We start from the raw sequence: 115,343 nt of genomic DNA on the forward strand, positions 1-115,343 counted from the left end.
GGCTTCGTGGCCGTCAGCGCCGATGCGCGCAAGAAGTTCTGGCTGGACCGCAAGCGCACCGCGGCCATCAGCAAGCACACCAACGCGTTCAAGGTGAACGAGGACGTGGTGATCCCGCTGCACCGCATGGGCGAATACACGCTGGGCATCGAGCGCATCAACATCGAGTTCTCCCTGCGCAACAAGCTGGCCCTGGTGGCGGCCTTGCAGGCCTTGTTCATGACGGGCAAGCTGCCCTTGGGCAAGAGCGACGATGCCGGCGAGATCCCGACGGCCGAGTTGCTGGAAGACCGGGTGCAGCAGGCGCTGACCCTGCTGCGCGAGGTGGGCGAGCTGTGGCAGCAATGGCTCAACGGCCTTGATGCCGGTTTCTTCGATGGCCTGCAGACACACGAGCTGCGCGCGTCCTGGAAGACCCAGATCCTCAAGCCCCTGCAGGCCCTCTTCAACGGCGCGGCCTTCGAGCCGCTGATCGCCGAGCTCAAGCGCATCCACAAGGAAGTGCTGCGCGGCCGCGTCTGGGTGGCCCTGCACATGCACGCCGGCGACGGCAATGTGCACACCAACATCCCCGTCAACAGCGACAACTACCAGATGCTGCAGACGGCCCACGAGGCCGTGGCCCGCATCATGGTGCTGGCGCGCTCGCTGGATGGCGTCATCTCGGGCGAGCATGGCATCGGCATCACCAAGCTCGAGTTCCTGACCGACGACGAGCTGGCCAACTTCACGGCCTACAAGAAGCGCGTCGACCCGGAGGGCCGCTTCAACAAGGGCAAGCTGCTCCGCGATGAAGCCATGCCGGCCGACCTGCGCAATGCCTACACGCCGTCCTTCGGCCTGATGGGGCACGAGTCGCTGATCATGCAGCAGAGCGACATCGGCGAGATCGCCAACTCGGTCAAGGACTGCCTGCGCTGCGGCAAGTGCAAGCCGGTCTGCGCCACGCATGTGCCGCGCGCCAACCTGCTCTACAGCCCGCGCAACAAGATCCTCGCCACCTCCCTGCTCGTCGAGGCCTTCCTTTACGAGGAGCAGACGCGCCGCGGCGTGTCCATCAAGCATTGGCAGGAGTTCGAGGACGTGGCCGACCACTGCACGGTCTGCCACAAATGCCTGACGCCGTGCCCGGTCAAGATCGACTTCGGCGACGTGACCATGAACATGCGCAACCTGTTGCGCAAGATGGGCCAGAAGACCTGGCGCCCCGGCAATGCGGCGGCCATGTTCATGCTGAACGCGACCAATCCCGAGACCATCAAGCTGGCCCGCACGGCCATGGTGGGCATTGGCTTCAAGGCGCAGCGCTTTGCGGTGGACCTGTTCAAACCTGCCGGCCGCAAGCAGACGAGCGCCCCGCGCGCCACCGTCGGCAGCGCGCCCATCAAGGAACAGGTGATCCACTTCATCAACAAGAAGCTGCCCGGCGGCCTGCCCAAGAAAACGGCGCGGGCGCTGCTGGACATCGAGGACAAGGACTACGTGCCCATCATCCGCCCGCCGGCCACGCCGAGCGAGACGGAGGCCGTGTTCTATTTCCCCGGCTGCGGTTCGGAGCGCCTGTTCAGCCAGGTGGGCCTGGCCACCCAGGCGATGCTCTGGCACGCCGGCGTGCAGACGGTGCTGCCGCCCGGCTATCTGTGCTGCGGCTATCCGCAGCGCGGCTCGGGCCAGTTCGACAAGGCCGAGAAGATGATCACCGACAACCGGGTGCTCTTCCACCGCGTCGCCAACACGCTGAACTATCTCGACATCAAGACCGTGGTGGTCAGCTGTGGCACCTGCTATGACCAGCTGCAGGGCTACAAGTTCGAGGACATCTTCCCCGGCTGCCGCATCATCGACATCCACGAGTACCTGCTGGAAAAGGGCATCACGCTCGGCTCCAAGAACAGCTATCTGTACCACGACCCCTGCCATTCGCCGATGAAGCTGCAGGAGCCGATGAAGACGGTGAAGGCCCTCGTCGGTGAGGACGTCGTGAAGAGCGAGCGTTGCTGCGGCGAAAGCGGCACGCTGGGCGTCACGCGGCCCGACATCTCGACGCAGGTGCGCTTCCGCAAGGAAGAGGAGCTGCGCAAGACCGAGGCCGCCCTGCGCGAGTCGGGCAAGGTCGGCGCGGATGAAAACCTGAAGATCCTGACCTCCTGCCCGAGCTGCCTGCAGGGCCTCTCCCGCTACGGCAACGACCTGCAGAACGGCCTGCTCGAGGCCGACTACATCGTCGTCGAGATGGCCAACCAGATCCTGGGGCCGAACTGGATGCCCAACTACGTGGCCAAGGCCAACAACGGCGGCATCGAGCGGGTGCTGGTGTGAGTGGCGTGCTCTGCCCGCTGTGTGACGGCGACGGCGGCCTCGTCGTCGCCCGCACGCCGCAGTTCCGCGTCGTGCGTGTCGTCGACGGCGAGGAAGCGCAGCGCTTCCCGGCCTTCTACCGACTCATCTGGAACGCGCATGTCGCCGAGTTCAGCGACCTCCCGGTCACGGATAGACACGCCTGCATGGACGCTGTCACCGAGATCGAGCGGGCCCTAAGGTCTTTGCTGTCGCCGACCAAGGTCAACATCGCCAGTCTTGGCAATGTCGTGCCCCATCTGCACTGGCATGTCATCGCGCGTTTCGACTGGGACAGCCATTTCCCGGCGCCGGTCTGGGCCGCGCCGCAGCGCGAGGTCAGCGGCCCGGCGGTAGAGCGTCTACCGCTGCCGCTTCAACGCGTCGATGACGCCGTCCTTCACTCGTTGACCATCGCGATCCGGTAGCCGCGCTTGGCGCTGGCGAGCTGCTGGTAGCGGCTGTCCTCGGGGTTGATGAAGTCGACGCGGAAGCGATAGATCTGCGCGCCTGCCGTCTGCTGCGGGCCGCACTCCAGCATGTTGGTCGCGTTGCGCACGGTGCGCTCGATGCGGTTGGAAATGCCGCTGGTCCTGACGGCGGCAACTTCACCGTTGTCGATGACGAGTTGCACCTTCACCTGGCCGACGCGGCGCTCGTTTTCCCACGTTGTCTGCAGCGCGTCCGCCAGTTGGCGGTCCAGGTTGGCGCAGGCGTTGTGGATGTCGTAGCGCACCGGCGCCTCGACGACGCGGCCACTGACTTCCACGCGTTCCAGGTCTCCAGGGGCGGCCAGCGCCGGACCTGCGGCGAGGGCCAGCGTGATGGCGCAGGCGGCGCCTGCAAACAGGCTGTTGAGCAGGGGGGTGCGCTGGGCGATCGAGTAGCGGGTGGACATGACAAGCTCCTGTGGGGTTCTGGCGAGATGGGCGCCGCGAAATGCGTCGACCTGTCGTCAGGCTAGGCGTGTGAGTGAGCGGGCCCAAGCCGCAAGCGATGAGTTGCCGTCGGCGTGCGACGACCCGCGGGAAAGCGCGACTGAATTGCAGATGGACCGGATCGCACTTTTTGAGGGCTGCATGCCATTCGTCACAGACGCTGTCATCCGGGCTTCCCCGCTAGGGTTACTTCCGTCACTGCGGCCGGTGACAAGCCTTCCTTCGCGGCGCGGACACACTGCGCGCCGCTTCGGATAGCGCCAGGCCGGCGGGAGCGTTTGGGTTGTTGGGTTGAGTCCCGCCGGCGAACTGAAAAACCAGTGGCGCTTCTCGTGGAGATCCCGCGGGCCGAGCCAGTGCGCCGTCTGCCACGGCGACTTTTCCGGAAATCACCAAATGAGTTTTGCTTTTGCCAACAAGAGAACCATGCTCGCTCTGGCCTGTGGCCTGCTGACCGCAGGCGTGAGCCAGGCCGGCGTGTCCCAGGCCGTGGTTGACCAGGGCCTGACCAATCTGCGCCAGCGTGCCACCAGCACTGACCGCCTCATCGTCAGCTATCGCGACGCTTCCGTCGCCGACACCAAGGACGCCGGCGTCATGCGCGCCCAGGCCATCACCACCGTCGCGCTGGACACGCGCCTGAGCGCCCTCAATTCCGCCCTGGCCCTGCGCGGTGCCACCGCCAAGCTGGTGCGCCAGAGCGGTACCGGCGCCCACATCTTCAAGCTCAACAAGCCGCTGACGCACACCGAAATGCAGCGCGTGGCCGATCAGCTCAAGGCTTCCGACGCCAACATCGCCTATGCGGAACCGGACCGCAAGATGTACCCGCTGTTTACGCCCAACGACACGAACTACAGCTCGCAGTGGGATCTGTATGAGACGACCGGCGGCATTCGCGCCCCGGCCGCCTGGGAACTGGCCACCGGCTCCGGCGTCACCGTTGCCGTCATCGACACGGGTTACCGCCCCCATGCCGACCTGTCCGGCCAGATCGTCGCCGGCTATGACATGATTGCCGACGTCGCCACGGCCGGTGACGGCAATGCCCGCGACAGCGACCCCAGCGACCCGGGCGACTGGGTCACCGCGGGCCAGTGCGGCACCGGTGAACCGGCCGAGAACTCCAGCTGGCACGGCACCCACGTGGCTGGCACCATCGCCGCCAAGACCAACAACTCCCTCGGCGTCGCCGGCATCGCCTTCAACGCCAAGGTGCAGCCCGTGCGCGTGCTGGGCAAATGCGGCGGCTACACCTCCGACATCGCCGACGGCATGATCTGGGCCTCGGGCGGCACCGTCTCGGGCCTGCCGACCAACGCCACGCCTTCCAAGGTCATCAACATGTCCCTGGGTGGTGGCGGCGCTTGCGACACGACCTCGCAGAACGCCATCAACAGCGCCCGCTCGCGTGGCACCACCGTCGTCGTGGCGGCCGGCAACGAGAACCAGAACGCCAGCAACTCCAACCCGGCCAACTGCTCCGGCGTCATCGCCGTCGCAGCCACGGACCGCAACGGCAGCCGCGCCTACTACTCGAACTACGGTTCGATCGTGACGCTGGCCGCTCCTGGTGGTGACGTTCGTTCGTCCAGCAGCAACGGCATCCTGAGCACGCTCAATGCCGGCACGCAGGGCCCAGGCGCCGACAACTACGCTTACTACCAAGGCACCTCGATGGCCACGCCCCACGTGGCCGGCGTCGTCGCCCTGATGTACAGCGCCAAGCCGACGGCCACGCCGGACCAGATCAAGGCCGCCCTGCAAAGCAGCGCCCGCGCCTTCCCTGGCACCTGCTCGCAGTGCGGCTCCGGCATCCTGGATGCCGCCGCCGCCGTCACGGCCATCACGGGCACCGGCGGCCTGCCGACCGTCAACGAGACAGAGTCCAACGGCACGATCGGCACGGCCAACACCGTGTCGTCGCCCGCCAACGTGGCCGGCTCGATCAGCTCGTCCAGCGACACCGACTACTTCAAGGTGACGCTGCCGGCTGGCAAGACGCTGGCCGCGACGCTGACCATGGCCAGCAGCAGCAACGACTTCGACCTGTACATCAAGAACAGCTCGGGTTCCACGCTCGCCAGCAGCGAGAAGGCAGCCGGCCAGGTCGACAGCACCAGCTACGCCAACGGCGGCTCCAGCTCGGTCACGCTGTATGTGCAAGTGCTGCGTTACAGCGGCACTGGCGCCTACACGCTGAAGCTGCAGTGGTAATCGGGCGTTCGGCCTGAAAAGCGAAACGGGGCTTCGGCCCCGTTTTTTTGTCTTGGTGGGTGCTTTGGTGGAGCAGGCGCCTCATCGCTGCATTGCCGGGAGTCCGTCCCGGCGGCCGGGTAACTTTCTTCTGCGGGGCCAGAAGAAAGTCACCAAAGAAGAGGCCCTGAACCGCACACCAGCATCACGACGCCATGAACGGCGCGCGAAAACATCCGCCGGCATTGCGGGAAGACGCGACCCGCTTCGCTCTCGCTGCTGTCCCTATGACGAGCACGACGCATCGCACCAGCTGTCCGCTGAACGCGCGGCTGCACGCCGGGCTCACGAGAAATGCTAATTGCAGCGTCGCTGGGGCGACGCGACGAGTGCCACTACCCTCGCCGTCGCCCCAGCGACGCGGTATTCCCTGATAAGCCCGGCGTGCAGCCGGCGTTAACGGTGGTGAAGTGGCGATCAGTGATGCCCGTCATAGGGACAGCAGCGAGAGCGCAGCGGGTCGCGTGTAGGCACGGACCAATCCGAGCATCGCGAGCGCGTGCCGCCGCTCGAGTGCGGATTGCATTCAGCGCTCCTCTTTTGGTGACTTTTCTCTGGCGCGTCAGAGAAAATTTACCCGCCATCGCGGGGCGGATTCCCGCGGCACTGCACGCGAGTCATGAGGACGCAGGCAAACACAACCGCCCAACAAAAAACGGGGCCGAAGCCCCGTCCATCAAAGCAGCAAACCGCAGATCACCACACCGTGATCGGATCCGCCGCCACCATCGCACTACCCGCCTTGCAGCTGAAGGCCTGCGCGAAATAGGCGGAGTTGCTCATCGGCGTCAGCACGCGGTACTTGGCCGGCGAGTGCGGGTCGGTGCGGACCTGGTTGATGAGGAACTCGGGGCGGACCTTGGTGCGCCAGATCAGCGCGTTGCTGAGGAAGAAGCGCTGGGCCGGCGTGTAGCCGTCGACGAGCTTGTTGGCATCGCCGCTGCGCTTGAGCGCACGCTGCAGACCCTCGTAGGCGATCGGCAGGCCCGACATGTCGGAGATGTTCTCGCCCAGCGTGAGCCGGCCGTTGATGTTGTAGCCGGGCAGGGGCGAGATGGCGCTGTAGCGCTCGGCCACCTTGTCGGAGCGGGCCTTGTAGCCGGCCGCGTCGGCCGGCGTCCACCAGTCGGTCAGTGTGCCGATGGCGTCGAAGTTGCGGCCGCTGTCGTCGAAGTGGTGGGTGATCTCGTGGCCTATCACCATACCGATGCCGCCGTAGTTGGTGGCGTCGTCGGCCTTCGCGTCGAAGAAGGGCGGCTGCAGGATGCCGGCCGGGAAGGTGATCTCGTTGAGGCCGCCGGCCTGGGCATTGACGATGTACGGCGCCATGCGCCAGCGGCCGCGCTCCACCGGCGAGTCCAGGTCCTTGACCTGCTGGCCGCTGTGCCACAGCGCCACCTTCAGCCAGTTGCCGGCGTAGTCGTTGCCGCTCAGCTGCAGACCCTCGTACTGCGGCCATTTGTCGGGAGCGCCGATCTTGGCCTGCATATTCGCCAGCTTCTCCAGCGCCTTGGTCTTGGTGCCAGGCGTCATCCAGTCCAGCTTCTCGATGCGGGCCTTCATGCTGGCGCGCACATCGTCCACCAACTGCACGGCGCGCTTCTGCGCCTCGGGCGAGAAGGCGCGTGCGACGAACGGCTCGCCCAGCGCCAGGCCCAGGGGCTCGCTGCCGGTGCGTCCACCAATGCGCAGGATGACGTCTTCGCTGCGCGGCGGCGGCACCTCCAGGCCGGTGATGGCCTTGCCCTTGTATTCGAAAGAGGCGTTCGCGAAGGCCTTGGGCAGGCGGGGGGCCAGCGTGTCCAGCACGCGCAGCGTCAGGTAGCGGCGCCACACCTCCAGCGGCGCGTCCGCGGCCAGCTTGGCCACGCGCGTCGCGACCTCGGGCTGGCCGACGATGAAGCGCTGCGGCAGCTTGGCGCCGGCGGTCAGCACGGCCAGGTAGGCGCTCCAGTCGAACCCCGGCGCGGCCGCCGTGAGTTCTGCTGGGCTCATGGGGTTGTAGTTGGCGTTGGGGTCTCGCAGCTTGGCGCGCTCGCGCATGGCCTCGGCGAGCTGGGTCTCGAAGGCCATCAGCGCGTCCAGCTCGGCGTCGTTGGCCGGGCGGCTGGCGGCGGCCAGCAGCGTCTTGGCGAAATCGCGGTAGGCCGTGCCGATCTTCTTGGTGCGCTCGTCGCTGCGGAAGTAGTCGTCGCGGTCCGGCAAACCGAGGCCGGCCTGCGACTGCGACAGGCCCAGCACATTGCGGCGCGTGTCCTTGCGGTCGGGCTGCACGCCGAAGTTCAGCGGCGCGTCGATGCCGCTGCGGTTCAGCAGCGCCAGCAGGGTGGGCAGGTCCTCGCGGCGCTGCAGGCCGTCGATGCGGTTCAGCAGCGGCGTGACGGAGCTGATGCCGCGCGCCTCGATGGTGGCCTCGTCCATGCCGCTGGAGAAATAGGCGGCGATGAGCTTCAGGCCGGGCGTGGTCTGCAGCGCCGGCTTGTCGACCAGATCCTTCAGTGCCTTGTCCAGCAGAGCGTCGTTGCTGCGACGCAGATCCTCGAAGCCGCCGATGCGGGCGCGGCTGGCGGGCAGCTCGGTGGCGGCTTCCCAGTTGCCATTGACGAAGGCGTAGAAGTCGTCGCAGGGCTTGACGTCCTTGGACAGGCCGCCCAGGTCGAGGGCCTGTGCGGCGGTGGCCAGGCCGAGCAGGGTGGCTGCGGCGGCGAGGCTGTGGCGAGCGAAACGGGGCATGACAGGGCAATGAATGGCCGTAGAAGCTGACGATTAGAGCGCGCGCCACTAGAGAAGGTCAGAAGACACAGGGCATGATTACGGGTTTTTCCCGAGCTCCCTGGTTTCGCATGCCCGCTTCCCCTTCCGCTCTCCTGCGTCCGACGCTGGCCCTGCTGGCCTCGTGGCTGCTGTCCACCGCCGCCCTTGCCCAAGCCGTGCAAGGGCAGGGCGCCACCTTCCCCGCCAAGGTCTATGACACCTGGGCGCGGGCCTATGAGAAGGCCGGCGGCGCCGCGGTGGCCTACAAGGGCACGGGCTCGGGCGACGGCATCAAGCAGATCGGCGCCCGCAAGGTGGATTTCGGCGGCACCGACTCGCCGCTGCCGGCGGCCGAGCTGGCCAAGCAAAAGCTGGTGCAGATCCCGATGCTGGTCGGGGGCATCGTGCCGGTCGTCAACCTGCCGGGCGCGCCCGCCGGGCTGCAGCTCAATGGCGAAGTGCTGGCCGAGATCTTCATGGGCCGCGTGAAGAGCTGGAACGACCCCCGCATCGCCGCGCTGAACCCGGGCGTCGGGCTGCCGGGCCTGGCCATCAAGCGCGTCGTGCGCGCCGAGAAGTCGGGCACCAGCGATGGCTTCAGCCGCTACCTGGCTGGCTCGTCGGCCAGCTTCAAGACCGAGGTGGGCGCCGGCCAGGCGCCGGCCTGGCCCGGCGAGCCGCTCAAGGCCGAAGGCAACGACGGCATGGTGCAGACGCTGCGCGCGACGCCAGGCGCCATTGCCTATGTGTCCTACGACCGCGTGCTGCGCGACAAGCTGGCCGCCGTGAAGCTTCGCAATGCCGCCGGCAAGTTCGTGCTGCCGACCGAAGCGGGCTTCCGTGCCGCCATCCTGGAGAGCGACATGCACCGCCAGGGTGACGACCTGGCCACGCTGCTGGACCGACCCGGCAACGAGACCTGGCCCATCACGCTGACCAGCTTCGTCCTTGTCGACGCCGAACCCGCGGCTTCGGCCAAGGTGGCGCTGACGCTGAAATACCTTTACTGGTGCTTCATGCACGGCGACGACCTGACCCGCGGCACCGGTTTTGCGCCGCTGCCGGTCAGCGTGCAGTCGCGCCTGGCCGCGCGTTTCACGCAGGTCAAACCCAAGGACGGCGTGGTGCCTTCCTATCTGGTGCTTTGAGGCGGGCGCCTACACTGACGCCATGCCCGCGCCCACCGAAATCACCGTCCACCAGCGGTCCCGCATGCTGGAGATCGCCTTCGACGACGGCGCGCGTTTCAGCATCCCCTTCGAGCTGATGCGCGTCTACAGCCCCTCCGCCGAGGTCATGGGCCATGGCCCGGGCCAGGAAGTGCTGCAGACCGGCAAGCGCGAGGTCGGCATCAAGGGCCTGGAGCCGGTGGGCCACTACGCCGTGCGGCCCGAGTTCAGCGACGGCCACAACAGCGGCCTGTTCTCCTGGGACTATCTCTACAAGCTCGGCAGCCAGCAGGACGCGCTGTGGCGCGACTATGAGGCCAAGCTCGCCGCTGCTGGTAAGGGCCGCGACGACGCCATGCCGGTCAAGGGCGGCGGCAGCTGCCATTCGCATTGAATTCCAAATGACACAGACCCACTTCGGTTTCAGCACGGTCGACGAATCGGAGAAGGCCAGCAAGGTCCGCGGCGTCTTCGACTCGGTCGCGTCCAAGTACGACCTGATGAACGACCTCATGTCGGCCGGACTGCACCGGGCGTGGAAGGCCTACACCGTGCAGGTCGCCAACCTGAAGCCGGGCGAGCGCGCCCTGGACATCGCCGGGGGCACGGGTGATTTGTCGCGCGCCTTCGCCCGCAAGGTGGGCGAGAGCGGCGTCGTCGTGCACACCGACATCAACGAGGCCATGCTGCGCCAGGGCCGCGACCGCCTGCTCGACGAGGGGCTCATCCTGCCCACCAGCCTGGCCGACGCAGAGAAGCTGCCCTTCAAGAGCGAGAGCTTCGACCTCGTCAGCGTGGCCTTCGGCCTGCGCAACATGACGCACAAGGACCAGGCTCTGGCCGAGATGTGCCGCGTGCTGAAGCCGGGCGGCCGCCTGCTGGTGCTGGAGTTCTCGCGCATTGCCGAGCCGTTGAAGAAGCCCTACGACTGGTACTCCTTCAACATCCTGCCCAAGCTGGGCTCGCTGTTCGCAGGCGACGCCGCGAGTTACAAATACCTGGCCGAATCCATCCGCATGCACCCCGACCAGGCGACGCTGAAGGCCATGATGAAGACGGCCGGCTTCGGCCATGTAGATGTGCACAACCTCAGCGCCGGGATCGTGGCGCTGCACGCCGGGATCAAGTGTTGACCCCTCGCCTGGTCTGGCCGCGCTGAACGCGGGCCAGACCAGTCGGTCTTGCAGACCGCGCTGCGGCAGTGCCGCAGCTCTTCAGCAGGCACGGCGAGTCCACTGGACTCACTGTGTCCGGCCTCAGCCCCCTGGGGGACGGCGATGCTTGCTGCATTGCGCCGCAAGCACATCGCCCAAGCGGGCCGGCTCGGGAGCGGCCCAGCGCTCGGCCCGAATGCGGAATCCGAATACCAAATGGCGTCGGGAAGCGTCATCCTCAATCGCAAGCGACCATCCCCCAAGAACGTGGGGGGTGTGGGAACTTCCCGCTTGCATTTGCTCTAACCGCGCGTCACTCACGAACCCAGTTATGGCTTCGTGCGCCGCCGATTAGTGACATTTCGCACGGCTACACTCGTTTGCTGCTCGTGGGGCGGGTGCCCTTCCTCTGCATAACAAGGACCTTCATCAGATGGCAATCCAACAGAACAAGCACCGTTCTCCCCTGTTGTTGGCGGTTGTTGCAGCGGCGGCTCTGCTGACGGCCTGCGGTGGTGACAAGGGCGACAAGGCCTCCCAGACCGCAGCCAAGGTCAACAAGGAAGAGATCACCGTCCACCAGATCAACTTCGCGCTGCAGCGCCAGCCCGGCCTCAAGCCCGAGCAGGCTGAAGCCGCCAGCCGCCAGGTGCTGGAGCGACTGATCGACCAGGAGCTCGCCGTCCAGAAGGCCCAGGAGCAGAAGCTGGACCGCGACCCGCGCGTCGTGCAGCAGATGGAGTTCGCCAAGCGCGAGATCATTGCGCGGGCCTATGCCGATCGCGTGGGCGAAAGCGTGTCCAAGCCCAGCGCCGACGAAATCTCCAAGTACTACAACGACAAGCCGGCCCTCTTCAAGGACCGTCGCATCTACAGCTTGCAGGAACTGCAGATCGAGGCCAAGCCCGAGCAGTTTGAAGCCATCCGCGCCAAGCTGGCGGCGGCCAAGAACCTGAACGAGTTCGCCGAGTACCTGAAGTCGGCCGACATCCGCTTTGCCGGCAACCAGGCCGTGCGCGCCGCCGAGCAGCTGCCGTTGTCCGGACTGGACACCATCTCCAAGATGAAGGATGGCGACTCGATGGTCAGCCCCGGCCCCAACGGCCTGACCGTGCTTTTCCTCGTCGGCTCGCGCAGCCAGCCCGTCGATGAGGCCCGCGCCCGCCCCGCCATTGAAGCCTTCCTGCTGAACCAGCGCAAGGCCGAGGTCGTGCAGAAGGATCTCAAGTCCCTGCGCGACAGCTCCAAGATTGAATATGTCGGCAAGTTCGCCCAGGCGGCCGGGGCGACCGGCACCGTGGCGCCTGCACCGGCCGCACCTGTCGCTGCCTCCGACGTCCCGGCGCCCGCGGCGCCTTCCGCTCCAGCCAGTGGCCTGGATCCTGCTTCCATTTCCAAGGGCATGGGCCTGAAATGATGATGCGTATCTCTCGACTGTTCCTCGCCGCAGCTCTCGGCCTCGGCGCCATCGGCGCCCAGGCCCAGGCAGGCGCTTCCGCCGCGACTCCCGCTGCTTCCACTGCCGAATACCGCCTCGGCGCTGGCGACGTCATCCGTATCGTGGTCTACCAGAACCCCGACCTGACGCTGGAAACCCGCGTCTCGGAAACCGGCGTCGTCAGCTTCCCGCTGCTGGGCAATGTGCGCATCGGCGGCCTGGGCGTCAGTGCCGCCGAGAAGCTCATCGCCGACGGCCTGAAGAACGGCAACTTCGTCAAGTCGCCGCAGGTGACCCTGGTGCTGCTGCAGGTCAAGGGAAACCAGGCCAGCGTGCTCGGCCAGGTCAACCGTCCGGGCCGCTACCCGATCGAGACTGCCGACATGCGCATGACCGACCTGCTGGCCAATGCCGGTGGCGTCGCCAGCACGGGCGCTGAAATCATGGTGCTCAGCGGCACCCGCGCGGGCAAGCCCTTCCGCATGGAAATCGACCTGCCCAGCGTCTTCGGCCCCAGTGCGGAGCAAGGCCGACCCAATGACGTGCTGATCCAAAACGGCGACGTGCTCTGGGTCGACCGCGCGCCGCTGGTCTACATCTATGGCGAAGTGCAGCGTCCAGGGCCGATGCGGATCGAGCGCGGCATGACCGTCATGCAGGTCCTCGCCGCCGGCGGCGGCCTGACCCAGCGGGGCACCGAGCGGGGTATCCGTGTGCACCGCAAGAGTGCTGACGGCAAGGTGCAGGTGATGCAGCCCGGCATGGACGACGGCGTCAAGGACGGCGACGTCGTCTACGTCAAGGAAAGCCTGTTCTGATTTCGGCTCACTAAAGGTTCGGACATGTCTTTCTCTCAATTCCTTGCGATCCTGCGTGCCCGAAAGATGGCTGCGTTCATCGCCTTCGCGGTCGTCGTGCTGCTGGCTCTGGCACTGAGCCTGCTGCTGCCCAAGAAGTACAAGGCCGAGGCCAGCGTCGTGATCGATGCCAAGCCAGACCCGGTGTCTGCACTCGGCAACGCAACGATGAGCCTGCCGAACTTCGTCGCGACGCAGATCGACATCATCACCAGCGACCGCGTGGCCCTGCGCGTCATCCGCGACCTGAAACTCACCGAGGTTCCGGTGCTGCGCGAGCAATGGCAGAAGGACGGCGGCGACAGCACGATCGAGCAGTTCCTGATCGAGCTTTTCCAGCTGGGCCTGGAAGTCAAGCCGAGCCGTGAGAGCAACGTCATCACCGTCTCGTACAAGAGCGCCGACCCGCGCTTCTCCGCGACGCTGGCGAATGCCTTCATCCAGGCCTATATCAGCACGACGCTCGAGCTGCGCTCCGATCCGGCCCAGAACTTCCGGCGCTTCTTTGATACGCAGACCAAGGAGGCTCGCGAGTCCCTTGAGAAGGCGCAAGCCAAGCTGTCCGCCTACCAGCAGGAGAAGGGGATCATCGCCACCGACGAGCGCCTCGACGTCGAGAACTCGCGCCTGAACGAGCTGAGCAGCCAGCTCACCCAGATGCAGGCCATCTCCGCCGAAAGCAACAGCCGCCAGGGGCAGGCCCAGGGCGCACGTGCCGACCAACTCGCCGAAGTGCTGAACAACCCGCTCATCAGCGGTCTGAAGGCGGACCTGAGCCGCAATGAAGCCAAACTGAAGGAACTCAACTCCAAGTTCGGTGATGCCCATCCGCAGGTCGTGGAGGCCAAGGCCAACATTGGCGAACTTCGCAGCCGCATCGACGCCGAGACCAAGAAGGTCACGTCCGGCGTGGGCGTCAACAACACCATCAATCAGGGTCGTGTGGCCCAGGTGCGCGGCGCGCTCGATGCGCAGCGCAACAAGGTGCTGCAGCTGAAGGCCGTGCGCGACGAAGGCATGCTGCTCCAGCGCGAGGTCGACAACTCGCAGCGGGCCTATGACCTGTTGACCGCGCGGCTGAACCAGACCGCCCTGGAGGCACAGAGCAACCAGAGCTACGCCACCATGCTGACCATGGCGCAGCCGCCTTCCGAGCCTTCGTCTCCCAAGGTGGTGCGCAACATGGTCGTGGCGGTGTTCTTCGGCCTTCTCATTGCGATCGCCGCAGTGATGACGCTGGAGAAATTCGATCGCCGGGCTCGTTCGTCGGAAGACCTCGTCAACGCCTTTGGCCTGCCCGTGCTGGGCGTCCTGCCGAACCCGAATGCCAAGCGCTTCGTGTCGGGACGCCTGGCAATGGCCGCAATACCAGCGCTGACCGCCAACCAGCCGCAACCTTGATCGAACGAGACAGGACACATCGTGACAACTAGTGCCCCGCTGCTCGGCGAGCAGACCCTAGCTGATCGTTCGATCGGCGCCATCATTGCCGAAACCCGCAACCTGTCCGCCGATCAGGTCGAGCGCATCCTCAGTCACCAGCGCACACATGGCGTCCGCTTCGGCGAGGCCGCGATTGCGCTGGGCTTCGCCAGCTCGGACGACGTGATGTTCGCGCTCGCCCAGCAATTCCACTACCCCTACGTGCAGGGCGAGGAAGGCAAGCAGAACCCCGAGCTGGTGTCGTTGAATCAGCCCTTCGGCGTTCAGGCGGAAAGCTTCCGGGCCATCCGCAGCCAGTTGATGATGCGCATCTTCAACGAGTCCCAGCCCCGCCGCGCCATCGCGGTGGTGAGTCCGGACACGGGTGATGGCAAGACCTTCTTCGCGGCCAATCTCGCCATCACGTTGGCACAGCTGGGCGGCCGTACGCTGCTGGTGGATGCCGACCTGCGCAGTCCGCGCCTGCATCAGGTGTTCGGCCTGGAGAACAAGGTGGGCCTGTCCGGCATCCTGAGCGGCCGGGCGGAGTCCCAGGTCATCCGGCAGATCAAGAGCGTTCCCAGCCTGTTCGTGCTGCCGGTCGGGGCCACGCCGCCCAACCCGGTCGAGCTGGTGGAACGCCCTGCGTTCGGCCTGCTGATCCGGGAGCTGATCTCCAAGTTCGACTACGTGGTGGTCGACACGCCGGCCGCACAGCATGGCAGCGACGCCGGCGTCATCGCGGCCCGTTGCGGTGCAGCATTGATGATCGCGCGGCGCAACAATTCGCGCATGCAGGCCCTGGCCAGCATGCTCGCTGACGTGGCCGACAGCCCCACCATCATGGTCGGCGCCGTCATCAACGACCACCAGTGAAATCCATGGCAGTTCGCGGCGGTGCGACATGGTCCAGTGATCTGGCCGCGGTGGCCCGAAGCCTGTGGCTCCCCGGCAATCGGCCGTGGCTGCTGCTTGGCGTTGGTGTGCTGGGCATGTATGTGCCGACCGTCGTGGGACTGCTGCGCACCGTCTGGAGTTCCGACGAGCAGGGGCACGGCCCCATCGTCCTGGCCATCGCCGTCTGGCTGATCTGGCGCGCGCGCGCGCTGGTTAACGAAACCTCCAGCAGCGCGCCTGCGCCGCTGTTCGCCTGGCCGCTGATTCTGTTCGGTGCCTTAACCCATGCCATCGGCGGGGCGATGGACGTGCTCATGCTGGAGGTGGGCTCGGTCATCCCGCTGCTGGCCGGGCTCGTGCTCCTCATGCGCGGCCCGAAGCAGCTGGCAGCCATGTGGTTCCCGCTGCTGTTCATGGTGTTTCTCGTGCCGCTGCCTGGTGTCGTCGTCGACGCCCTGACGCAGCCCATGAAGCTCGGCGTCTCGGTGGTGGCGGAGCACGTCCTCTACTGGTTTGGCTATCCGATCTCACGCTCCGGCGTCATCCTGCAGATCGGCCCCTACCAGCTGCTGGTCGCCGATGCCTGCGCCGGGCTGCACACGCTGTTCACGCTCGAAGCCCTGGGCCTGCTGTACCTGAACCTGGTCCGCCACTCGTCGACCTTACGCAACGTCGTGCTGGCCATCCTGATCGTGCCGATCAGTTTCACCGCCAACGTCATCCGCGTGATCATCCTCACCTTGATCACCTACCACTTCGGCGACGCCGCGGGCCAGGGCTTCCTCCATGGCTTCGCCGGCATGGTGCTCTTCCTGGCTGCGCTGGTGCTGATCATCAGCCTGGACAGCCTTATCCGCGTCTCGCTGGTGCGCGGTCAGCCGTCCAAACCCGCCTGAGGTGACCCGTGGGCCTGCAGACACCCAAGTCCCGCCTGACCGTCGCCATCATTGCGACCGTTCTGATGCTCGGCAGCGCCGTGGCGTCAAAGGCCCTCGCGCCAACTCAGCGCATGGCCGCGCGTTACGCGGGCGTGTCCCTGGAGACGCTGATTCCGCGCGAGTTCTCCGGCTGGCGCATCGACGACTCCATCATTCCGCTGGCTCCCGATCCGACCACCACCGCGGAGCTCGCCAGCCTGTATTCGCAGACGCTGTCGCGCACCTACGTGAACGCGTCGGGACAGCGCGTCATGCTGGCCCTCGCCTACGGTGGTGACCAGAGCCGCGAGCTGCAGGTGCACCGGCCCGAGGTCTGCTACGCCGCCCAAGGCTTCCAGGTGAAGGATGCCGCCAAGGTTACCCTTCAGTCCGCTTTCGGCACGGTGCCCGCCATGCAGTTGGTGGCACGCCGCAGTGGCCGCGTCGAGCCGATCACCTACTGGGTGCGCATGGGCGACGAACTGGTGCGGGGCAATCTGGAGCAAGGCATCGCCCGCGTGCGTTATGGGCTCGGCGGAAGCATCCCTGATGGCCTGCTGGTTCGCGTGTCGACCCTCGGCGACGACACAGGGGCTCAGTACGAACTGCAGCAGAGCTTTGTGCAGGCGATGCTGAGTGCCGTCAAACCTGATGCGCGCCCATACCTGCTCGGACGTCCTGCGGGCGCTGCGTCATGATCTATTTCGGTTTGGTCCTCAGCAGCCTCACCGAGTTGTTCGAGCGGCTTATCGACCTCGGCGCGTTCTATCTATCGCCGACTCGCTTGTTCCTGTTGGTGCTCGCTTTTGTCGCATACCTTGGATATTGCGGCAGCTACTCTTATCGCTTCAGTCTCGGCAAAAGCGCTAAGAATTTTGCGCTCGCTGTCTTGGTGCTGATTTTCCTGACGGCACTTAGTGTTACTGCTAGCAATGATTTGGCTTACTCCGCAAAGCGCGCCCTGAATACGACCAGCATTTATTTGATGCCGCTGGTGGTGTACGCATATTTGAGCATCAACTCTGCAAAATATCCCCACGATTTGTTGATCCAGAAGACTGGTAAGTGCATTGTCTACAGTGGACTATTCGTGGCACTGTTCGGGCTTCTCCAGGAAGCGACGGGGATTTTCCAGACATATCCGCAAGTTCGGTACATTGGTCCTATTCCGTATACCCGTATTAATTCTCTGTACGGCGATGGGAACTTTTTGTCTTACTTTCTCCTTTTTCCATTGTGGCTGTGTTTGGTCGGAAACGAAGCGTTGACCGGAATTGATTCGCTCGTGAAGCGCTACTGGATAGCATTCGCAATATTCATCGCAATCGTATTGTCCGGTTCGCGAGGCGGCTTGTTGATGATTGCCGCCGCCGCTGGTAGCCATTTGGCCTACAAATTGACCAAAGGCCGCCGCGGTTGGGTCATGGCGCTTGAGTTGCCGTTCGTGCTGCTACTCCCTTTCGGGCTGCTTGCGTACACGTATTTCGGATTTGAAAATATCCTCTCTCACGTCAATTCACTGGACACCGGGAATGAAAGCGGATTTTCGCGAGTGATGTCGTGGTATTCAGGGTTGCGTCTGTACCTCGATCATCCTCTGCTGGGTGTCGGCCCTGGCAATTTCATTACAATGGACAAGGGGAATTTGCTTCCCGTCAATTATGTGCAGCCGTGGGTGGCGCAGCGAATTAGCACTCTTGCTGGGCATTCCAACATAGTTGAAATCCTCGTTGAGTCCGGCCCATTAACGCTGTTTGCCTACTTGGTAGTTCAAATTGTCGTCTATATGGCGTTGCTCAATGCTTCGACCAAGTTCGGTGATTCGCGATTTGCGGTCTATCGCACTATTGTATTTTCTACGATGATTGGCAATTTGCTGATTAGTTATTATTTTCTGTTTTTTATGATTCTCATTGGTGTGCTGCTATTTGCAGTCGACCGAGCGAGGGTCTTGGCAGTTCAAAATAATCCTCAGACTTTCGCGCGTCGCAATGTTTGGGGTAATGCAGTTGGAGTTGGGTGATGAGCGAGGTGGGGAAGGTTTTGGCGAATTCATGCAGCATAGTAATCGCCTCGTACAATCGCGCAGAACTGCTGGACGAAACCCTGGTTAGTCTTCATGGCCACCTAAATTGCCACGGGCTATTGAACGAAATTCAGGTGGTGTTGATTGATAACAACTCGCCTGACCGCACACCAGAGGTGATGAGCAAATGGCAAAGCAAGTTTCCGTTTTGTGCGCATGCACGTGAGCTGAATCAGGGCTTGTCGTACGCGCGTAACGCTGGACTTGCGTTGGCAACTGGTGAAGTGGTGGTTTTTCTCGATGACGACGTCGAAGTCCACGAAAGGTGGCTGCCCGAGTTGATTCAGCCGTTTTCAAACCAGAATGTCGCGGTAGTCGGCGGCAAAGTCCTCGCTTTTGGTTCGGCTGAGCTGCCGGATTGGTTGCCTCGCGAATACGGGTACTTGGTCAGCGTCTTTGATCCTTTTGATACGGCGCGAGCTACCGATAAGGTGATGGGTGCCAATTTCGCACTGCGCGCTAGCAGTGTGCGAACTGTTGGGACGTTTGACCCCGCGCTTGGCCGCAAGGGAGCAAAACTCCTTGGCGGCGAAGAAGTCGATCTATTCGACAGAATTCGACGAGCAGGCGGGGAGGTTTGGTATACCCCCGCGGCTGTCGTGTATCACAAGATCGCGAACAAACTGCGCAAAGAATATATTATTGATTATGCGTATTGGCTAGGCGTATCCGAGGCGCACATGGAGAAAAACAGCCGCACTTGGCTGAAATATTGCCTTAAATACGTTCGGTCGATCGTCTTCCCGATAATCACGAAACAGCCGTCTGAGCAAGTGACTGATGACGCCAATGCAATGCGCCTGTCGATCAAGCGGCAGTACGCGCGTGGCTACTTGGCAATGGCTAAAGAACTGGCGTCTTGAACGTTGCGGCGTGCGCCTAGTTAGCCACTATGAGGTTGTTTTCTAGTTCCATCTGGAATGCTGCGACGTCGTTACTGATCACGGCTGTTTCCTTTGCGTCTGGCGTCATATTGGCGCGCGCTTTGGGCGCTGAAGGCAGAGGCACCTACGCCGTTGTCATTCTGGTCGTGACGTTGGCCTCTGGTCTGGCTCAGCTAGGGTTGGGGCAGTCATTTGTCTACACGAGTCGACAACAGGGGCACGGCGCACGTCGCTGGTTGGCCGTGGCGTCAATGGTCTCGGTGGGCGTACTCGCAGCACTGCTGGCAGCAGGTATGGGCACCACCTTGGGTGAGAAGCTCTCCAAGGTATTGATACTCAGCATGCTTGGCCTAAGCCTCTTGCAGGCCGCGGTCACCTACAGTTCCAACGCAATTCAGATCACCGCTGATGTGCGTGACTTTAACGCCGTGCGTCTTGTCCCAGCTGTCGCGGGTTTAGGGGCTGTAGCCGCGTTGGCCTTCACCCATCACTTGAACGTTGAGACAGCTATTTGGGCGGCTATCGGGGCAGCAACCTTGGCGATAGCTGCCGGTGCTGGCCTGCTCCTTGCCGGTCCTCGATCTGCGCCTTTGTACGCGTCGGGCTCGCTGGGAGCGGGATGGATCAAGTCTTATGTCGGATATGGCATTCGATACCACGGCACCATTGTTCTTGGTATTTTGGTACAGAACCTGGACAAAGTTGCTTTGACCTACCTTGGCTCGCCCAGGGAATTTGGTGTGTACACAGTCGCCTACAACACCTCGCGTTTTATCGGCGTGTTTCAGGAATCGATATCAGCGGCGCTGTATAGCCGCTTCGCAGGAATGCCGAGTGCTGAGTTGGGGAGTGCTACCCGAACTGCATTTGAATTAAGCTTTGCACCGGTTCTCTTGTTGGCAGTAGTAATGGGTTCCGCGGGCTTTTGGTTGATGCCGGCAATTTACGGCGCTGACTTCTCTTCCGCGTCACTGATTTTTTTCATTCTTGTGATCGAGTGCGTGATTGGTGGGTCAAGCTGGTTATTGGCTCAAAGATTCTCTGCGGATGGAAGACCGGGACTAATCTTCCTTCGCCAAATGGTTTCGCTCGTACCAGTCATATTGGCGTTGTTTTTCGTCAGTCATCGGAACTTCGCCGTGATTTTGGCGGCCAGCATGTTGGTGTCGTCCATTCTGCGATTGGTGCTGACCTTTGTTATATATAAGGTTGTCTTTCATGAGGGCATCCCCAAACTTTTCGTTGGCCCTGGGCGCTACAAGCGTCAGATCGGCATGAAATAGAAATTAGAGGGCTCTTTGCAAAAACATCTTGAGCATTTTGAATCGCTGCGTGGCATAGCGGCCCTTTGGGTGGCGCTGAGCCACGTGCTGCTCATATGTGAGTACGAAGTTCCGGTATTGTCTCAGGGCGGATGGGCGGTCGACCTCTTTGTCATATTGAGCGGTTTTGTCATCGGGCTGTTGCGGGTGTCTAACTCTGAGCCCTATCTGCCGTATTTGATTCGGCGCTTTGGAAGAATATATCCGCTCTATGTTTTTGCATTGCTGCTCGGGCTGTTGACTTCGAAATACTATGCTGCGGTCATTGGTGTTTCGTTTTGGGGAAATTCGGTTTCACCGGAATTTTTGATTAGGACTCAGAACGAAAACGATGGCTATTTGGCTCATTTGATCTTGCACATCACCATGCTCCATGGCGCAGTGTCTGATTCGATATTGCCGCAGGCGGCATTGACGTTTAGTGGGCCTTTGTGGTCAATTTCGTTGGAATGGCAGTTTTATCTTTTGGCGCCATTTCTGATTCTTGCGCTTGATGTTGAGCGGAAGAACCGCTGGCCCTGGGCTTTGGCGGTGTTGCTTGTTTCGGTTTTTGCCTATTGGCTGTCAAAGCGGCTCTGGGTCGGTGAGGTGCCGTCGTTCTTGCCCTTCCGGTTGCCATTTTTTATTTTTGGAATTCTTTCCGCCATATTTTGGAATCGATTCAGGTCATCGAATCGGTGGGTGGTGGTCGTATACCTTGTGCTGGGGTTTTTGGTGCTGCCAAAATTCGGCGCTAATAGGCTTTCGTTGCTGCTTTGGGGTGGTACCTACTTTTGCGCACTTTTCGGTGGGTACGGCATGGGTTGGATTGATCGGGTGTTGACGAGTCAGCCACTAAAGTGGCTTGGACAGCGTTCTTATGGGCTCTATCTACTTCACATGCCCTTGCTTCTTATCTTTTGCACGCTGATTTCGGGTTGGTTGCCGGAGTTGGGCCAGTTTGCAACCATGTGCATACTGATTGCCTTTGTCGGCTGTGTCGTGGTTCCGTTGGCTGCGATCGTTTATAAGTATTTTGAAATGCCGATGAATAAATATTTCCGGCAGCTGGCGGCAAATGTCTCCGCCAATGCAGCTGCATCACCAAGCAATTAAGGGAAAAAATGACTGCTGGCGAATCCGCTCTTGCCCAGAATTACGCGGCAACTCTGAATCAGGTCGTCGATGCATCGATGCCGACCGCCGTGCTGGACTTTCCGGACTATGGCAATGTTGGCGACAGTGCCATCTGGCTGGGCGAAGTCCGCTACCTCGAGCGCATTCGTGCCAAGGTTCATTACTCCTCGGATATCTTCTTCTACAACGAAGAGGTGTTGCGGCGCCGGATGCCGTTCGGCCAGGTGTTGCTGACCGGCGGCGGCAATTTCGGCACGATCTGGACGGAGAACCAGGCTTGGCGCGAGGCCGTGATTGAAAGGCTGCGCGATTACCGCGTGGTTCAATTGCCCCAGACGCTTCAATTCACGGATGAGCGGGCCCGCGACCGGGTTGCCGCGAGAATTGCGCGCCACCCCGATTTCACGCTGATGGTGCGTGATGTGCGCAGCCAGAATATCGCCGAAAAGGAACTGGGCGCACGCACCATTCTGTGCACTGACGGCGCCGTCATGCTGGGGGGCGAATTGGTGCGCAAGCCGGCCTCGGTTGATATTCTCGTGCTGGCACGCTCGGACAAGGAAGTAAGCGGCGGCGGGCTGACGAATTTCCAGATTCCGGGGCGGACAGTCGCCATCACCGACTGGCTGGAGGAGCCGGGTACGTCCACGCGCTCGACAGCGAGATTCTGGAAACGGGTGGCGCATTCGAGCTTGGGCAGCCAGGGTTTCATCCAGCGCAAGCAATGGAAACACTTGAATCTGCTGGCCGCGGAGCGAATCCAGCGCGGCGTGGATATTCTCAGCCAGGGCAAGATCGTTGTAACGGACCGCCTGCACGCTCACATCATGAGCACATTGCTTGGAATTCCTCACGTCGTGTTGGACAACAACTACGGCAAGATTCATGGATTCATCAATTGCTGGCACCCGGACAACCCGCTGGTGCATATGGCGCATTCGATGGACGAGGCGGTTGCCAAGGCGCAGGCCTTGCTCGCCAAGTCCTGAAGCTGGTTTGTCGCAGAGAGGTAGTTGATGTCGGCGCGTTTTTCAGCCTGGCAGCGTCTGATGGCGCGATGGGGGCAGCCGCTGGATCGGCAGCTGATCAAGGACGCCTGGAGCGACCACAACCTGGCCGGCATCGGCGCTGGCGATTCAACCGCCGAACTGCACCGGCGGCTGGCGCAGATGCAGCAATTGCCGGCGCAGCCAGCTCTGGTCAAGGGCGCCCCCGACCTGAATCGCCTGCGCAGCACCGTGGCGGGTCGGTTGGCGTCTGCGAGCGTGGAGTCACTGCATCGCGACCCTGCCGCCATGGCCGACGCGCGCCTGCTGGCTCAGCTCAAGGTTGAAGACCCGCTGTCGTTCGCGGTTCACCACGAGGTCTTCGAACGCCAGAACGCGGCTGTGCTTGCGCCGCTTCGCGCGCAGCTGGGTGCGCAGGTGGTGCTGCACATGACATGCGTGCCACGGCTCGATCGGGCACGCCACAGCGAGCAGAGTTTCAAGGCGAAGGATTCAGGCCTGGGTCATCTGCATGTGATCGGGGGCGGCCACGATTCGCCCTACGCGTTGAACGACAACGTGCTGACCGTGCCAGTCCCTGACAGCTACGAGCACCTACCGCAGAAGATGGCGGCGGCCTTCGCGCTGTTGGCGCATGTGCGAAGTCTGGAGGCGGTGCTGAAGGTCGACGACGACCATCGCCTGGCTGACCTGGCGGCGCTGAATGCCGGATGGCGGCAGGTGCGTGGCGAGAGCGCAGGGCAGGCCGGCTCGGTGATCCGAGCCCGGCATCATGGTGACCACGAGCGGGCCTGGCATTTCGGCAAGTGCAGCCGGCCCGAGTTGAACGCGCGGCCTCATCAATGGTTTGCAGCGCTGCGCTGGTGCGATGGCGCTGCGGGCTACATGGTCAGCCGCGCCGGTTTGCGGGCCCTGCATTGGGCGTCGCTGTATTTCGCCGATTTCGTGGCGTCGGCGCTTTATGAGGACGTGTTGATGTCGGAAGTGATGCGCCGTTTCTCGGCGGGTCTGCGGCCGCTCGACATGTCCCGCATCCTTGCGGCGAAGAGCGACTATTGACGCATCTGCTGCGCGCAGGGCTTGAGCCATTACCAACGAGCGAGGTAGTTCCATGAAGCGGTTTTGGATGCTTTTGTTCGTGCTCTGCCTGATGGGCAGTCAAGCGCGTGCGGCGGACGGTTATCAGATTGGTGTCTATTACTTCCCCGGCTGGCGCTCCGGCCTGAAAGCGGCTCCGGCGATGGAGCCGTGGCAGCGCATCAAGGCGTTCAAGGAGCGCGAGCCGCTGCTGGGCTGGTACGACGACGGTTCGGTCGACGTGATGAACCAGCAGCTGGGCTGGATGCACGACTACGGCCTGAGCTACGTCGTGTTCGACTGGTACTGGGGCGGCGGCAAGGTGCAGTTGGAGCATGGTCTGCGGGCCTATTTCACAGCGCCCAACCGCAGCAAGGTGCCGTTTGCGCTGATGTGGTCCAACCACGATGCCGCACCAACGTCAGCCGACGACTTCAAGGCCATGGTGCGCTACTGGATCGATAACTACTTTCGTCGGCCCGAGCTCTTCAAGATCGACGGCCGGCCGGTGGTGTTCATCTTCGATCACCAGCACCTCGAGGGCCGCGCGCGCAGCTTCGGCATGGACGTCCCCGGTCTGATCGCCGCGGCGCAGGATCTGGTCAAGCAGGCCCAGTTGCCGCCGATCTTTTTCGTCGGAGGCACCTTCAGCAGCGGCAAGGCCTCAGCGTCTGGTTACGACGCGACGTCCGCCTACAACTACCCCGGGCTGCAGCGGCCGTCGCGCAACTATGGCGAGCTGACGACGGACTACCGCAAGGTCTGGGAGTTCCAGACCGCACGCAATGACTTGCCCTACATCGTGCCGATGACTCAGGGATGGGACAAGCGCCCCTGGGGCGGCAGCAAGGACCCCGATCACGACCGCTCGGGCGGCGACGTGGCGGCTTTCGAGGCGCACCTGCGCGCGGCGCGCGCCTTGATGGACCAGATGCCGTCACAGACGCGCCGCATGGGCGTGATCTGCTGCTGGAACGAGTTCGGCGAAGGTTCGTACATCGAGCCGACCAAGGTGGGTGGCTTCGGTTTCCTGGAAAAGGTGAGAGACGTGTTTGGGGAAGCCAAGAAATGACGCTGGGCGCGGGTTCTGATGGCGCACGGCGCAACGCACTGTTCGTGCATCAATCCGCGGAGATGTATGGCTCCGACAAGGTCTTGCTCTACATCGTGACGGGGCTGCTGGCGCGGGGCCGTTACTGGCCGATCGTGGTGGTGCCGAGCGAGGGCCCGCTGGTCGAGGCCCTGCGTGGTAGCGGCGTGGAAGTGCATGTCGCAGAGATTGCGAAGGTGGCGCGTGCCGTCTTCACGCCGCGTGGCTTCCTGGGCCTGATCGGGCAGATGCGCACCGCCATACGTGACTACGACAAGGTGGTGGCGGGCCGGCGAATCGAGCTGGTTCACTCGAACACGCTGGCTGTGCTGGGCGGTGCTGCATGGGCCTGGCGCCGGAAGGTGCGGCACTTGTGGCACGTGCACGAGATCATCATTTCGCCCCGGCTGGTCAGCAAGGCCTTCCCGCGGCTGGTGAGCATGGCTTCCGACAAGGTGATCTCGAATTCGACGCTGACCGAGCGCTGGCTCGTCACGGAGCAGCCGTCGCTGCAGCCGCGGTCGGTGGTGGTGTTCAACGGGCTGCCTCCGCAGGGTGAGGTGAGTGCGGATGCGGCAGAGGCGTTCAGGCGGCGTACCGGCGCTCGACCCGGCGACCTTCTGGTGGTGCTGGCCGGGCGCCTGAATCGTCTGAAGGGTCAGGGCCTGCTGATCGATGCCATCGCCCGTCTCAAGGCGCGCGGCATGCTGCCGGCGCTGCATGTCGCGATCGTGGGTGATGTGTTTGCAGGCCAGGAGATCTGGCGCACCCGGCTGGTCGATCAGGTGGCGGAAGCGGGCCTGGGTGAGCACATCAGCTTTGTGCCCTTCGTGGACGACATCCGCCCTGTGTGGAGTGCTGCGGATATCGCCGTCGTGCCTTCCACGGAGCCCGAGTCGTTTGGCATGGTGGCGATCGAGGCGATGGCCGCCGCCGTGCCCGTGATCGCTGCCGGCCACGGAGGGGTGCTGGACATCGTGGAGCATGACTCGACGGGGCTGCTCTTCACGCCGTGCGACGTGGAGGCGCTTGCCCAGGCGCTGCTGAAGCTGGCGCATGACCCGGCGCTGCGCGCGCGGTTGGGAGCCGAGGGACGGCGCCACCAGCTGAGCCGCTTCTCGGCGGAAAGCCAGATCGCCGGTGTCGAACAGGTCTACGACGGCATGCTTTTGGAAGCACGCTGAGCGCGACGGAATGAAAACAGAAATGCAATCGAAGAAATCTACGCTGCGCATCCTGGGCACACGAGGAGTGCCCGCCGCCCATGGCGGCTTTGAGACCTTTGCCGAGTACCTGGCGCTGCATCTGGTCCGCCAGGGGTGGCGCGTCGTCGTCTATTGCCAGGAGGAGGGTGATGGCCCCGTCTTCCAGGACACATGGGAGGGCGTGGAGCGCGTGCGCATTCCCGTGAAGGGCGATGGCGCCAAGAGCACGATCGTCTTCGATTGGAAGGCGACAGTGCACGCGTCGCAGCACCGCGACCTGTGCCTCACGCTTGGCTACAACACCGCGATCTTCTGCGCGCTGTTGCGCCTGAAGGGCGTGCCCAACGTCATCAACATGGATGGCATCGAATGGTCCCGGGCGAAATGGGGCCCGGTCGCCAAGACGTGGTTCTGGCTGAACGACTGGGCAGGGTGCTGGCTGGGCAACCATCTGGTGGCCGACCATCCCGAGATCAAGGTCCACCTCAGCTCGCGGGTGCGCGCCGACAAGATCACCACCATCGCCTACGGTGCGGACCGTGTCTCCAGCATGCCCGACGATGCCGTACGCGCACTGGACCTAGTGCCGCGGCGATACCTGACACTGGTGGCTCGTCCGGAGCCGGAAAACTCCATACTGGAGGTCGTGAGCGGCTTTTCCAAGCGGCCGCGCGGGTTGCAGCTGGCGGTGCTGGGCAATTACAACGAGGCGAACGCCTATCACCGGGCCGTCAAGGCCGCGGCCGGCCCAGAGGTGCGCTTCCTGGGCGCCATCTATGACAAGCCAGTGGTGCAGGCGCTGCGTTTCCACAGCGCTGCCTATGTCCACGGCCATCAGGTCGGCGGCACCAATCCGTCGCTCGTGGAGGCGCTGGGAGCGGGCAACGCCGTGATTGCTCACGACAACCGGTTCAACCGCTGGGTTGCCGGTCCGGAGGCGCTGTATTTCAGCGGTGCCGATGGATTCAACGAGGTGTTGACGGCCGCGCTCGCCGACCCCGAGCGGCTGCCGCGCATGCAGGCGGCCTCAGTGGGACGCTATGAAGCCGGCCTGACGTGGCCACAGATCCTCGGCCAGTACGAGCGTCTGCTGGAAAGCTGGCTGCCGAAGGGGGCGTGAGCCTCGACCAGCGTTCGCTCATCCGAAGATCGCGGGCCCTGCGCCAAAGTTGGACAGGTTGGGCAGCACGAGCTGTCGCTCTGCCACGCTTAGGCCCATCCATCCGCCGAGCATGCTTGCGAGTGAAGTGACGCTCGTGGTGGGCATCATCCGGCCGGAGCCGACGTCGGTCGCGGAGCCCACCGCCGTGATCGGAAAATCGCCAAGGATTTGCTTGCCCTTGACGGCGCCGCCAAGAACGAAGTGGTGGCTGCCCCAGCCGTGATCTGACCCGTCGCCGTTGCTGACGAGCGTGCGGCCGAAGTCACTGGCGGTGAAGAGCGTCACGTTGTTGGTCATGCCGACACCTTGCAGCGCACTCATGAACCAGCTGATGGATTGGGCGACGCGCGCCATCATCATCGGCTGATCGCGCATCTGGTAGGCGTGTGCGTCGAACCCGCTGACGTTCACCATGAACACCTGACGCTGCATGCCCAGGCGGGGCGCGGCGGCGATCATCTGTGCCACCACGCGGAGTTGCTTGGCCAGCGAGTCGGTGGCGAGATTGAGGGTTGTGCCGTCCGGCAATGTCACGATGACGTTGGGCAGCGCCGGGATGCTCGTGGAGGAGAGCGCAGACTTCAGCGTGCTGCCGGTTGCGAGCGAGCGCTGGACGACCTTCAGGTATTCCGCCTGGAACTCGTTGGGGCTGCTGGTGGTGCTCAGCATGCTCTTCAAGGCCCCAGGCACCAAAGCGCTGCCCGCATGCGTGCCAGCCTCTGCGGGGTTGATGAGTACCGGGCCATCCAGGCCGAGCTGGTATTGCGTGACCTTCGAGCCGCTCAGGAACACAGCGTTGCCGCTGGTCGAGATGGCCGTGAAGACGGGCTGCTGGTTGGCGGACATCAGCAGGTCGCCCATGCGGCCGCCCCAGCCAGTGGGTGCGCCTTCCGGCTGGAGCGATTGCCACATCGCTTGCTGGTCGTTGTGGGAGTAGAGCTTCGTCGGCAGGCCGACGCCCGCGACGGCCTCGCTCTTCGTGACCGGCCGGATCAAGGTGCCCACGTTGGCAACGGCAGCGCATTTGCCGGCTTCGTATAGCGCGAGCAGTGGCGCCAGTTCCTGCGGCATCCCGAACGTGCGGCCGGCTGCTTGGCCGGGCGTGCTCATCGCCTGCAGCTTGTTGAGTGGAATCGCGAGTTCGCGACGCGCTGCGGTGTAGGCGGCGTAGTTGGTACTGTCAGTCGGCACGATCCAGTTGTGGCTGTCGTTGCCGCCCTGCATGAAAAGGCACACCAGGGCCTTGTAGCCATCGTTGGTCGTTGCTGCCGAAGCTTGGCCAGCGGCCAGCGCACCGAGCCCCGCCAGGTTCATGGCCAGAGGTGTGCTGAATCGGCCCAGGCCAGTGGCGGCCAGACCGCCCGCAGCTGCAAGGAAGGCTCGTCGTGAGGTGTTGGTAGCCATGGCAATCAGTTCTGGTAGATGTATTCAGGGGAAGCGAGCGTAAGGAACAGCGCAATCTGCGCACGGCGCTGGGCACCGTTTTCCGTCGTGAGGCTGATCTGCGACGTCATGTCCAGGATCTGCTGGCGCAAGGTCGACGTCATCCGGCCATCGAGAAGCATCAGGTTCAGATGGTCCAGAAGCGCTGCCTGGTTGTTGTATCCCGCCATGGCGATCTGCGTCGCATAAGTGTTGGAGATGTCGCCGTTCGTGCCGAGGCCGCCGATCACCATGAATTCAGCACTGTTCAGCCAGGCGGCGACGGTGGACTCATTGATGATCTGGAATTCAGGTGCCGTGGCGCCGCGTGCGCTGAACGTCGTGTTCGGCGGCACATATCCGGGCCGGAAGTAGTTGAAGACCGAAGGTGAGGCCAGCGCACGCTGACCCTGAGCTTCGCCGTTCTCCTGCATCAGATATTCCCCGCTTGCCGACTGGGCACCAAGCGCACGCATCCAGTGCGTGACGCGGAGCACGGGCTCGCGCAGCTTGCCAAAATTGGCGGGCGGGGTGTTGCGGGCTTCCGGGTCCAGCAAGATGGCCTTGACCACCGCGCCGAGATCGCCGCGCACGCCCTGACCGTTGTCGTTGAACACGCTGGCGACTCGGCCGACGTAGGCCGGGCTGGGATCGCTGGTGACCAGGCGCTGGATCAGCTGGCGGCCGATGAACGGGCCGACGTTGGGATGGTTGAAGAGAGCATCCAGTGCTGTCTTCAAGTCCGACTGTGCGCTGCCGCCCGCCGGAATCGTGGTTGCCCAGGCCTTGCCGCTGAAGAGCTTCTTCTCGGCGGTGGAGTGCTGGCTGGCGTAAGCCTTCATCGGCAGAAAATCGATCTGCATGTCGTTGGTCGCGGTCACACTGGGCGCGCTGAAGCGGAAAACGCTCTCGGTCAGTTGTGCGTCGGGGTACGCCCAGCTCCAGCCGGTGAATACCTTCGCCATTGCCATGACGTCAGCGGTTGTGTAGGTCTCGATGGGGTTGCCGTTGGCATCCTTCTTGACCGTGCCGTCGTTGTTCAGCTCGTAAAGGCCAATGGAGAACAGCTGCATCACTTCCCGGGCGAAGTTCTCGTCGGGCATGCGGCCGGTCGCGGCGTCTTCCTTGCGGTTGCGCATGTGGGCGAGGTAGATGCCCATCGCCGGCGTGAGGGCCATGTCTTCGAGCAACGTGCGGTAGTTGCCGAACGAGTCCTTGTGGAGCAGGTCGACGTATTGCGCATAGGCACGGGCATGGGCGTACAGGTTCAGGTCGACCTGTGACACCATGAAGATTTGGTGCAACGCGAACGCGACGCGCTGGCGCAGTTGGTCAGGCGCGCGGGCGGCACGCTCCCAGAATTTCTGGGCTACCCACATCTGCGTGTAGTTCGCGCCGTATGGGCGGTACGCATTGCCCTGCGCGTATTTGGCCTGGACGTGGTTGAAGAAGTCGCGCGAATAGGGCAGCGCCTGCTGCGTGGAAATCCAGCTCGCGTAGCCGTTGTTGACGACCTTGGTGATGTCTTCGGTCGTCGGGCCGAAGGTGGCCTGCTGCAGGAAGCGGACGGCGTCGATCTTGTTGCTCCATTGGCCGTCGGCCGCAACCGTCGGCCAGGTCAGGCGCAATGCACTGTCGAAGAAGAGGCCGCTCTGGCCGGGAGACGTGTCCACGCCGTCGAAGGCCGCGTTGCGGGCGCCGCGGTCGACGATCGCGCCGGTGGTGGTCGGCAGGATGGTGGTGACGCCATCGCTGAGGTAAGCGATGTGCAGGTTGCGGTCGGCGCCGCTGACAGCGTCGTTGGTGAAGACGATGTCGACCTTGGAGCCACCTTTCAGGGTGGCGGCGCTGAACTTGTAGTCGTCGAGCGTCGTCGACTTCACCTCGACGGTGCCAATGACTTGACCATCGATGCGCAGGGTCATCATGGCGCCGACGCCGGCGGAAACATCGGCCCTGGCACGAATCGTCAATGAGGGCGGCTCGGCTTGCACTGCCGCCATCTCCTTCACCAGGGGTCTCGCCTCAGCGTCGGGCGTTGAAATGACCACGTTGGACGGCTCATTGCCGGCGACGCTGGCTGTTGCCCCGTTGGGCCCCTGAGTCGTCGCAGCAGAGTTCGATGCTGGCTGTGTGGGTGTCGCCGATCCGCCGCCGCCGCCGCAGCCAGTCAAGGCGGCGGCGATGGCGACAGTGATGGCAGCGAGGACCGGGCGCGAGGCGTTGAGAGGGAAATACATAGGTTGGAGCACGAGATACAACGGTGTGCGCCATCGGAGTTGGCGGCTGAATGGGGGGTTAGTCCGACCCTCCCAATGTAGGTGGTTGACGATACTTTTGAATTGGGCTAACTGGGCGCCGTCGTGAATGCCATCACGCCCTCAAAATCGGTTACACCGCGACACGTAGGCAGCGTTAGTGATGCTTTCCTCATCTGCGCTGCTGCCGTTGAATCCATCACGTATAGGACAATGGCAGGCTGTATCGGGCAGCATAGGAAATTAGCGTGAAGGTTCTCGTCACCGGCGCAGCCGGCTTCATCGGCATGCATGTCAGCCAGATCCTGCTGGCACGTGGTGACCAGGTCGTGGGTCTGGACAATCTGAACGACTACTACAGCCCTCAGCTCAAGCACGACCGCCTTGCGCGCCTGACGCCCAAGCCGGGTTTCAGCTTCGTACAGATGGACGTGGCCGACCGCGAAGGCATTGCCAAGCTATTTGCCGAGCAGCGCTTCGACCGCGTGGTGCATCTGGCAGCCCAGGCCGGCGTGCGCTATTCCATCGAGAACCCGCACGCCTACATCGACAGCAACATCGTCGGTTTCACCAACATCCTGGAAGGCTGCCGCCACACCGGCGTGCAGCATCTGGCCTACGCGTCCAGCTCCAGCGTCTACGGCGGCAACACGCTGATGCCCTTCTCGGAGCATCACAGCGTCGACCACCCCATCAGCCTCTACGCGGCCACCAAGAAGGCCAACGAGCTGATGGCCCACACGTATTCGCACCTTTTTGGGTTGCCGACGACGGGCCTGCGCTTCTTCACGGTCTATGGCCCCTGGGGCCGGCCGGACATGGCCCTCTTCCTGTTCACCAAGGCCATCATCGAAGGGCGGCCCATCAACGTGTTCAATCACGGCAAGATGATTCGCGACTTCACCTATGTCGATGACATCGCCGAAGGCGTCGTGCGCGTGCTGGACCGCACCGCCACGGCCGATCCCGACTACGACCCCGCCAAGGCCGATCCGGCGCGCTCCAGTGCACCATATCGGGTCTTCAACATCGGCAACCACGCGCCCATCCAGCTGATGAGCTTCATCGAGGCCATCGAGAAGTCGGTGGGCCGCGAGGCGACGAAGAACTTCATGCCCCTGCAGGACGGCGACGTGCCCGCCACGCACGCCGACGTCGAGGAATTGGCAGCCTGGACGGATTTCCGCCCCGCCATGCCGGTGCCCGAGGGCATCCAGCGCTTCGTGGCCTGGTACCGCGACTACTACAAGGTCTGAGCGCGGGCCGCGCCCGACACAAGCCGCCTTCGGGCGGCTTTTTTCATGTCATTTTTTTGAAGGGCCCACGGCCGTGTCGGCGGGCCGAGGCTTCAACAAGCCTGTCACGTTCGGTCATTACAACGCCGTTACCGCACTGAACGAGACACGGCATGAAAGTCACCGCCATCGGCACGGGTTATGTGGGTTTGGTCACGGGCGCCTGCCTGGCCGAGATGGGCAACCACGTGGTCTGCCTGGACGTGAACCCGGACAAGATCCGCACCCTCAACGAGGGCGAGATCCCCATTCACGAGCCGGGGCTGCTGGAGGTGGTGCGCCGGAACGTCGCGGCCGGCCGCTTGCAGTTCACGACGGACGTGGACCACGCGGTGCACCACGGCACCCTGCTGTTCGTGGGCGTGGGCACGCCGCCCGACGAGGACGGCTCGGCCGACCTGCAGTACGTGGTGGCCGCTGCGCGCTCGATCGGCCAGCGCATGACCGACTACAAGGTCATCGTCGACAAGAGCACGGTGCCCGTCGGCACGGCCGACAAGGTGCGCGCCGCGATCCAGGAGGAGCTGGAGAAGCGCGGGCGGGGCGACATGGCCTACGCCGTCGTCTCCAACCCCGAGTTCCTGAAGGAGGGCGCGGCGGTCGAAGACTTCATGAAGCCCGACCGCATCATCGTCGGCTCTGACGACGAGCAGGCCACGCTGCTGATGCGGGCCATCTACTCGCCCTTCAACCGCACCCAGGACCGCATGCTGATCATGGATGTGCGCAGTGCCGAGTTCACCAAGTACGCAGCCAACGCGATGCTGGCCACGCGCATCAGCTTCATGAACGAGCTGGCCTTGCTGGCCGAAAAGTTGGGCGCCGACATCGAACTGGTGCGCCGCGGCATCGGCTCCGATCCGCGCATCGGCTACCAGTTCCTGTATGCCGGGGCGGGCTATGGCGGCTCCTGCTTCCCCAAGGACGTCAAGGCGCTGGTCAAGACGGCGGCGGACAACGGCATCCCGCTGAAGGTGCTGACGGCCGTGGAAGAGGCCAACGAGCGCCAGAAGCGCGTGCTGGTCGACAAGGTCGTGGCGCGTTTTGGTGCAGACCTGAAGGGGCGGCGCTTCGCGCTGTGGGGCCTGGCCTTCAAGCCGAACACCGATGACATGCGCGAGGCACCCTCGCTGGCCATCATCGACGAACTGACCCGGCGCGGCGCCATCGTGGTGGCCTACGACCCCATCGCCATGCCCGAGGCGGCGCGCGTGCTGGGCCCGCGTGACGACGTGAGGCTGGTCAAGCGCGCCGAGGATGCGATCCAGGGCGCCGATGCGCTGCTGATCGTGACCGAGTGGAAGGAGTTCCGCACACCGGACTTCGATGCCGTCAAATCGGCATTGAAGACGCCGGTGGTCCTGGATGGCCGCAATCTTTACGACCCCCGGCTGATGAAGACCTTGGGCATCGTGTACGAGGGCATTGGTCGCAGCTGACCCCCTAACTTGGTGCGGCGGGCGTGCTGTTTGCTTGTCTATGCTCACCCGTCAATGAGTTAGGGAAGCAGTATGGCAAAAGCAATGATCCTGGCCGCAGGCCAGGGGACTCGGGTGCGCCCGTTGACCAAGCACACGCCCAAGCCGATGGTGCCCATCCTCGGCAAGCCGGTCATGGAATACCTGGTCGAGCATCTGGCGCGATATGACGTCAAGCAGATCATGGTCAACGTAGCCTTCATGCACTGGAAGATCGAGAATTACTTCGGATCGGGGCATCGCTGGGGCGTTGAGCTCGGCTATTCCTACGAAGGCGTTCGCGAGCAGGGCGAGGTGGTCTGCAAGCCTGTCGGGTCGGCAGGCGGCATGCGCAAGATCCAGGACTTTGGCGGTTTCTTCGACGAGACCTTCATCGTGCTCTGTGGCGACGCTGTCATTGATCTCGACATCGCCGCAGCACTTGCCGAGCACAAGGCCAAGGGTGCCATCGCCAGCGTGGTTACTCTCGAGGTGCCGCGCGACCAGACGAAGAACTACGGCATCGTCGTCGCCGATGCCGATGGCCGGGTGACCTCTTTCCAGGAAAAACCCAAGCCTGAAGACGCCAAGAGCACGCTGGCTTCGACCGGCATCTATATCTTCGAACCCGCAGTGCTCGACCTGATCCCTTCAGGCGTCGAGTTCGACATCGGCAGCCAGCTTTTCCCGTTGCTGGTGGAGAAGGGCCTGCCCTTCTTTGCCCAGAACCGGCCGTTCAACTGGATCGACATCGGTCGCGTGACGGACTACTGGGCCGTCACGCAGCAGGTCATGACCGGTGGCGTGGCGCAGATGGACATGCCGGGGCGCGAGGTGCGCCCCCAGGTGCGTGTGGGTTTGAACACCTCGGTGAACTGGGACAAGGTGCATATCGAAGGACCGGTGTATATCGGCTCCAACGTGCGCATCGAGCCTGGCGCGCGCGTCATCGGTCCGACGTGGATTGGTCACGGCTCCCACCTGCGCGCCGGCTCGGTCGTCGAAAAGTCGGTGTTGATGGAACACACCCGGATCGGCGAAGGCATGACGGTGCGGGAGATGATCATTTCGCCGCAGTACTGCGTGGATCGCAGCGGCCACACCAGCTACGTCGGCGATGAAGTCACGCCGTTGCGATGGGGTGATGCGCGCGCCTGAGAGACGCGGGTGGCGCGGCAGTGCCTGGGCGCTGCCGTCCCTTCGATGCGCTTCGGGCGCTCAGTCGAAAGTCCTGGCGTCGGCCAGCAGCGGGGCAGCCACGTCCTTGGCCGACAGCTGCGGCGTGATGTCGCCCAGTGGCCAGGCGATGCTGATGGTCGGGTCGTCCCAGCGCACGGCGCCCTCGCACTCGGGCGCGTAGCGGCCGCTGGTCTTGTAGAGGAAGTCGGCGGTTTCGCTGGTGACGACGAAGCCGTGGGCAAAGCCGGGCGGGATCCACAGCTGGCGCTGATTCTCGGCCGACAGTTCATAGCCCACCCAGCGGCCGAAGTTGGCGCTGGAGCGGCGCATGTCGACGGCGACGTCGAACACCGAGCCGGTGACGCAACGCACCAGCTTGCCTTGGGCGTGGGGATGCAGCTGGTAGTGCAGGCCGCGCAGCACGCCGCGCGAGGAGCGCGAGTGGTTGTCCTGCACGAAGTGGACGTCACGGCCCAGCGCCTCGTTGAAGCGTGCCTCGTTCCAGCTCTCCATGAAGAAGCCGCGGGCGTCGCCGAAAACCTTGGGCTCGATGAGCAGGACTTCGGGCAGGGCGGTGGGAATGACGTTCATGTCAGAAGGCGCGGTCGGTCAGGAGTTTGAGCAGGTATTGGCCGTAGCCGTTCTTGGCCAGCGGCTTGGCGAGGGCTTCAAGCTGGGCGGCATCGATCCAGCCGGCGCGGAAGGCGATTTCCTCGGGGCAGGCGACCTTCAGGCCTTGGCGCTTTTCGAGCGTGGCGATGAACTGGCCGGCTTCCATCAGGCTGTCGTGGGTGCCGGTGTCCAGCCAGGCATAGCCGCGGCCCATGATCTCGACGTTGAGTTCGCCCTGGCGCAGGTACTGGGCGTTGACGTCGGTGATCTCCAGCTCGCCGCGCGGGCTTGGCTTGATGTTGGCGGCGATGTCGCAGACCTGCTCGTCGTAGAAGTACAGGCCCGTGACGGCGTAGTTGCTCTTGGGCGCCTTGGGCTTTTCCTCGATGCTGAGGGCACGTTGCGTGGCATCGAAATCGACGACGCCGTAGCGCTCGGGATCGGTCACGTGATAAGCGAACACGCTGGCGCCGCTGTCGCGCGAAGTCGCGCTGCTCAGCAGGCCGGCGAAATCGTGGCCGTAGAAGATGTTGTCGCCCAGCACCAGGGCGCTGGGGTGGCCATCGACGAACTCACGGCCCAGGATGAAGGCCTGGGCCAGGCCATCGGGGCTGGGCTGCACGCAGTAGCTGATGTTCAGGCCCCAGCGCGAGCCGTCGCCGAGCAGGGATTCGAAGCGCGGCGTGTCCTGAGGCGTGCTGATGAGCAGGATGTCCCGGATGCCCGCCAGCATCAGCGTGCTCAGCGGGTAATAGACCATGGGCTTGTCGTAGACGGGCAGCAGCTGCTTGCTGACGGCCAGCGTGGCCGGGTGTAGGCGCGTGCCGGAGCCGCCGGCGAGGATGATGCCCTTGCGGTTTTTCATCGGGGAACCTCGGTGGATGTCGATCAAAGGATTTCGGTCAGCATGCGCTCGACGCCCTGCTGCCAGTGCGGCAGGTTCAGGCCGAAGCGCTGCTGCAGCTTGGCCGTGGACAGGCGTGAGTTCAGCGGACGCCGGGCCGGCGTCGGGTAGTCGCTGGTCGGGATCGGCAGGATCTGTTCCGGTGCCACCTTGATGACGCTGCCGCGGTCCCGTGCGAATTCGATGACGAAGCGGGCGTAGTCATGCCAGCTGGTTTCGCCGCCGGCGACCGCGTGATAGGTGCCGGTGAGGGCCGGGTTCACGCGTGCGGCGCGCAGCATGTGGGTTGTCAGGTCGGCGAGCAGGTCGGCACCGGTGGGGGCGCCGATCTGGTCGGCGATGACCTTGAGCTGCTCGCGCTCGGCGGCCAGGCGCAGCATGGTCTTGGCGAAGTTGCCGCCGCGGGCCGCATAGACCCAGCTGGTACGCAGGATGAGGTGCTGGCAGCCGCTGGCGCGGATGGCGTCCTCGCCCTCGGCCTTGGTGCTGCCGTAGACGCTCAAGGGGGCGATGGGAGCCTCCTCGTCACGTGCCTGGCTGCCGCTGCCGTCGAAAACGTAGTCGGTCGAGTAGTGCACCAGCAGCGCGCCCAGGCGTTTGGCCTCGATGGCCAGCAGGGCCGGCGTGGTGGCGTTGATCTGGCGCGCCAGCTCGGGCTCGCTCTCGGCCTTGTCCACGGCCGTGTGGGCCGCGGCATTGACGATGACTTGAGGAGCAATGGCTTGGACCTTCGCCAGCAGCGCGTCGGGCTGCGTGAAGTCGCCGCCGTCGTCATGGTCCATCGCGACGACTTCGCCGGCCACGGCCAGCGAGCGCTGCAGCTCCCAGCCGACCTGGCCGCCCTTGCCCAGCAACAGGATCTTCATGGCGTGTACTGCTTGGCGACCCAGTCCTTGTAGGCGCCGCTCTGCACGCGGGCGACCCATTCGGGATGGTCGAGATACCACTGCACCGTCTTGCGGATGCCGGTCTCGAAGGTTTCGGCGGGGCGCCAGCCGAGTTCGCGCTCGATCTTGCGCGCGTCGATGGCATAGCGGCGGTCGTGGCCCGGGCGGTCCTTCACATAGGTGATGAGGCGCGCGTAGGGGCCTTCAGCCGAGGGCTTGAGTTCGTCGAGCAGGGCGCACACCGTCTTGACGATGTCGATGTTGGCCTTCTCGTTCCAGCCGCCGATGTTGTAGGTCTCGCCGAGCTTGCCGCCGGCCAGCACTGCACGGATGCCGCTGCAGTGGTCGGTCACGTAGAGCCAGTCGCGGATCTGCTGGCCGTCGCCGTAGACGGGCAGGGGCTTGCCCGCGAGGGCGTTGACGATCATCAGCGGGATCAGCTTCTCGGGGAAGTGATAGGGGCCGTAGTTGTTGGAGCAGTTGGTCGTGACGACCGGCAGGCCATAGGTGTGGTGCCAGGCGCGCACGAGGTGGTCGCTGGCGGCCTTGCTGGCCGAGTAGGGGCTGTTGGGCTCGTAGGGGTTGGTTTCGGCGAAGGGCGGGTCATCGGCCTTCAGCGAACCGTAGACCTCGTCGGTCGAGACATGGTGGAAGCGGAAGGCCGCCTTGGCGTCATCCGCCAGGCTGCTCCAGTAGGCGCGCGTGGCTTCCAGCAGCGTGAAGGTGCCGTCGACATTCGTCTTCATGAAGGCACCGGGACCGTGGATGGAGCGGTCGACATGGCTCTCGGCCGCAAAGTGCACGATGGCCCGCGGCTGGTGCTTGGCCAGCAACTGATCAATCAGGCCGCGGTCGCAGATGTCGCCCTTGACGAAGACATGGCGGGCATCGCCTTCCAGCGACGCGAAGTTCTCGGGGTTGCCCGCATAGGTCAACACATCGAGGTTGATGACGGTCTCGTCTGACTGGCGCAGCCAGTCCAACACGAAGTTGCTGCCGATGAAGCCGGCGCCGCCGGTAACGAGGATGGTCATGTTCTTCCGTAGGTGTCTTCGAAGCGGACGATGTCGTCCTCGCCCAAATAGGAGCCGGACTGGACCTCGATGATCTCGAGCGGCACCTTGCCCGGGTTGGCCAGGCGGTGGGTCTGGCCCAGCGGGATGTAGGTGGACTGGTTCTCGGTCAGCAGGATGGTCTTGTCGCCGTTGACGATCTCGGCCGTGCCGCTGACGACGATCCAGTGCTCCGCGCGGTGGTGGTGCATTTGCAGGCTCAGCGAGGCACCGGGCTTGACCATGATGCGCTTGACCTGGAAGCGCTCGCCCGAGTCGATGCTGTCGTACCAGCCCCAGGGGCGGTGCACCTTGCGATGCAGGGCGTGCTCGCCGCGCTGCTCTGCGCCCAGGCGATTGACGATCTGCTTGACCTCCTGGCTGCGCGAGCGGTCGCTGACGAGCACGGCATCGGCCGTCTCGACGACGACGATGTCGGTCAGGCCGACGACGCCGACCAAGCGGCTGGTGGCGTGCACCAGGGTGTTCTTGCTGTCGGCGATCAGCGCGTCGCCGACGAAGGCGTTGCCATCCGCGTCCTTGTCGGCCACTTGCCAGACGGCTTCCCAGGCGCCGAGGTCGTTCCAGCCGGCGTCCAGGGCGACCATGCGCAGCGGGATGTCGCCGCCGGGGCAGCGCTCCATGACGGCGTAGTCGACCGACTCGCTCGGCACGGCGGCGAACTCGGCCTTGCCGGGGCGCACGAATTTGGCGTCGGTCTTGCGGGCGTCCCAGGCCGTGCGCGTGGCCGTGGCGATGTCGGGGCGCAAGCGCTCCAGGGCCTTCATCCAGACGCTGGCGCGCAGCACGAACATGCCGCTGTTCCAGTAGTAGCCGCCTTCGGCCAGGTAGCGCTGGGCGGTTTCGAGGTTGGGCTTCTCGACGAATTGCGCGACCGCGAGGCCCGCGGCATCCGCCGACGTGCGGATATAGCCGTAGCCGGTCTCGGGCCGGTCCGGCGTGATGCCGAGGATGGCGATGCTGCCCTCGGCGGCGATGCGCACGGCGTCCTGCAGCGCGGCGGTGAAGGCGGCGGCGTTGGTGACGGTCTGGTCGGCCGGCGTGACGACGAGGACGGGGTCGTTGCCGCCTTCCAGGGCGGCCAGGGCGGCCAGCGTCAGCGCCGGGGCCGTGTTGCGGCCCATGGGTTCCAACAGCACGCTGGTGGGCTCGAGGCGGGTCTCGCGCAGCTGGTCCAGCACGAGGAAGCGGTGCTCCTCGTTGCCGACGATGCAGGGGCCGGCCAGTTCGAACTCGGAGGAGGCCAGCGCCGCCAGGCGGCGCGCGGCAAGCTGGAACAGGCTTTCGTTGCCCGACAGCACCAGGAATTGCTTGGGATAGCCCGCGCGCGACAGCGGCCACAGGCGCGTGCCGGAGCCGCCGGCCATGATGACGGGTTGGACCTGGATCATTGTTGTAGTGCCGGTGTCAGGCAGGTTTGAATCCGTGGGGATTGTCGTGTTGCCAGCGCCAGCTGTCTTCGCACATGCGGGCAAGGTCCAGTTTGGCTTCCCAGCCAAGCAAGTGGCGAGCCAATGACGGATCGGCCCAGCAGGCCGCGATGTCGCCTGCACGTCGTGGCACGATCTCGTACGGCACGTTGCGACCGCTGGCCTTTTCGTAGGCGTGAACCAAGTCGAGCACGCTGTAGCCCTGTCCGGTGCCCAGGTTGACGGTCAGGGAGCCGGTGTTGGAAAGCAGCCATCGCAGCGCTGCGACATGGCCTTCGGCCAGATCTTCGACATGGATGTAGTCACGCACCCCAGTGCCGTCAGGCGTCGGATAGTCGTCGCCGAAGACGGACAACTTGGGGCGGCGGCCGACGGCCACCTGGGCCACATAGGGCATCAGATTGTTAGGCGTGCCGCGCGGGTCTTCGCCGATGCGGCCACTCTGATGAGCGCCTACCGGGTTGAAATAGCGCAGGCAGGCGGTCTGCCAGACGGAATCAGCGACGCCGAGATCGCGCAGGATCTGCTCGCCCATCAGCTTGGTGGCACCGTAGGGGTTGGTCGACGAGGTCGGTGCGTCCTCGCGCAGCGGCAGTTTTTCCGGCGCGCCGTAGACCGTGGCGCTGGAGCTGAACACCATGCGCATGCAGCCGTGGCGCTTCATGACCTCGCAGGTGTTGACGAGGCCACCCAGGTTGTTGCGGTAATAGGCCAGCGGCTGGCTGACCGATTCGCCCACGGCCTTGTAGGCAGCGAAATGCACAACGGCAGCCGGGCGATAGCTGCCGAAGATCTCGTCCAGGGCGGCTGCGTCGCAGACGTCGGCGCGCTCGAACTCGATGGGCGCGCTGGCGAGTTCGGCCAGGCGTTCCAGGACCGCCGGAGAACTGTTGGAAAAGTTGTCGACGCCGACAACGCGGTAGCCGGCACTCTGCAGGGCCAGCCAGGTATGTGATGCGATATAGCCGGCCGCACCGGTGAGCAGGACGGTGATCATCAGAAAAAGAGGGCTTGTGCGGTGCAGCCATAGCTGCTGGCGCTGTAGACGTATTGCGGCACGCTGTTGTTGCGATCGGCGTGGTCGTATTGGCAGCCGAGGCTGATGCCGCGCGAGTAGGACCAGCGCATGCCGAGGCTGTAGGTTTTGAAGTCGTCCAATGCGTCCGGCACGACGGCCCCTGTCGCGCTGGTGCGGGTGCCGTGATTGCGGCTCGCCTTGGCGTTCAGGTTGAGTTTGGCCGTGAGCGCGTAGGTGGCGCTCAGTTGTTCGGTGGTGTAGACGCGGTTCAGATCCGGCGCGCTGATCAGGGTTTCCTGGCCGGTATCACGGGCGTACTGCATATTCAACTGCAACTTGGCCGTGGGCTGCCAGTCCCAGCCAATGGAGCCGGTCGTGCTGTCGAAATCCCGGAGCTTGTTGTCCAGGCTGTTCTTGGTACTGCTGCGGCTGATCCGCGTGTTGAGTGCGCTTCGGCCCCCGGTGCTCCACCTTGTGGTGAAGTCGATGTCGTTGCGGGTGTAGTCATTGGGCGCGGAGATGACCACGAACTGCAGGTTGGTATCGAGCGCCAGGCCGACCGGATAGCGCGGAGTCGTGCCCTTGGTATGCCTGGCAGACAAGCCGAGCCTAAGGCTGCCTGCCGGCGTGGCATAGATGCCAACAGAGCTCGAGTTTTGATGGAAGGCGAAGCGGTCGTATTCCGGCGCGGTGAAATCCCGGCGGCGGTAGGACCAACTCGCCTCAAGCGTGTATCGCGTGGCGACACCCAGGCGTGCCAAGGCCTGATAAGCATCTTCCCGCTCGATGTTCTTCTTGAGAATCGGATCGACGCCGCTGCCGATATTGAAGTCGGCAAGAGATCGATCCGACTTGGCGCTGAGCACGCCCGACAGATCACCGACCGTCTGCCAGTTCAGCGCGCCGCGGAGCGAATAGGACAGGTTGTTCAGGTCACGGTTCAGCGAGTACCGGTTGTCCTGCGCCGAACCGTCCAGCGTCAGATGTTGACGACCGAGCTTTTCATCGATGCCGCCGAGCAGGCCGACGCTGGTCACCCGGTCATTGTTGGTGGCGCTCGACTGCCGGTACACATTGGAGACATGCGTCGCGCCGAACGAGCCGCCGACGTAGAAGGGTGTCGTGTCGTCGGTCTGGGCATGCGCGGACTGGGCCATCGCAAGGGCGACGATCAGCGGCGTGAGCGCCGAAAGGCGGCAGTTGCGGGGAGTCTTAATAGGCATGGCGATCGAAGACCACCAGCCGCACGGTGCGCAGGATGATCTGCAGATCGAGGGCCAGCGACCAGTTGCGCAGGTATTCCAAATCGTATTCGACGCGTGCCACCATCTTGTCGATGGTGTCGGTTTCGCCACGCAGGCCATTGACCTGGGCCCAGCCGGTGATGCCGGGCTTGACCTTGTGGCGAACCATGTAGGCCTTGATCAGCTTGCGGTATTCCTCGTTGTGCGCGACCGCATGGGGGCGGGGGCCGACGATGCTCATGCGGCCCTGCAGCACATTGACGAACTGCGGCAGCTCGTCCAGCGAGGTGCGGCGGATAAAGGCGCCGAAGGGCGTGATGCGCGCGTCGCCCTTGGTGGCCTGCTTGACCACCGGGCCGTTGTCCTGCGTCCGCATGGAGCGGAACTTGTAGACGACGATTTCCTCGCCATCCAGGCCGTTGCGCTTCTGCCTGAAGATGACGGGGCCGGGTGAGCTGAGCTTCACGCCGATGGCCAGGGCGAGCAGGATAGGCGAGATCAGGATCAGGATCAGCGAGGCCAGCACGATGTCGCTGACGCGCTTGATCAGTTGGTTGGTGCCGGTGAAGGGCGTCTCGCAGATGCCGACGACGGGCACGCCGGAGATGTCCTGCAGGCGGCCCTGGATGATGCTGATGCCGAACACGTCGGGCACGAAGAACAGCGAGGCCGTGGTGCCCTGGACCTGCTCCAGCAGCTCGACGATGCGCGGCTGGGAGCCCAGTGGCAGCGTGATGTAGACCTCGCGCACGCCCTTGTCGCGCACGAACTCGCTCAGCTGGGCCAGGGTACCGAGGATGGAGGCGCCCGCCTCGGGGTGCAGGCGCTCCGGGGCGCGGTCGTCGAAATAGCCCAGGCAGATGACGCCCTGGGATTCACGCAGCGCGCGCGCGACCTTATGGCCCAGCGGGCCGGCGCCGACCACGACGGCCGTGCGCCTGGCGCTCGGGTCGCGGGCCCGCCACAGCTGGATGCGCCGGCCGGTCTCGATGGCGGCGATCTGCATGACAGGTGTAATGACGGCCCACCACAGCAGCACCTCGTCCTCGAAATAGTGCAGGCTGTTGGTCGCATAGCCGCACAGCAGCAGGATGCCCAGCAGCACCAGCCACGAGGACAGCACGTCCACGAGGGCGCTGGCCGGGTGGTCGCCAAAGCGGTTGCGACCGGGGAAGGTGAGGGCGAAGACGAGCAGGCACAGCGTCAGGGCCGGGCGCAGCACCGGCTCGTCGAAGTGGCCGTTCACGATCAGGAACGTCAGAACGATGATGCCGGGCTCGAGAAAAGCGGCGATCAGGGACTCGACCGACTGCGGTGCGCTATAGAACGTCCTTTTGTAGCTGCGGTCCTCAAACATCGTGGCTAATGCGGTTGCCCCCCGGGGGGGTGGGAGGTAGGGGGCGGGAAAACGATCAGGGATTCTCTATCAACAAATTTGACAGACGGACCGCCCACGTCCCTTGTTCATGGTCCGCTGCCTACAATCTTGTGTATGTCTGCGTCCTGGTCCATGCCCCCCCTGCCTCCCTTGCCGTCCATCACGCCGCTGTTGATGCCGGCCCTACAGGACCGCCTGGTCCTGCTGATTAACCATGTGGTGTCACGCGAGCCCATTGCGGCCCAGCGCCTGAAGCCGCTGGCCGGGCGCAGCCTAGTTGTGCATCTGGCGGGCTGGCCGTCGCTGTTGCCAGCCGCCCCTGATTTGATACTGGGTGTCACACCTGCCGGCCTGTTCGAGCGGCTGGATGCACCATCGCAGGGCGCTGGCGGCCTGCGCATCGAGATCGACGCCTCCAACCCCGCCAAGCTGGCCCTGGGCACCCTCACGGGTGAGGCGCCCACCGTCAGCGTGCAGGGCGACGCCGCCTTTGCCGGCGAGATGCACTGGCTGATGGACAACCTGCGCTGGGACATCGAGGACGACCTGGCCGGCATCGTCGGGCCGCTTCCGGCTCGGCAGCTGGCGCAGTTCGGCCGCACGCTGCGGCGGACCTTGTCGGGCGTGGCCGCGCGCATGGCTCCCGCGAGCGGCGCATGAGGTTTGTCTCCCGGCTGCTGGTCATCCTGTGGACAGTCTGGCGCTTCGGTCTCGATGATCTGGCCCTGTCGGGCCTGCAGCGCCGGCGTTTCCAACTGCTGAGGCGGCTCACCCGGCTGGGTCGGCGCTGGCAGCAGCCCCGCGGCGAGCGGCTGCGCCTCGCCTTGGAGCGCCTGGGCCCCATTTTTGTGAAGTTCGGCCAGGTGCTGTCGACGCGGCGCGACCTGCTGCCGCTGGATGTCTCCCTGGAGCTGGCCAAGCTCCAGGACCGCGTGCCTCCGTTCCCGGCTGCGCTGTCGCGTGAGATGGTCGAACGGGCCTTCGGCCGGCCGCTGGAGGAGCTGTTCGCCACTTTCGACGCCGAGCCGGTGGCCAGCGCCAGCATCGCGCAGGTCCATTTCGCGACGCTGAAGGACGGCCGCGAGGTCGCCGTCAAGGTGCTGCGGCCGGGCATGCTGGACGTCATCGACGATGATCTGTCGCTGATGCGCCAGCTGGCCGTCTGGATCGAGCGTTTCTCGTCCGATGGCCGGCGCCTGAAGCCGCGCGAGGTCGTCGCCGAGTTCGACACCTATCTGCACGACGAGCTGGACCTGGTGCGCGAGGCCGCCAACGCCGCCCAGCTGCGCCGCAACATGGAAGGCCTGGACCTGGTGCTGGTGCCCGAGATGCATTGGGACCTGTGCAGTCCCGAGGTCATCGTCATGGAGCGCATGAAGGGTGTGCCGATCTCGCACCGACCTGCGCTGGAAGCCGCCGGCATTGACATCCCCAAGCTGGCCCGCGACGGCGTGACCATCTTCTTCACCCAGGTGTTTCGCGACGGCTTCTTCCATGCCGACATGCACCCGGGCAATATCCAGGTCAGCCTGGCGCCCGAGACCTTCGGCCGCTATGTGGCGCTGGATTTCGGCATCATGGGCACGCTGACCGAGGTGGACAAGGACTACCTCGCACAGAACTTCATCGCCTTCTTCCAGCGCGACTACAAGCGCGTGGCCGAGCTGCACATCGCATCCGGCTGGGTGCCGCCCGAGACCCGGGTCGATGCGCTGGAAAGTGCCGTGCGTGCCGTCTGCGAGCCTCATTTCGACCGGCCGCTGAAGGACATCTCGCTGGGCCAGGTGCTGATGCGCCTGTTCCAGACCTCGCGCCGCTTCAACGTCGAGATCCAGCCCCAGCTGGTGCTGCTGCAGAAGACGCTGCTGAACGTCGAAGGCCTGGGCCGCCAGCTCGACCCCGAACTCGACCTCTGGGCCACGGCCAAGCCGTTCCTGGAGCGCTGGATGAACGAGCAGGTCGGCTGGCCGGCTCTCGCCAAGCAGCTGCAGAAGGAGGCGCCGCGCTTCGCCCAGCTGATCCCCGAACTGCCGCGCCTGCTGCACGACGCGCTGAAGAACCAGGCCAAGCACGGCGGCGACAGCGACATGACCGCCCTGGTGCGGGAATTGCGTCGCACCAACCGCTTGCTGTCCGGCCTGCTCTGGGGTGCGGCGGGCTTTGCCCTCGGCGTGGCCGCGGCCTGGCTGACGGTGCGCTTTCTGGGCCTGACGCTCTAAGTTCCACTCCCTAGGGCTTCCAGGCGGTGCCGCCTTCATAATCCGCGCCGTTTTTCGGTCCTACCCGCTCCACGCCCATGAACACCACGCTCATCGTCTTCGTCGTGCTCTATCTGCTCGGCACCCTGGGCATTGGCGTCTGGGCGGGCACGCGGGTCAAGAACACCGCCGACTTCGCCGTCGCCGGCCGCAGCCTGCCGCTGATCATGGTTGTCACGACGACTTTTGCGACCTGGTTCGGCGCCGAGACCGTCATGGGCCTTCCGGCCAAGTTCGTGCAAGGCGGCTTGGGCGCCGTCGTCGAGGACCCCTTTGGCGCCGGCTTCTGCCTGGTGCTGGTGGGCGCCTTCTTTGCGGCGCGTCTGTACCGCATGAACCTGCTGACCATCGGCGATTTCTACCGCCAGCGCTTCGGCAAGGGCGTCGAGGTGTTCTGCTCGCTGGCCATCATCCTGAGCTATCTGGGCTGGGTGGCCGCCCAGGTCACGGCCCTGGGCCTGGTCTTCAACATCCTGACCGACGGCGCCATGAGCCCGCAGACCGGCATGATCGTCGGCCTGCTGGCCGTGTTGGTCTATGTCGTCATCGGCGGCTTCCTGGCCGTGGCCTGGACCGACTTCATCCAGATGATCGTGCTGGTCTTCGGCCTGGGCATCATCGCCGTCTTCGCGGCCGACCTGGCTGGCGGCGCCGGCAAGGTGCTGGACCTGGCCAAGACACGGGACCTGGGCCGCTTCCTGCCCAACCCGACCTTCACTGAGATGGCCATGTTCCTCGGCTCGGGCCTGACCATGATGCTGGGCTCCATCCCGCAGCAGGACGTCTTCCAGCGCGTCATGTCGGCCAAGGACGCCAAGACGGCCAAGCGCGGCGCCATGATCGGCGGCTTCAGCTACATCGCCTTCGCCTTCGTGCCCATGTTCATCGTGCTGGCCGCCGTGGCCGTCATGGGCGACAAGGCGCTGGAACTGGCCCAGAACGACTACCAGCGCGTGCTGCCCAGCTTCGTGCTGGGCCATATGCCGCTGCTGATGCAGATCCTGTTCTTCGGTGCGCTGCTTTCGGCCATCAAAAGCACCTCGTCCGCCACGCTGCTGGCGCCGACGACCAGCTTCGTCGAGAACATCCTCAAGCAGATCCGCCCCGGCATGAGCGACAAGCAGTCCCTGGTCGCCATGCGCGTGACCCTGGTCATCTTCGCATTCGCCGTGCTGGCCTACGCCATCGCACTGCAGGGCACGTCCATCTACGACCTCGTCAGCGCGGCCTACCAGGTGACGTTGGTGGCCGCCTTCGTGCCGCTGGTCTTCGGCCTGTACTGGAAGCGCGCGACCACCCAGGGCGCCGTGTTCTCCATCTTTGCCGGCATCGCCGTCTGGGTGGCTTTCTTCCCTCAGGTCACCACCTGGGGCGAGCGCTTCCCGGGCCAGCTGGCCGGCCTGCTGGCAGCCCTGGCCGGCATGATTGTCGGGTCGCTGATGCCGCAGATCCTGACCAATCGCCAAGAGCACGTCAGCCATCATCTGCAGCCGCATTCCTGATTCTGGCCGGCATCCCTTAAAATCATGGGCTTTTCGCCTCTGACGAGCCCACCATGCCGATTTATGCCTACCGCTGCAGCGCCTGTGGCCACGCCAAGGACGTGCTGCAAAAGCTGTCCGACGCGCCGCTGACCACCTGCCCGGCCTGCTCGGCAGAGAGCTTTTCCAAGCAGATCACCGCCGCCGGCTTCCAGCTGAAGGGCTCCGGCTGGTACCAGACCGACTTCCGTGGCGGCTCCACCGCTGCGGCTCCGGCGCCGGCCGGCGAGGCCGCCAAGCCCGACGCGCCCAAGACCGAGGCTTCCTCCGCTTCGTCCTCCACCCCCTGCGGCGGCTCCTGCGCCTGCCACTGACCGGACCTTTCGTGGGCGCCTCACTTCGCAAATACCTGGTCGCCGGCCTGCTGGTCTGGCTGCCGCTGGCCATCACCATCTGGGTGCTGGCCCAGGTGCTGGACGTCGTCAACGGTGTCTTCGGCTCCCTGTTGACGGCCCTGGCCCTGGTCATGCCCGGCGCCTGGCGCGCCGGCATCCTCGGCCTGCAGCACGTGCCCGGCCTGGGCCTGGTCATCCTGGCTGGCGGCCTGCTGGCCACCGGCGTGTTCGTCGCCAACATCTTCGGCCAGTGGCTGCTGACGCAGTGGGACCGGCTGATGTCCCACATCCCCATCGTCAAGAGCATCTACAGCTCGGTCAAGCAGGTGTCGGACACGCTGTTTTCCAGCAGCGGCAACGCCTTCCGCGAAGCCGTGCTGGTGCAGTACCCGCGCGCCGGCTCCTGGACCATCGCCTTCGTCACCGGCACGCCCAGCGGCGAGGTGGCCTGCCACCTGGAGCAGGAGCACGTCAGCCTCTATGTGCCGACGACGCCCAACCCCACCTCGGGCTTCTTCCTCATCATGCCGCGGGCCGACGTCAAGCCCCTGCACATGACGGTGGACGAGGCGCTGAAATACATCATCTCCATGGGCACGGTCGCGCCGCTGCCGCACCCGGGCGAGCCCGACCTGGCCGTCGAAGGCAATCGAAATCTGCAGGGTTGAGCGCCCCGGCAGGCGTTCAATCCTGAGAGCCGAGCGAGCTCATCAGCGCCCACAGAACACCCCCTGAAAAGAATCCGGAGAAATCCCATGCGTACCTGCTATGCCGGCCAAGTCAGCGAAAAGCTGCTCGACCAGACCGTGACCCTGATGGGCTGGGCCCATCGTCGCCGCGACCACGGCGGCGTCATCTTCATCGACCTGCGCGACCGCGAAGGCCTGGTCCAGATCGTCTGCGACCCCGACCGCGCCGACAGCTTCAAGATCGCCGAAGACGTCCGCAGCGAGTTCTGCCTCAAGATCGTCGGCAAGGTGCGCGCGCGCCCGGCCGGCACCGAGAACGCCAACCTCGTCAGCGGCAAGATCGAAGTGCTCTGCCACGAGATCGAGGTGCTGAACCCGTCGGTGCCCATTCCCTTCCAGATCGACGAAGAGAACCTGTCGGAGACGACCCGCCTCACGCACCGCGTGCTGGACCTGCGCCGTCCCTACATGCAGAACAACCTGATGCTGCGCTACCGCGTCGCGATGGAAGTCCGCAAGTTCCTGGACGAGCATGGCTTCGTCGACATCGAGACGCCGATGCTCACCAAGAGCACGCCCGAAGGCGCGCGCGACTACCTCGTGCCCAGCCGCGTGCATGACGGCCACTTCTTCGCGCTGCCGCAGTCGCCCCAGCTGTTCAAGCAGCTGCTGATGGTGTCGGGCTTCGACCGCTACTACCAGATCACCAAGTGCTTCCGTGACGAGGACCTGCGCGCCGACCGCCAGCCCGAGTTCACGCAGATCGATATCGAGACCAGCTTCCTGACCGAGGAAGAGATCCGCTCGATGTTCGAGGGCATGATCCGCCACGTCTTCCGCAAGGCGCTCAACGTCGAGCTGGGCGACTACCCGGTCATGAAGTACGCCGACGCCATGCACCGCTTCGGCTCCGACAAGCCCGACCTGCGCGTCAAGCTCGAGTTCACCGAGCTGACCGACGCCATGACGACGGTGGACTTCAAGGTGTTCAGCGGCCCCGCCACCACGCCGGGCGGCCGTGTCGTCGCACTGCGCGTGCCGGGCGGTGCCGCCATGAGCCGTGGCGAGATCGACGCCTACACCGAGTTCGTCAAGATCTACGGTGCCAAGGGCCTGGCCTGGATCAAGGTCAACGAAGTGGCCAAGGGCCGCGAAGGCCTGCAGTCGCCCATCGTCAAGAACCTGCACGACGAAGCCGTCGCCGAAGTCCTGAAGCGCACCGGCGCCCAGGATGGCGACCTGATCTTCTTCGGTGCCGACAAGGCCAAGATCGTCAACGACGCCATCGGCGCCCTGCGCCTCAAGGTCGGCCACAGCGAGTTCGGCAAGACCAACGGCCTGTTCGAGGACAAGTGGGCCCCGCTGTGGGTGGTCGACTTCCCGATGTTCGAGCATGACGAGGAGAACAACCGCTGGGCGGCTGTTCACCACCCGTTCACGGCGCCGAAGGACGGCCACGAAGACCTGATGACGTCGGACCCGGGCAAGTGCATCGCCAAGGCCTACGACATGGTGCTCAACGGCTGGGAGCTGGGCGGCGGCTCGGTGCGTATCCACCGCGCTGAAGTGCAGGCGAAGGTCTTTGCGGCGCTGAACATCAGCGAGGAAGATCAGCGCATCAAGTTCGGCTTCCTGCTGGACGCGCTGCAGTACGGCGCGCCCCCGCACGGTGGCCTGGCCTTCGGTCTGGACCGCATCGTCACGATGATGACCAAGGCCGAGTCCATCCGCGATGTGATCGCCTTCCCCAAGACCCAGCGCGCCCAGTGCCTGCTGACCGGCGCCCCGTCGCTGGTCGACGAGAAGCAGCTGCGCGAGCTGCACATCCGCCTGCGCAACGCGACGCCGGCGGCCTGAGCTGCGGCGATCTGATGAGAGCCTCACCCCGGTGGGGCTTAATGAGATGGTCACCCCATCTCGTGTTTGCCCCGAACACCCCGGTGACATACGTTGCCGGGGTGTTCTTCTTTGTGGCGGAGGTCATCATGGACTCTGTGACGCTGGTCGGCATCGACCTGGGTAAGCACTCGTTTCACCTGCACGGCCAGGACCGCAAGGGCCTGGCGGTGTTTCGCAGGAAGTGCAACCGCAAGCAGCTCGTCGAGTTCTTCGCCAAGTTCCACCCCTGCACGGCCATCATGGAGGCTTGCGCCGGCGCGCACTACCTGGCGCGCAAGCTCGCCGCCCTGGGCCACGAGGTCAAGCTGATCTCACCCCAGTACGTGCGCCCGTTCGTGAAGGGCAACAAGAACGACTTCATCGACGCCGAGGCCATCTGCGAGGCTGCCTCGCGACCCACGATGCGCTTCGTGCCGCCCAAGACCGAGGTCCAGCAGACGCTGTCGATGCTGCACCGCGTGCGCGAGTCGCTGGTTCGCGACCGTACCAAGACTGCCAACCAGATGCACGGCTTCCTGCTGGAGTTCGGCGTTGCCCTGCCTATTGGCTTCACCGTCATCAAGCGGTTGCCGGCCCTGCTGGCCGAGCATGAAGATTTGCCGCCCCAACTGGTATCGGTGCTGGAGCGGTTGCACGAGCACTTCAAGTACCTCGACGGCCAGATCGCCGAGGTCGAGAAGCAGCTGAGCCATCAAGTCCACGAGGACGACTTGGGCCACAGACTCATGACGCTGCCAGGCGTCGGCCCCATCACCGCCAGCGTGCTCTCGGCCGAGATGGGCGGCGGGCATCAGTTCGCCGCCAGCCGTGACTTCGCGGCCTCGCTCGGGTTGGTGCCGCGCCAGTACAGCACCGGCGGCAAGTCGACACTGCTGGGCATCAGCAAGCGCGGCGACAAGAACCTGCGACGACTGCTTGTGCAGTGCGCTCGGGCCTTCATGCAGCGATTGGACAAATACCCCAGCCCGCTGGCCGACTGGGTGCGCTCGCTGCTCACACGCCGGCATTCGAACGTGGTGGCGTGTGCGCTGGCCAACAAGCTCGCGCGCATGGCCTGGGCTCTGGCACGCAGTCACACGGTTTACGACCCGGGCAAGCTCAGGCCAGAACCGGCTGCGGCCTGACTCACCCCTCACAACAGGAACACCCAACTGGTTTTGCGACCGCTGTAGCAGTGATGACGTGAACGGCCCATTCGGCCCGGCAGGCATCCAGACCGTAAAAATGGCTTTTGAAGCCGCGGGCTTTTTAAGGACTGCCGGGCGCGACTCTCATCGTGGCGCGGGGATCATCGATCCCCATCCAGACGCCGGATAGATTTACGCAAGCCACCTTCACCTCAGCCCGCCATCAGCTCTTGCAAAAACGGGGGTGACCATAGATTTTTACGCCCCAGCTCGGGGGGATTGTCCCCAAACCCTGGGGCATGGCGACCCGATGCCGAGGGCAGACTCTCGCGTCTCTTCCTGAGGTGACCTGCATGAACCCCGTCCGCTCCTTTCTGGCCATCGCCGCCGTCCTGTTGATCGCGGGCTGTGGCAAGTCGTCCACCACGCTGGGCGACGGCGGCTCGGTCATCAGCGGCTCTGCCGGCCCCGCGGGCGCGCACAAGGCCAGCCGCGAGCTGGTGAAGTGCGACAAGCCCGTGGCGACGATGGCCCTGGTCGAGAACCCCAATGGCTACGCCTATTCCAGCAGTTATCAGCTGCCCTCCAGTCCCGTGCCGCTGGTGCGCCTGCTGGCCCAGCAGAGCGGGTGCTTTCGCGTCGTCGACCGCGCCGCCGGCCTGAAGGCCACGGTGCGCGAGCAGGAGCTCAAAGACGCCGGCATCCTGCGCCAGGACGGCAACACCGTGCACAAGGGCAAGGGCTACGAAGCCCAGTACAGCCTGACGCCCAGCCTCACCTTCAGCGAGCAGGACGCCGGCCGCCAGATCGGCGGCATCCTGCAGGCGATTCCCTATCTGAACAAGCTTGTCGGCGCGGCCGAGCAGGTCAAGCTCAAGCAGGCCCAGGCGGCCCTGCTGCTGACCGATAACGAGACGACCGAGCAGGTCGCTGCGTCCACCGGGTCCGTCGAAGTGGCCGACCTGGGCGTGGGTGGTGCCGTGCTCGGCAAGCTGGGCGGCGCCGCAGGTGCCGGCTGGAGCAATTCCAACGAAGGCAAGGTCATCGCCGCGGCCTTCCTGGATGCCCACAACCAGCTCGTGGCCCAGGTGCGCGAGCTGCAGGCCAAGGAGCTGCCGCCGGAGGTGGCGACCAAGCGCAAGCAGCAGCAAGGCGGCTGATCCATCTTCACGGCGCCGACATGCGGCGCCTCGACAGTCGCGGCTTTCCCACTCCCGTTGGAGAGTCGGTTGAAGAAGACCATTTCCGCGCTGATTCCGCTGCTGGCCCTGGCCGCCGCCGCGCATGCCGACAACTTTCCGCGCCTCGACGAGGCCCTGCCGCGCACCGTCGATATCCGCGCCACCTACCCGGTGTTTGACTTCGACGGTGACGGCTGCCTGCCCAGTGCCGGCGTGGCCCGCGATGGCCGCCAGAACGCCGGCCTGAACCCCAGCGGCAGCATCACCGGCGGCTGCCGGGCGAACAACTTCCTGGACATGTCCAACACCTTGCACCGCCATGCCTGCCTGCGCAGCGGTGCGGACACCTACTGCGGCCATTTCTACGCGCTGTATTTCCTGAAGGACCAGGCCACCATCTTCGGCGGCGGCCATCGCCACGACTGGGAGCATGCCGCGGTCTGGACGAAGAATGGCGTCGTCACCCACGCCGGCTACAGCGCCCACGGCAAGCTCTACAACGTCGCCGTGGCGCAGTTGCCGATGCAGTATGGCCACGTCAAGATCGTTTATCACAAGGACGGCGTGACGACGCATGCCATGCGCATGGCCAAGGTCAACGAGGTGGCAGAGAACGGTTATGGCCAGTTCGTCACGCCCACCATCGTCAGCTGGTACGAGGTGTACGGCGACGGGGTCAGCAACGAGCAGATGCGCAACAAGCTGAATGCCTATGACTACGGCTCGGCCACCATCCCGCTGCGCGACAACAATTTCTTGACCAATCTGAACACCTTCCGGCCCTCGGGCTATCCGGAGTTCACGCAGGCGAGCATCGAAGCCTCCAAGCCCTGAGCCCCCGGGACGGCAGGCGCGCGGCTATGCTGCTCGCATGCCTCCCGCCAAGCCGTACAAGATCCCGGAGTCGGTCCTCGTCGTCATCCACACGCCCGATCTGCAGGTGCTGCTGATCGAGCGGGCCGACCATCCCGGCTACTGGCAAAGCGTCACCGGCTCCAAGGACACACCCGACGAAGCCCTGGACGAGACGGCGCGCCGTGAGGTGCTGGAGGAAACAGGCTTCGACATCGCGGCCCTGGGCGCCGAGCTGAGCGACTGGAACCTCGCCAATGTTTACGAGATTTACCCGCAGTGGCGGCATCGCTATGCGCCCGGTGTCACGCGCAATACCGAACACGTCTTTGGCCTACAACTGCCCGAGAAGTTGACGCCGACGTTGGCGCCGCGCGAGCATCTATCGTGGCTCTGGCTGCCGTGGCATGAGGCGGCCGACCGCTGCTTCTCGCCCTCCAACGCCGAAGCCGTGCTGCAACTGCCCCGCTTCAGCGCCGCAACCTCGATGCCCTAGATGAGATCCGTTGCCCGCCCCACCCCCCATGCGCCCGGCGACGTGCTGCGCGTTGCCACCTACAACATCCACAAGGGTGTGCGCGGTCTCGGACCGGCCAAGCGCCTGGAGATCCACAACCTGCAGATGGGTGTCGAGGCCATGGACGCCGACCTGGTCTGTCTGCAGGAGGTGCGCCTCTTCCATCACCGCGAGGCCGCGTATTTCGACCGTACCTGGTTCGGCTGGCCGGACAAGGGCCAGGCCGAATTCCTGGCGCCCGACGGCTACGAGGTGGCCTACCGCACCAACGCCACGACCAAGTACGGCGAACACGGCAACGCGCTGCTGTCTCGCTGGCCCTTGGGCGATATCGGCCACCACGACGTGTCGGATCACTCTCTGGAGCAACGCGGCTTGTTGCATGTGCCGGTGCATTGGCAGGGCACGGTCGTGCATGTCGTGGTTGCGCATTTCGGGCTGATCCATTCCAGCCGCATGCGCCAGGTCGATCGTCTCGCTGCCTTTGTGCGCGACAACGTGCCCGAGGGCGCACCCTTCCTCGTCGCGGGTGACTACAACGACTGGGGCGAGCGCCTGGATACGCCGATGCGTGCCCATGGCCTGCGTCGCGCCACGCCGCCGCACGGTCGCGCGCGGGCGCCCACCTTCCCGTCGCGGCTGCCCGTGTTCGCGCTCGATCGCGTCTATGTGCGCGGCTTGCGCTGCACCGGCGTTCAGGTGCCACGCGGGCCCAGCTGGGCCCGAATGTCCGACCATCTGCCGCTGATTGTGGAGCTGGCCCTCGAATGAGGCGGCTGGGGTCGAGGCGGCGCGGCAGGCACCATGCCGTTGACCCTGGCTTCGTTGGCGGCAATGAGGTCGAGCTGCTGCGCGGCGGCGACCAGCTCTTCCCGCGCATGCATGCCGCCATCCGCCACGCCAGCAGCGAGATCTGGCTGGCGACCTACATCTTCCACAACGACGCCACATCGCTCGCGCTGGCAGATGCGCTGATTGCGGCGGACCAGCGAGGTGTGCGTGTGCGCATCGTCGTCGATGGCTTCGGCAGCAACGGCAGCATCAAGGCATTGCGCGAGCGCTTTGCCGGCAGCGGCGTGGCCCTGGCCGTGTTCCGGCCCATGGACCGCTGGTGGCGCTGGTTTCAGCCGGGTCAGCTGAGGCGTCTGCACCAGAAGCTCTTCGTTGTCGATGGCGACGTCGCCTTCGTCGGCGGCATCAATGTCCTCGACGACCGCTTCGACATCCATCACGGCGTCAGCGACCTTCCACGGCTGGATTTCGCGGTGCAGGTTCGGGGCGGCCTGGTCGACCTGGTGGGGCAGAGCGTGCGCTCGATCTGGTCGCGCGCCTGGCTGGGCCGCGAGTTCGACGATGCCCTGCTCGACTATGTGCCGTTGCGCCGCCGCATGAGCCTGTGGCTGAACCAGCTCTGGCGCGGCCCGCAGCGCCTGGCCGAGCCGGTGTCCAGGCTGCAGCCCGTCAGCGCGGCCTTCGTGCTGCGCGACAACCTCCGCCGCCGCCGCACCATCGAGCATGCCTATGCCGACGCCATCCGCGAGGCCCGGTCCAGCGTCGACATCATCTGCCCCTATTTCTATCCCGGGCAGCGCATCCGCCAGGCCTTGCGCCGGGCGGCAGACCGCGGCGTGCGTGTGCGCCTGCTGCTGCAGGGGAAGCTGGACTACCGCATCGCCGGCTGGGCCGCCGAAGCCTTGTACGCCGACCTGCTCGGCCATGGCGTGGAGATCTACGAATACACGCCGGCCTTCCTGCACGCCAAGGTCGCCGTCGTCGACGGGCATTGGGCAACGGTGGGCAGCTCCAACATCGACCCGCTGTCCCTGCTCGTCAACCTGGAGGCCAACGTCGTCGTCGAGGACGCCGGCTTCGCAGCCCGGTTGGCCGGCGAGATCGACACCTCCATCACCGCGGCCAGCCGCGTGGGAGAACATGGCGGCACGGGCCTGCGCGCCATGCTGCACCGCGCCGTCGTGGCCTGGTTCGCCTATGTCTTCCTGCGTGTAGCGGGTGCGGCGGGGCGGTACTGAGCTTCAGTCCGGGCGGCACTCAACCTTGACGGTGGACCGTTTGGCCTGCTGCGCCACGTCGGCGGCCGACATCCGCTTAGCTTTCGCGTCGGCCTGCAGCTGGCTGCTCCCGTAGTCCAGGCCGGACGCATCCAAAAAGCCGGTCAGCGTGTTGTTGCTGACGGCGAAGTTGATGTTCTGCGGAATGGACCCGGTCGCCTGCGAGACGCCGACGGCATTGATCTGGGCCACCACCACGCCGATCACCTGGCCGTGCAGGTCCAGCACCGGCCCGCCGCTGTTGCCTGGCTGCACCGGCGCCGAGATCTGGTAGCGGCTGGTGTCGTTGTTGATGCCGCCCAGGTTGGTCAGCGTGCCGGTGCTGACACCCGGGCCGCTGGCGAGCAGGCCGCTCAGCGGAAAACCCAGCACGATCAGGTCGTCGCCCGGACGCACGCCGCGCCCGCTGCGCAGCTTCAGCGGGGTCAGGCCCAGCCCGGGCACTTCCAGCGCCGCCAGATCGTTCTTGGCATCCTTCACCTTGACGGTGGCCGGCAGGTCCTGCGGCAGGATGCGCAGGCTCTTGCAGTTGGCGATGACGTGATGGTTGGTCACGACGAAAGTGCTTTGCGTGCCCACCACGAAGCCGGTGCCGCTGCTGCGGGACGGCGCCACCGCGGTCACGGCTACCGCGCCAGGGGTGGCGCTTTCAGGCTTGACCGTGCCGGCCGGCGCCACCGCCAGCAGGGCCCGGATCTGTTCTGCGACCACCGGCCACTGAGAGGCCTTGGTCTGCGCCTCGGCCTGCTGGGTGGCGCTGAGCTTGCCGCGCACGCGTTCGATGGCGGTCTTCAGCGAGTCCCGGCTGTCGCGGCTGCTGGCCACCAGATACCACGTCAGCGCCTTGACGGGGTCGGGCACGACGGCGCGACCGCGTTCGAAGAAGGAGCCCACCCACTCCTGGGCGAGGCTGTCGCGTTGGTAGGCGGCGGCCTGCAGCCACTTCAGCGCCTCCTCCGGGTCGACCGCCACGCCCTGGCCGTTGGCATAGGCGATGCCCAGCTGCCGCTCACCCCGCGGATAGAGCTGATGGGCCGCCTTGCGATACCAGTCGACGGCGGCGATCGGGTCCTTCTCGACACCTTCGCCGCGTGTGTAGACATCGCCCAGGCGTGTCTGCCCATTGGGGTTGCCTTGCTCGGCTGCCTTGCGCACCCACGGCAGCCCCTGGGCCTCGTCCTTGGGCAGGCCGCACAGGCCGCTCAACAGGCAGCCGCCATAGGCCACCTGGCCGTCGGCGTCGCCGAGTTCGGCCGCCTTGCGGTACCAGGCCATGGCCGCCGCCTGGTCCTTCTTGACGCCATTGCCCTGGTAGACCTGGGCGGCATAGAGCACCTGCGCCGGTGCGTGATCGGCCTCGGCGGCCGCCTTCAGCAGCGCGGCTGCGGCCACCTCGTCCTTGATCGTTCCGAGGCCGCCCAGCTTCATGCGCGCCACCAGCACTCTCGCGCCGTTGTCGCCCTGCGCTGCCAGAGGCTCGGCAAGCTTGAGGCTGTCGGCGTAATTGCGCTTGGTGAAAGCCTCCTGGGCCTGGCGCAGCTCATCGGTCTGGGCCAGGACGGGCAAGCCGCAGAGCGAGACAGACCCTGCAAGCAACAGGCGAGCCGACACCTTCATTGAGGTCCTCCTTGGACGGGCTTGATGTTTGCAGTGAGCGTAACCGAGCGACGCGGGTCGCCCGGCCAGCCCCCCAAGCTTGCAGGCACCTCACGTGCCGTCGGGCACTACCGGCCGTCGGCGCGGTACAGGAAGTCCAGCATTGCCGGCACGCGTCGCGCCCAGCTGCCCTCGTCGTGGCGGCCGGTGGTGTCCTCGGTGAAGCGCAGGGTCTCGTCGCCCCAACCGCGGCGGCGCAGCAGCTCGTTCAGCTCACGGGCGAACTGCATGGCCTGGTCGCCTTCCTGAGCGCCCATGTCCACCCACAGCCGGGGGCGAGGCGAGGGCGTCGTGGCGGCCGCGTCGCGAAGGATGAAGCGGTCATCCCACCAGACCGAGGGCGACACGACCAGGGCGGCGCCGAAGGTCTCGGGTCGGTGCAGGGCCAGCCACATCGAGGCCAGGCCACCGAAGGACGAGCCGCCCACGGCGGTGTCTGCCCGGCCGGTCCGGGTGCGGAAATGGGCGTCGATGGTGGGCTTCAACTCTTCCACGAGGAAGCGCGCATAGGCGGACACGTTGCCGCCGTGCTTTTGTGCCGCCTGGCCCTGACGCTCGGCGGGCTGCGTCATGACGCTGGGCGTGTAGTCATCCGTGCGGCTGGCGTCGACGCTGGACACGGCCACGACGATGAAGGGTCGCAGCCGGCCCGAAGAGACGCCGCGCTGCGCCGCCTCGTCCACCTGCCATTCGGAGCCGGCGGCCCGCGCGTCGAAGACGTTCTGGCCGTCGTGCAGATAGAGCACCGGGTAGCGCGCTTCGGGGTGTTCGGCATAGCCCGGCGGCAGCCAGACCTGGACTTCGCGCGGGTTCACATGGGTGGACGGGACGAGGCCCATGCGCTCGATGGTGCCCACGCGAGACACCGGCACATCCTCTGCCGGCGCGCCGAACACCCGCGCGACCAGGACCTCGCCGCCGTTGAGCACCACGGCGTGGTTGCGCCCCGGCTCCCAGCCGTCGCTGCCGTCCTGGCCCGTTCCACGCTCGATGCGGAACTTGTAGGCCAGCGGTTGGCCGCCCGTGGCATCGTCGGGCAGTGTCAGCCGCAGGCGATAGCGGCCCGGCTTGTCGCCGGGCTCGGCCAGCACGGAGCGGTCCCAACTCAGCGGCGCCGCACCCCCACGCAGGCCGAGGCGGTCGCGGGCCGGGTCGAAGCGGCCGGCGGCGATTTCGGCCGACAGATCGATGTTGAAGCGGAGGGTCGTGTCCGCCTGGCTCGACGCGGCTGCGAGGGCCAGCAGCAGGGCAGGGATGAAGGAGCGCATGCCGTCACGATAGACGAGACACCCGGTCCTGCCAAAAGCCATCGGCGCGAATCCGCCTCAGGGCGTGCCAGGCGCCGGCTGGCCACGGGCGGCCGCGTCGAAGCGCGCCAGCCAGGCGGCCGGTACGCGCAGGCTGCAGGCCAGATGGCGCGTGGGCGGTGCCGGCATGCCAGGCAGATTCAGCACCTCGATGGACTGCGCCTCGGCGCCGCCGCTGGCGCGCAGGGCCTGCAGTTCCGAAGCGACGGAGATGGTGAAGTCTGCGCGGCCGCGCGCCAGCATGGGCACGACCTGGGCGGTGCCGTTGTCCACCCACAGCGGCTTGCGCTGGCGCTCGGCGATCCAGCGGTCCAGCGTGGGTCCGTAGGCCACACCGTCGAAGGCCAGCAATTCGAAGCGCGGGTCCAGCATCGCGCTGCGGACATCGCGCAAGGCCCGCATCTGCGCGGCGACGCGACCGGCGACGAGCAGGAACTGCGGCTCGCCGGGCACCAGAGGCACGGACAGGCGCGCCATGTGCCGCCGCTCGGGCAGGTCGAAGACGCCCAGCAGGCAGAAGGCAGCGGCGTTGCGGCGCAACTCTTCGAGGCTGCGCTTGAAGGGCACGGGCACCCAACGCACTTCCAGGCCGGCCTGAGCCGCCCAGCGCGCCGTGCGCTCGCCCATGGGCAGATCGGGCACGCCTGCGGCCGTCAACTCGGCCTGGGGGATGTGGTGGATGACCAGCACATCGCCCGCGGCGCAGGCCAGCGGCAGCGCGAGCGTCGCGGTGACGAGCGAATGGCGGAGGGCGGCGCGCATGGATGTCGATCCTGGCGCCGATTCTGCGCCGCAGTCGTCGCGGCGCAGGCCACTCATACCCGGGGATCAGCCGCCGAAGCGCGGCGCATGCGGCGACACCAGCACGCCTGCTTGAACCAGTGCGGCTGCACGCTCGATGTCCGGCGCCAGGTAATGGTCGGCTGGCATGCTGGCGCAGTCGGCGCGCAGGCGCATATGCAGGGCCTCCACCGGCGCCGAGCTCTGCAGCGGACGCAGGAAATCGATGCCCTGGGCCGCGGCCAGCATCTCGATGGCGACGATGTGGGCCGTGTTGTCGATCATGGCGTGCAGGCGGCGTGCCGCGAAGGTGGCCATGGAGACATGGTCCTCCTGGTTGGCGCTGGTCGGCAGGCTGTCGACGCTGGCCGGGTGGGCCAGGCTCTTGTTCTCGCTGGCAAGGGCCGCGGCCGTCACATGGGCAATCATGAAGCCGCTGTGCAGGCCGGCGTCGGCCGTCAGGAAGGGCGGCAGACGCGAGATGCCCGGGTCGATCAGCATGGCGATGCGGCGCTCGGCGATGGCGCCGACTTCCGCAATGGCCAGGGCCAGGTTGTCGGCCGCGAAGGCCACCGGCTCGGCGTGGAAGTTGCCGCCCGAGACCATGACGTCCTCGAACACCAGCGGGTTGTCGGTCACGGCGTTGGCCTCGCGCACCAGCACGGCGGCGGTGTGGCGTGCCTGGTCCAGGCAGGCACCCATGACCTGGGGCTGGCAGCGCAGGCAGTAGGGGTCCTGCACGCGTTCGTCGCCTTCGCGGTGCGACTGTCGGATGGCGCTGCCGGCCAGCAGCTCGCGGTAGACGCCGGCGACCTCGATCTGGCCCGGCTGGCCGCGCACCGCGTGGATGCGGGCGTCGAAGGGGCCGTCGCTGCCGCGCGCGGCGTCCAGCGTCATCCCGCCGCTGGCCAGGGCCGTGGCGAACAGGCCTTCGAAGCGCAGCAGGGCGTGCAGGGCCAGGGCCGTGCTGGCCTGGGTGCCGTTGATCAGGGCCAGGCCTTCCTTGGCGGCCAGCGTCAGCGGCTTGAGCTCCAGGCGGGCGAGCTCGTCGCGCGCCGACACGCGCTGACCCGCCACCAGGGCTTCGCCTTCGCCCATCAGGGCCAGCGTCATGTGAGCGAGGGGCGCGAGGTCGCCGCTGGCGCCCACCGAGCCCTGGCAGGGCACGTAGGGGATGAAGCCGGCGTTGAAGGCGTCCAGCAGTGACTGCACGACCTCGCGGCGCACGCCAGAAAAACCACGCGCCAGGCTGCCGGCCTTGGTGGCCAGCATCAGCCGCATGACTTCGGGTGACATCGGCGCGCCCACACCCACCGCATGGCTGCGGATCAGGTTGAGCTGCAGCTGGGCGAGCTGGTCCTTGGCGATGCGGGTGCTGGCCAGCTTGCCGAAGCCGGTGTTGACGCCGTAGACGGGCGCGTCACCGGCGGCCGCAGCGGCCACCAGGGCGGCGCTCTTGTCGACGGCGCTCCAGTCGGCCAGCTCCAGCGCGGCACGGCCGGCGGCGATGTCGGCGAGCTGGTCCAGCGTCAGTTGTCCGGGAATGAGTTTCATAGCAGGCTTCACAGGGAAGGCAGGTTCAGTTCGTTCTTCTTGGCGCAAGCGACGGCCGACTCGTAGCCGGCATCGGCATGGCGCATGACGCCGGTGCCGGGGTCGTTCCACAGCACGCGCTCGATGCGCTTGGCGGCGGCATCCGTGCCGTCGCAGACGATGACGACACCCGAGTGCTGCGAGTAGCCCATGCCGACGCCGCCGCCGTGGTGCAGCGACACCCAGGTGGCGCCGCCAGCGGTGTTCAGCAGCGCGTTCAGCAGCGGCCAGTCGGAGACGGCGTCCGAGCCGTCCTTCATGCCTTCGGTCTCGCGGTTCGGGCTGGCGACGGAGCCGCTGTCCAGGTGGTCGCGGCCGATGACGATGGGGGCCTTCAGTTCGCCGCTCTTGACCATCTCGTTGAAGGCCAGGCCGGCGATGTGGCGCTCGCCCAGGCCCAGCCAGCAGATGCGCGCCGGCAGGCCCTGGAAGGCGATGCGCTCGGCGGCCATGTCCAGCCAGCGGTGCAGGGCGGCGTGCTGCGGGAACAGCTCCTTCAGCTTGGCGTCGGTCTTGCGGATGTCTTCCGGGTCACCCGACAGGGCCACCCAGCGGAAGGGTCCCTTGCCCTCGCAGAACAGCGGCCGCACGTAGGCGGGCACGAAGCCGGGGAAGTCGAAGGCATTGGCCACGCCCTGGTCCTTGGCGACCTGGCGGATGTTGTTGCCGTAGTCGACCGTCGGGATGCCCATCTGCTGGAAGGCCAGCATGCCTTTCACATGTTCAGCGGCGCTCTTGGCGGCGGCGGCCTTCAGCTCGGCGTGCTGGGCCGGGTCGGCCGCGGCGGCCTTCCACTGCTCGACGCTCCAGCCGGCGGGCAGATAGCCGTGGATGAGGTCATGGGCCGAGGTTTGGTCGGTCACCAGGTCGGGCTTGATGGCCGTGCCCTGCTTGCAGCGCTCGGCGAGTTGCGGAATCAGGCGGGCCGCATTGCCGAGCAGGGCGATGGACTTGGCTTCGCCGGCGGCCGTGTACTTGGCGATGCGATCCAGCGCGTCGTCCAGGTCGAAGGCCTGCTCGTCCACATAGCGGGTCTTCAGGCGGAAGTCGATGCGCGACTGCTGGCACTCGATGTTCAGCGAGCAGAAGCCGGCGAAGGTGGCGGCCAAAGGCTGGGCACCGCCCATGCCGCCCAGGCCGGCGGTCAGCACCCAGCGACCCTTGGCCACGCCGCCGTAATGCTGGCGCGCGGCCTCGGCGAAGGTTTCATACGTGCCCTGCACGATGCCCTGGCTGCCGATGTAGATCCAGCTGCCGGCCGTCATCTGGCCGTACATCATCAGGCCCTTGCGGTCCAGTTCGTGGAAGTGCTCCCAGTTGGCCCAGGCCGGCACGAGATTGGAATTGGCCAGCAGCACGCGCGGTGCATCCGGGTGGGTGCGGAACACGCCCACCGGCTTGCCCGACTGGATCAGCAGGGTCTCGTCGTCGTTCAGCTCACGCAGCGACTTGCAGATGGCGTCGAAGGCGTCCCAGTTGCGAGCCGCCTTGCCGATGCCGCCGTAGACGACCAGGGCGTCCGGGTTCTCGGCCACGGCGGGGTCCAGGTTGTTCTGCAGCATGCGGTAGGCCGCTTCGGTGAGCCAGCTCTTGCAGTGCAGCTCGGTGCCGGTGGGTGCTTTGACAGGGCGGGGCAGGGCGGTCATGACTTCTCCTGATGAACCGGGGCGGACTCTAGTTGTCTATACAAGTCAAGTCAACTAGGATGGCGCCATGCCCAAGAGCCCGGCCAGTCCCGAACCCCAGTACCTCAAGGTCAAGAACCATCTGCGTGAAGGCATCGCCAGCAGCCATTGGGTGGCCGGCGATCTGCTGCCCAGCGAAGGTGCCCTGGTCACCCAGTTCGAAGTCAGCCGCATGACGGTGAACCGGGCCCTGCGGGAACTGGTGCAAGAGGGCCTGATCGAGCGCGTGCAGGGCGTGGGCAGCTTCGTGGCCCAGCTGCACCGCATCTCGTCGACGCTGAACGTGCGCGACGTGCACGAAGAGATCGCGGAGCGCGGCGGCACGCACGAGGCCCGCGTGCATGCCCTGACCCGCGGCAAGGCCACGCCCCAGCAGGCGGCGGAGCTGGGGCTCAAGCGCGGTGCGCCGGTCTTCCTCAGCCTCATCGTGCACCTGGAGAACGGCGTGGCCATCCAGTGCGAGGAGCGGGCCGTCAACCCGGCCTGTGCGCCCGACTACCTGGCCCAGGATTTCACGCGCATTACGCCCACCCACTATCTGCTGGACGTGGCGCCGCTGTCCGAGGCGCGCTACATGATCGAGGCCGCGCTGACCGGTGAGGTCGAAGCCAAGCTGCTGGGCATCAACCGCCGCGATCCATGCCTGGTCGTCAAGCGCATCACCTACAGCCGCGGCGTGGCCGTAACCAGCGTGAAACTGACCCACCCCGGCGCACGTTACCAATTGCAAGGGAGCTTCTCGGCATGATCCGAGCCGCACAGAGCTGCGGAAAATGCGCGGTTGCCCCGAACGCGGGGTTGAGCGCGAGGAAAAGAACATGAGTTGGAGCAGGGTCAGCGCGGTCGACGTGGAGCCGCAGGCCTGGAAAAACAAGGGCGGCACCACCCGCGAGCTGCTGGCGTGGCCGCATGCCCACGACTGGGCGCTGCGCGTCAGCGTGGCGCGCGTGGAGCGCGATGGCCCGTTCTCGGCCTTCCCCGGCGTGCACCGCTGGCTGGCCGTCATCCGCGGCTCGGGCCTGCGCCTGTTCGACTGGCCGCAGAGCGTCGGCGATGAACCCCTGCGCTTCGACGGCGGCCTTGCTCCCGAGGCCTCGTTGATTCGCGGCGATACCGATGTCTTCAACGTGATGGAAAGGCGCGGCAATCTGGAGGTCGAGTCGGCCCACCATGTGCTGCTGCCCAAAACGCCCTGGGTCGGCCTGTTCACCGTCAGCGGCGGCCTGCTGGAACACGGCCACCGCGCCATGCCCATGGCGCCGCTGACCCTGGCCTGGTGCGAAGATCCGGTGGGCCAGAGCTGCGTGTTCACGGGTGAGGGCAATGCCTGGTGGCTGACCTGGAGCCCGGACGCATGAAGCTCTGGCGCGGTGGCGTGCTCGCGACGCTGGCCGGTGACAGCGGCTGGGGCCTGATCGAGGACGGCGCCCTGCTGGTCGAGGACGGGCTGCTGCGCTGGGTCGGGCCGAGCGCCGAGGCGCCGGCTGCCGATGAGACTGTCGAGCTGAACGGTGCCCTGGTCACGCCGGGCTTGGTCGACTGTCACACCCACCTCGTCTACGGCGGCAACCGCGCCCATGAGTTCGAGCAGCGCCTGCATGGCGCCAGCTATGCTGACATCGCCCGGGCCGGCGGCGGCATCAAGTCCACGGTGGCCGCCACCCGTGCGGCCAGCGAGGCCGAGCTGCTGGCGGGCGCCACCAAGCGGGCGCGGGCGCTGATGCGCGAAGGCGTCACGACGCTGGAGGTCAAGTCCGGTTACGGCCTGGACGCCGCCACCGAGGCGCGCATGCTGCGCGTGGCCCGCCAGCTCGGCAAGCTGGGCGTCGATGTGCGCACCACCTATCTCGCCGCCCATGCCTTGCCGCCCGAGTTCGCCGACGCCGACGACTACATCGCCGCCGCCTGCCTGTGGCTGCCGGACCTGCACGAGGCCGGCCTGGTCGACGCGGTGGACGCCTTCTGCGAGAACATCGCCTTCAGCCCGGCCCAGGTCGCGCGCGTGTTCGACGCGGCCAGGCGCCTGAACCTGCCCGTCAAGCTGCATGCCGAGCAGCTCAGCGACCAGGGCGGCGCCGAACTCGCCGCCCGCTACGGTGCACTGAGCTGCGACCACCTCGAATACCTCAGCCCCGCCGGCGTCCAGGCCATGAAGGCCGCGGGCAGCGTCGCGGTGCTGCTGCCGGGCGCCTACTACGCGCTGCGTGAAACCCAACTGCCGCCGATCGCCGCGCTGCGCGAGGCCGGCGTGCCCATCGCCCTCGCGACCGACCACAACCCGGGCAGCTCGCCGACGCTGTCGCCGCTGCTGATGCTGAACATGGCCTGCGTGCTGTTCCGCCTGACGCCCGAGGAGGCCCTGCGCGGCCTGACGGTCAACGGTGCACGGGCACTGGGCCTGCGCGACCGCGGCCAGCTGGTGGCCGGCCAGCGTGCCGACTTCTGCGTCTGGGACAGTGGACATCCGCGTGAACTGACTGCATGCTTTGGACATAACCCGCTGATAGAACGGGTCGTGCAAGGGAAACAGGGAGAAGCATGAGCGTCTTTGAACTTCAGCAGGGGACGGTCCCGCTGCTGATCAGCCTGCCGCATGCGGGCACCGAGATTCCGCCCGAGCTGCACGAACGCTTTGTGCCGCGTGCGTTGGCCAGCGAAGACACCGACTGGCATCTGGAGCGCTTCTACCGCCCGCTGGCCGAGAAGCTCGGCGCCAGCCTCATCGTGCCGCGCCACAGCCGCTACGTCATCGACCTGAACCGCCCTTCCGACGACGCGCCGCTGTATCCGGGCGCCGCTGGCGGCACGGGCCTGGTGCCGACGCGCTTCTTCACCAGCGAGCCCCTCTACCGTGAGGGCGGTGAACCCGGTGCCGCCGACGTCGATGCGCGTGTCGAGGCCTACTGGACGCCTTATCACGAGGCCCTCGCCGCCGAGCTGACGCGCCTACACGCCGAGCATGGCCGCGCCCTGCTGTTCGAAGGCCACAGCATCCGCTCCGTGCTGCCCTGGCTGTTCGAGGGCGAACTGCCCGCCCTCAACCTCGGTACCGCCGATGGCGCGGCCTGCGCGCCCGCCATCACGGCCCGGCTGGGTGCATTGCTGGCCGGCCAGCAGCAGTACAGCCAGGTCGTCAACGGCCGCTTCAAGGGCGGTTTCATCACCCGCCACTACGGTCGCCCGGCCGAGGGCTGGCATGCGGTGCAGCTGGAGATGTGCCAGCGCTGCTACATGGACGAGGCCGCCGACCCGCGCACGGCCTACGACGAAGCGCGCGCCGCCCAGGTCGCGCCGCTGATCGAGAAGATGCTGCAGGAGATGCTCGCATGGCAGCCTTGAAGCGCCTTCATGCCCCCCTGGCCTGGGTCGATGGCCGCTGGCAGAGCGATGTGCTGCTTACCGTGGATGCGAGCGGGCATTGGTCGGAGATCACCGTCAACCTGCCGGCGCCGGCCGACGCCGAGAAGCTGGGCGGCCCCGTCATCCCCAGCCTCGTCAACGCCCACAGCCACGCCTTCCAGCGCGCCTTCGTCGGCCTGGCCGAGCGCCGCGAGGCGGGCCAGGACGATTTCTGGAGCTGGCGCGACCGCATGTACGCCCTGGCCCTGCGCATCTCGCCCCAGCAGTTGCGCGCGGTGGCCAGCCAGCTCTATGCCGAGCTGCTGCGCGGCGGCTATACCCAGGTCTGCGAGTTCCACTACCTGCACCACCCCGCCGAGGGCCAGGCCTTCGACGACGAGCTCGACATGGCCTGGGCCCTCGCCGAAGCGGCCGAGGAAGTCGGCATCGGCCTGACCCTGCTTCCTGTCGTCTACACCCGCAGCGGCTTCGGTGCCGACAGCCTGCGGCCCGACCAGCACCGCTTTGCCGCCGACGCCGACTGGGCCTGGCGGGCCAGCCAGCGCATCATGGCCGCCGGCCTGCAGCGCGTGAATGCCGGCGTGGCCCTGCATTCGCTGCGTGGCGCCTCGCCGCGCGACATCGCCCGCCTGCGCGATCTGGTCGGGGCGGCCGACCTGCCCATCCACATCCATGTCGCCGAGCAGACGGCCGAGGTGGCCGATTGCCTGAAGGCGACGGCCAAGCGCCCCCTCCAGTGGCTGGCCGACGAGGGTCATCTCGACCCGCGCTGGCAGCTGGTGCACGCCACCCACGCCGAACCGGCCGAGATCGAGGCTGTGGCCCGCAGCGGTGCCGGCATCGTCATCTGCCCGGGTACCGAGGCCAATCTCGGCGACGGCCTGGCCGACCTGCCGCGCTGGCTGGCCGGCGGCGTGCCGCTGACCGTGGGTTCGGACAGCCAGGTCACGCGTGGCTGGGTGGAGGAGCTGCGTTGGCTGGAATACGGCCAGCGCCTGCTGCTGCGTCAGCGCAACGTCGCGTCGTCTCCCGATGCCCAGCCGTCCAGCGCGGCACGGCTCTTCGATGCCGCTATCCAGGGCGGCGCCCGTGCCGCCGGTTTTTCGGCCTGGGGCCTGACGCCCGGGGCCCGTGCCGACTGCCTGGTACTGAACCGCGAGGCCGACGCCCTGCGCGGCCTGCCGGACGAAGCCTTGCTGGATGCCGTCGTCTTCGGCAGCAACGGCTCGCCTTGGCAATCCGTCTGGGTGGCCGGCCGTGCCCGGCCCTGGCGGGCTCCCACCCGGGTGGGGGATGCTTTCGAGGCCGCCATGCGTGAGCTTTGGGCCACTAATTAGCCCAAATCGATCAGAAATGGCTACCCTTCCTCATCCCAACGGAGGGGTGAGGAGGTTGCCATGATCGACATGAACCAATTTCCGATCCGGGCGAGGCTGGCCGCTGTAGGCGTGCTGGCTGGCCTGGGCATGTTGCTGATCGGAGGATCCGGGCTGCTGGCCCAGTCCGATGCCAGCGCCCAGCTCAAGCGCTTCGTCGACAACGACGTCGAAGCCCAGGCCCAGCTGTCCAACGCACGGGCGGCAGTGGGCAATCTGCGGCGCTACGAGAAGGACACCCTGATCAACATGACGGACGCGGCCGCCGTCGGCAAATACCGCAAGGAATGGGACGACACTGAGGTCAAGGCCCGAGGCGCCCTGGACAAGGTCGCCGGGTTGCAGTTGAACAAGGACATCCAGACGGCCGTCGCCGAGTCGCAGCGGGCGCTGAAGGCCTATCGCGAGGGTTTCCTGCCTTTCGCTGAACGCGTCGGCAAAGGCGAGTTCCCCGACACGGCCGAAGCGAACAGGGGCATGGAGCCCATCAAGGGCCCGGTGCGCGCGCTGGACAAGGAGCTGGCGGCATTGACCAAGCTCATCGACGAGAACTCCGAGCAGCAGATCGCGCAGATCGACGCGCGTTTCGCGTCCGCGCGCACCGGGCTCATCGTGCTGCTGGTCGTGGCCATCAGCGTGCTGACGCTGCTCCTCTGGGCCAATTCCAAATCCATCCTCAGCTCGCTGCAGCGCGCGGTCGCGGCGGCCGAGCGCATTTCACGCCAGGACCTGACCGGCGATGTGCAGGCGCGAGGCCGCGACGAGACGGCCCAGTTGATGCGTGGCATGGCCGCCATGCAGGACTCGCTGGTCGGCGTCGTGCGCCAGGTGCGCGGTGCCACCGACAGCATCGCCACGGCATCCAGGGAAGTCGCTGTCGGCAGCCACGACCTCAGCTCGCGCACCGAGCAGGCGGCATCCAATCTGCAGGAGACGGCCTCGGCCATGGAAGAGCTGACGGCCAGCGTCACGCACAACGCCGAGTCGGCGCGGCAGGCGGACAAGCTGGCCGGCGACGCCGCCGAGGTGGCCCGCCGTGGCGGCGAGGTGGTCAACGAGGTGGTCGCCACCATGGGCCGCATCAGCAGCTCGTCACACAAGATCAGCGACATCATCGGCACCATCGATGGCATTGCCTTCCAGACCAACATCCTGGCCCTGAATGCGGCGGTCGAAGCGGCGCGTGCAGGCGAGCAGGGGCGCGGCTTTGCCGTCGTCGCGGCCGAGGTGCGCACCCTGGCCCAGCGCTCGGCCGAGGCGGCCAAGGAGATCAAGGCCCTGATCACGCGCAGCACCGAGAACGTCGACAGCGGCTCGGCCCTGGTCACCCAGGCCGGCGAGACGATGAAGGAGATCAATGCCTCCATCGCCCGCGTCTCCGACATCGTGGCCGAGATCAGCCACGCCACCGGCGAACAGAGCACCGGCATCGGCCAGATCAGCCAGGCCATCGCCAACCTCGACCAGATGACGCAGCAGAACGCGGCGCTGGTGGAAGAGTCAGCGGCCGCGGCTTCAAGCCTGCAACAGCAGGCGGATGAGCTGTCTCAGTCGGTGGCGGTGTTCAGGCTGAGTGCGTGAACGACGTGGTGGCAACTGCGCGCAGTTTTGGGTCGGGGCATGCCGCCACGCGCGCCGGGAAGACCTCGAGCAGCCATTCCATGAAGACACGAAGGCGGTGCGGCACGTGCCGCGCTTGCGGATACACGAGCTGAAACGGGTAGCGCGCCGGGCGCCAATCCTCGAGGATCTCCACCAGCCGTCCATCGCCCAGCGCTTCCGCCGCCGCGTAGCCGAAGGTCTGCACAATGCCCAGCGCTGCGACGCAGGCCGCGAGGTGGGCGTTGCTCTCGTTGATGCCCATGCGGTGGTCGACCTTGATCTCCGCTGGCTTGCCGTCGCGCTCGAAGCGAAAGGGCACCGGTCGCCCGGTATCGCTTGATACATACGCGACGAGGCGATGCCCGTTCTTGAGTTCCTCAGGGTAGGCGGGCGTGCCGAAACGCTTCAGGTAGGCGGGCGCGGCGCAGGTGATCAGCACGGCTTCCCCGAGCCGGCGAGCCACCAGCGAAGAACTCTCCATCGCACCGCCGCGGATCACGCAATCGACGTTGTCGCCCACCAGGTCCACCGACCTGTCCGACACGCTGAGCTCCAGGCGGATGTCCGGGTAGAGCGCCATGAAATCCGGTAGCAGGGGGATCAACACGTCTCGCGCCGTTGATCCGCCCACATCGACCCGCAGCTGCCCGCGAGGCTTGCCGCGTGCCAGGTTGAAGGCCCCGTCGATGTCCTCGAGGTCGCGCAACACCCGGCTGCTCCTGGCGTAGTAGTCCTGGCCTTCAGGCGTCACGGTCAGGCGCCGCGTGGTGCGCTGCAGCAGGCGCACGCCGAGGTGGCTTTCGAGGTCCCGCACCAGCTTGCTCACGGTGGCGATGGGCATGTTCAGGGAGTCCGCCGCCCGCGTGAAGCTGCCTGCCTCGATGACGCGGGCGAGGGCGCGTATCGCCAGCAGCTGGTCCATGCCAATTCCTCCGGTTGATCGCATCTGATTATCTATGTGTGTAGATAGTCATTCCATCCTTCTCTGTTTTTCATTCAATCCAGCGTGCCTACATTGAGCCCATGCCGACAGCGCCGGTCACTCTCCCTGAGGGGCCGGACAAGCAAGGCAGGTTTCCCAAACCCATAGACATGGAGCTGAACATGAACAAGCCACTCGAAGGAAAGATCGCCCTCGTCACCGGAGGCAGCACGGGCATCGGCCTCGGTGCTGCCAAGGAACTGGCTGCCCAGGGGGCCCAGGTATTCATCACAGGTCGCCGCCAGGCGGAGCTGGACGCGGCGGTCGCCGAGATCGGCACCCGGGCCAGCGGCATCCGCGCGGACGCCTCGGTGCTCGCGGACCTGGACGCCGTGTATGCAGAGATCGCCAGGAAGGCGGGCCGGCTGGACATCCTGTTTGCCAATGCCGGCGGCGGCGACATGCTGCCGCTGGGCGCCATCACCGAAGAGCATTTCGATCGCATCTTCGACACCAATGTGCGGGGCGTCCTGTTCACGGTGCAGAAGGCGCTGCCCCTGCTGACCCAGGGCGCTTCCATCGTGCTGACGTCGTCGACGACCTCGGTGCTCGGCACGGCGAACTTCAGCGTCTACAGCGCCAGCAAGGCCGCCGTGCGCAACTTCGCGCGCTCGTGGGCGCTGGACCTGAAGGATCGCGGCATCCGCGTCAACGCCGTGAGCCCCGGCCCCATCCGCACCCCCGGCCTGGGCGGCCTGGCGCCGGACGACGCCACGCGCCAGGGCCTGTTCGACTACCTCGCCTCCCAGGTGCCGCTGGGCCGCCTCGGCGAGCCTGACGAGATCGGCAAGGTGGTGGCCTTCCTCGCATCGGATGCCGCCAGCTACATCAACGGCGTCGAACTCTTTGTCGACGGCGGCATGGCGCAGGTCTGAGCCCAGCTACTCACCAAGGACACTCATGAAAACCGCTCTCGAACTTCTCAAGGCCTATCTGGACAACATCCAGAACCCTGCCGCCGCCGCCGCGTTGTTTGCCGAAGACGGCATCCTGGAGCTGCCCACGGTCAATGCCCGCGCCGTCGGCCCGGCGCAGGTCCAGGGCCTCGTGGCCGGCATCCTCACGCGCGTGCCTGAGTTCCGCTTCAAGGATCTGCAGGTCTGGATCGACACACCCGACAAGGTGTTTGCCGAGTACTCCGTCGAGGCCATGGTCGTCGCCACCGGAAAACTCTACCGGCAGACCTATGCCGGTGTGTTGATCGCCGAGGACGGCAAGATCAAGCGCCTGCGCGAAGCCCTGGACACAGCGGCGGCGGCCTCGGCTTTCAAGCAGGACTGACCTCAGGCCGAGGCGGCGGCGGGCGCAACTCCCCCACAAGGGTCGTCAAGAACTCCCCACAGCCAGCCGCGAGCACACTTCCTAGAGTCTGCGGCCATGAAGTCTGGCGAGCACAACACCGATGAAGGCCCCGTCGTGGACGACCTGGGCTTCTGGGCCTGCGTCCTCGATGTGCCCGAATCCCAGCTCGAATTCGCAGTGCGCATGGTGGGCCGGGACGCGAACGCCGTCGCGAGGTATATGGCAATGCTCGTGCGTCTGAGCATCCACTGTCACTAGCTTCGATTCATGGGGTGAGCAGGCGCAGGCCGGTATCCAACCCCAGGCCGGAAAAGACTCAAAGAGGGCGCCCGCCAGGATCCCGAAGCGATGGGCGGCCGGGGCTCAGCCCCGCTCGATATCGCGCAACAGGCTCATCACCTTGGTGGTGATGATGTCCACCGCCGGACCGTTGGCACCGTGCGGCAGGATCACGTCGGCGTTGCGCTTGGTCGGCTCGATGAACTGCTTGTGCATGGGGCGCACGGTTTCCAGATACTGGTTCACGACAGACTCGGTGCTGCGACCGCGCTCCGAGATATCGCGCTGCAGCCGACGGATGAAGCGCACGTCCGAGGCCGTGTCCACATAGATCTTCAGCGACATCATGTTGCGCAGCTTGGTGTCGTACAGGGCGAACAGGCCCTCGACCACGATCACCGGTGCGGGCTTCACGGTAATGGTTTCGCTGGAGCGGTTGTCCGCCGCGAAGTCATACACCGGCATTTCGATCGCCTCACCCTTGCGCAAGGCGGACAGATGCTGCGCCATCAGCGGCCAGTCAAAGGCATCCGGATGGTCGTAGTTCTGCTTGCGCCGGTCCTCCGGTGGCATGTGGGACTGGTCCCGGTAGTAGTCGTCCTGCATCACCACCGCCACCTTCTCCGTTCCGATGGCGGCCAACACCTGACGCGTCACCGTCGATTTGCCGCTGCCGCTGCCCCCTGCGACACCGATGACGAAAGGCTTGTGAGGGGTTTTGGGCATGAGGTCGTGGCGCGGGCTTGAGTGATGCCTGCGAATTTACAAGCTGGCGAACAGATTTTGAGCGGCCTCGGGGTGAAAGGGATGAGCGACGCATCTCGAAGCTGCGATTGCGGCGTTCGAATGACCCGGACGACTAGGCGCGCTGGATGCTCGCCTTCAGTTCCTGAATCAGTGCGGCCGAGGTGATGCGAGCAGGTGATTCCGCAAACCCGAAAGCCATCAGATCCGGCGCCGGTTCGACGGCCGCGCTGCGGCACGAGGCATGCACCTCGCTCACCTGGGTCGATTGCAGCAAGGCCCTCACGTTCCGTGGCGTGATGCCGCCGCCAGCCAGGATGGCGATTCGTTCCCGGCTTTGCTCGACGAGCGATGCGAGTTGTGCGGCGCCCGCGGTCGCGCTCAGGGCTCCGCCTGACGTCAAGATCCGATGAAAGCCCAGCGTGACGGCCTCTTCCAGCGCCGTGGCCTGGTCTTGCACCAGGTCGAAGGCGCGGTGAAGGGTCAGCTGGAGCCCTTGGGCACGCCGTCCCAGGCGGCCGAGCATGGGAAGGTCAAGACGGCCTTCACCGGTCATGGCACCGATGGCGATGCCGGCCAGGCCCAGCTCCGCGGCAGTTTCGATGTCGCGCAGCATCGCGAGCTCCTCGGCATTGGAATACACGAAGTCGCCAGATCGAGGGCGGATGAGCGCGATCACCGGAATGGGCAGGCGCGAGGCCAAAGCCATCAATCCGGCTGAAGCCGTGACGCCACCGGTGGCCAGGCTGCTGCAGAGCTCGATGCGGTCAGCCCCTCCTTGCATCGCCGCCTCCAGGCCGGCAGCGCCGTCGACACAGACTTCCAGCAGGCGCATCAGCGGGCTCCGGCGAAGGCGTAGGCAGCGCCGATGAGGCCGGCCTGATCGTTCAGCGTGCTGGGAACGACCAAGGCAGCGTCGCTATCTCGCAGAATCTGCTGGCGCACCGCCTGGTCGAGGGCGCTGACGAATTCGCGGCTGCGACCCAGCCCCCCGCAGACGGGCACCACGCTGGCACCCGTGACGTTGACAACCAGGGCCAGCGGGCCCGAGACCAGATCGATGTAGGCGCGGACGGTTGCCGTGGCGAAAGGATCGGCCGCGGCCCACGCCTGCAGGATCTGGACGCTGCTCTGCTCGAGCCCATGGAGGAAGCCGTGCAGCCTCTCAAGCCCGCGCGCGCCACCCACGGTGTCGATGCACCCCGTCAGGCCGCATCCGCAACGCAGGCGCGGCACTCGAACGCTGCGGCCATCGCCGGTTTCAACCAGGGCTTCGTTGACGACAGGCCCGTGTCCCCATTCCCCGGTGAGCCCCCCGGCGCCGCGGACGAGCTGGCCGTCGACGACCAGCCCGCCTCCGACCCCCGTGCCGAGTACCGCGCAGAAAACGATGGCGTGACCAGCGCCGGCGCCGGCTCGGGCCTCAGCCAGCGCGGCGCAGTCCGCATCGTTGGTGACGACGACCGGCATGCCCAGCAAGGCCGCCAGCTCATCAGCCAGGGACCGCGAGGTCAGGCAGGGGATGTTGGCAGCGGTGACCTGGCCGGTTGGCGACACGACGCCGGCGATGGAGATGGACAGGGCTGCAGATCCGGTCGCGGCAGGAGGCACGGCGTCCCGGAACACGGCGCAGAACTGCTCCCAGTCGTTGGCGGGGGTCGGCACATCGGCGAGCAACTCGCATTCATGGCCGTGGAGATAGCGGGCCAGGCGGATGCGGGTGCCGCCGACATCCGCCACCAGCATCTCGCGGGGCTCGGAAAAAGGGGGGCGGGTGCCGGGGGCCGTCATGGAATGCGCCTGTTCTTCAGTGGTGTGTCGATGCCGATGCGGCGCCAGGGACGCGGAGTCTGCTGCGGTTGGCGCGGGCCAGGCAAGTGTCCTGAGCCCCGGTGACTGCTGTTTACTAAATCAACACTAAACTGCACCAGAACAGTGAAAGTTTGTTGAAGCTCCTGCACGTTCCTTTGTATAAATTTTCCTGGGTGAGATGCAGACCACTTCTCTTGGTTGATGACCCATTTACTTGTTTAGTAAACCGATGGCAAATCTCCGGGTTACTACCGAGTTACTTCGGGGAAACGAGTGATTGCCGTCGCCGTGGTTGCGCATCGCCTTCGAATCAAACAAGCCCCCAATAGGGCACGCCTAGGAGATAAAACATGACCGCCACATCCAGGATCCGTCTCGCTTCGCGGCAGCGTCGCTGTCCGGCCACGCCCATCGCCACCGCCGTGGGCATCGCCTTGCTGACCCTCGGCTCCGCACAGGCGCAAACCGCCGCGGCCGACAAGCCGGCCGACGCGAATCAACTGGAGACGGTCGTCGTGACCGGCTACCGTTCTTCCATCGAGAAGAGCCTGGACCGCAAGCGCAACTCCGACGCGATCGTCGACGTGATCAGTGCCGAAGACGTCGGCAAGTTCCCCGACAAGAACGTGGCCGACGCGCTGCAGCGCGTGCCCGGCGTCATCATCAACCGCGACGGTGGCGAGGGCAAGAACGTCAGCGTCCGCGGCCTGTCGTCGGCCCTGACACTGACCGAGCTGAATGGCAACTACATCGCCACAGCCGAGTCCAACGGCGACCCGACGCGCTCTTTCAACTACACGCTGATGCCGTCCAACATGCTGGGCAGCGCCGAGCTGTTCAAGACGCCCGAGGCGCGGCTAGACGAAGGCGGTGTCGGCGGCACCGTGATCCTGCGCACCCGTCGTCCGCTGGACCAGAAGTCCGGCACCGGCTTCGTCAGCGCCGAGGGCACCACCGCCGACACGACCGGCAAGGTCGACGGCCAGTTCTCGGGCCAGTATTCCTGGCATGACGAGGGCAGCCGCCTCGGCGTGCTGGTTGGCCTGACCAGCCAGAAGCGCACCAGCCGCGGCATGAGCACGGGCACCGAGTCCTGGACCTGGTATGGCCGCGACGAAGGCGGCAGCGCGGTCGACGTGAACGGCAACGCAACCCCTGGCGCCCCCGGCAGCTACTGGGGTGGCACGGGCTTCTACGACCAGAACGGCAACTACTACACCCATTTCGCAATGCCGAACGTGACCTCGTTCAGCATCAAGGAGGAGGAACGCAAGCGCACGGGCGCCCAGCTGACCGTGCAGTTCAAGCCGGTCGACAGCCTGACGCTGACAGGCAACTACTTCCGCTTCGACCTGTCGCAGAACTCCCAGACCAACACGCTGAAGATCCCGGAGTGGAGCATTGCCCACTTCAATGGGGACGGAAATTGGAAGGGCGGGCGCATGCTCGACAGCCTGACCTTCGACCCCAGCCACACCATCGTCACCGGGGCGGCCTACAGCGTGCATCCCGGCAAGGCCTACTACTGCAACGAGGCTCAGGCCGCGGCCGCCGGCAAGCAGCCCGGCGGCTGGGGGTCGGATGACTGCGCCATGCCGCTGCCGCAGATCACTGGCAGCTACAACCGCGAGAAGGCCAAGTCGCAGACGGCCGACTTCGAGGCCGATTGGCGCGGCCAGTCCCTGGACGCCACCTTCAAGATCGGCCGCACCAAGGCGGAAGGCACGCCGCAGCAGTGGCGCGTGTCCATGAAGCCGCGCCGCCAGAACGCGGACGGCAGCTACAGCCTGGGCAACACCGTCGCTGCATACAACACGGTCGGCACGCCGACGGCGACCTTCGCGCCGGACCTGCTGGACAAGCTGCGTGCGGGCATCGGTGAAATCGACACCGGCTCGACCGACTCGTCGTGGACCCGAAACAGCAACTACCAGAACTACGGTCAGGCCGATTTCACCTGGCATCTGGAGAGCAACTGGCTGGACTCCGTGCAGTTCGGCTTCAAGCAGCGCAACGGCGGCGTTCACCGCGCCACCGGCAACAACTACTGGGTGTGCGCGGGTGCCAACCCGAGCGATTACGCCAAGCGCTACCAGGCCGGCTGCGACCCCAACGCCGGCAAGTTCCTGCCTGAGTATGTGTACGCGCAGTCCCTGGACAAGATCAAGGGCGGCTTCAATGCCAACATCTTCCCGGGCATCGACTACGCGTCCTACATCAACCACCTGAACACCACCTACGGTGCGATGCAAACCCGCGACGAGCCCAACTTCGTCTACAACGTCGACGAGAAGATCTCCGCGGCTTATGTCCAAGCCAACATCAGGACCGACCGCCTGCGTGGCAATGTCGGCCTGCGCCTGGTTCGCACCAAGCAGCATGCCGACTCGACTGACCAGGTCGACTACTACAACGCCTACTTCTGGCGCGTGAATGGCGTCCTGCAGCCCTGCAATGGCGCCCCGGCGGCGGGCGCGCCCGCCGGCTCGGGTTGCCAGGGTGGTTTCACGACCTTGCCGGACGACACCAACAACCCGAACAGCGGGCACACCTCGTCGTTCGTGGTCACCTCGCTGGACCGCACCTACACCGACGCGCTGCCGAGCTTCAACCTGGCCTACGACCTGAGCAAGGACCTGGTGCTGCGCGCTGCCGCGTCCAAGGTGATCTCGCGTCCGGGCTATGGCGATATCGCGTCGCCGGGCGGCCTGACCTCCTGCGCCCAGCAATATGTCACCGACCACCAGATCATCGGTGGCGGCTGCGATCTGGGCTGGACGGGTTCGGGCAGCAACAAGAAGCTGGAGCCCTACAAGGCCACCCAGTTCGATCTGGGACTGGAGTGGTATTTCCATCGCGGCTCGGTGCTCGGCTTCAACGCCTTCCGCAAGAACGTCAAGAACTTCACCGTGCCGGTCATCCAGGACGTGAGCATGGCCGTTGGCGGCCAGACCGTGACGGTGAAGAACTACTCGACCACGGCCGGTGGCCGCAACGGCGTCTCCCAGGGCGTCGAGCTGTTCGCACAGCACACGCTGGATTTCGGCCTGGGCTTCCAGTTCAACTACACGGCCAATCACACCAACAACGCCGAAATCACCCTCGAGGACGGCACCAAGCTGGGCAAGTCGCCGCTGGTGGGCAGCGCGAAGAACCAGGCCAACCTGACGGTGTTCTACGAAACCGACCAGTACCTGCTGCGTGCTTCCTACAACCGCCGTGGCGAAGTGGTGAACGGCAAGGTCAGCGGCTTGTTCCTGTATGACGAGCCCTACAGCCAGATCGACCTGAACGCGGGCTACAACATCACCAAGCAGCTGAGCGTGACCGCGTCGGTGCTGAACGTGACCCGGCAGGTGGCGCGTCAGCATCTGGGTGATGACACCAAGGCCCGCTTCTACGGCAACAACTACGACGGCCGCATCGTCTACGTGGGCGCGAACTACAAGTTCTGATGCACCTCCACCTCTCGCGCCTCGCGGCGCGAGAGGGTGGTTGTTCACGGACCCGTGTAGGTCCGTGCTGGACCGCGTACGCACAAGGCGCGGGCCGCAGACCCCTCGTGTTCGGGCAGGTCCGGGAGGGCCTCGCACCTCGATCAAAACATCCTGGAGACAGCTTCATGAACCATTCTTCCTGGGCCCATGGATGCGCCAAGTTCCTGCAGGGGACGGCAGCGCTTGCGGCCTTGAGCGGTATCGCGTTTTCGTCCGCGGCAGGGGCCGCGACGGGCTACACCGGCATCTATGGCGGCGGCCCCATGTACAAGCACGTGGCCAGCAACATCACGGAGATCAAGAACTCGGGCTTCACCGAAATCATCGTCTGGAGCGTGCAGGTCAACGCCGCCGGCGACCTGAACCTCAACGGCGAATTCCCGCTGACCTCGGGCGGCGTCTACATCGGCAACAACACCTGGCCAAATTTCGCTGCCGACCTGGCAACCATGAAGCAGGGCGGCGCCAAACGCATCACCTTCAGCGTCGGCTCGTCGAATGCGAACCCGAGTGACTTCGACCATGTCAAGTCGGTGATCCAAGCCCAGGGCACCGGCCCGAGCAGCACGCTCTACAAGTCCTTCCAGGCGCTGAAGCAGGCACTGCCTTCCATCGACGCCGTCGACTTCGACGACGAGAGCACCTACGACGCCACGACGATGACGCAGTTCGGTGTGATGCTGGGCAATCTCGGCTATCACGTCACGGTGGCCCCTTACGTCAACGCCAACTTCTGGACGTCGGTGGTGTCCAACATCAACTCGCAGCTGCCTGGCACGGTCGATGGCGTGCACCTGCAGGCCTATGACGGCGGGGCCGGCAACAGCCCCTGCTCGGGCTGGAACTTCGGCAGCGTGCCGGTCTTCCCCGGCCTGTGGGACACCAACAAGACGCCGCCGCAGGTGCAAAGCCAGATGCAGACCTGGAAGAGCCAGTGCGGCATCACCGGCGGCTTCCTCTGGCTCTACGACGACATCGCCGGCAAGACCTACAACGGCCAGAACTCGACCCTGGCCTATGCCAGTGCCATCAACAACGCGCTGGGCGCCAACCCCAACCCGCCCGGCGCCTACGACGTGCAGGCTATCGCCAGCGACGGCACGGCCGTCGCCAACGGCGGCATCGACGGCGGCGGCTACGCCTACTCGGCCAACCTGCTCGGCACGTCGGTCAGCTGGAACGGCAGCAGCTTCCCGCTGGGCCCAGCGAACGCCGTCGACGCCTGGTACAACACGACGATCACGCTGCCCGCCGGCCAGTACACCACGCTGAAGCTGCTCGCCACCGGCGTGCAGGGCAACCAGGCCGCGCAGACCTTCGTCGTGCGCTACACCGACGGCACCAGCACGACCCTCAGCCAAAGCCTCAGCGACTGGTTCACCCCGCAGAACTACGCGGGCGAATCCAAGGCCGTCACGATGGCCTACCGCAACAATCCCGACGGCAGCAAGGACAACCGCAGCTTCAACCTCTACGGTTACTCGTTCGCCATCAATGGTGCCAAGACCGTCGCGAGCCTGACGCTGCCGAGCAATCGCAATGTCGTGGTGCTGGGCTACGCGCTCAGCAATGCCGCGCAGCCGCCGTCGGGCACGGCCGTCAGCCTGTCTTCGGCTTTCACGCGCGGCGGCGCCTATACCGACGGCACGAAGTTCGGCAACTGCTCGCCAACCAGTTGCACCGGTGGCGGCCTGGACAACGCGGGCTATGCCTTCTCGGCCACGCTGCTCGGCGCGTCGACCACGTTCAACAGCGTCGCCTACGCCTACGGGCCCGTCAACGCGAACAACGCCGTCAGCGCGGCGGGGCAGACCCTCAACCTGCCCGCCGGCCAGTTCTCGTCGCTGCGGATGATGGCGACCGCGGTCAACGGCAACCAGACCTCGCAGGCCTTCAAGGTCAACTACACCGACGGCACGTCGGCCAACTTCACGCAGAGCCTCAGCGACTGGTTCACGCCGCAAAGCTATGCCGGCGAACTCGACGCCGTGCCCATGAGCTACCGCGACACCAACAACGGCGGCCGCGACAGCCGCAGCTTCCATCTGTACAACTACGCGTTCGCGTTGAACAACGCGAAGACCGTGCAGAGCGTCGTGCTCCCGGGCAATGCCAACGTCGAAGTGTTTGCGATGACCTTGGTGCCTTGATCGGGAGCTTCATCCAGCAATGAGTGGCCAGCAGTGACTGACAGCAGCAATCGAATCCAGAGCGTCGTGGTGGTGGGCGGCGGCAGCGCCGGCTGGATGGCGGCGGCCACGCTGGCCACCTATCTGGGCAAGCAGGCCACGGTGCGCCTGGTCGAGTCCGAGGAGATCGGCATCGTCGGCGTCGGCGAGGCCAGCGTTCCGCACCTCAAGCGCTTCAACGCGCAGACGCTGGGCATAGTCGAAGCCGAATTCGTCAAGCGCACCCAGGCCACGGCCAAGCTCGGCATCGAGTTCAAGGATTGGGCCCGCATCGGCGACAGCTACATCCACGGCTTCGGCGTCATCGGCCGGTCGCTCGGCCCGCTGCCCTTCCACCAGTTCTGGCTCAAGCTCTTCCTGTCCGGCCGCGCGGCGGGCATCGGCGATTACTCCCCGCAGACCGTGATGGCGCCCCGGGGCCGGTTCGCCCCGGGTGCCAAGAACGCACCGCCGAACTCGCCGCTAGCCGACATCGGCTACGCCTACCACTTCGACGCCGGCCTGTATGCGCGCTTCCTGCGCGAGCTGTCGGAGCGCCGTGGCGTGCAGCGCATCGAGGGCAAGATCGTCGGCGTGAACCAGCGCGGCGAAGACGGCTTCGTCGAGTCCGTGGTGCTGGAAAGCGGCCAGGTCGTGGAAGGCGAGCTGTTCATCGACTGCTCGGGATTCCGTGGCCTGCTGATCGAGCAGACGCTGAAGACGGGCTATGTCGACTGGACGCATTGGCTGCCCTGCGACCGCGCGATGGCCGTGCCCAGCGAGAGTGTCGATCCAATCACGCCCTACACGCGCTCCACGGCGCGCACCGCGGGCTGGCAGTGGCGCATCCCACTGCAGCATCGCGTCGGCAACGGTTATGTGTATTCGAGCCGCCACCTCAGCGACGACGAGGCGGCCGCGACCCTGCTGGCCAACCTGGACGGCCAGCCGCTGGCCGACCCGCGCCCGCTGCGCTTCACCACCGGCATGCGCAAGAAGTTCTGGAACAAGAACGTCGTGGCCTGCGGGCTGGCCAGCGGCTTTCTCGAGCCGCTCGAGTCCACCAGCATCTACCTGGCCCAGGCGGGCATCGAGCGGCTGCTGAGCCTCTTCCCCGGCCGCGACTTCAACCCGCTGCTGGTGGACCGCTTCAACCGCGAATCCACCTTCGAATACGAGAGGGTGCGGGACTTCCTCATCCTGCACTACAACGCGACTGAACGCGACGACACGCCGTTCTGGAACAACTGCCGCACGATGGACATCCCCGAGACCTTGCGCGAGACGGTCGAGCTGTTCCGGGTCGACGGGCGCTACTTCCGCCACGGCGAGGACTTCTTCGCGTTGCCGAGCTGGGTCCAGGTGATGCTGGGCCAGCGCATCCTGCCGCGGGGCTACCACCCCATCGTGGACGACATGCCCGAGGACAAGCTGATCGAGGTCGTCGAAGGCATGCGCACCCAGCTGGCGAACGCGGTCGACACGATGCCGACGCACCAGGAATGGATAGACCGGTATTGGAAGGCGTCGCTGGCATGAGCGCGGGTTCTCCTTTGGGGCATCTAGGGCCGTTGACGCGGCTGTTGCCCGGGCTGGTGCTTGCCGTCGCCAACACATCGGCCGTGGCCGAGCCGATGGGCGGGCTGGTCATCGACAAGGGCTGGACCTTCCGCCTGCTGCCGGGCAACGCGCAAATCGAAGCGCATCCCGAGGCAGCGCCGTGGCACGAGGCCAGCGTGCCAGGCACGGTGCACACAGACCTGCTCGCCCACCGGCTGATTCCCGATCCCTATGTCGGCACGCCGGAGGCCGGCCTGCAGTGGGTAGGCCTGGCCGACTGGGAGTACCAGACCCGCTTCAATGCGCCGCCCGCATCGCTGGCCAGCGCGCGCAGCGACCTCGTGTTCGAGGGCCTGGACACCTTCGCCGAGGTCTACCTGAACGGCGACAAGGTGCTGGATGCGGACAACGCCTTCCGCAGCTGGCGCGTGCCGGTGCAGGGCAGGCTGCGCGCACAGGACAACGAGCTGCGCATCGTGTTCCGCTCGCCCATCGCCCGGATGCTGCCGACCGTGCAGGCCATGAAGACCCAGCTGGCGGGCAACTACCCCTCGCCCTACGGTGATGAGCCCAAGGACGCGATGACCGGCAACTTCGTGCGCAAGCCCGGCTACCACTACGGCTGGGACTGGGGCCCGCGCTATGTCACCGCCGGCCTGACCCGACCCGTGGTGCTGCAGAGCTGGGATGCGCTGCGCATCGCCGATTTGCAGCTGCGGCAGGACCGGGTGGATGCGACGCGTGCCGATGTCGTCGCCGTCGTGGCCATCGATGCGGTGCGCGCCGGCGCGGTTGATCTGCGTCTGTGGCAGACCGCGCCGGATGGCAGGCGTTCGCTGGCGATGCAGCGGCATGTCGACCTGCAGGCCGGCAGCAACCGCGTCGAGCTGCCGGTGCATATCGCCCAGCCGCGGCGCTGGTTCCCGGTCGGCTACGGCGAGCAGCCGTTGTATCGCTTCGACCTCGAAGTCGGCAACGGCAAGGCCAGTGCCCGCACCGGCCTGCGGAGCGTCGAGCTGCGCCGCGACCCCGACGCCCAGGGCAGCAGCTTCCATTTCGTCGTCAACGGCATTCCCGTGTTTGCCAAGGGGGCCAACACCATCCCCTTCGACATGTTCCAGCCGCGCGTCACCCGCGCCCAGCTGCACCGCGTGCTGCAGTCGGCGCGCGACGCCAACATGAACTTCATCCGCAGCTGGGGCGGCGGCTATTACGAGAGTGAAGATTTCTTCGACCTGGCCGACGAGCTGGGCCTGCTGGTCTGGCAGGACTTCATGTTCGGCGGCGGCATGCAACCGGCCTTCGACGACGCCTTCCGTGCCAGCGTCGTGGCCGAAGCCCGCGACCAAGTGCGCCGGCTTCGCAACCACCCCAGCATCGTCCTCTGGTGCGGCAACAACGAAGAAGAGATTGCCTGGAAGTACTGGGGCCACGGCAAGACGATGAAGGACGCCGACCCCGCGCTGGCCCAGCGGGTGTGGCAGGGCTATGTGCAGCTCTTCAATCACGACCTGCGCCAGCTCGTGAGCGAGGAGGGCGGCGGCATCGCCTACTGGCCCAGCTCGCCGGGCAACGATATGGCTGACGCGGCCAACATCACGACCGCCGGAGACATGCACTACTGGGAGGTCTGGGGCAACCCGGCCCATCCGCCCAGCAAATACCTGGAGATCACGCCGCGCTTCATGTCCGAGTACGGCCTGCAGGCCTGGCCGGTGCGGCGCACCGTAGACGCCTTTGCCCCGCGCGATCAGCAGGGCCTGGACCAGGCCGTCATCCGCGCCCACCAGAAGTTCCTGGGCGGAGAGGGCAACGACCGCCTGCTGCACTACATCCGCATGGAGTTCGGCGAGCCGGCCAGCTTCGACGACTTCCTCTACCTGAGCCAGGTGATGCAGGCCGAAGGCATAGGCCTGGCCGCGCGCCACCACCGTGCCAGCCGCCCGCACACCATGGGCTCGCTGTACTGGCAGCTCAACGACGTGTGGCCCGGTGCGTCATGGTCCAGCATCGACTGGTTTGGTCGCTGGAAGGCGCTGCACTTCCACGCCCGCCGCTTTTATGCGCCTGTGGCCGTCGCGGCGTTGCGGGGCGCGGATGGCAAGACTTCGGTCAGCCTGCTCAATGACCGGGTGCAGGCTGTGCGGGCCGAACTGCGGCTGCGTGTGATGTCGCTGGATGGTCAGGTGCTGCGCGACAAGCGCAGGCCGGTCGAACTCACGCCGCTGTCGGCCACACAGGTCGCGAACGATGCCGATGCGGAGCTGCTTGGCGACGCCGACCGCAACGCCACAGTCGCTGTGTTCGACCTGTTGGCCGACGGCGAAGCGGCGTCGCGCGAGGTGGTCTATTTCGCGCCGGCCCAGAAGCTGGCCTGGCGTCCCGCTGGCCTGCGCGCCGAACTGCGCCCGGACGGCGCTGGGCATGTCCTCGACATCACGGCGACGGCGCTGGCTCGCGCGGTGTGGGTCGAGTTCGGCGATCTTGACGCCGAGATCTCCGACAACGCGCTGACGCTGCTGCCAGGTGAGCGCATCAGCTTGCGCGTGGCCTCCAAGGCCAGCACCGCGGCCCTTCGCGCGGCCCTGCACATCCGCTCGCTTGCCGACATCCCGCGCGCCAGCAGCCCCTCACCGCAAAGCCCCCCGGCTCCATGAACGACATCACGACTTTCCATCGCTACTCGTTGCGTGCCTGCGCTGCGGCGCTGCTGCTGGCCAGCACGGCCGCCGTGGCGGGCGAGCCTCGCTTCGTCACGTCTTTCGAGGCCAACGACCCCTTGCCGGCCACGCTGGCCGGTGACGCACTTCGCGTGGAATTGGGCAACGGCCCTGAGCACCCCTACGCCGCCAAACCCCGCATGGGTTACAGCGGTGCCCGCGCGCTTCGCTACAGCGCCGACGGCCAGGGCGGCCGCATGCGCCTGTTCGCCGTCGACATTGCCATCGGCGACGACACGACGCTGTCGTGGCAGGTGCTGCCGGAAATCGTCGACGGCGATGTCGCCACATCGACAGGGGTGTCGCTGGACCTGGTGCTGGACGACGGCACGCGCTTGTCCGGCACGGCCCTGCGCGACATCCATGGTGCGCGCGCCGGTGCGACCGCCCAGGCCGAGTCCAAGACGCTCTATCCGCAGCAGTGGGCCCACAAGCAGGTGCGACTCGGCGCGCTGACGGGGCGTCGCATCAAGGCCATCGAACTGGAAGTGCGCCCCGCGTCGGGCGTCAGCGCCAGCGGCTGGATCGACGACATCGCCATCACCGATCAACCCCGCTTGGTGGTCACGCGCCCGTCCGACCATGTATTGACGACCCGCGGCACGCAGTCCAACGGCAACTTCTCGCGTGGCAACAACATCCCGGCCACGGCCCTGCCGCACGGCTTCAACTTCTGGGTGCCGGTGACCGATGCCGGCACGCTGGGCTGGCTGTACAGCTGGAACGAGCGCAACGACGCCAACAACCATCCGCGGCTGCAGGCCCTGTCGCTCAGCCACCAGCCCAGCCCGTGGATGGGCGACCGCCAGACCTTCCAGGTGATGCCCTCCGCCGCACGCGGCCGGCCCGACGCCGACCGCGAGAAGCGTGCGCTGCCGTTCTCGCACGAGCACGAGCTGGCCCGGCCCTACACCTACCGCGTGGACTTCGACAACGGCATCCGCGCCGAGATCGCGCCCAGCGAGCGTGCGGCGGTGTTCCGCTTCCGCTTCCCGCGTGACGGCGATGCCAATCTGCTGTTCGACAACGTCGACGCCCGCGGCGGGCTGACGCTGGACGCGGCCACGCAGACATTGCAGGGCTATACCGACACCCGCAGCGGCCTGTCCAACGGCGCCACGCGCATGTTCGTGTTCGCCCGTTTCGACCAGCGCTGGGCCGACAGCGGTCTGCTGGAAACCGGCCGGCCCACCGGCTACGTCAAGTTCGTCACCGGCGAAGATGGTGGGGAAGTGCGCATGCGCATCGCCACCTCGCTGATCTCGGTCGAGCAGGCACGACGCAATCTCGACCAGGAAATCGGCAATGCCGGTTTCGACGCGGTGCGCGAGCGCGCGCAGGCGGCGTGGGACGCCCAGCTCGGCCGGGTCAGCGTGCAGGGCGCCAGCAGCGACCAGCTGACTACCGTCTATTCCAACCTCTACCGCCTGTTCCTCTACCCCAACGTCGCGCACGAGAACGTCGGCAGTGCCGCGCGACCCGACTGGCGCCATGCCGACCAGAACAGCTGGTCCGACAAATCCACCGGCGGCGATGCGCAGCGCACCTCGGCTGCCGTACGGCCGGGCAAGGTCTACGTCAACAACGGCTTCTGGGACACCTTCCGCACCACCTGGCCGGCGTACGCGTTGCTCACGCCGAAAAGGGCTGGCGAGATGGTCGACGGCTTCGTGCAGCAGTACCGCGACGGCGGCTGGATCGCGCGCTGGTCGTCACCGGGCTATGCGGACCTGATGGTCGGCACCAGCTCCGACGTGGCGTTTGCGGATGCCTGGAACAAGGGCGTGCGCGGCTTCGATGCGCGTCAGGCGTATGACGCCGCCCTGCGCAACGCCACCGCCGTGCCGCCGGTGTCCAACGTCGGCCGCAAGGGGCTGGCGCAGGCCATGTACCGCGGCTACGTGGACGCCTCGGTGCACGAGGGCCTGTCGTGGACGCTGGAAGGGGCGCTCAACGATTTCGGTGTCGCGCAGTTCGGCGCCGCGCTGGCCAAGACCGAAACCGACCCGGTGCGTGCGCGCCGCTATCGCGAGGAGGCTGAGTACTTCCGGGCCCGCGCCGCGAGCTACGTCCACCTGTTCGACCCCGCCACCGGCTTCTTCCGCGGCCGTGACGCCAAGGGCCAGTGGCAGCAGCCGGCCGCCAGCTTCGATCCGCGCGTCTGGGGCGGCGACTACACCGAGTCCAACGCCTGGAACTTCGCCTTCACCGCGGTGCACGATGGCGCCGGGCTGGCCACGTTGCTGGGCGGGCGTGACGCGATGGCCAAGCGGCTGGACGAATTCTTCGCCACGCCCGAGACGGCCGAACCCCGCTTGGCTGGCAGCTACGGTGGGGTCATCCACGAGATGACCGAGGCGCGCGACGTGCGGCTGGGCATGTACGGGCACAGCAACCAGTTGTCTCACCACATCCCGTGGATGTATGTCGCCGCCGGCCAGCCGTGGAAGACGCAGCGCATCTCGCGCGAAGTGCTGCGGCGCCTGTACCTGGGCAGCGAGGTGGGGCAGGGCTACCCGGGCGACGAGGACAACGGCGAGATGTCGGCCTGGTATCTGTTCGGCATGCTGGGCCTCTACCCGTTGCGCATGGGTGCGGCGGAGTACGTGATCGGCTCGCCTGCGTTCGAGCGCGTCGACGTGCGCCTGGAGAACGGCAAGACCTTGAGCGTCGTCGCGCAGAACAACAGCGATGAGAACGTCTATGTGCAGTCGCTGAAGTTCAACGGCAAGCCCTGGCCGCGCGCCTGGGTCAGCCACGCGGATATCGCGGCGGGCGGCACGCTGGAGTTCGTCATGGGCAGTCAGCCGTCCTCCTGGGGCGGTGGTGTGGACGCGCTACCGGCATCCCTGAGTGCATCCGGCGCGCGCCCCATCGTCATGGAAGACAGGACGCGCCAGGCCCGGGCGATCACGGTGGACGGCGCCCCCGCCGCGTCGGCCCTGGTCGACGACGACGCCACGACCTCGCTGACGCTGCCGCCTCGGGCCGTCGTGGGCGCTTCGTTTGCCGAGCCTCTCCTGCTCAGCCACTACACCCTCACCAGCGGCGTCACACCGCTGCGCCAGCTCGCCTGGACGCTGGAAGGCCGCACCGGCAACGGCCGCTGGTCGGTGCTGGACCAGCGTCGGGCCGAGGGCTTCGCCTGGGAGCGGCAATTGCGCCCCTTCCGCATTGCCCGGCCGGGCACCTATGCGCAATACCGGCTGCGCTTCGAAAGCGGCGCGGCCTTCGAGCTGGCAGAGCTGGAGTTGCTGACTTCCGGTCCGGCTGCGCAGGCGATGCCCTGAAGAGGCGCCACTGTTGTTTAGTAAATCTCGCTAAATATGCCGCCTCCAGCGCCGATTCGATTGACGCAAAAAAACGCGACGGATATAAAAACTTCCTGGGGAAAAGAAGGCAAGCAAGGCCTTCTTTGAACTGCAAAAACACAATCAATGTGCGTTTAATAAACCAACACCGGAAGCCCGTGATGACCTTGAACCCGCTGCCCGCCTCACTGCCCATGGGGCCGTGCTGTGCCGAGGTGCAGCCGTGAGCCAAGTCACCATCCGCGACATTGCCGACGCCACCGGGCTGTCGGTGGGGACCGTGTCGCGCGCGCTGAAGAACCAGGCGGGCATGACCGAGGTGACGCGCAACAAGGTGCGCGAGGCCGCGCTGCGCATGGGCTACGACTTCTCGCAGCTGAAGAAAGGCCGCATCCGGCGCATTGCCTTCCTGCTGCACAGCCAGCACAACACGCTGGCCTCCAGCCCCTTCTTCTCGCCCGTGTTGCACGGCGCGGAGGAGGCCTGCCGGCGCGAAGGCATCGCGCTGTCCTTCATCGTGGTCGGCCCGGCGGAGCCGGTGCTGGAGCAGATCCGCCTGCACCAGCCCGACGCCATCCTGTGCGCCGGCTTCTTCGAGCCCGAGGTGCTGGCAGCGCTGAAGCAGACCGGCAAGCCCATGGTGCTGGTCGACATGCAGCGGCGCGGCTTCACCTCGGTGAACCCGGACAACGCGCTGGGCGGCTATCTCGCCACGCGCCACTTGTTGCGCAGCGGGCGCAAGCGCATCGCGATGCTGTCGGGCTCGCTGGCCCACTTCAGCATCCAGCAGCGCAACCGCGGTTTCCGCCAGGCCTTGTTCGAGGCCAAGACGCATGCCGACCCTGACCTGGAAGTCATCGTGCCGAATATGGGCGATGGCGATGACGGCGTCGTCGAGGCCATGCGCAGCCTGCTGAGCCTGCCCAGGCGGCCCGACGCGGTGTTTTGCTACAACGACAGCACCGCCCTGGTGGCCATGAAGCATTGCCTGGGCGCGGGCCTGAAAGTGCCCTACGACATTGCCATCGTGGGCTTCGACGACATCAGCAGCGCCGCTGCCGCCGTGCCGCCTCTGAGCACGGTGCATGTCGACAAGGAGCAGCTCGGCGCCACCGGCGTCGACCTGCTGCTGAACCACAAGCCCGAAGAGCCCATCACCGAGATGACCCTGCCGGTCGAAATGATCGTGCGCGAAAGCAGTTGCGACGAGTAGCGCGCACCCACCCCCAGTTACCTCACCATGTCCGACTTCCCCGACTTCCGCTCTCGGGCGGTGCTGCTCGCCCATGCACAGCACAGCATGAGCTTCTACCACCCGCGCGCCATCGACAAGAGCGGCGGCATGTACCACTACTTCAAGGACGATGGCAGCGTCTACGACGCGCAGCACCGCCACCTGGTCAGCAGCACGCGCTTTGTGTTCACCTACGCGATGGCGTATCGCCACTTCAGCAACCCGGCCTACCTGGACGGGCTGAAGCACGCCGTGCGCTTTCTGCGCGAAGCCCATCGCGACAAGGAACACGGCGGCTATCTCTGGCTGCTGAACTGGCAGGCTGGCCAGCGCGAGGTCGTCGACGGTACCAAGCATGCGTACGGCCAGGCCTTCGTCATGCTGGCCTATGCCCACGCCGTGATGGCCGGTCTGGACGAGGCGCGGCCCTGGCTGGCCGAGGCCTTCGAGGAGATGGACGGCCACTTCTGGGACGCACAGGCCGGCCTGTATGCCGACGAAGCCAGCCGCGACTGGCAGGCGCTGTCGAGTTACCGCGGCCAGAACGCCAACATGCACGCCTGCGAGGCGCTGCAGGCCGCCTATCAGGCGACCGGCGAGGTCCGCTACCTGGAACGCGCCTACACCGTCGCCTTCAACATCACGCAGCGCCAGGCCGAGCGCTGTGGCGGACTGATCTGGGAGCACTACGACACCGCCTGGCAACCCGACTGGCGCTTCAACATCGACGACCCGGCCAACCTGTTCCGGCCCTGGGGCTACCAGCCCGGCCACTTCACCGAATGGGCCAAGCTGCTGGTGCAGCTGGAAGCGCGTGGCGACGTGCTGGGTCATGATCTGAGCTGGGCTTTGCCCACGGCCGAGCGGCTGTTCCAGGTGGCCATGGACAATGGCTGGGACGCCGAGCACGGCGGCCTGGGCTATTCGCTGGCGCCCGACCTCAGCGTCTGCGACGCCGACAAGTATTTCTGGGTGCAGGCCGAGAGCGCCGCCGCGGCGGCCCTGCTGGCCTTGCGCACCGGCGACGCCCGCTACTGGGACTGGTACCAGCGCTTGTGGGCCTACAGCTGGACGCACTTCGTCGACCACGAGCATGGTGCCTGGTATCGCATCCTGGATGGCAACAACCGCAAGCTCAGCGACGAGAAGAGCCCCGCCGGCAAGGTGGACTATCACACCATGGGTGCCTGCTACGACATCGTCGCGGCGCTCGGGAACTCCGGCCATGCATGACGCGCCGCTGATGCTGTGCGCCGGCGAGGCGCTGACCGACCTGATCGACCAGGGCGACGAGCGCTGGGTCAGCCGCGTCGGCGGCTCGGTATGGAATGTCTCGCGCGCGCTGGCCGCCCTGGGCGAGCCCACGGCCTTCGCCGGCGCCGTTAGCCGCGACCGCTTCGGCGACGCGCTGTGGAATGCCAGCGAGGCTGGCGGCCTGGACATGCGCCTGATGCAGCGCGTGCGCCGCTCGCCGCTGCTGGCCATCGTCGAACGCGGCGAGCCGCCCAGCTACTTCTTCGTCGGCGACGACGCGGCCGACCTGCACTTCGACGTCGAGGCCCTGCCGGGCGGCTGGTCCAAGGCGCTGCGCTGGGCACACTTCGGCGGCATCAGCCTGGCGCGCCAGCCGCTGGCCGACCGGCTGGTGGCGCTGGCCGAGCAGCTGAAGGCGCAGGGCGTGGCCATCAGCTACGACCCTAACTACCGCAACCTGATGGACGAGCGCTACACGCCCACGCTGAAGCGCATGGCGGCGCTGGCCGACCTGATCAAGGTGTCCGATGACGACCTGCGCGGGCTGTTCCCGGGCATAGCCGTCGACGAGGCCCTGCGCCAGTTGCGCGCGATGGCCCCGCAGGCCCTGTGCCTGCTGACGCGTGCGGGCGAGGGCGCCAGCCTGTTCCGCGGCAGCGAGCGCTGCGATGCGCTCGCACCGAAGGTTGACGTGGTGGACACCGTCGGCGCCGGCGACGCCAGCGCGGCCGGCTTGCTGTACAGCCTCAGCCGCCATGCCGGGCGCCCGCTGCAGGCCCATCTGCACGCCGCGCTGGCGGCCGGCTCGGCGGCCTGCCTGCAGGCGGGCGCCACGCCGCCCAGCCTCGAGACCATGAACCGCCTGTTCGAACAACTGGAAGCCGGCCTGGCCGCGTGACCCCACAGGAGACATCCGCAATGCCTTCGTTCACCTCATCGGCCTGCCGGGCTGGCCTGCTCGCGCTGTGCGCCGTGGCCGTGTTGCCGCTGCAGGCGCAGACGGCCGATCCGATGCCGGTCAACACCTTCATCGGCACGCAGGACGAAGGCAACACCTTCCCCGGCGCGTCGGCGCCCTTCGGCATGATCCAGGTCAGCCCGACGACCGACCACTACGCCGGCTACCGCTACAGCGACACGCGCATCCGCGGCTTCGGCCATTTCTACCTGTCGGGCGCCGGCTGCTGGGAGCAGGGCGGGCAGTTGCCCGTGCTGCCCGTCACCGGCCGCATCGGCCCCGGGGGCGACTTCGATACCGCCAAGGCGCAGACCATCGACCCGAAAAGCGAAGACGACAAGAGCTTCGACGCCAAGCGCTACGCCGCCGCTTACAGCCACGAAGGCGAGGTCGGCCAGGCGGGCTACTACAAGGTGCAGCTCACAAGCTACGGCGGCATCACGGCCGAGTCCACGGCGCTGACCCGCGCCGCAGCCGAGCGCTACACCTTCACCGCGGGCACGCCCACGGGCCACCTGCTGCTCAACCTCGGGCAGGCCAATGAGCGCCACAACGTCGTCGGCAGCGAAGTGCGGGTGCTGGACGACCGCAGCGTCGAAGGCCGCATCGTCACCAAGAGCTTCTGCGGCGGCGCGCAGTACACGACCTGGTTCCGCATGGTTTTCAACCGGCCTTTCGTCGCCCACGGGATCTGGGACGACCGTGGCGGCCACGTGGGTGCGCGCGGCCCCAGCCAGCAGGGCGAACAGCGGCCGCACGGCCTGTGGCTGAGCTTCGATGTGAAGGACGACAAGGCGGTGACAGCCGTCAGCGCGATCTCGCATGTGGACGCCGAGGGCGCCCGCATCAACCTGCGCGCCGAGGGCATGAAGGGCGACCAGCCGATGAGCTTCGACGCGATGCGCGAGCAATCGCAGGCCGCGTGGAAGCGCGAGCTCTCCAGCATCCGCATCGCCGGCGGCAGCGCCGACGACCGCACCGTGTTCTATACCGCGCTGTACCACGCGCTGCTGCAGCCGCTGACCGGCAGCGACGCCGACGGTCGCTACCGCGGCTACGACGACGCCATCCACACCGCCAAGGGCTGGACCTACTACGAGTTCTTCTCGCTGTGGGACACCTACCGCACGCAGAACCAGCTGCTGGCGCTGCTGCGCCCCGAGCGCTCGCGCGACATCGCCAACTCGGTGCTGAAGATCCGCGAGCAGGGCGGCTGGCTGCCGCGCTGGGGCTATGCCAACTTCGAGACCAACATCATGACCGGCGACCCGGTCACGCCTTTCCTCGTCGACCTGTGGCGCTTCGGTGCGCTGAAGGGCCGCGAGCGCGAAGCCTATGCCGCGCTGCGCGAGAACGCGTTTGGCGTGCCGCCGCAGCGCATCCGCGCCCAGGGCCGTGCCGGCAACCCCAGCTATCTGAAGCAGGGCTTCGTTCAGTTCGACCGTGGCTTCGTCGCCAAGGGCATGGACACCGACCCGCACCACGGCGCTTCCGCCACGCTGGAGTACGCGCTGGCCGACAGCGCGCTGGCCGTCATGGCCAAATCGCTGGGTCAGGCACAGGACGCACAGCTGCTGAGCCAGCGCGCGCTGAACTGGCGCAAGCTTTGGGGTGCCGACGTGGTGGACGCCGGCACCGGCCTGCGCGGTTTTCCCCGACCGCGCCTGCTGGACGGCAGTTGGTTCACCGAGCTGGACGGCAAGTACGACCCGCGCGCCGAGCGTGGCTTCCACGAAGGCACTGCCTGGCAGTACCAGTGGCTGGTGCGCCAGGACATCCCCGGCCTGGTCTCGGCCATGGGCGGCCCGGCCAAGGCGGCGCAGCGGCTGGACCACTTCTTCGACCACGACGCGCTGCTGGCGGACCCGGCGACGGCCGTGCGCAAGTCCTGGGTGGTCGGCCCCTACAGCTACTACAGCCAGTTCCGCTACAACCCCAACAACGAGCCCGACCTGCACGCGCCGTGGACCTACACGCAGATCGGCCAGCCCTGGAAGACCACCACCGTGCTGCGTGCCGCGGAAACGCTGTTCGGCAATGCGCCCAACGGGGTCACCGGCAACGACGACCTGGGCACCATGTCGGCCTGGTACCTGTTCAGCGCCCTGGGGCTGTACCCCGACACGCCCGGCAGCGGCCGCTTCCTGCTGCACGCGCCGCGCTTCAGCCGCGCCGAGATCGACCTCGGCACCGGCCGCACGCTGCGCATCGAAGCCCCCGACGCCAAGCCGGGTGAACGCCGCTTCGTTCAGTCCGTCATGCTGGGCGGCAAACCGGTGAGCCAGGTGTGGCTGAGCTGGGAGCAGCTGCAGGCTGCAGGCACACTCGGCTACCAACTCTCGATTCAGCCTGACACCAGCGGCTGGGGCACGCGCGCCCGCGACCTGCCCCAACCCCCGGCCGGTATCGCGCCGTAGAGCGCGCCAGCCCGATCACAAGCATTCAACAGGAGACAGCATGGCAAACATGGCACACAACACGGCGAGCGCCGTGCGGCAGGACGGGGGAGGCGGGGCACTGACGAACGAGGGCAACACCAGCGCCCTGGTCATCGTCACCCTCCTCTTCTTCATGTGGGGCCTGATCACGTCGCTGAACGACGTGCTCATCCCCCACCTGAAGGCCATCTACACACTGAGCTATGTGCAGGCCATGATGGTGCAGTTCTGCTTCTTCGGCGCCTACTTCGTCGTGTCGCTGCCGGCGGGCGCGCTGATCCGCCGCATCGGCTACCAGAAGGGCGCCGTGGCGGGCCTGCTGGTGGCGGCCGGCGGCTGCGCGCTGTTCTACCCGGCCGCGTCGTCGGGCTATGGCCTCTTCCTGTTCGCCTTCTTCGTGCTGGCCTCGGGCATCACCATCCTGCAGGTGGCGGCCAACCCCTACGTCACGGTCCTCGGCCCGCCGCGCACGGCGTCCAGCCGGCTGACGCTAACGCAGGCCTTCAACTCCCTGGGCACCACCATCGGCCCGGCCGTGGGTGGCATCCTGATCCTGTCCACCGCAGGCGTGGCGGCCGCCGCTGCCGATGCGGCCACCGTACGCGGCCCCTACCTGGCGCTGGCCGGCGCGCTGGCGGTGCTGGCCGTGCTCTTCCTGGCCGCCAAGCTGCCGCAGATCGCCGACAGCGACGACGAGGCGCTGCCGGGTGAAAGCCACGGTTCGGCCTGGGCGCACCGTCACCTGCTGCTGGGCGTCATCGGCATCTTCCTCTACGTCGGCGCCGAGGTCAGCATCGGCAGCTTCCTGATCAACTTCCTGGGCGAGTCCAACATCGCCGGCCTGTCGCACGCCGATGCTGCCCACTACGTCAGCATCTACTGGGGCGGCGCCATGGTGGGCCGCTTCATCGGCTTCGCCGTGATGCGCGTGGTGAGCCCGGGCAAGACGCTGGCGTTCAACTCGCTGGCGGCCATTGCGCTGGTGCTGGCCGCCACCTTCGGCAGCGGCAGCTTGGCGATGTGGGCCATCCTGGCGGTCGGCCTGTGCAACTCCATCATGTTCCCCACCATCTTCAGCATGGCCCTGCACGGCCTGGGCAAGTACACGGGCCAAGGCTCGGGCCTGCTGTGCATGGCCATCGTCGGCGGAGCGGTCGTGCCGTTCGCCCAGGGCGCGCTGGCCGACTGGATGGGCGTGCAGATGTCCTTCCTGCTGCCGGCGGCCTGCTACGCCTTCATCCTGTACTTCGGCGCCAAGTACGCCGCGATGTACACGCAGCCTTGACCCCCATCGACCTGACCTGAATGCGGTCCGGAACCGTCGCGGGCGCGCGCCATCTGGCGCCGCGCCGGGCCGCGCCTTTGTCTTCAACGCCACCCGGTATGCCGCTCAAGCCTTCACGCCTCTGGCCCGCGCTGCTGGTGCTGCTCGCCTTCACCGTGCGTGCCGAAACCGTCGACCGCTTCACGCTGTCGCGCGGCGGCGTGGCGCTCGAAGTGAGCGCGCCGGCCGGCGGCGTCGTGCGAATCCGCATGGGGCGTGGCCAACTGCCTGAAGACGCTTCGTGGGCGGTGCCTGCGAGCGCGCGACGCCCATTGACGCCGCTGCAGGTGCACCGCACCGGCGCGTACGTGGAGCTGCGCACGCCCACCGTCGCCGCACGCATCGACATACGCACGCTGCGCACCGAGGTGCTGGACGGCAGCGGGCAGTTGCTGTTCGACGGCTGCGCCGCGCTGGCTTCTGCTGCCGGCTTCCAGCTGCGCGCCCGCCTGAGTGGCGATGACCACATCTTCGGGCTGGGCGACAAGACCGGGACCTTCGACCGCAAGGGCGGTTCGTTCGTGATGTGGAACTCGGACGCCTACAAGTTCAGCCAGGCGACCGACCCGCTCTACAAGTCCGTCCCTTTCTTCATGGCCGTCAGCGACGGTGGCCGGGCGACGGGTGTCTTCCTCGACAACAGCTGGCGCACCCGCTTCGATTTCGGCAAGGCAGAGCGCGACGGGCTGACGATCAGCGGGGAGGGCGGCCCGCTGGACTATTACGTCATGGTCGGGCCCGCGCCGCAGGACGTCCTGAAGCAATACGCGCAGCTCACCGGCATGCCGCCGCTGATGCCGCAGTGGGCACTGGGCTTCCAGCAGTCCAAGTGGAGCTACAAGACCGACGCCGAGGTCCGTGCCATCGCCAGCCGGTTGCGCAGTGAAAACCTGCCCGCCGATGTCATCTACATGGACATCGACTACCAGGATCGCTCGCGTCCGTTCACCGTGAACCGCGAGGCTTTTCCCGATCTGCCCCAGCTGGCCAGAGACCTGCGCGAGCAGGACCTGCGCCTGGTGCTGATCACCGACCCCCACATCGCCAAGGCGCCCGGCCAGGGCTACGCGCCTTACGACAGCGGCGTCGCGCAGGACCTGTTCCTGAAGCTGCCTGGCGGTGGGCTCTACTCGGGCGACGTGTGGCCGGGTGCTTCGGTGTTCCCGGACTTCAGCCGCGCTGTCGTGCGCGACTGGTGGGGCCGGCTCTACGCGGGCTTCGTCGACGCCGGCGTGGCGGGCTTCTGGAACGACATGAACGAGCCGGCCATCTTCAACGTGGCTGCCAAGACCATGCCGCTGGACGTTGTGCACCGCATCGCCAGCGACGACTTCAGGCCACGCACCGCCAGCCACGCCGAGCTGCACAACGTCTACGGCCAGCTCAACTCGCGGGCCACCTTCGAGGGCCTGCTGCGCCTGCAGCCGGACGCGCGCCCCTTCGTGCTGACACGCGCCAGCTTTGCCGGCGGCCAGCGCTACGCCGCCACATGGACGGGCGACAACGTGTCGAGCTGGCAGCACTTGAAGATGGGCGTGCACCAGCTCATCAACCTGGGCCTGAGCGGCTTTGCCTACGCCGGCAACGACGTGGGCGGCTACGCGGGCGAGGCGCCGTCGCCCGAGCTGCTGACGCGCTGGTTCCAGATCGGCGCCTTCATGCCTTTGTTCCGCTCGCATGCCGAGACCAATCGCCCCGACCAGGAACCCTGGGTGGGCGCTGCTGCGCAGGTGGACATTCGCCGACGCTTCATCGCCGAGCGCTACCGGCTGATGCCCTATCTCTACACCGCGGCAGAGCACAACAGCCGCACCGGCATCCCGCTGCTGCGTCCGGTGTTCCTGAACTTCCCGGACGTGCTAGCCAAGGGTGACCGCCTCGGCGGCAGCGAGGACCAGTTCATGGTGGGTGGCGATCTGCTGGTCGCACCATCACCCACGCAGGAATCGCCGGGCGACTACGCCGTGGAGCTGCCCGGCACCGGTTGGTACGACTACTGGAGCGGTCGACGCGTGGCCGGTCAGCGCCTGACCGTCACGCCCACCCTCGACAGCTTGCCGGTCTATGTCCGCCCCGGGGCCATCCTGCCTCGACAGCCGCTGGTGCAAAGCACCGCCATCACGCCGACGGGGCGGCTGGAGCTGCACATCTATCCCGGTCCCGACTGCCGCGGCGACCTCTACGCCGACGATGGCGTGAGCCAGGCCTACCGGCGCGGCGCCTTCCTGCGCCAGCACCTGCGCTGCGAGACCACGCCCACCGGCCTGCGCGTGCTGTTCGATAGCCGCCAGGGCGGATGGGCGCCGTGGTGGAGCGGCCTCAGCCTCGTCATCCATGGGTGGGCCGACGGCGCCGTGCCTGCCGCCGTCGCCGGCACGGCGACGCTCGCCACTTCTTTGGACCCGGCCCAGGACGCCGCCGTGGTGCTCGCGCCGGACATGCCCGGCGGGGCGATAGACATCACGCGCTAGCCATGCACACCGAACCCGACCACGCACGCAATCCCATCCGCTGGATCTCCAGCCTGTACTTCGTGCAGGGCATGCAGTTCTTCGTCGTCATGCTCATCGCCGGGCTGATGTTCAAGCGCATGGGCGTGGCCAACGATCAGATCGCGCGCTGGACCGGCCTCATCGGCCTGGCCTGGGCATTCAAGCCCTTGTGGAGTCCGCTGATCGAACTGGCGTCCAGCAAGAAAGCCGTCGTCATTGCGATGCAGTTCAGCGGTGCCGTGGGCCTGGCTTTGCTGGCGCTGGCGTTGCAGGCCAACGCCTTCTTCGCCTTGAGCATCGCCGTGCTGTTCTTCCTGGCCTATGCCTCGGCCACGCACGACATCGCTTGTGACGGGCTCTACATGGGCGCACTGGACCCGAAGCGCCAGGCCACCTATGCCGGCTGGCAGGGCGCCTTCTTCAATGCCTCCAAGTTCCTGACCTTGGGCGGCCTGATGGTGCTGGCCGGCCAGCTCGAAACCCGTCTGGGTGTGTTCAACGCGTGGAGCGTGATCTTCGGTCTGCTCGCCGCGCTGCTGACTGCACTGGCGGCGTGGAATGCCAGGTTTCTGCCCGATCCGCAGCGCACGTCCACGGAGCCTGTCAAGCTGGCCAGGGTCCTGACCGATTTCCTGAAGAAGCCCGGCATCTGGAAGATGCTGGTGTTCATCGTCGTCTTCCGTCTTGCCGAGGGCCAGGTGCAGACCATCGGGCCGCTGTTCCTGGTGGAGGCGCGCGACAAAGGCGGGCTGGGATTGAGCAGCGAGCAGGTGGGCGGCGCCTACGGCACCATCGGCACGGCTGCCTTCCTGGTCGGCTCCATCCTGGGCGGCTACTTCACTTCATGGCTGTCGCTGCGCCGCGCCATGCCGGTGCTGGTGATCGCGATGACCGTGCCCAACGTGGTGTTCTGGGCCTTGAGCGTGGCGCTGCCGACTTCGCTCTGGGCCATCAGCGCGGCGGTGGGCCTGGAGATGCTGGCCTATGGTTTCGGCTTTGTCGGCATGGTGCTCTTCATCATGCAGGCCGTGGCTCCGGGCCGTTTCCCGACGGCGCATTACGCGCTGGGCTCGGGCGTCATGCAACTGGGCTTCGTCCTCGCCAAGTTCATCAGCGGCGACATCCAGGTGTCGGTCGGCTACCCGCACTTCTTCGCCTGGACCGTCGCCTGCGGCCTGCCGGCGCTCGTCCTGCTGCTGTGGGTGCCCATCCCGCGCGGCGTCTCGTCGTCGACCTGAGCCGCCCGCCTGCCGCTTCGCGTCGGATGAAAAGAAAAGGCCCGGCCTTCTCAGGTCGAGCCCCTCTGCCGAAGCTTTGGAGTCAGTTCAGGCCGACACCATCTCCTCGCCCTCCGGCCTTGCCTTCTTCTTGCGGCTGAAGCGCTGGATGGCGTCATCGACCACTTCGTAGAGCACCGGGATCACCAGCAGGCTCAGGAAGGTCGACGTGATCAGCCCGCCGATGACGACGATGGCCATCGGGGCGCGGAAGCTCGGGTCTGTGCCGAAGCCCAGGGCGATGGGCATCATGCCAGCGCCCATGGCCAGGGTCGTCATGACGATGGGGCGGGCGCGCTTGTGGCAGGCATCCAGCAGCGCATCCAGACGGCTCAGCCCCTGCTCGCGCTGGGCGACGATGGCGTACTCCACCAGCAGGATGGAGTTCTTGGTCGCGATGCCCATCAGCATGATCATGCCGATCATGGCCGGCATGCTGAGGTCGGTGCCCGTCACGAACAGGGCCAGGATGGCGCCCGGGATGGACAGCACCAGGGCGCCCAGGATGGTCACCGGCTGGATCCAGGCATGGAAGAGCAGCACCAGCACGATGTAGATGCAGGCGACCCCCGTGCCCATGGCCAGTGCAAAGCCCTGGCCCAGTTCGGCAAAGGCCTCGGCGTCGCCGATCTCGGCCTTGGTCACGCCCGGCGGCAGGTTGGCGATGCTGGGCAGGGCCGCGGCGGCCGCCTGCACCTCGCTCAGCGGCATGCCGTTCAGCTCGATCTCGAAGTTGACGTTGCGCAGGCGGTCGAAGCGGTCGATCTGGGCCGGGCCGCTGGTCACCGTCAGGTCCGCCACCTGCTGCAGCGGCACCGGGCCGCGGCTGCCGGGCACGGTCAGCTGGCCGAGCAGGGCCAGGTCGGCGCGGGCCGCGTCGGGCAGGCGCACGACGATGGGCACCTGGCGCTGCGACAGGTTGAGCTTGGGCAGGAACTGGTCGTAGTCGCCGGCCGTCGCGATGCGCAGCGTGTCGGCAATCGCCACGGTGGACACGCCCTGGTCGGCCGCACGCGCTGCGTCGGGGCGCACGATGAGTTCGGGGCGCTGCAGGCTGGAGCTGCTCGTCACCTGGCCGATGCCGTGCAGGCCGCGCAGCTCCTTCTCGACCTTGGCCGCATGGGCCGCCAGGACGTCGCCGTCCTCGCCGGCCAGCACGAGCTGGTATTTGTCGTTGGAGCCGCCGAAGGTCACCTTGAGGCGGGCGCCGGCGATGTTCTCCAGCTTCTCGCGCAGTTCGCGTTCGATCTGCTGCTTGCTGATGCCGCGGCGTTCATGACGCGGCGTCAGGTTCAGCGTCAATGTGGCCTTGCGAGCCTCGGCCGCGCCACCCATGGCGAAGGGGTCGCCGCCGGCGCTGCCACCGCCCACCGCGGTGTAGACCAGCTTGACCTGCTTGTGGGCAGCCGCCACGGCGCGTGCCTGCTCGGCGATGGCCGCCGTCTGCGCGTAGGTGCTGCCGGGCGGCAGCTCGATGCTGATCTGGGTCTGGCTGAGGTCGTCCGGCGGGATGAAGGCGCCGGGGATCTTGCCCATGAACAGCGGCGTGCAGGCGGCCACGGCGAAGACCGCGGTGATGGCCAGGGTCTTGCCCTTGTGCGTGAAGGCCCAGCGCGCGGCCTTCATGTAGGTGGGCATCCAGAACGGTTCCTTGTGCTGCTTCTTGGGCGCCTTCAGGATGTAGGCGGCCATCATCGGCGTCAGCATGCGGGCGACGACGAGGGAGAAGAACACGGCGATGGAGGCCGTCCAGCCGAACTGCACGAAGAACTTGCCGACCACGCCGCTCATGAAGGCGGTGGGCAGGAAGACGGCGATCAGCGTGAAGGTCGTGGCGATGACGGCCAGGCCGATCTCGTCGGCGGCCTCGCGGGCGGCTTCCAGCGGCGTCTTGCCCATCGTCAGGTGGCGCATGATGTTCTCGATCTCGACGATGGCGTCGTCCACCAGCACGCCGATGACGAGGGACAGCGACAGCAGCGTCACGACGTTCAGCGTGAAGCCCATCCAGTACATGACGAGGAAGGCCGGAATCGCCGACAGCGGCAGGGCCACGGCGCTGACGAAGGTGGCACGCCAGTCGCGCAGGAACAGGAACACGACCAGCACGGCCAGGGCCGCGCCTTCCAGCAGCAGCTTCATGCTGCCGTCGTAGTTCTCGATGACGGGGTCGACGAAGTTGAAGGCCTCGGTGACCGTGATGTCGGGATGGGCGGCCTTGAGCTCTTCCAGCGCAGCGCGGATGCGCTCGGCCACGTCCACCTCGCCGGCGCCCTTGGCGCGCACGATCTCGAAGCCCACGACGGCCTTGCCGTTCAGGAAGGCACCGGCGCGGCGTTCGGCCAGCGTGTCGCTGACGGTCGCGACCTGGTCCAGGCGGATGTGCCGACCGTCGGACAGCGGGATGCTCATCGCCGCCAGTTCGTCCGCCGTCTGCACGGTGGCGATGGTGCGCAGCGACTGCTCGGCGCCGCCCAGCGTCGCGCGGCCGCCGGGGGCTTCCTGCTGCACCTGCTTGAGCTGGCGCGACACATCGGCCGCGCTGACGCGCAGGGCCAGCAGGCGGGCCGGGTCGATCTCGACGCGCAGCTCGCGGCTGACGCCACCGACGCGGGCCACCGAGCCCACGCCGCGCACGGCCAGCATGCGTTTGGCGACCTGGTTGTCGACGAACCAGGACAGGGCCTCGTCGTCCATGCGGTTGCTTGAGACCGTGTAGGTCAGGATGGGCATGCCCGACAGGTTCATCTTGGTGATGACCGGGTCGCGCAGGTCGGCGGGCAGGTCGGCGCGCACCTTGGCGACGGCGTCGCGGGTGTCGTCCAGGGCCTCCTGCAGTGGCTTCTCCAGGCGGTACTCGACGGTGACGGTCGCGATGCCGTCCTGCACCTTGGTGTAGATGTGCTTGACGCCGGTGGCCGTGGCGACCGAGTTCTCGATCTTGCGGGCGACCTCGGTTTCCATCTGCGCAGGCGCGGCGCCGGGCAGGGAGGCGCTGATGACGATGGTGGGCAGTTCGATGTCGGGGAACTGCTGGACCTTCATCTGCTTGAAGCCGTAGAGCCCGGCCGCCGTCAGCATGATGAAGAGCATGATGGCCGGCACCGGGTTGGCGATGGACCAGCGGGAGACGTTGAACATGGTGGCGTCTCCTTACTGCGCCACGCGGACCGTGTCGCCGTCCACCAGGAAACCGACGCCGGACTCGACGACGGCGACGCCGGCAGCCAGGCCCGACTTCACCTCGACGCGGTTGCCCTCGCGGCGGCCGACCTGCACCTTCTGCTCGCGCACCTTCGTGCCGTCGATGCGGAAGACATAGCTGAAGCCGTCACGCAGCAGCACGGCCGTCTGCGGCAGGGTCAGGGCGCTGCTCTCGCCGAGCACGAAGTCGCCGCGGGCGAACAGGCCGGCGCGCAGGGCCTCACCGGCCTTCAGGTCAACATAGACGAGGCCGTTGCGGGTCTGGGCGTCGATCTGCGGCGCGACGCGACGGATGCGGCCTTCCAGGGCCGGCGCGCCGCTGGGCTGCACACGCACGGTCTGGCCGACCTTGAGCTGGGCGAGCTCGGCACCCGGCACCTCGGCCCGCCATTCCAGGCGGCCCTGACGCTGCAGGCGGAACAGCTCCTGGCCCGGCTGGACCAGGGCGCCCGGAGTGGCGACGCGGGCGCTGATGACGCCGTCGTCCGGTGCGGTGATGCGGGTGTAGGACAGGCGCAACTGGTCAGCCTGCACGCGGGCCTTGGCGGCTTCGACACGGGCCTGGGCGGCGCTGTCGGCGGCCAGGGCCTGGTCGATGGCCTGGGGCGACAGGGCCTCGCTGCCCTGCAGCGTCTTGACGCGTTCGGCGGTCTGGTGGGCTTCGCGGGCCGAGGCTTCCGCTTCGAGCAGCGCGGCCTTGCTGGCGGCGAGGTCGGCCTCCAGCGTGCCGGGGCTCAGGCGGGCCAGCAACTGGCCCTTCTTGACGCGGTCACCCACGTCGACCTCGAGGCTGGCCAGGCGCTGGCCGCCGATCTCGGCGCCGATGATGGCTTCCTGCCAGGCGGCGATGGAGCCGGTGCCCGACAGGGTCTGGGCCCAGGTGCCCGCCTGGGGCAGCACGCGCTTGACGGTCAGGGCCGGCTTGGGAGCTGCGCTGGCGGCTGCGTCGGCAGCAAAAGCGGGGCTGGACAGGGCAGCCACGAAAGCGGCCGCGAGGGCGACGGTCAGGGCGGCGGTGACGGCGGTGGCGTAGGGAATGCGGATCTTCATGGCGTTCAGCGCGCGGAGGCGGTGTTCGTGTTCGTGAGGGCGTCGGCGGTCCAGCCGCCGCCGAGGCTGCGATAGAGGCGGATCCAGGCCAGGGCGTGTTCGGCGCGCACGCTGAGCACGGCGTCGTAGGCGGCCAGGGCGTTGCGGAAGGTGGTGTTGCGCTGCACACCGCTCTGCAGGCCGGCCTGGGCCTGGGAGTAGGAGCGCAGGGCGATGCCTTCCCACTCGCGCTTGACGGCGTCCACCTCGCGTTCGCGCTCGGCGCCGGCGGTCACGCGTTGCAGCGACTCTTCCACCTCGCTCGTGGCCACCAGCCATTGGGCCTGCAGCGCGGCTGCGGCTTCCTCGGACGCCGCCTTGGCCGCATCGCCAGCGGCCACCAGGGCGCCGCCGTCGAACAGCGGCAGGGTCAGGCTGGGGCCGAAGGACCACATCGAGCCGTGGCTGTTCTTGCCGCCCACGCGCAGCTGCGATTCACCGGCCATGGCGGCGAGGCTGAGCTGCGGGTAGCGCTGGGCATCGACGCTGCGCTGCTGCTGCACGGCGGCCAGCCAGCGCTGATGAGCGGCGGCGAGGTCGGGGCGCTGGGCCAGCAATTGGGCGGGCAGGGCGCTGACGTCGAAGCCCGGTGCCCGCGGCTGGGTGCGGCGCAGCTCGAAGCCTTGGGTGGCGATCTCGGGCGGCGCCAACTCGGCGGCCAGCGTGTCGGCCCGCTCGGCGCACAGCACGGCCAGGGTCTGCAGCGCGATCTGGGCTTCGGCTCGCCACTGGCTGCGGCCGGCGGAGGCCGCGGCGCGCTCGGTGTTCAACAAGGCGGCGTCGCTGGCGCTCATGAGGCCGGCCTGCTGCTGCAGGCGGCCCCAGCCGGCGATCTGCTCGGCGAAGCGCGTGTCGAGCTCGGCCGACTCTTCGTGGGCCTGGGCCAGGCGCAGTTGCACATAGGCCTGGGCGACATCGGCCGCCAGGCTGACGCGGGCGGCGTGCCAGTCGGCCGTCGCGGCGTTGGCCTGGGCGGCGGCGGCCAGTGCGGCGGCGCGCTGGCCGCCGAAGAGATCGATCTCCCAGCTGGCGCTGAATTGCGCGCTGGCCTGGGTGCTGTCCCCGGCCACCCCGTTCAGCGCGCGGCCGCGCTGGACCTGGGCACCGATGCCGCCCTGCGGCATCAGCCCCGCTCGGGCCTGGGCGGCGCCGGCCTCCGCCTGCCTGCGGCGCGCGGCCGCCTGTTCCAGCGTCGGGCTCTGGCTTTCCGCCCGCGCGATGAGGCGGGCGAGCAGGGGGTCTTCGAAGCTCTGCCACCACTGCGTCAAGGCGGCCGTGCTGCCGCCGTGAGGCAGGGGCGAGCGCCAGGCGGCGGGGATGGCGGCGGGCGTGGGCGGCGCAGCGGGTGGCGCCGTCATGCAGGCGGTCAGCAGGGCCAGCAGCGGCGCGGCGAAAAGGAGGCGTCGGTTCATGGGGTCTTGGCGTGTTGGGCACGCTCGTAGGCGACGAGGGCGCAGCCCCAGTCGGCCAGGCGCTTGCAGGTCTGCTCGAGCAGGGGGTCGTCGGCCAGCAGTTCGGGGTGGAAGGCGTCCAGCATGGGCCGGGTCATGGAGTAGTCGTGGGCCATGGCCTGCAGGCCCATGGCGAGCTGGTGGATGGCGGCCGTGGGCTCGGCCAGGCCGGCGTGCTGGGCCAGCAGGCGGGCGAAGCGGTCGAAGATGGGCCCGACTTCCTGGGCCACCGTCTCCATGAAGATGGGGCTGGGCGCCTGCATCTCGCGGAAGAACAACTGGGCGCTGCAGGCGCCGTCGTCGAACAAAAAGGGCTGCAGGAAGCGGAGGATGGACTCGTGCAGGCTCAAGGCCGGGTCGTCGAAGCCGGCGAGCCGCTGCTGCAGGTCGACGACCGGCAGGCGCAGCACCTCGCGGTAGAGGCCGTCCTTGTCGCTGAAGTGGTAGTGGATGGCGCCCGGGTTGACGCCGGCGGCGGCGCAGATCTCGCGCGTCGTCACGGCGTCGACGCCGCGTTCGCCGAACAGGCGCATGGCCTCCTGAAGCAGGCGCTCGCGCGGTGGCAGGGGGGCGGTGGAAGAAGGCTTTTCAGCACGCATGGGGGCGCACTGTAAAGCCAACCAAGCGCTTGCTTGGTCGCGTTTTGTATCGTTTCTTATCGCCTCGCGACTGACGGCGGGCGACGCAAGGGCTCAGATCGGAGCTGCCGGCAGGGGGTGCTTCCGGCACGGGAACGGTCTTTGCCGGCCTGCAAGGGCGGCGTCGGCCGCAAGGCGCTGCCAGGCGATGGTGGCGTGAACCGCTTCATCAACTCTGGAGAGTTCATCATGAGCAGGAAATTCAACCCCTTGTCGACGGCCGTTGCCGTGGCGACCGCCACCCTGGTGATCGGCATCGCCGGCTGCGCTTCCACGCGCACCAGCGAAGAAACCGCCGGCCTGTCGCGCGACGCGGACACCACCCCCACGCTGGCCCAGGCCACGCCGACGAATCCGCTGGACACGACCAGCCAGCCCAACCCGGTGGATACGACGACGGTGGCCATGCCGGCCGAGACGCCTGCCCCGGCTGCGCCGGTGGCGAGCATCGAGCCGCAGCCCACCACGATCAGCGAAGCCACGCCCGCGTCGCCGCCCGCGACGGATGTCAGCGCGGCGCCGGCCATGCCGGCCCAGACGCAGCAGCCCAGCACACCGGCCTATCCCAGCGATACGACGGCTTCGAGCACGGCAACGACCACCACGACCAACACCACAACCAGCAGCAGCAACGCCGACCAGGCCCTGGCGCCGCGCCCCGACCGCCACTGAGGCGGGAGCGGCTAGGGCGCGAGCGCTTGATTGAGCGCTTGTGCCGGCCGCAGTGAGCCGACGTCGATGCCGCGCCAGTTGCGCAATTGCAAGTGGCTGTAGCTGTGTAGCAGCTCGTCCTCGGTCCTCAGCAGGGCTTGGGTGACGGCTGCGAACGCCGCTTCAGCCGCGCGCACGGCACCGTCGTCGATCTTCAGCGCGATGCCGAGGCCGAGTTCCGGCAGGGCTGCGCAATAGACGCCCTCGGCGCCGATCTTGCAGAAAACGCGTTCGCCGTAGGCCTGCATGACGCGGGTGTCGAAGCGGTCCGTGCCGCCCACCATGAAGGGCGCGATGGCGGCTGCCTGGCGCAGCCTGCGCGCCGCGCGGGCATTGCCGTCCGACAAGCCGTGTCCGGTGCCGCAACGCGCAAACGCGAGCGCCAGTGAACGCAGGGGTAGGGCGAAGGTCGGAATGGAGCAGCCGTCGGTACCGCGAGGCGCTCGCTCGACGTCCATGCCCGTTGTTGCCGACAAGGATGCCGACACCTCGCGCATGACGGGGTGTTCCGCCGCCACGTAGCCGCGTGCGAACTCTGCCGGCTCGGCGCCGGCGTTGCGCGCCATCAGACAGGCCACGCAGACAAAGCCGCTGTGCTTGCCCGAGCAGTTGTTGTGCAGTGGCGTGGCGAGTTCGCCGCGCGCCACCATGCCGCGCAGCACCGGGTCGCGGCTGGGCCATTGCGTGCCGCATTCCAGGGCGTCTGCATCGAGTGCCAGCTTGGCAAGCACTCCCGCGGCCGTGGCCACATGCTCGGGTTCGCCGCTGTGCGAGGCGCAGGCCAGGGCCAGCTCGGCGTCGTTCAGGCCGAAGCTCTCGGCCGCACCAGTCGCCACCAGCGGCAAGGCCTGCAGCAATTTAACGGCCGAGCGCGGAAAGATGGGCCGGTCGATATCGCCCAGGGCCGTGTGCACGGCGCCCGAGGCATCGACGATGGCCAGGGCGCCGGCGTGGCGGGATTCGACGGCGCTGCCGCGCAGGACTTCGATGAGGACGGGGTTCATGCCGCCATCATCCATGAAGAAGAAAAGGCCCGATGCGCTCAGGCATCGGGCCCCGGTGTCGGTCAGCGCCTGTAGAGCAACTCTTCAGCTGCAACTCCGGCTCGCGACACTTCAATTTAGTCGAGTGGCGACGGCTGCACAGGTGAGAGAAGCCGCGTGCTGTCGTCGGCCAAGCCCTACGCAGCGAGTGCAGCGACGGTGAAGCGGGCGCGCAGATGGCGGGGCTGCTCGATCTCGTCGGCGATGGCCACGGCCAGGTCGGCCACCGAGATGCCGGCGGGGGCGTCGCCCGCCATCAGCAGCTGTTCGCCGCCGCTACGGTAGCCGCCGGTGCGCTGGCCCGGAGCCAGCAGGGCCGGCGGGCTCAGGAAGGTCCAGTCCAGCGCCGTGTTGCCGCGCAGGGTTGTCAGGTGGTCACGCGCGGCGCGGGCGCCCGGGACGATGTTGGGCGGTACATGGCCGGCGAACTCGGGGGTGTCGACCAGCTGCACACCGGGCGCCACAAAGAGGCTGCCGGCGCCGCCGACGACCAGCAGCCGCTTGACGCCGCTGGCCTCGACGCCCTGGGTGATGGCCGTGGCGCCGCGCAGGAACTTGTCGTAAAGCTCGGTCTCGTTCCAGCCCGGGTTGAAGGCCGACACGACCGCGTCGTGGCCGCGCACCGCGGCTGCCACGGCGCTGGCGTCGTAGGCGTCCGTGGCGATGGCAGTCAGCCCGGCGCGGGCCTGCAGCTTGGCCGGGTCGCGCACCAGCGCGGTGACCCGGTGGCCACGTTGCAGCAGTTCGGCGAGGACGGCGCTGCCGACAAAACCGGTGGCGCCGATGAGGGCGATGTTCATGGAGTTCTCCTAGGGGTTCAAAACGATGAATGAACGATATGGGCTTCACGATATGGCGATAAGACGGTCAAAATCGACAACACCTTGAAGCGATGCTTAAAGATGGACGAACTCAAGCCCTATGCCGTCTTTGCCGAGACCGTGGCGGCCGGCTCCATGAGTGCGGCCGGGCGGCGTCTGGGCATGAGCGCCTCGGCCGTCAGCCAGACGCTGCGATCGCTGGAGCGCCAGATGGGCGTCACGCTGCTGCACCGCTCGACGCGCAAGCTGACGCTAACCGAGGCCGGTAAGCGCTGCTATCCGCATTGCCTGCGCCTGGTCGAGGCGGCGCGCGCGGCGGCGGAGTCGCTGGTTCATGCGCGCGATGCGCCCAGCGGCGAACTGCGCGTGGCAGCGCCCGTCGGCTTTGCCGCCCACATCGCCCAGGCCCTGGCGCCGGTGCTGGCCCAGGCGCCGGGCCTGAGGCTGCGCCTGCTGGTGGACGACGCCATGATCGACCTCATCGATGAGCGCATCGACATCGCGGTGCGCGTCGGCCAGCTGGCCGACTCCAACTGGATCGCGCGGCCGCTGTGCGAGATCGAGATGATCCTGTGCGCAGCGCCGGCCTACGTCGAGCGCCACGGCCTGCCGGCCACGCCGGCCGACCTGCCTGGCTTCGACTGGATCGCCTGGGCCCGCGAGACCCAGGACGGCGGCGATGCCGCGCCGACCATCGCCCTGCTGCTGCATGGCGCCGGCGGCGAAAGCCAGCGCGTGCAGCTACCCGTGCGCGTCGCCAGCAACAACCACATGGCCTTGCAGCAGATGTGTGAGCAGGGCTTGGGGCTTGCCCGGCTGGGCTACGCCGACGTGCTGGCTCAGTTGCAGCGTGGCACGCTCGTGCACTTGCTGCCGCAATGGCGCATCACGCCGCTACCGGTGGCTGCCGTGTCGCAGCGGCGCGAAGGTGAGCCGGCCAAGGTGAGGGTGGCGGTGGAGGCGTTGAAGCGTTACTTCGCGACGCTGCCAGGGCTGGCGACCTAGGTCTCGGCCTGCTGACCGTTGCTCTGCTCAGTGGGACGAGCGCCGGAATAGAAAAATCCATGAAACCCTCCGGAAAGGGGAACTTCGCAATCCTTTTCATTCCGCCAACTGCTGCCGGAGGTGCCGCGAGGTTCGCCCATGCCGACCACATGGCTAAAGGCGCGTGGATTGGCCGCCAAGCAGGTGTCAAGGCTTGCGCAGGATGGCTGGTTCGAGCGCCCCGGGGCATGGCATCTACATCCTTACAGGGGATCAACTGGGCCGCGATGCCAGCTTGGTGAAGAGGGCTCTCGCGGACCACGGGCTGGGTCGGGATGCTTCAGTGCGCCGCCACCGAGGCATGGCTCTGACAGAAACTGCGAAACTTTGAGGCAGTCCGGAGCGCTGGCCTCGAAGGCGTTCCTCTTTGATACAGCCTGGTTGTATCACCATTTTGGACAAAGACCTCTCTTTATGTCCATAATGGTGAACGTTTCGTCCATTCCGGCCGAACCAATGCCCAGCAAACCTCCCGTCATATTTCCCCAGGAGCAGCGCATGCTCGCTGCGCTGGGCGAGCGCGTGCGTCTTGCCCGGTTGCGCCGCAAGCTGACCACCACCACGGTGGCGCAGCGAGCCGGCATTTCCCGTACCTCGCTGTACAACGTCGAAGCTGGAGATCCCGGCGCGACGCTAGGCACGTATCTGCGAGTGCTTGCGGTACTCGGGTTGGACAAGGACATCGACAGGGTGGCAGCCGACGATCAGGTCGGGAGGAAGCTGCAGGATCTCCAGATGGATTCCCCGCCGAAGTCCGGACGTACTGCCGCCGCCATCAAGCGTGGGAGCGCGAAATGAGCGGTTCGGATCTGGAGGTTTGGCTCGACAGCGACCTGGACGAGATGCGCCGCGTCGGCACGCTTTCCCATGACCGGGGTCAGGTTCGCTTCAGTTACGACAAGGCGTGGATCAGGGACGCGAAGGCGTTCATGGTTGATCCGGACCTCTCCCTGGATGAACAACCCTTCTTCCCGAAGCCAGAGGCCGGGAACTTCGGCATCTTCCTGGACTCGTCGCCGGACCGTTGGGGCCAGACGCTGATGAAGAGGCGCGAGGCACTTCAGGCAAAAGATGCCAATGAGAAACCTCGAACGCTGTACGCATGGGACTTCCTCATCGGTGTCCAGGACTTCACTCGGCAGGGTGCACTGCGGTTCCGAATCGAAGGCACCGACGAATTTCTTGGTGACGAGAAGATGGCGGCGCCACCGGTGACGAGCCTGCGCGAGCTGGAGTCCGTTGCGACGCTTCTGACGAGTAAGCGTATCGACGACTTGGACGCACTGCGCCGCTGGCTCGCGGTGCTCGTAGCGCCGGGCGCGTCGTTGGGCGGTGCCCGGCCCAAGGCAAACTTCTCGGAGCAGGATGGCGCGCTGTGGATCGGCAAGTTCCCATCTCGCGACGATGACCGCGACATCGGTGCCTGGGAAGCGGTGATCCACACGATGGCCGACAAGTCTGGAATCGATGTTCCGCCCGCCAAGGTGGTCCGACTGAACAACGAGTTCCACACCTTCTGCGTCCAAAGATTCGATCGCGCCGAAGGCAAGCGGCGCTTCTACGCCTCCGCCATGACGCTGCTGCGCCGAGACCAGAGCGAGGGCGTCAGCTACCTGGAATTGGCCCAGTTCCTGAGGACGGTCGGAGATCCGGCGCACGTGGCCAGCGACCTGGAGCAACTCTTCCGCCGGGTCGCCTTCAACGTCGCGGTTGGCAATCGTGACGATCACCTCCGAAACCATGGCTTCCTGCTCGGCAAGGAAGGCTGGCGGCTTTCCCCCGCTTTCGACGTCAATCCAAACATCGACAAGGCCGAGCATGTGCTGAGCATTGACGACTCGGACAACCGGCCGAGTCTGGCCACGGTGCTGACGACGGCCGAGTTCTATGGCCTCACAACGGACCGCGGTGCTGCCATTGTTGAGGACGTGGCCAGCGCGGTCGACGGGTGGGCAGATCTTGCGCGCAAGGCCGGGATCTCGGGCGCAGACATCGCGGTCACTGCGGCCGCGTTTTCAGCGCATCGAGAGTACCGCGAGAACGCCGCGAATACGCCCGTCACTCCCGTGCGGGCAGCGCCCAAATCGCGTCGGCCCCCGCCAGGTGAACTCGATCGCCGAGTTCGCCATCGACGCTGAGTAGCGTCAGATCCCAGGGCCTGATTTGAGCCGGCCCAGAGCGTAGTCGTACGCGTTTCGGGATTACGTTTGGCCCACTTTGGACCACTTCGTATTCCCGTCATATCCGTACGCAGGCACCTGTACCCGTCTCCCGCGCCCGAAGGTGGCGTAAGTCGTTGATCCATCTGGCGTGCCCGGTTGGGATCTAACCAACAACCCCTGCCTTCGGAGAGCCGCCCTGACTGTTGGCGCCGGATGGCTTCAGTCCACGTGCACCCGATTGCGCCCACCCCGCTTGGCCGCATACAGCGCCTGGTCTGCGCGGTGGAGCAGGCTGTCGCCCTGGTGCTGCTGCGGCGCGCCGCCGGAGATGCCGACGCTGATGCGCACCAGCAGGCCGGGCGTGATGGCCGCCCAGTCGTGTTCGACGACGGCCAGGCGCAGGCGTTCGCAGATCTCGGCGGCCTGCTGGGGCGCGATACCCACCAGCACGGCCAGGAACTCCTCGCCGCCGATGCGGGCCATCAGGTCGGCGCTGCGCAGGCGGTGGCGCAGCAGCTGGGCGAGCTGCTGCAGCACGGCGTCGCCCACGGCGTGGCCGTGGCTGTCGTTGATCTTCTTGAAATGGTCGACATCCAGGGCCGCGACGCTGATGACCTGGTTGGCCATGCGCGCGCCCTCGACGAGCAGGGGCAGGGCGAACTCGGCGTGGCGGCGGTTGTGCAGGCCGGTCAGCACGTCCTCGTGAGCGGCGCGGTCCAGGGCCATGGCGTGTTCGCGCAAACGTGCTTGCTCGGTCTCGAGATGCGCTGCGCGGGCGCGCTCGCGGCGGGCGTCGGCGGCGGCGCTGTCGGCGCGCGCCTGGGCCTGCTCGACCTGGTCGCGGATCAGGATGACCTCGGTCTGCAGCACCAGGTTGTCGCGCGTGATCTGGCGGTCCAGGCCGACGAGTTCTTCCAGCCAGCCCAGGGCCTCACGGAACTGGCCGCAGGCCTTGTGGGTTTCGTACAGCGAGCGGATCAGCAGGCGGCGCAGCTTGGGCGGCGGCTCGGCAGCGGCATGCAGCAGGGCCTCGAGGATGTTGGCGGCCTGCACCGGCTCGCCCTTCAGGCGCAAGAAGACGGCACGCTGGGCATCGGCTTCGATGGCCAAGGTGCGATAGCCATGGTCATGGGCCAGGTGGCCGAACTCGTTGAGCAGCGGAAGGGCTTCGTCCAGCAGGCCGCCGGCCAGCAGCGCATTGACGCGGTTGGACACGGCCACCGCCACCTGGAAGGGGCTGCCCGACTGGCGCGCCAGCACGGTGGCCTGTTCGGCCGTGCGCAGGGCGCTCGCGATGGCATCCGCCAGCGCGTTGGCATCGCCCAGGGTCTGGGCTTCCTCGACACGGCGCAGCCAGAAATAGGCCAGGTTGTTGTGGCAGGAGAACAGCACCTCGGCGCAGTCGGTGCGGGCCGCGATCTCCAGCGCCTGGCCGGCCGAAGCGCAGGCCTGCACGGGGTTCTCCAGGCTGGCGTAGGCGATGCCGACGCGGTTCAGCGCCCAGGCTTCGCGCACGGGGTCGGCGGCACGGCGTGCGGCGGCCAGGGCCTTCATGCCCGATTCGAGGGCCTCGCGACCCATCAGCAACTGGCCGAAGACATAGCACTGGCTGGTCAGCGCATCGGCCAGCAGGCCGTCATCGTGGAGACGCTCGGCCAGGGCCAGGGCTTCGGTCGAACAGCGTGCGCTCGCGGTGAGCTTGCCGACACGCGGGTATTGGTGGGCCAGCAGGGCCAGCGTCTGGGCGCGCCGGCGCAGCTCGGTCGGCGGGCAGCCCAGCAGCAATTGCTCCAGGGCCTCACTGGACGCCTGGTAGCCCCCGGCGGCCGCGCGCTGGCGTGCGGCGGCAAAGGCAGCATCGAAGACGACGGTGTCGAAACCGTGGTCTTCAGCTGGCCGGGCGGGGAGTTCGAGCAGCGCTGGCATGAATCGGTCGATTCTGCCTAGGCCCAGAATGCCGGCCATGACGGACATCGCTGTTTTCGGGGTCGACTTCACGAGTGCGCCTCGCCGCGCCAAGCCAATTTGCATTGCTGCGGGCCAGCGCCACGGGACTGTCGTGCGCCTGACGGGATTGGTAGCGCTACACAGCCTGGAAGCCTTCTCGGAGTGGCTGCAAACGCCCGGACCCTGGGTGGCCGGCTTCGACCTGCCTTTCGGCCTGCCGCGCGAGCTGGTCGAGCATCTCGGCTGGCCGACCGACTATGCGGCCCTGATGGCGCATTACGCCAGCCTGAGCCGCGAGGACATCCGCCAGCGTTTTGCCGCCTTCTGCGATGCGCGGCCGGCCGGCTCCAAGTTCGCCCACCGCGCCTGCGACGGGCCGGCCGGTGCCAGCCCGAGCATGAAATGGGTCAACCCGCCGGTGGCCTGGATGCTGCACGCCGGCGTGCCGCGGCTGATTGCGGCGGGCGTGCATCTGCCGGGTCATCTGGATGGCGACACCGGCCGCATCGCGCTGGAGGCCTATCCGGGCCTGCTGGCCCGCGAGCTGATTGGCCGCCGTTCCTACAAGAGCGACACCAAGGCGGCGCAGACGCCGGAGCGCTTGATTGCGCGCAAGGACATCGTCGATGCGCTGGAGCAGGGCCGCACGCGCCTGGGCTTGCGACTCAAGCTCAGCCATGCCCAGCGCGACGAGCTGGTGGCCGATGCAAGCGGCGACCGCCTGGACGCCGTGCTCGCCATGGTGCAGGCCGCCTGGGCCGCGACACAGCCACGCCATGGCTGGCCGCAGGCTGTCGATCCGCTCGAGGGATGGATCGTCAGCGCCTGAGCACGGCATCATCCGGCGCCATGAAAATCCACCGACTCCTGCTGACCGCCCTGCTGCCGCTGGCGCTGATGAAGCCCGCATCGGCGGCCGATGTCGGCCTCACCATCAAGCTCGCCCACGACAGCGAACGCGAGCGCCAGACCCAGGCCCAACTCGAACGCCTGCTGCAGAGCTACGACGTCTCGCGCTGGGTGCACACGCGCGACATCGTCATCGACGAGGAAGAGATCCCGCACAGCCACCCTGTGCTGACCCTGCATGCGCGCCATCTGAAGGACGACGACCTGCTGCTGTCGACCTTTGTTCATGAGCAGACGCATCGCATGCTGGACGAGCATCCGGCCGAGCATGCCGCCGCCGTGCGCGAGCTGAAGAAGCTGTATCCGCGCATTCCCACCGGCTACCCCGAGGGCTCGGACAGTGCCGAGGTCAACTACGACCACCTGATCATCATCTACACCGAGTACCGCGCCGACCAGCGCCTGATGGGCGAGCTGCGCGCCCGGGCCGTCATGGAGTTCTTCGCCCACGACCACTACCGCTGGCTCTACCGCGAAGTGCTGCGCGACCCTGAGAAGGTGGGGCGTATCGTCAAGGCCCATCACCTTTGACGCCATGAAGCGACGCCAGGTCTGCGCGAGCGCGCTGTTCGGACTGCTGCCCTGGCCGGCGCGAGCGGATGCCCTGCGCCTGCCCTCGGGCGAAGTGGTGCTTAAGCTGGACGGCGACTTTCCCGCCGACACGCGGCGCGAGATCGATGTCTGGGTCACACGCAGCGTCGCAGCCCTGGTGGGGTATTTTGGCCGCCAGCCGCAGCCGCGCATCGAGTTGCGCCTGCGGGCGGCGCCGGGTGAAGGCGTCAGCGGCGGTTGGACGGACGTCGATCCCGCTCCCTTTGTCGGCATGCGTGTGGGACGGCAGACCTCGGCCGCACGCTTCCTGGACGACTGGGTGCTGGTGCACGAGCTCGTGCATCTGAGCGTGCCCAATCTGCCGCGCGCCCACAACTGGCTCCACGAAGGCCTGGCCACTTATGTCGAGACGGTGGCGCGGGCGCGCGCCGGCATCACGCCTTTCACGCAACTCTGGGGCGAGCTGGCAAGAGGCATGCCGCAAGGCCAGCCCGCTCGCGGCGACGCGGGCCTGGACGGCACGCGCAGCTGGGGCCGCCTCTACTGGGGCGGCGCCATCTTCTGCCTGCAGGCCGACGTGCGCATGTTGCGCGCCAGCGGTGGCCGCTCGGGGCTGCGCCAGGCCTTGCAGGGGGTGCAGGCCGCGGGCGGGCATTACGGGCAGGACTGGAGCGTGACGCGGCTGTTGGCCGTGGCCGATGCCGCCGTCGGCCAGACGGTGCTGAGCGATCTCTATCGCGACGCGAAGGACACGGCCATGGCGGTGGATCTTGATGCGCTGTGGCGGGAACTGGGCGTGGTGGTCCGTGGCGACAACGTGAGCTTCGACGACACAGCGCCGGGGGCAGCGATGCGGCGCGCCATCGAAGGTCGCTAGTGCGCCGCCGCCGCGCGCCAGGCCGCGGCAAAGCGTTCCAGCTCCGTAACGTCGACGTCCGACACGGCCCAGTACTGCATGGCCCCGTCGCTCCAGTGCACGAGATTGAAGCCGCGGCGCTGCAGCTTCTCTTCGGCGACGCTGCGGTCCACCGGCCATTGGTAGAGGTCGATCTTGTGCAGCCTGACCTGGTAGGCCAGGGCCGCGGTTGGCCGCCCCTGGACGGCCTGTACGCGGCCACCTAGCAGGACGAAACCCTGCTCGTGCAGCGGCTCGACGAGCACCGTGGGCGCGTAGTCCAGCCGGCCCTGGAACCAGGGCTTGACGGTGTGGCGGTCGCTGGACGCGACCTCAAACAGCGGGCCGACCTGCAGGGCGCGCACATGGGCGGCGACGAGATCGTCGGGCAGCTGGCCTTCGGGGGCCCGCAGCATCAGCATCGTCAGCAGCACGCCCAGGGCCAGGCCACCG

93 protein-coding genes (2 of these 93 running past the window's edge) are annotated in these 115,343 nt (G+C 66.5%); 64 read left to right on the forward strand and 29 right to left on the reverse strand.

From position 1 onward, the window contains the following. A protein-coding gene (locus ACS5PN_RS23735; RefSeq protein ID WP_439466496.1) for a DUF3683 domain-containing protein crosses the window boundary here: on the forward strand, positions 1-2,319 show its 3' portion. Its footprint begins 1,548 nt before the window's first position; the window shows 2,319 of its 3,867 coding nt (coding positions 1,549-3,867); the start codon falls outside the window, past its left edge; the stop codon is at positions 2,317-2,319. Positions 2,320-2,324: 5 nt separating this feature from the next. After that, the gene (locus ACS5PN_RS23740; protein ID WP_439466921.1) at positions 2,325-2,765 is read left to right on the forward strand and encodes an HIT family protein; all 441 of its coding nucleotides are present in this window, start codon (positions 2,325-2,327) and stop codon (positions 2,763-2,765) included. Here ACS5PN_RS23740 and ACS5PN_RS23745 read toward each other — a convergent pair. Then, on the reverse strand, positions 2,738-3,235 hold the full coding sequence (locus ACS5PN_RS23745) for a hypothetical protein (RefSeq protein ID WP_439466497.1): 498 nt from the start codon (positions 3,233-3,235) through the stop codon (positions 2,738-2,740). The two genes, ACS5PN_RS23740 and ACS5PN_RS23745, sit on opposite strands and share 28 nt — an antisense overlap. Before the next feature lie 436 nt (positions 3,236-3,671). Between ACS5PN_RS23745 and ACS5PN_RS23750 the strand changes: the two genes are divergently transcribed. Beyond that, a complete protein-coding gene (locus ACS5PN_RS23750) occupies positions 3,672-5,492 on the forward strand; it encodes a S8 family peptidase (protein ID WP_439466498.1) in 1,821 nt (606 codons plus the stop codon). Positions 5,493-6,227: 735 nt separating this feature from the next. Here ACS5PN_RS23750 and ACS5PN_RS23755 read toward each other — a convergent pair. Continuing rightward, a complete protein-coding gene (locus tag ACS5PN_RS23755) occupies positions 6,228-8,264 on the reverse strand; it encodes a M13 family metallopeptidase (RefSeq protein WP_439466499.1) in 2,037 nt (678 codons plus the stop codon). A gap of 110 nt (positions 8,265-8,374) precedes the next feature. On the opposite strand from ACS5PN_RS23755, the gene pstS reads away from it, so the two are divergent. From pstS to ACS5PN_RS23845, 18 genes are all read left to right on the forward strand, one after another. After that, entirely contained in the window at positions 8,375-9,433 is a 1,059-nt protein-coding gene (gene pstS / locus ACS5PN_RS23760) for a phosphate ABC transporter substrate-binding protein PstS (RefSeq protein WP_439466500.1), read from the forward strand. Between the two features lie 22 nt (positions 9,434-9,455). After that, the gene (locus ACS5PN_RS23765; RefSeq protein ID WP_439466501.1) at positions 9,456-9,848 is read left to right on the forward strand and encodes a gamma-butyrobetaine hydroxylase-like domain-containing protein; all 393 of its coding nucleotides are present in this window, start codon (positions 9,456-9,458) and stop codon (positions 9,846-9,848) included. A 7-nt stretch (positions 9,849-9,855) separates the two neighbouring features. Next, positions 9,856-10,587 carry a bifunctional demethylmenaquinone methyltransferase/2-methoxy-6-polyprenyl-1,4-benzoquinol methylase UbiE gene (gene ubiE / locus ACS5PN_RS23770; protein WP_439466502.1) on the forward strand — a complete coding sequence of 244 codons (732 nt, stop codon included), beginning with the start codon at positions 9,856-9,858 and terminating at the stop codon, positions 10,585-10,587. Between the two features lie 454 nt (positions 10,588-11,041). Continuing rightward, positions 11,042-12,025: an EpsD family peptidyl-prolyl cis-trans isomerase gene (locus ACS5PN_RS23775; RefSeq protein WP_439466503.1), complete on the forward strand. Its 984-nt coding sequence runs from the start codon at positions 11,042-11,044 to the stop codon at positions 12,023-12,025. Positions 12,026-12,027: 2 nt separating this feature from the next. Next, a complete protein-coding gene (epsE, locus tag ACS5PN_RS23780) occupies positions 12,028-12,864 on the forward strand; it encodes a polysaccharide export protein EpsE (RefSeq protein ID WP_439466504.1) in 837 nt (278 codons plus the stop codon). Positions 12,865-12,888: 24 nt separating this feature from the next. After that, positions 12,889-14,304 (forward strand): chain length determinant protein EpsF, encoded by a 1,416-nt coding sequence (epsF, locus tag ACS5PN_RS23785; protein ID WP_439466505.1) that lies wholly within the window; start codon positions 12,889-12,891, stop codon positions 14,302-14,304. Between the two features lie 21 nt (positions 14,305-14,325). After that, a complete protein-coding gene (locus ACS5PN_RS23790) occupies positions 14,326-15,201 on the forward strand; it encodes a polysaccharide biosynthesis tyrosine autokinase (RefSeq protein ID WP_439466506.1) in 876 nt (291 codons plus the stop codon). A gap of 5 nt (positions 15,202-15,206) precedes the next feature. Then, positions 15,207-16,118, forward strand: a complete 912-nt coding sequence (xrtB, locus tag ACS5PN_RS23795) for an exosortase B (RefSeq protein WP_439466507.1) — start codon at positions 15,207-15,209, stop codon at positions 16,116-16,118. Between the two features lie 8 nt (positions 16,119-16,126). Further along, positions 16,127-16,837, forward strand: a complete 711-nt coding sequence (epsI, locus tag ACS5PN_RS23800) for an exosortase-associated protein EpsI, B-type (RefSeq protein WP_439466508.1) — start codon at positions 16,127-16,129, stop codon at positions 16,835-16,837. Continuing rightward, positions 16,834-18,162, forward strand: a complete 1,329-nt coding sequence (locus ACS5PN_RS23805; protein WP_439466509.1) for an O-antigen ligase family protein — start codon at positions 16,834-16,836, stop codon at positions 18,160-18,162. The genes epsI and ACS5PN_RS23805 overlap by 4 nt, the downstream gene beginning before the upstream one ends. After that, a complete protein-coding gene (locus ACS5PN_RS23810) occupies positions 18,162-19,088 on the forward strand; it encodes a glycosyltransferase family 2 protein (protein ID WP_439466510.1) in 927 nt (308 codons plus the stop codon). The genes ACS5PN_RS23805 and ACS5PN_RS23810 overlap by 1 nt, the downstream gene beginning before the upstream one ends. A gap of 29 nt (positions 19,089-19,117) precedes the next feature. Next, positions 19,118-20,392 (forward strand): lipopolysaccharide biosynthesis protein, encoded by a 1,275-nt coding sequence (locus ACS5PN_RS23815; protein WP_439466511.1) that lies wholly within the window; start codon positions 19,118-19,120, stop codon positions 20,390-20,392. Positions 20,393-20,407: 15 nt separating this feature from the next. Continuing rightward, positions 20,408-21,526 carry an acyltransferase family protein gene (locus tag ACS5PN_RS23820; protein WP_439466512.1) on the forward strand — a complete coding sequence of 373 codons (1,119 nt, stop codon included), beginning with the start codon at positions 20,408-20,410 and terminating at the stop codon, positions 21,524-21,526. Between the two features lie 8 nt (positions 21,527-21,534). Further along, positions 21,535-22,536, forward strand: a complete 1,002-nt coding sequence (locus ACS5PN_RS23825; RefSeq protein ID WP_439466513.1) for a polysaccharide pyruvyl transferase family protein — start codon at positions 21,535-21,537, stop codon at positions 22,534-22,536. A gap of 27 nt (positions 22,537-22,563) precedes the next feature. Further along, the gene (locus ACS5PN_RS23830) at positions 22,564-23,613 is read left to right on the forward strand and encodes a hypothetical protein (protein ID WP_439466514.1); all 1,050 of its coding nucleotides are present in this window, start codon (positions 22,564-22,566) and stop codon (positions 23,611-23,613) included. Positions 23,614-23,665: 52 nt separating this feature from the next. Continuing rightward, positions 23,666-24,703, forward strand: coding sequence for a glycoside hydrolase family 99-like domain-containing protein (locus tag ACS5PN_RS23835; RefSeq protein WP_439466515.1), 1,038 nt, complete (start codon positions 23,666-23,668; stop codon positions 24,701-24,703). Further along, the gene (locus tag ACS5PN_RS23840) at positions 24,700-25,905 is read left to right on the forward strand and encodes a glycosyltransferase family 4 protein (protein ID WP_439466516.1); all 1,206 of its coding nucleotides are present in this window, start codon (positions 24,700-24,702) and stop codon (positions 25,903-25,905) included. Before ACS5PN_RS23835 ends, ACS5PN_RS23840 begins: the two co-directional genes overlap by 4 nt. 22 nt (positions 25,906-25,927) lie before the next feature. Continuing rightward, a complete protein-coding gene (locus ACS5PN_RS23845) occupies positions 25,928-27,046 on the forward strand; it encodes a DUF1972 domain-containing protein (RefSeq protein WP_439466517.1) in 1,119 nt (372 codons plus the stop codon). Positions 27,047-27,064: 18 nt separating this feature from the next. Here ACS5PN_RS23845 and ACS5PN_RS23850 read toward each other — a convergent pair whose 3' ends face one another. Both ACS5PN_RS23850 and ACS5PN_RS23855 read right to left on the reverse strand, forming a co-directional pair. Beyond that, on the reverse strand, positions 27,065-28,492 hold the full coding sequence (locus tag ACS5PN_RS23850; protein ID WP_439466518.1) for a DUF1501 domain-containing protein: 1,428 nt from the start codon (positions 28,490-28,492) through the stop codon (positions 27,065-27,067). 5 nt (positions 28,493-28,497) lie between these two features. Continuing rightward, positions 28,498-30,762 carry a DUF1800 family protein gene (locus ACS5PN_RS23855; protein ID WP_439466922.1) on the reverse strand — a complete coding sequence of 755 codons (2,265 nt, stop codon included), beginning with the start codon at positions 30,760-30,762 and terminating at the stop codon, positions 28,498-28,500. 254 nt (positions 30,763-31,016) lie between these two features. Between ACS5PN_RS23855 and ACS5PN_RS23860 the strand changes: the two genes are divergently transcribed. From ACS5PN_RS23860 to ACS5PN_RS23870, 3 genes are all read left to right on the forward strand, one after another. Beyond that, on the forward strand, positions 31,017-32,024 hold the full coding sequence (locus ACS5PN_RS23860; RefSeq protein ID WP_439466519.1) for an NAD-dependent epimerase: 1,008 nt from the start codon (positions 31,017-31,019) through the stop codon (positions 32,022-32,024). A gap of 152 nt (positions 32,025-32,176) precedes the next feature. Beyond that, entirely contained in the window at positions 32,177-33,502 is a 1,326-nt protein-coding gene (locus tag ACS5PN_RS23865; RefSeq protein WP_439466520.1) for a UDP-glucose dehydrogenase family protein, read from the forward strand. Positions 33,503-33,586: 84 nt separating this feature from the next. Further along, positions 33,587-34,678, forward strand: coding sequence for a sugar phosphate nucleotidyltransferase (locus tag ACS5PN_RS23870; protein WP_439466521.1), 1,092 nt, complete (start codon positions 33,587-33,589; stop codon positions 34,676-34,678). 60 nt (positions 34,679-34,738) lie between these two features. Here the strand turns inward: ACS5PN_RS23870 and rfbC are convergent, their stop codons facing one another. Genes rfbC through ACS5PN_RS23910 form a run of 8 tightly spaced genes read right to left on the reverse strand, consistent with a single transcriptional unit; the run spans position 34,739 to position 43,224 of the window. Further along, complete coding sequence (rfbC, locus tag ACS5PN_RS23875; RefSeq protein WP_439466522.1) at positions 34,739-35,290, reverse strand: dTDP-4-dehydrorhamnose 3,5-epimerase; 552 nt, start codon at positions 35,288-35,290, stop codon at positions 34,739-34,741. 1 nt (position 35,291) lies between these two features. Further along, on the reverse strand, positions 35,292-36,176 hold the full coding sequence (gene rfbA, locus ACS5PN_RS23880; protein ID WP_439466523.1) for a glucose-1-phosphate thymidylyltransferase RfbA: 885 nt from the start codon (positions 36,174-36,176) through the stop codon (positions 35,292-35,294). A gap of 23 nt (positions 36,177-36,199) precedes the next feature. Continuing rightward, entirely contained in the window at positions 36,200-37,081 is an 882-nt protein-coding gene (gene rfbD, locus ACS5PN_RS23885) for a dTDP-4-dehydrorhamnose reductase (protein ID WP_439466524.1), read from the reverse strand. Beyond that, the gene (gene rfbB, locus ACS5PN_RS23890; RefSeq protein ID WP_439466525.1) at positions 37,078-38,136 is read right to left on the reverse strand and encodes a dTDP-glucose 4,6-dehydratase; all 1,059 of its coding nucleotides are present in this window, start codon (positions 38,134-38,136) and stop codon (positions 37,078-37,080) included. The genes rfbD and rfbB overlap by 4 nt, the downstream gene beginning before the upstream one ends. Then, positions 38,133-39,566 (reverse strand): mannose-1-phosphate guanylyltransferase/mannose-6-phosphate isomerase, encoded by a 1,434-nt coding sequence (locus tag ACS5PN_RS23895; RefSeq protein ID WP_439466526.1) that lies wholly within the window; start codon positions 39,564-39,566, stop codon positions 38,133-38,135. The genes rfbB and ACS5PN_RS23895 overlap by 4 nt, the downstream gene beginning before the upstream one ends. Before the next feature lie 16 nt (positions 39,567-39,582). Further along, complete coding sequence (gene galE / locus ACS5PN_RS23900) at positions 39,583-40,602, reverse strand: UDP-glucose 4-epimerase GalE (RefSeq protein WP_439466527.1); 1,020 nt, start codon at positions 40,600-40,602, stop codon at positions 39,583-39,585. After that, positions 40,602-41,846 carry a hypothetical protein gene (locus ACS5PN_RS23905; protein WP_439466528.1) on the reverse strand — a complete coding sequence of 415 codons (1,245 nt, stop codon included), beginning with the start codon at positions 41,844-41,846 and terminating at the stop codon, positions 40,602-40,604. The genes galE and ACS5PN_RS23905 overlap by 1 nt, the downstream gene beginning before the upstream one ends. Then, positions 41,836-43,224: an undecaprenyl-phosphate glucose phosphotransferase gene (locus tag ACS5PN_RS23910; protein WP_439466529.1), complete on the reverse strand. Its 1,389-nt coding sequence runs from the start codon at positions 43,222-43,224 to the stop codon at positions 41,836-41,838. The genes ACS5PN_RS23905 and ACS5PN_RS23910 overlap by 11 nt, the downstream gene beginning before the upstream one ends. Positions 43,225-43,377: 153 nt before the next feature. On the opposite strand from ACS5PN_RS23910, the gene ACS5PN_RS23915 reads away from it, so the two are divergent. The 12 genes from ACS5PN_RS23915 to clsB all read left to right on the forward strand — a co-directional run bounded on the left by ACS5PN_RS23915 (position 43,378) and on the right by clsB (position 55,674). Further along, positions 43,378-43,905, forward strand: coding sequence for a hypothetical protein (locus ACS5PN_RS23915; RefSeq protein WP_439466530.1), 528 nt, complete (start codon positions 43,378-43,380; stop codon positions 43,903-43,905). Then, on the forward strand, positions 43,902-45,464 hold the full coding sequence (gene ubiB, locus ACS5PN_RS23920) for a ubiquinone biosynthesis regulatory protein kinase UbiB (RefSeq protein WP_439466531.1): 1,563 nt from the start codon (positions 43,902-43,904) through the stop codon (positions 45,462-45,464). The genes ACS5PN_RS23915 and ubiB overlap by 4 nt, the downstream gene beginning before the upstream one ends. Positions 45,465-45,541: 77 nt before the next feature. After that, on the forward strand, positions 45,542-47,005 hold the full coding sequence (locus ACS5PN_RS23925; protein ID WP_439466532.1) for a sodium:solute symporter family protein: 1,464 nt from the start codon (positions 45,542-45,544) through the stop codon (positions 47,003-47,005). Positions 47,006-47,058: 53 nt separating this feature from the next. Next, positions 47,059-47,358, forward strand: coding sequence for an FmdB family zinc ribbon protein (locus ACS5PN_RS23930; RefSeq protein ID WP_439466533.1), 300 nt, complete (start codon positions 47,059-47,061; stop codon positions 47,356-47,358). Positions 47,359-47,369: 11 nt separating this feature from the next. Next, positions 47,370-48,047 (forward strand): DUF502 domain-containing protein, encoded by a 678-nt coding sequence (locus ACS5PN_RS23935; protein WP_439466534.1) that lies wholly within the window; start codon positions 47,370-47,372, stop codon positions 48,045-48,047. 87 nt (positions 48,048-48,134) lie between these two features. Next, positions 48,135-49,925 carry an aspartate--tRNA ligase gene (aspS, locus tag ACS5PN_RS23940; RefSeq protein WP_439466535.1) on the forward strand — a complete coding sequence of 597 codons (1,791 nt, stop codon included), beginning with the start codon at positions 48,135-48,137 and terminating at the stop codon, positions 49,923-49,925. A gap of 128 nt (positions 49,926-50,053) precedes the next feature. Next, positions 50,054-51,091 (forward strand): IS110 family transposase, encoded by a 1,038-nt coding sequence (locus ACS5PN_RS23945; protein WP_439466536.1) that lies wholly within the window; start codon positions 50,054-50,056, stop codon positions 51,089-51,091. A gap of 356 nt (positions 51,092-51,447) precedes the next feature. After that, complete coding sequence (locus tag ACS5PN_RS23950; RefSeq protein WP_439466537.1) at positions 51,448-52,254, forward strand: CsgG/HfaB family protein; 807 nt, start codon at positions 51,448-51,450, stop codon at positions 52,252-52,254. 69 nt (positions 52,255-52,323) lie between these two features. Beyond that, entirely contained in the window at positions 52,324-53,109 is a 786-nt protein-coding gene (locus ACS5PN_RS23955) for an NPP1 family protein (protein ID WP_439466538.1), read from the forward strand. Between the two features lie 37 nt (positions 53,110-53,146). Further along, a complete protein-coding gene (gene nudB / locus ACS5PN_RS23960; RefSeq protein ID WP_439466539.1) occupies positions 53,147-53,623 on the forward strand; it encodes a dihydroneopterin triphosphate diphosphatase in 477 nt (158 codons plus the stop codon). Beyond that, a complete protein-coding gene (locus tag ACS5PN_RS23965) occupies positions 53,624-54,415 on the forward strand; it encodes an endonuclease/exonuclease/phosphatase family protein (RefSeq protein ID WP_439466540.1) in 792 nt (263 codons plus the stop codon). Next, positions 54,412-55,674, forward strand: coding sequence for a cardiolipin synthase ClsB (gene clsB / locus ACS5PN_RS23970; protein ID WP_439466541.1), 1,263 nt, complete (start codon positions 54,412-54,414; stop codon positions 55,672-55,674). Before ACS5PN_RS23965 ends, clsB begins: the two co-directional genes overlap by 4 nt. Before the next feature lie 3 nt (positions 55,675-55,677). On the opposite strand, the gene ACS5PN_RS23975 is transcribed toward clsB, so the two are convergent. From ACS5PN_RS23975 to hutU, 5 genes are all read right to left on the reverse strand, one after another. Continuing rightward, on the reverse strand, positions 55,678-57,330 hold the full coding sequence (locus ACS5PN_RS23975) for a trypsin-like peptidase domain-containing protein (protein ID WP_439466542.1): 1,653 nt from the start codon (positions 57,328-57,330) through the stop codon (positions 55,678-55,680). Positions 57,331-57,437: 107 nt separating this feature from the next. Next, a complete protein-coding gene (locus ACS5PN_RS23980) occupies positions 57,438-58,637 on the reverse strand; it encodes an alpha/beta hydrolase (RefSeq protein ID WP_439466543.1) in 1,200 nt (399 codons plus the stop codon). A 57-nt stretch (positions 58,638-58,694) separates the two neighbouring features. Next, the gene (locus tag ACS5PN_RS23985; RefSeq protein WP_439466544.1) at positions 58,695-59,438 is read right to left on the reverse strand and encodes a hypothetical protein; all 744 of its coding nucleotides are present in this window, start codon (positions 59,436-59,438) and stop codon (positions 58,695-58,697) included. A gap of 66 nt (positions 59,439-59,504) precedes the next feature. Next, complete coding sequence (gene hutH / locus ACS5PN_RS23990; RefSeq protein WP_439466545.1) at positions 59,505-61,010, reverse strand: histidine ammonia-lyase; 1,506 nt, start codon at positions 61,008-61,010, stop codon at positions 59,505-59,507. Positions 61,011-61,018: 8 nt separating this feature from the next. Next, a complete protein-coding gene (gene hutU / locus ACS5PN_RS23995; RefSeq protein ID WP_439466546.1) occupies positions 61,019-62,695 on the reverse strand; it encodes a urocanate hydratase in 1,677 nt (558 codons plus the stop codon). Between the two features lie 67 nt (positions 62,696-62,762). Between hutU and hutC the strand changes: the two genes are divergently transcribed. From hutC to ACS5PN_RS24025, 6 genes are all read left to right on the forward strand, one after another. Then, positions 62,763-63,482, forward strand: coding sequence for a histidine utilization repressor (gene hutC / locus ACS5PN_RS24000; protein WP_439466547.1), 720 nt, complete (start codon positions 62,763-62,765; stop codon positions 63,480-63,482). Positions 63,483-63,552: 70 nt separating this feature from the next. After that, positions 63,553-64,092: a HutD/Ves family protein gene (locus ACS5PN_RS24005; RefSeq protein ID WP_439466548.1), complete on the forward strand. Its 540-nt coding sequence runs from the start codon at positions 63,553-63,555 to the stop codon at positions 64,090-64,092. Continuing rightward, the gene (gene hutI, locus ACS5PN_RS24010) at positions 64,089-65,276 is read left to right on the forward strand and encodes an imidazolonepropionase (protein ID WP_439466549.1); all 1,188 of its coding nucleotides are present in this window, start codon (positions 64,089-64,091) and stop codon (positions 65,274-65,276) included. Before ACS5PN_RS24005 ends, hutI begins: the two co-directional genes overlap by 4 nt. Further along, a complete protein-coding gene (gene hutG, locus ACS5PN_RS24015; RefSeq protein ID WP_439466550.1) occupies positions 65,273-66,073 on the forward strand; it encodes an N-formylglutamate deformylase in 801 nt (266 codons plus the stop codon). The genes hutI and hutG overlap by 4 nt, the downstream gene beginning before the upstream one ends. Further along, positions 66,061-67,431 (forward strand): formimidoylglutamate deiminase, encoded by a 1,371-nt coding sequence (hutF, locus tag ACS5PN_RS24020; RefSeq protein ID WP_439466551.1) that lies wholly within the window; start codon positions 66,061-66,063, stop codon positions 67,429-67,431. Before hutG ends, hutF begins: the two co-directional genes overlap by 13 nt. Positions 67,432-67,491: 60 nt before the next feature. Next, positions 67,492-69,051, forward strand: a complete 1,560-nt coding sequence (locus ACS5PN_RS24025) for a methyl-accepting chemotaxis protein (protein WP_439466552.1) — start codon at positions 67,492-67,494, stop codon at positions 69,049-69,051. Here the strand turns inward: ACS5PN_RS24025 and ACS5PN_RS24030 are convergent. Continuing rightward, complete coding sequence (locus tag ACS5PN_RS24030) at positions 69,035-69,994, reverse strand: LysR family transcriptional regulator (RefSeq protein ID WP_439466553.1); 960 nt, start codon at positions 69,992-69,994, stop codon at positions 69,035-69,037. The two genes, ACS5PN_RS24025 and ACS5PN_RS24030, sit on opposite strands and share 17 nt — an antisense overlap. A 182-nt stretch (positions 69,995-70,176) precedes the next feature. Between ACS5PN_RS24030 and ACS5PN_RS24035 the strand changes: the two genes are divergently transcribed. The 3 genes from ACS5PN_RS24035 (at position 70,177) to ACS5PN_RS24045 (ending at position 71,614) form a co-directional block, all read left to right on the forward strand. Beyond that, positions 70,177-70,929: an SDR family NAD(P)-dependent oxidoreductase gene (locus ACS5PN_RS24035; RefSeq protein WP_439466554.1), complete on the forward strand. Its 753-nt coding sequence runs from the start codon at positions 70,177-70,179 to the stop codon at positions 70,927-70,929. A gap of 25 nt (positions 70,930-70,954) precedes the next feature. Continuing rightward, entirely contained in the window at positions 70,955-71,335 is a 381-nt protein-coding gene (locus ACS5PN_RS24040) for a nuclear transport factor 2 family protein (protein WP_439466555.1), read from the forward strand. Positions 71,336-71,431: 96 nt separating this feature from the next. Then, positions 71,432-71,614 carry a DUF3606 domain-containing protein gene (locus tag ACS5PN_RS24045; protein WP_439466556.1) on the forward strand — a complete coding sequence of 61 codons (183 nt, stop codon included), beginning with the start codon at positions 71,432-71,434 and terminating at the stop codon, positions 71,612-71,614. Between the two features lie 105 nt (positions 71,615-71,719). Here ACS5PN_RS24045 and udk read toward each other — a convergent pair whose 3' ends face one another. The 3 genes from udk to ACS5PN_RS24060 form a co-directional block, all read right to left on the reverse strand. Beyond that, on the reverse strand, positions 71,720-72,361 hold the full coding sequence (gene udk / locus ACS5PN_RS24050; protein ID WP_439466557.1) for a uridine kinase: 642 nt from the start codon (positions 72,359-72,361) through the stop codon (positions 71,720-71,722). Between the two features lie 133 nt (positions 72,362-72,494). Then, positions 72,495-73,214, reverse strand: coding sequence for a copper homeostasis protein CutC (locus tag ACS5PN_RS24055; protein WP_439466558.1), 720 nt, complete (start codon positions 73,212-73,214; stop codon positions 72,495-72,497). Continuing rightward, positions 73,214-74,170 carry an ROK family protein gene (locus ACS5PN_RS24060; protein WP_439466559.1) on the reverse strand — a complete coding sequence of 319 codons (957 nt, stop codon included), beginning with the start codon at positions 74,168-74,170 and terminating at the stop codon, positions 73,214-73,216. The genes ACS5PN_RS24055 and ACS5PN_RS24060 overlap by 1 nt, the downstream gene beginning before the upstream one ends. A gap of 371 nt (positions 74,171-74,541) precedes the next feature. Here ACS5PN_RS24060 and ACS5PN_RS24065 point away from each other — a divergent pair, with 371 nt between their 5' ends. The 12 genes from ACS5PN_RS24065 to ACS5PN_RS24120 all read left to right on the forward strand — a co-directional run bounded on the left by ACS5PN_RS24065 (position 74,542) and on the right by ACS5PN_RS24120 (position 98,385). Beyond that, positions 74,542-77,646, forward strand: a complete 3,105-nt coding sequence (locus ACS5PN_RS24065; protein ID WP_439466560.1) for a TonB-dependent receptor — start codon at positions 74,542-74,544, stop codon at positions 77,644-77,646. 167 nt (positions 77,647-77,813) lie between these two features. Further along, positions 77,814-79,838: a hypothetical protein gene (locus ACS5PN_RS24070; protein ID WP_439466561.1), complete on the forward strand. Its 2,025-nt coding sequence runs from the start codon at positions 77,814-77,816 to the stop codon at positions 79,836-79,838. A 33-nt stretch (positions 79,839-79,871) separates the two neighbouring features. Next, positions 79,872-81,395: a tryptophan halogenase family protein gene (locus ACS5PN_RS24075; RefSeq protein ID WP_439466562.1), complete on the forward strand. Its 1,524-nt coding sequence runs from the start codon at positions 79,872-79,874 to the stop codon at positions 81,393-81,395. Continuing rightward, complete coding sequence (locus ACS5PN_RS24080; RefSeq protein ID WP_439466563.1) at positions 81,392-84,073, forward strand: beta-mannosidase; 2,682 nt, start codon at positions 81,392-81,394, stop codon at positions 84,071-84,073. Before ACS5PN_RS24075 ends, ACS5PN_RS24080 begins: the two co-directional genes overlap by 4 nt. Further along, on the forward strand, positions 84,070-87,426 hold the full coding sequence (locus ACS5PN_RS24085) for a GH92 family glycosyl hydrolase (protein WP_439466564.1): 3,357 nt from the start codon (positions 84,070-84,072) through the stop codon (positions 87,424-87,426). Before ACS5PN_RS24080 ends, ACS5PN_RS24085 begins: the two co-directional genes overlap by 4 nt. A 244-nt stretch (positions 87,427-87,670) precedes the next feature. Further along, positions 87,671-88,660, forward strand: coding sequence for a LacI family DNA-binding transcriptional regulator (locus ACS5PN_RS24090; RefSeq protein WP_439466565.1), 990 nt, complete (start codon positions 87,671-87,673; stop codon positions 88,658-88,660). Positions 88,661-88,687: 27 nt separating this feature from the next. Further along, positions 88,688-89,914 carry an AGE family epimerase/isomerase gene (locus tag ACS5PN_RS24095; RefSeq protein ID WP_439466566.1) on the forward strand — a complete coding sequence of 409 codons (1,227 nt, stop codon included), beginning with the start codon at positions 88,688-88,690 and terminating at the stop codon, positions 89,912-89,914. Continuing rightward, entirely contained in the window at positions 89,907-90,833 is a 927-nt protein-coding gene (locus ACS5PN_RS24100; RefSeq protein WP_439466567.1) for a carbohydrate kinase family protein, read from the forward strand. The genes ACS5PN_RS24095 and ACS5PN_RS24100 overlap by 8 nt, the downstream gene beginning before the upstream one ends. 20 nt (positions 90,834-90,853) lie before the next feature. Then, on the forward strand, positions 90,854-93,310 hold the full coding sequence (locus ACS5PN_RS24105; protein WP_439466568.1) for a GH92 family glycosyl hydrolase: 2,457 nt from the start codon (positions 90,854-90,856) through the stop codon (positions 93,308-93,310). 40 nt (positions 93,311-93,350) lie between these two features. Beyond that, positions 93,351-94,616, forward strand: coding sequence for a sugar MFS transporter (locus ACS5PN_RS24110; protein WP_439466569.1), 1,266 nt, complete (start codon positions 93,351-93,353; stop codon positions 94,614-94,616). Positions 94,617-94,714: 98 nt separating this feature from the next. Next, positions 94,715-97,126 (forward strand): TIM-barrel domain-containing protein, encoded by a 2,412-nt coding sequence (locus ACS5PN_RS24115; protein ID WP_439466570.1) that lies wholly within the window; start codon positions 94,715-94,717, stop codon positions 97,124-97,126. Between the two features lie 2 nt (positions 97,127-97,128). Next, on the forward strand, positions 97,129-98,385 hold the full coding sequence (locus ACS5PN_RS24120) for an MFS transporter (protein ID WP_439466571.1): 1,257 nt from the start codon (positions 97,129-97,131) through the stop codon (positions 98,383-98,385). Between the two features lie 87 nt (positions 98,386-98,472). On the opposite strand, the gene ACS5PN_RS24125 is transcribed toward ACS5PN_RS24120, so the two are convergent. Genes ACS5PN_RS24125 through ACS5PN_RS24140 form a run of 4 tightly spaced genes read right to left on the reverse strand, consistent with a single transcriptional unit; the run spans position 98,473 to position 104,767 of the window. Continuing rightward, entirely contained in the window at positions 98,473-101,565 is a 3,093-nt protein-coding gene (locus ACS5PN_RS24125) for an efflux RND transporter permease subunit (RefSeq protein ID WP_439466572.1), read from the reverse strand. Between the two features lie 12 nt (positions 101,566-101,577). Further along, positions 101,578-102,678, reverse strand: a complete 1,101-nt coding sequence (locus tag ACS5PN_RS24130) for an efflux RND transporter periplasmic adaptor subunit (protein WP_439466573.1) — start codon at positions 102,676-102,678, stop codon at positions 101,578-101,580. 5 nt (positions 102,679-102,683) lie between these two features. Continuing rightward, the gene (locus ACS5PN_RS24135) at positions 102,684-104,129 is read right to left on the reverse strand and encodes an efflux transporter outer membrane subunit (protein WP_439466574.1); all 1,446 of its coding nucleotides are present in this window, start codon (positions 104,127-104,129) and stop codon (positions 102,684-102,686) included. Further along, complete coding sequence (locus ACS5PN_RS24140; protein ID WP_439466575.1) at positions 104,126-104,767, reverse strand: TetR/AcrR family transcriptional regulator; 642 nt, start codon at positions 104,765-104,767, stop codon at positions 104,126-104,128. The genes ACS5PN_RS24135 and ACS5PN_RS24140 overlap by 4 nt, the downstream gene beginning before the upstream one ends. A 228-nt stretch (positions 104,768-104,995) precedes the next feature. On the opposite strand from ACS5PN_RS24140, the gene ACS5PN_RS24145 reads away from it, so the two are divergent. Next, positions 104,996-105,478 (forward strand): hypothetical protein, encoded by a 483-nt coding sequence (locus tag ACS5PN_RS24145; protein ID WP_439466576.1) that lies wholly within the window; start codon positions 104,996-104,998, stop codon positions 105,476-105,478. An 11-nt stretch (positions 105,479-105,489) separates the two neighbouring features. On the opposite strand, the gene ACS5PN_RS24150 is transcribed toward ACS5PN_RS24145, so the two are convergent. Together ACS5PN_RS24150 and ACS5PN_RS24155 are read right to left on the reverse strand one after the other, a co-directional pair. Continuing rightward, on the reverse strand, positions 105,490-106,521 hold the full coding sequence (locus ACS5PN_RS24150; protein ID WP_439466577.1) for an asparaginase: 1,032 nt from the start codon (positions 106,519-106,521) through the stop codon (positions 105,490-105,492). A gap of 176 nt (positions 106,522-106,697) precedes the next feature. Further along, a complete protein-coding gene (locus ACS5PN_RS24155) occupies positions 106,698-107,360 on the reverse strand; it encodes an NAD(P)-dependent oxidoreductase (protein ID WP_439466578.1) in 663 nt (220 codons plus the stop codon). A 102-nt stretch (positions 107,361-107,462) separates the two neighbouring features. Between ACS5PN_RS24155 and ACS5PN_RS24160 the strand changes: the two genes are divergently transcribed. From ACS5PN_RS24160 to ACS5PN_RS24170, 3 genes are all read left to right on the forward strand, one after another. Beyond that, complete coding sequence (locus ACS5PN_RS24160; RefSeq protein WP_439466579.1) at positions 107,463-108,386, forward strand: LysR family transcriptional regulator; 924 nt, start codon at positions 107,463-107,465, stop codon at positions 108,384-108,386. Positions 108,387-108,923: 537 nt separating this feature from the next. Further along, positions 108,924-109,223 (forward strand): helix-turn-helix transcriptional regulator, encoded by a 300-nt coding sequence (locus ACS5PN_RS24165; RefSeq protein WP_439466580.1) that lies wholly within the window; start codon positions 108,924-108,926, stop codon positions 109,221-109,223. Continuing rightward, on the forward strand, positions 109,220-110,563 hold the full coding sequence (locus tag ACS5PN_RS24170) for a type II toxin-antitoxin system HipA family toxin (RefSeq protein WP_439466581.1): 1,344 nt from the start codon (positions 109,220-109,222) through the stop codon (positions 110,561-110,563). Before ACS5PN_RS24165 ends, ACS5PN_RS24170 begins: the two co-directional genes overlap by 4 nt. Positions 110,564-110,806: 243 nt before the next feature. Here the strand turns inward: ACS5PN_RS24170 and ACS5PN_RS24175 are convergent, their stop codons facing one another. Next, positions 110,807-112,513 (reverse strand): diguanylate cyclase, encoded by a 1,707-nt coding sequence (locus tag ACS5PN_RS24175; protein ID WP_439466582.1) that lies wholly within the window; start codon positions 112,511-112,513, stop codon positions 110,807-110,809. Between the two features lie 37 nt (positions 112,514-112,550). Here ACS5PN_RS24175 and ACS5PN_RS24180 point away from each other — a divergent pair, with 37 nt between their 5' ends. From ACS5PN_RS24180 to ACS5PN_RS24190, 3 genes are read left to right on the forward strand one after another with little or no spacing between them, the layout of a single operon-like run. Further along, positions 112,551-113,363: a DUF429 domain-containing protein gene (locus ACS5PN_RS24180; RefSeq protein WP_439466583.1), complete on the forward strand. Its 813-nt coding sequence runs from the start codon at positions 112,551-112,553 to the stop codon at positions 113,361-113,363. Positions 113,364-113,383: 20 nt separating this feature from the next. After that, positions 113,384-113,974: a hypothetical protein gene (locus tag ACS5PN_RS24185; RefSeq protein ID WP_439466584.1), complete on the forward strand. Its 591-nt coding sequence runs from the start codon at positions 113,384-113,386 to the stop codon at positions 113,972-113,974. 4 nt (positions 113,975-113,978) lie between these two features. Next, positions 113,979-114,872, forward strand: a complete 894-nt coding sequence (locus ACS5PN_RS24190) for a hypothetical protein (protein ID WP_439466585.1) — start codon at positions 113,979-113,981, stop codon at positions 114,870-114,872. Here ACS5PN_RS24190 and ACS5PN_RS24195 read toward each other — a convergent pair. Then, positions 114,869-115,343 carry the 3' portion of an anti-sigma factor family protein gene (locus tag ACS5PN_RS24195; RefSeq protein WP_439466586.1) on the reverse strand. 191 nt of this gene lie beyond the right edge of the window, so 475 of the gene's 666 nt are visible here — the last part of the coding sequence; the start codon falls outside the window, past its right edge; the stop codon is at positions 114,869-114,871. The two genes, ACS5PN_RS24190 and ACS5PN_RS24195, sit on opposite strands and share 4 nt — an antisense overlap.

Source organism: Roseateles sp. NT4 (genome assembly GCF_051857475.1).
GTDB lineage: Bacteria > Pseudomonadota > Gammaproteobacteria > Burkholderiales > Burkholderiaceae_C > Pelomonas.

Coding starts and splice junctions, on each gene's coding strand:
- nudB (WP_439466539.1), top strand. CDS start 53,147: ATGCCTCCCGCCAAGCCGTACAAGATCCCGGAGTCGGTCCTCGTCGTC.
- ACS5PN_RS24175 (WP_439466582.1), bottom strand. CDS start 112,513: ATGCCAGCGCTGCTCGAACTCCCCGCCCGGCCAGCTGAAGACCACGGT.
- ACS5PN_RS23925 (WP_439466532.1), top strand. CDS start 45,542: ATGAACACCACGCTCATCGTCTTCGTCGTGCTCTATCTGCTCGGCACC.
- ACS5PN_RS23910 (WP_439466529.1), bottom strand. CDS start 43,224: ATGTTTGAGGACCGCAGCTACAAAAGGACGTTCTATAGCGCACCGCAG.
- hutU (WP_439466546.1), bottom strand. CDS start 62,695: ATGACCGCCCTGCCCCGCCCTGTCAAAGCACCCACCGGCACCGAGCTG.
- ACS5PN_RS24140 (WP_439466575.1), bottom strand. CDS start 104,767: ATGCGTGCTGAAAAGCCTTCTTCCACCGCCCCCCTGCCACCGCGCGAG.
- ACS5PN_RS24160 (WP_439466579.1), top strand. CDS start 107,463: ATGGACGAACTCAAGCCCTATGCCGTCTTTGCCGAGACCGTGGCGGCC.
- ACS5PN_RS23815 (WP_439466511.1), top strand. CDS start 19,118: ATGAGGTTGTTTTCTAGTTCCATCTGGAATGCTGCGACGTCGTTACTG.
- ACS5PN_RS23865 (WP_439466520.1), top strand. CDS start 32,177: ATGAAAGTCACCGCCATCGGCACGGGTTATGTGGGTTTGGTCACGGGC.
- ACS5PN_RS24100 (WP_439466567.1), top strand. CDS start 89,907: ATGCATGACGCGCCGCTGATGCTGTGCGCCGGCGAGGCGCTGACCGAC.
- ACS5PN_RS23965 (WP_439466540.1), top strand. CDS start 53,624: ATGAGATCCGTTGCCCGCCCCACCCCCCATGCGCCCGGCGACGTGCTG.
- ACS5PN_RS23975 (WP_439466542.1), bottom strand. CDS start 57,330: ATGAAGGTGTCGGCTCGCCTGTTGCTTGCAGGGTCTGTCTCGCTCTGC.
- ACS5PN_RS24065 (WP_439466560.1), top strand. CDS start 74,542: ATGACCGCCACATCCAGGATCCGTCTCGCTTCGCGGCAGCGTCGCTGT.
- ACS5PN_RS24030 (WP_439466553.1), bottom strand. CDS start 69,994: ATGGACCAGCTGCTGGCGATACGCGCCCTCGCCCGCGTCATCGAGGCA.
- ACS5PN_RS24110 (WP_439466569.1), top strand. CDS start 93,351: ATGGCAAACATGGCACACAACACGGCGAGCGCCGTGCGGCAGGACGGG.
- ACS5PN_RS23765 (WP_439466501.1), top strand. CDS start 9,456: ATGCCCGCGCCCACCGAAATCACCGTCCACCAGCGGTCCCGCATGCTG.
- ACS5PN_RS23745 (WP_439466497.1), bottom strand. CDS start 3,235: ATGTCCACCCGCTACTCGATCGCCCAGCGCACCCCCCTGCTCAACAGC.
- ACS5PN_RS24045 (WP_439466556.1), top strand. CDS start 71,432: ATGAAGTCTGGCGAGCACAACACCGATGAAGGCCCCGTCGTGGACGAC.
- ACS5PN_RS24130 (WP_439466573.1), bottom strand. CDS start 102,678: ATGAAGATCCGCATTCCCTACGCCACCGCCGTCACCGCCGCCCTGACC.
- ACS5PN_RS23980 (WP_439466543.1), bottom strand. CDS start 58,637: ATGCGCTCCTTCATCCCTGCCCTGCTGCTGGCCCTCGCAGCCGCGTCG.
- ACS5PN_RS24025 (WP_439466552.1), top strand. CDS start 67,492: ATGATCGACATGAACCAATTTCCGATCCGGGCGAGGCTGGCCGCTGTA.
- ACS5PN_RS24135 (WP_439466574.1), bottom strand. CDS start 104,129: ATGAACCGACGCCTCCTTTTCGCCGCGCCGCTGCTGGCCCTGCTGACC.
- epsE (WP_439466504.1), top strand. CDS start 12,028: ATGCGTATCTCTCGACTGTTCCTCGCCGCAGCTCTCGGCCTCGGCGCC.
- ACS5PN_RS23810 (WP_439466510.1), top strand. CDS start 18,162: ATGAGCGAGGTGGGGAAGGTTTTGGCGAATTCATGCAGCATAGTAATC.
- ACS5PN_RS24040 (WP_439466555.1), top strand. CDS start 70,955: ATGAAAACCGCTCTCGAACTTCTCAAGGCCTATCTGGACAACATCCAG.
- ACS5PN_RS24060 (WP_439466559.1), bottom strand. CDS start 74,170: ATGACGGCCCCCGGCACCCGCCCCCCTTTTTCCGAGCCCCGCGAGATG.
- ACS5PN_RS24165 (WP_439466580.1), top strand. CDS start 108,924: ATGCTCGCTGCGCTGGGCGAGCGCGTGCGTCTTGCCCGGTTGCGCCGC.
- ACS5PN_RS23930 (WP_439466533.1), top strand. CDS start 47,059: ATGCCGATTTATGCCTACCGCTGCAGCGCCTGTGGCCACGCCAAGGAC.
- ACS5PN_RS23805 (WP_439466509.1), top strand. CDS start 16,834: ATGATCTATTTCGGTTTGGTCCTCAGCAGCCTCACCGAGTTGTTCGAG.
- ACS5PN_RS23950 (WP_439466537.1), top strand. CDS start 51,448: ATGAACCCCGTCCGCTCCTTTCTGGCCATCGCCGCCGTCCTGTTGATC.
- ACS5PN_RS23840 (WP_439466516.1), top strand. CDS start 24,700: ATGACGCTGGGCGCGGGTTCTGATGGCGCACGGCGCAACGCACTGTTC.
- hutH (WP_439466545.1), bottom strand. CDS start 61,010: ATGAAACTCATTCCCGGACAACTGACGCTGGACCAGCTCGCCGACATC.
- ACS5PN_RS23915 (WP_439466530.1), top strand. CDS start 43,378: ATGCCCCCCCTGCCTCCCTTGCCGTCCATCACGCCGCTGTTGATGCCG.
- ACS5PN_RS23945 (WP_439466536.1), top strand. CDS start 50,054: ATGGACTCTGTGACGCTGGTCGGCATCGACCTGGGTAAGCACTCGTTT.
- ubiE (WP_439466502.1), top strand. CDS start 9,856: ATGACACAGACCCACTTCGGTTTCAGCACGGTCGACGAATCGGAGAAG.
- ACS5PN_RS23850 (WP_439466518.1), bottom strand. CDS start 28,492: ATGGCTACCAACACCTCACGACGAGCCTTCCTTGCAGCTGCGGGCGGT.
- hutF (WP_439466551.1), top strand. CDS start 66,061: ATGGCAGCCTTGAAGCGCCTTCATGCCCCCCTGGCCTGGGTCGATGGC.
- ACS5PN_RS24095 (WP_439466566.1), top strand. CDS start 88,688: ATGTCCGACTTCCCCGACTTCCGCTCTCGGGCGGTGCTGCTCGCCCAT.
- ACS5PN_RS24190 (WP_439466585.1), top strand. CDS start 113,979: ATGAAGCGACGCCAGGTCTGCGCGAGCGCGCTGTTCGGACTGCTGCCC.
- ACS5PN_RS24120 (WP_439466571.1), top strand. CDS start 97,129: ATGCACACCGAACCCGACCACGCACGCAATCCCATCCGCTGGATCTCC.
- ACS5PN_RS24170 (WP_439466581.1), top strand. CDS start 109,220: ATGAGCGGTTCGGATCTGGAGGTTTGGCTCGACAGCGACCTGGACGAG.
- ACS5PN_RS24005 (WP_439466548.1), top strand. CDS start 63,553: ATGAGTTGGAGCAGGGTCAGCGCGGTCGACGTGGAGCCGCAGGCCTGG.
- ACS5PN_RS24070 (WP_439466561.1), top strand. CDS start 77,814: ATGAACCATTCTTCCTGGGCCCATGGATGCGCCAAGTTCCTGCAGGGG.
- ACS5PN_RS24115 (WP_439466570.1), top strand. CDS start 94,715: ATGCCGCTCAAGCCTTCACGCCTCTGGCCCGCGCTGCTGGTGCTGCTC.
- ACS5PN_RS24145 (WP_439466576.1), top strand. CDS start 104,996: ATGAGCAGGAAATTCAACCCCTTGTCGACGGCCGTTGCCGTGGCGACC.
- galE (WP_439466527.1), bottom strand. CDS start 40,602: ATGATCACCGTCCTGCTCACCGGTGCGGCCGGCTATATCGCATCACAT.
- ACS5PN_RS24185 (WP_439466584.1), top strand. CDS start 113,384: ATGAAAATCCACCGACTCCTGCTGACCGCCCTGCTGCCGCTGGCGCTG.
- ACS5PN_RS24150 (WP_439466577.1), bottom strand. CDS start 106,521: ATGAACCCCGTCCTCATCGAAGTCCTGCGCGGCAGCGCCGTCGAATCC.
- ACS5PN_RS24055 (WP_439466558.1), bottom strand. CDS start 73,214: ATGCGCCTGCTGGAAGTCTGTGTCGACGGCGCTGCCGGCCTGGAGGCG.
- ACS5PN_RS23905 (WP_439466528.1), bottom strand. CDS start 41,846: ATGCCTATTAAGACTCCCCGCAACTGCCGCCTTTCGGCGCTCACGCCG.
- hutC (WP_439466547.1), top strand. CDS start 62,763: ATGCCCAAGAGCCCGGCCAGTCCCGAACCCCAGTACCTCAAGGTCAAG.
- xrtB (WP_439466507.1), top strand. CDS start 15,207: ATGGCAGTTCGCGGCGGTGCGACATGGTCCAGTGATCTGGCCGCGGTG.
- rfbD (WP_439466524.1), bottom strand. CDS start 37,081: ATGAAGATCCTGTTGCTGGGCAAGGGCGGCCAGGTCGGCTGGGAGCTG.
- ACS5PN_RS23985 (WP_439466544.1), bottom strand. CDS start 59,438: ATGCGCGCCGCCCTCCGCCATTCGCTCGTCACCGCGACGCTCGCGCTG.
- rfbA (WP_439466523.1), bottom strand. CDS start 36,176: ATGAAAAACCGCAAGGGCATCATCCTCGCCGGCGGCTCCGGCACGCGC.
- ACS5PN_RS24180 (WP_439466583.1), top strand. CDS start 112,551: ATGACGGACATCGCTGTTTTCGGGGTCGACTTCACGAGTGCGCCTCGC.
- ACS5PN_RS24155 (WP_439466578.1), bottom strand. CDS start 107,360: ATGAACATCGCCCTCATCGGCGCCACCGGTTTTGTCGGCAGCGCCGTC.
- ACS5PN_RS24085 (WP_439466564.1), top strand. CDS start 84,070: ATGAACGACATCACGACTTTCCATCGCTACTCGTTGCGTGCCTGCGCT.
- rfbB (WP_439466525.1), bottom strand. CDS start 38,136: ATGACCATCCTCGTTACCGGCGGCGCCGGCTTCATCGGCAGCAACTTC.
- ACS5PN_RS23750 (WP_439466498.1), top strand. CDS start 3,672: ATGAGTTTTGCTTTTGCCAACAAGAGAACCATGCTCGCTCTGGCCTGT.
- pstS (WP_439466500.1), top strand. CDS start 8,375: ATGCCCGCTTCCCCTTCCGCTCTCCTGCGTCCGACGCTGGCCCTGCTG.
- ACS5PN_RS23775 (WP_439466503.1), top strand. CDS start 11,042: ATGGCAATCCAACAGAACAAGCACCGTTCTCCCCTGTTGTTGGCGGTT.
- hutG (WP_439466550.1), top strand. CDS start 65,273: ATGAGCGTCTTTGAACTTCAGCAGGGGACGGTCCCGCTGCTGATCAGC.
- ubiB (WP_439466531.1), top strand. CDS start 43,902: ATGAGGTTTGTCTCCCGGCTGCTGGTCATCCTGTGGACAGTCTGGCGC.
- ACS5PN_RS23830 (WP_439466514.1), top strand. CDS start 22,564: ATGTCGGCGCGTTTTTCAGCCTGGCAGCGTCTGATGGCGCGATGGGGG.
- ACS5PN_RS24105 (WP_439466568.1), top strand. CDS start 90,854: ATGCCTTCGTTCACCTCATCGGCCTGCCGGGCTGGCCTGCTCGCGCTG.
- udk (WP_439466557.1), bottom strand. CDS start 72,361: ATGCCCAAAACCCCTCACAAGCCTTTCGTCATCGGTGTCGCAGGGGGC.
- ACS5PN_RS24035 (WP_439466554.1), top strand. CDS start 70,177: ATGAACAAGCCACTCGAAGGAAAGATCGCCCTCGTCACCGGAGGCAGC.
- ACS5PN_RS23825 (WP_439466513.1), top strand. CDS start 21,535: ATGACTGCTGGCGAATCCGCTCTTGCCCAGAATTACGCGGCAACTCTG.
- clsB (WP_439466541.1), top strand. CDS start 54,412: ATGAGGCGGCTGGGGTCGAGGCGGCGCGGCAGGCACCATGCCGTTGAC.
- rfbC (WP_439466522.1), bottom strand. CDS start 35,290: ATGAACGTCATTCCCACCGCCCTGCCCGAAGTCCTGCTCATCGAGCCC.
- ACS5PN_RS23835 (WP_439466515.1), top strand. CDS start 23,666: ATGAAGCGGTTTTGGATGCTTTTGTTCGTGCTCTGCCTGATGGGCAGT.
- ACS5PN_RS23870 (WP_439466521.1), top strand. CDS start 33,587: ATGATCCTGGCCGCAGGCCAGGGGACTCGGGTGCGCCCGTTGACCAAG.
- aspS (WP_439466535.1), top strand. CDS start 48,135: ATGCGTACCTGCTATGCCGGCCAAGTCAGCGAAAAGCTGCTCGACCAG.
- ACS5PN_RS23895 (WP_439466526.1), bottom strand. CDS start 39,566: ATGATCCAGGTCCAACCCGTCATCATGGCCGGCGGCTCCGGCACGCGC.
- ACS5PN_RS24125 (WP_439466572.1), bottom strand. CDS start 101,565: ATGTTCAACGTCTCCCGCTGGTCCATCGCCAACCCGGTGCCGGCCATC.
- epsF (WP_439466505.1), top strand. CDS start 12,889: ATGTCTTTCTCTCAATTCCTTGCGATCCTGCGTGCCCGAAAGATGGCT.
- ACS5PN_RS23755 (WP_439466499.1), bottom strand. CDS start 8,264: ATGCCCCGTTTCGCTCGCCACAGCCTCGCCGCCGCAGCCACCCTGCTC.
- hutI (WP_439466549.1), top strand. CDS start 64,089: ATGAAGCTCTGGCGCGGTGGCGTGCTCGCGACGCTGGCCGGTGACAGC.
- ACS5PN_RS24080 (WP_439466563.1), top strand. CDS start 81,392: ATGAGCGCGGGTTCTCCTTTGGGGCATCTAGGGCCGTTGACGCGGCTG.
- ACS5PN_RS23845 (WP_439466517.1), top strand. CDS start 25,928: ATGCAATCGAAGAAATCTACGCTGCGCATCCTGGGCACACGAGGAGTG.